Source organism: Novosphingobium sp. TCA1 (assembly GCF_009811895.1).
In the GTDB taxonomy this organism is placed as follows: Bacteria; Pseudomonadota; Alphaproteobacteria; order Sphingomonadales; family Sphingomonadaceae; genus Novosphingobium; species Novosphingobium panipatense_A.
Window position 1 is genome coordinate 56,499 of record NZ_BLJH01000007.1, and the last position, 115,343, is coordinate 171,841.

The window sequence follows — 115,343 nt, forward strand, 5'->3', positions numbered from 1 at the left end:
CGTAGAGCGCATCCTCGATCGTTCGCGGATAGACGTTGTACCCCCCGCACAGGATCATGTCCTTGATCCTGTCCACCAGGAACAGATAGCCGTCTTCGTCCAGATATCCAACGTCCCCGGTGCGCAGGGCGCCGTAGATGAAGGTCTTTTCCGATTCCTCGGGCCGGTTCCAGTAGCCCGACATGACCTGGGGGCCGCGCGCGCAGACTTCGCCGCGGTCGCCCTGCGGCATGACGCGGTGCGGATTGTCGGGATCGCGGATTTCCAGCACGGTGCCGGGGAAGGCGGGGCCGCAGGAATTGTCCTTCACATCGCCTTCCAGCGGGTTGCAGGCGATGATCGGCGAGGCTTCCGACAGGCCGTAGCCCTCGACCACGCGCACGCCGGTGCGCTGTTCGAACTTCTGGCGCACTTCCAGCGGCAGCGGCGCGCCGCCCGAGATGCAGACGCGCACATTGTCGAACTCGCCGTGAAGCTCCTTGTTGTTGAGCGCGGTGTAGAGCGTGGGCACGCCGAAGAACTGCGTGGGCTTCGTGCGCTTGGCGGTGGCCAGGAACGACTTCATCTCGAAGCGCGGCAGCAGGATCATCTCGGCGGCGGTGTCCACCGAGTAGTTGAGCACCGTGGTCAGCGCGAAGACGTGGAACAGCGGCAAGACGCCCAGAGTGCGTTCCTGCTGTTCGGGCATGTGGCCGACATGGGCGATCATCTGCGCGGAATTCGCCGCGAGATTGGCATGGCTGAGCATGGCGCCCTTGGGCACGCCGGTCGTGCCGCCGGTATATTGCAGGACGGCAAGGTCCGAAGGCGCGCGTTCGACCGGATCGGGATCGGCATCGCGGGCGATCAGGTCGGCGAAGCGCAAGAAGCGCAAGTCGTGCGGCTCGTGCGCGATGTCCTTGCGCTTGAGCAGGCGATAGGCGCGGCCCTTGAGCTTGGGCAGGGCATCGGCGATCGGGCAGACGATCACCCGGCGCAGCGCGCCGTTCCTGGCACCGACCAGCGGCTCGATCTTGGGCAGCGACAGCGCAAGGTCGGAGGCGACGATGAATTCGGCCCCCGAATCCTCGACGAGGTGCGCCATTTCCCGCTCGGTGTAGAGCGGGTTGAAGTTCACCACGATCCCGCCGATGCGCAGGATCGCGAAGTAGCAGATCACGTAATAAGGCGTGTTCGGCAGGCACAGGCCTACGCGCGTGCCGTGCTTGACGCCCAGGTCCTGAAAGCCCCGCGCGGCGCGGCGGGACAGTTCGCCGATCTCCTTGTAGGTCCACTTGCGGCCCATGAAGTCGATCGCCGGCCAGGCGCCGTGGGCTTCCACGGCATGGTCGAGCAGGTCGGTGAGCAACCGCGGCGCGATCGGCGGCATCTCTTCCGGGAGTTGGGAGAAAGAGGTTTCCGGGGCGGAGCCACCGCCGATCGTCGCCGCGGCGCCCATCAGAAGGCCACCCGTGCGCCGAGCGAGAAGACCAGCGCCGAAGCGTCGGTCAGACGGCCGTTGGTGATGACCGGGGTCTGCGCGGCCGTGCCGGCATAGGCGGCGGTGAGACGGTCCACCGGAGCATCCTTGAAGGTGATGTACGAGGCCGCCGCGTCGATCGCGATCTTCTCGCTCATGTTGTAGGTGGTGCCTGCCGAGAAGTTCCAGCGGTTGCTGTCGGGCACGCGGGCGTCGCGGTTGCCGTTCGAGGTCGGGGTTTCGCCGTATTGGATACCGCTGCGCACCGTCCACTTCGGATTGACGTCATAGTCCACGCCGAAGGCGTAGGAGAAGCCGTCCTTGTAGTTCTCGGGAAGCGACTGGTTGATCGGCGCGCCGAGATCGATCGAATCGAACTTGCTCCAGCCATAGGCCACGACCTGGGCGTTCAGGGTGAGCTGCTTGGTCGCCTTGATGCGGCCCGACATGATCGCCTGCCACGGGGTGGAGAACTCGGCAGTGGCGTCGAGCGTCCGGTTCTGCGCGGCGAGCGGGCCGAGCAGGCCGTCGATGGTCAGCGTGCCCTTGAGCTTGTGCTTCACGGCAGACTTGTAGGCGACGCCGATCGAGGCCGGGCCGTTGTGATACTGCGCGCCGACCGACCAGCCCACATCCCAGCCGTTGCCCTTGAGGTTCTGGTGGCCGTCGGCAAGCGTCGGGGAGAGATTCGGCAGGTAGTTGCCGAGGGCGGCGTCCACATATTCCACGTTGGCGGCGGCGCCGACGTAGAAGCCTTCGAAGGGCTGGAAGGCCACGCTCGGCTGGATGTCGATGGTGCGCAGCTTGGTCTTGTCGGCGGAATAGCGTGCCCAGCTGTCGGAATCGTAGTCGGTGGTGAAGGAGTAGGGCGAGGTCACCGTCAGGCCGAAGGCGAACTTGCCGGTTCCGTAGGCGATCGAGCCGGAGGGCAGCACGCCGTTGTTGATCGGGTTCTTGGCAACCCCGTTGCCGCCGACCGGCGCCGGGGCCTGGCCGGGGCGCACGATCACGGTGCCGTCGTCCACCACTTTGCCGCGGGGCAGGATGACGCTGGCGTGGACGGAAGCCTGGCCGCCTTCGAGCCCGCCGATCGCGGCCGGGTTCCACCAGAGCGAATCGACGCCGGTATCGGCGGCTTCACCCGAAAAGGCGCGTCCCTGCGCGCGCACTGACTGTTCCTGAAGATAGAAGGCCTGGGCATGAGCCGATCCGGCAAAGCCGAACACGATGGCCGATGCGGTGCCCGCCAGAAGAATGCGGCCCGAAGTGCGTTTCATATCCTTGAACTCCCTTAATTCTCTTATGCCCTGAACCTTTGTAGTCTTCCCGGCGCGCCTCAGGGGATGCGCGTCCAGGTCTGGGTCTTGCACAAGGGCCAGACGATGCAGCCCTTGAGCTTGAGGCTGTTGGCGCCCGAAGGCGTTATCGTCGCCTTGTAGGTGCCGCCGTCCTCAGGATTGTAGATCTGTCCTTCGACCCATTCGTTCCCCTTGGCCTTGAATCCGCCGACAATTTGCAGACCCTTGATCTTGCGGCCACGCTGCGCGGTGTCCTTGTTGTTCACGTCGCGAAGGTCGGGATTGGCCTTGATGCCGTCCGAATCGACGAGCCTGCCGCAGACCGATTCGCCGCAGCGGCTGAGTTCGACAACGCCGTGTTTGGAAGGCGTGCGCCACTTGCCCAGAACGGAATCGTTTCCGGCTGCGAATGACGGATTTGCCAAGGGAATGAGCGACAGGGCGCCGGCAACCATCGCCAGTCCCACGGGTTTCCAATTTCTCATGAGCGACCTCTCCATCGTCTCTCCAATCGGACATCTTCTCACCGCAAGGGCGGGGCCCTTACGCTGGGATGTTGATTTGTCGTAACCCAAAATTTGCTTGACGTATAGGGAAAGAATTGCACCCTTAGGGAAGAAGACGACGCAGCCTCTGGAAGAGCCTCTGGCGCGTCGGACCACGGAGAGAGTGCATGCAAAGTGTCGTGATCGCGGGTTACGCCCGCTCGCCCTTCCACTTGGCCAACAAGGGCGCGCTGGCGCGGGTCCGCCCCGACGATCTGGCCGCGCAAGTGATTCGCGGGCTCATCACCAAGACCGGTGTGGAAGCTGCCGATATCGAAGACGTCGTCGTCGGCTGCGCCTTCCCGGAAGGCGAGCAAGGCTTCAACATCGCCCGCCTCGTCGGCCTGCTGGCGGACCTGCCGATCTCGGTCGGCGGCATGACCGTGAACCGTTTCTGCGGCTCCTCGATGAGCTCGATCCACTACGCCATGGGCCAGATCGCCATCGGCGCGGGCGAAGTCTTCGTCTGCGCGGGCGTCGAGTCGATGAGCCGGGTGCCGATGATGGGCTTCAACCCGCTGCCCAACCCGGCGCTGGCGGCGAAGAGCGCCGCCTACATGTCGATGGGCGAAACGGCCGAGAACGTCGCCACCAAGTACCAGATTTCGCGCGCCGATCAGGAAGCGCTGGCCGTCTCCAGTCAGCAGAAGGCCGCAGCCGCGCGTGACGCCGGCAAGCTCACCGACGAGATCGTGCCGATCCAGACCAAGACCGGCCTTGTCAGCGAAGACGGCACCATTCGCGGCGAAACCACCGCAGAAGGCCTTGCCGGCCTGAAGCCCGCGTTCGACGCCGCCGGTTCGGTGACTGCCGGCACCTCCTCGCCGCTGACCGACGGTGCCAGCGCCGTGCTCGTCACCACCGAAGACTATGCCCGCGCCCATGGCTTGCCGATCCTCGCCCGCATCAAGTCGGTCGCGATTTCGGGCTGCGCGCCGGAAACCATGGGTCTTGGGCCCATCCTCTCCAGCCAGAAGGCGCTTGAGCGTGCCGGTATCTTGGCGGGCGACCTCGACGTGGTCGAACTGAACGAAGCCTTCGCCTCGCAGGCGCTGGCCTGCATCAAGGACCTCGGCCTCGACGTGGCCAAGGTGAACATCGACGGCGGCGCGATCGCCATCGGCCACCCGCTGGGCGCCACCGGCGCTCGCATCGTCGGCAAGGCGGCCTCGCTGCTGAAGCGCGAAGGCGGCAAGTACGCACTCGCCAGCCAGTGCATCGGCGGCGGTCAGGGCATCGCCACGATCCTGGAGTCGGTGGAATGAGCGACACCATCAAGAAAGTATGCGTGATCGGCGCCGGTACCATGGGTGCCGGGATCGCCGCTCAGGTTGCCAATGCCGGCGTGCCGGTGCTGCTGCTCGATATCGTTCCCAAGGACGCCACCAATCGTAACGTGGTAGCCGAAGGCGCGGTGGCGAAGATGCTCAAGACCGAGCCTGCGCCGTTCATGAGCAAATCGGCCGCCAAGCTGGTCGAGACCGGCAACATCGAAGATCACCTGGGCAAAGTTGCCGAGTGCGACTGGGTGATCGAGGCGGTGATCGAGCGTCTCGACATCAAGCAGGGCCTCTATGCCAAGCTGGAAGCGGTGAAGCGCGACGGTACTGCCGTTTCGTCGAACACCTCGACGATCCCGCTCGCCAATCTGGTCGAAGGGCGTTCGGACGCGTTCAAGCGCGACTTCCTGATCACGCACTTCTTCAACCCGCCGCGCTACATGCGCCTGCTGGAGATCGTCACCGGCCCTGCGACCGACGCTGGCGTTGCCGCCAAGGTCGAGCAGTTTGCCGACATTTCGCTGGGCAAGACGGTGGTCAAGGCCAAGGATACGCCGGGCTTCATTGCCAACCGCATCGGCACCTACTGGATCCAGCTTGGCCTCAACGCCGCGTTCGACATGGGGATCACCGTCGAACTGGCCGATGCCATTGCGGGTAAGCCGATGGGCGTGCCCAAGACCGGCATCTTCGGCCTTGTCGACCTGGTCGGCATCGATCTGATGCCGCACTTGCAGGCCAGCCTCACCTCGACGCTGCCCGCAGGCGACCTCTATCACGGCATCGCCCGCGACATTCCGCTGATCAACAAGATGATCGGTGAGGGTTACACCGGCCGCAAGGGCAAGGGCGGGTTCTATCGCCTCAACAAGGAGGCCGGTCGCCGCAAGGAAACCATCGACCTCCAGACCGGCGAATACCGTCCGACCGTGACCGCACAGGGCCCGCGCGGCGCGGCGGCCAAGGGCGACCTCAAGGCATTGGTCGAAAACAAGGGCGACATCGGCGCCTACGCATGGGCCGTGCTCGGCGCCACGCTGGCCTATGCCGCCAGCCTTGTGCCCTCGGCCGCCGATGACGTGGTTGCCGTCGATGATGCGATGAAGCTGGGCTACAACTGGAAGGCCGGCCCGTTCGAGATGATCGACAAGCTCGGCGCCAAGTACCTTGCAGAACGCCTCGCCGCCGAAGGCAAGGCCGTGCCGGAAATCCTGACCGTGGCGGGCGACCGCACGTTCTACCGGATCGAGAACGGCAAGCGCCAGTTCCTCGGCCTCGACGGCGAATATCGCGACATCGTCCGCCCCGAAGGCGTGATGCGCCTTGCCGACGTGAAGCTTTCGTCCAAGCCGATCCTCAAGAACGCTTCGGCGGCGCTCTGGGACATTGGCGACGGCGTCGTCTGCCTTGAATTCACCGGCAAGATGAACGCGCTCGACGGTGAAGTCATGAAGCTGATCGGGCAGGCCATCCCGCTGGTGGCGGCGCAGTATAAGGCGCTTGTCGTCTACAACGATGCCGATACCTTCTCGGCCGGTGCCAACCTCGGCCTGGCGCTCTTTGCGGTGAACATTGCGGCGTGGGGCGAGATCGAAAAGCTCGTTGCCGGTGGCCAGCTCGCCTATAAGGGCCTGAAGTACGCCCCGTTCCCCGTCGTCGGCGCGCCTGCCGGCATGGCGCTGGGCGGCGGCTGCGAGATCCTGCTGCACTGCGACGCGATCCAGGCCCATGCCGAACTCTACTGCGGCCTTGTGGAATGCGGCGTCGGCCTCGTTCCGGGCTGGGGCGGCAATGGCGAGATGATCGACCGCTGGCGCAAGGCTCCGGGCATGCCCAAGGGCCCGATGCCTGCCGTTGCCAAGGTGTTCGAGATGGTCTCGACCGCGCAAGTCTCCAAGTCTGCCCAGCAGGCGCGCGAGATGATGATCCTGCGGGGGGATGACGGCATCTCGATGAACCGCGATCGCCTGCTCTACGACGCCAAGCAGAAGGCGCTGTCGCTGGTGGAAGGCTATACTCCGCCCGAAGCGCCCGAGTTCAAGCTGCCCGGCGCCGGTGGCCGCACGGCGCTTGGCCTTGCGGTGGAAGGCTTCCACAAGCGCGGCATGGCGACCGACTACGACGTGGTCGTCTCCGGTGTGCTGGCCGATGTGCTGACCGGCGGCGAGTTCGACCTCGTCGACACGGTGAGCGAGGGCGAACTGCTGAAGCTGGAACGCGATGCCTTCATGGGCCGCCTGCGCGATGGCCGTTCGGTCGCCCGCGTCGAGCACATGCTCGAAACCGGCAAGCCCCTGCGGAACTGATGTTGCGTAACTGATAAGGTATGAATGCGCGCCCGTCGGTGATCCGGCGGCGCGCGCGAGGAGAGTGACATGCAAGTCTACGAAGCGCCCCTGCGCGACATGAAGTTCGTGCTCCACGAACTGCATAATGACGACGGCTTCGGTAATCTCGAAGCACTGGCCGAATTCACGCCCGATCTGGTGGACGCGGTGCTGGAAGAGGCCGCCAAGGTGGCACAGGAAGTCCTGCTGCCGCTGAACCGCAGCGGTGATATCGAGGGCTGCACGCTGGAAAACGGCGTCGTCCGCACCCCCAAGGGCTTCAAGGAAGCCTACGACATGTTCCGCGAAGGCGGCTGGTGCGCACTGGCGTCCGACCCCGAGTGGGGTGGGCAGGGCCTGCCCGAGGCGCTGAACAAGCTGACCGAGGAGATGATCTGCTCCTCCAACCTGTCGTTCAGCCTCTATCCCGGCCTTACCCACGGCGCGACCACCGCGATCGAGGGCTATGCCAGCGACGAACTGAAGCAGGCCTACCTGCCCAAGATGGTCGAAGGCACCTGGTCGGGCACGATGTGCCTTACCGAACCGCACTGCGGCACCGACCTTGGCATGCTGCGTACCAAGGCGGTTCCTCAGGGTGATGACAGCTTCAAGATCTCCGGCGCGAAGATCTTCATCTCGGCGGGCGAGCACGACCTGACCGAGAACATCATCCACCTCGTCCTCGCGCGGCTTCCCGATGCGCCGGAAGGCGTGAAGGGCATCAGCCTGTTCCTGGTGCCGAAGTACCTGCCCAAGGAAGACGGCACGCCCGGCCCGTCCAACGGCGTTTCGGTGGCGGCGATCGAGCACAAGATGGGCCTCAAGGCCTCGGCCACGTGCCAGCTCAACTTCGACGATTCGATCGGCTGGCTGGTCGGCACCGCGAACAAGGGCATGGAAGCCATGTTCAAGATGATGAACACCGAACGCGTTTCGGTGGGCATCCAGGGCCTTGGCGTGGGTGAAGCCGCCTATCAGTCGGCCGTGTGGTACGCCAAGGAGCGCGTGCAGGGTCGCTCGCTGTCGGGCGTGAAGAACCCCAAGGGCCCGGCCGATCCGATCATCGTCCACCCGGACGTGCGCCGCATGCTGATGACCGCGCGTGCCTATAACGAAGGCAGCCGCGCCGTTGGCGCATGGGTCAGCCGCGCGCTGGATGCCGAAAAGCACGCGACCGATCCGGCCGTGAAGGCCCGCGCGGAAGACTTCATCGCGCTGATGACCCCGGTGGTGAAGGCGCTCTTCACCGACTGCGGTTATGAAAGCGCGAACCTGGCAGTGCAGGTCTACGGCGGCCACGGCTACATTGCCGAAAGCGGCGTGGAACAGTTCGTGCGCGATGCCCGCATCGCCATGATCTACGAAGGCACCAACGGCATTCAGGCGCTCGACCTTGTCGGCCGCAAGATGCCAGCGCATGCCGGTCGCTACCTGCGCTCGTTCTTCCACCCCGTTTCGGACTTCATCGAGGCGAACAAGGCGGACGAGACGTTCGGCAAGATGATCGAAGGGCTGGAAAAGGCCTTCGGCGCGCTGCAGCTTTCCACCGGAACGATTGCCCAGAAGGGCATGAAGGATCCCGAGGAAGCGGGCGCCGCCGCGACCGACTATCTGCGCCTGCTGGGTCTCGTCGCCATGGGTTACACTTTCGCCAAGGCGGCGCTGATCGCCCAGGCGAAGCTGGACGAAGGCACCGAGGACGCCGCGTTCTACACCGCCAAGATCGGCACTGCGCGGTTCTTCTTCGACCGTCTGCTGCCGCAGGCGACCGCTGCGTTCCTGGCGATCAAGTCGGGCAAGGCCTCGATGATGGCGCTGGACGTCGAGATGTTCTGAAGCCCTGCTTCAGACGCGCGATGGACGGGGGTGGGCGCCGGCGCCTGCCCCCGTTCCCGTATCAGGCTGCTCCGACCCAAACTATCCAGCCGACCAGCCACGCCGCGACCACGCAGGCGATCAGCCGCCAGACCGGAGCCTTGACCATGCCGGTCGTACCGGCAGGCATCGCGCGCGAGCCAGTGAGCATCGGGGCGATCAAGTTGTCGCGCTTGATGACGCGGTAATAGAGGATCGCGCCCAGGTGCAGCACGATCATCACGAGGATCAGATAGAACACGATCCCGTGCAGGTCCGTCATCCGGCTGGCGGTGGACGAGGACACCAGGTGGTTGAGCGGCCCGGTGGTGCCGTCGTCGGGGTCACCGGAGAAAAGACCCAGCAAAACCTGCAAGGCCATGAGGCCCAGCATCGCCAGCACGCTCCAGCCACCCGCCGGATTGTGCCCGGCCGTTGGTTCATGAGCGCCTGATTGCAGATGTTCCAGAACCGCGCCGGGGCCGCGCACGAAGCCTGAAAACCGCGCGGTGGAACTTCCCACGAAGCCCCAGAGCACGCGGATCACCAGCAGTTGCATCAGTACCGTGCCGATGCTGGTGTGCCAGCCCATTTCGCCGTTCTCGGCTGTCCACCAGAGCGCCGGGATCAGCGCCGCGAAGCTCCAGTGGATCACGCGGACCGGCCAGTCCCACAAGGGGGTGCGGACGGTCTCCGCACCCGGCCGGGAACTCACTGCTTCTTCTCGCGGAAGTTCTCGTGGCAACCCTTGCAGGCGCCGCCGATCTCGCCCATCGCCAGCTTCGCGGCGGCCGCATCCTTGGCATCGGCGGCGGTCTTGAGCTTGCCGGCGGCGGTGGCCAGCCTGTCTGCCGCGGTCTTGAATTCGGCGGGCTTGTCCCAGATCGCGGGGAGGGCCTCGGTCTTCTCGCCCGATTCCTTGCCGCTACCCTTGGGGAAGAGCGCGACGATCTTGCCCGCGTCCGTCTGGATCGAGGTGGCGGAGGCGCTTACGGTCGCAAAGTCCGGCTGATCGTCCTCCAGGGCTTCCTTGGCGGCCTTGTTGGCCTTGGCGATCGCCTTGAAATTGGCCTCGCGCGTTTCGATCGTCTCGGAAACCGAAACCGGTTCGCCCGAGGCGCCGGTGGTCGTCGCGGCCGGTTCGGAGCCCTTGCAGCCGGTCATGGCGGCGGCGAGGGCGATAGCGGTGAGAGTCGTCGTCAGGATGGTCTTCGAAGCCATGTCGCTGCTCCTGGCAGTTGTCTTGCAAGCGGGAGGCCGTCCATTTTGCCCGTCGGCCTTGTTCCCAAGCGCTTGATAACCGCTGTTGTTGCCATGCGGCGAATGGTTTTTGGAGATTCGCTCAATGTCGTTCCATCCGGGACTTTAGGGTAGCGGTCCGTGGCCATAGCTGCTTTTAGGGCGCCGCTGGAAGCTAACGAGGATGTTGGATGTTGAATGGGCGGAGCAATGGCTTTAGGGGGCGCGTACTGGCCCCGGCTCTGTTCATGGCATCCCTGTGCCTCGGTATGGGTACGGCCGCCGCGCAGGCGCCGCAGGCGAACGACGGCGCGGGAATGCTCAAATCCCTGCAGAACGACCCGGCTATGCCGAGCGTCGCGCCGGCCGGATATGACGTGACCATCGTCGTCTTTTCCGATTACCAATGTCCCTATTGCCGCAAGCTCCACGGCTCGCTGAAGCAGTTAATGCGGCAGGATCGCAAGGTTCGCATCGTCTACCGCGACTGGCCGATTTTTGGCGCGGCTTCCGTAGAGGCGGCGCGATCGGCGTTGGCAGCGCGCTATCAGGGAAAGCATGCGGCGTTCAATGAGGCGCTGATGGCGACCAGCGGCCGTCTCGATTCCCAGGCGATCCAGCTCGCTGCGCAGCGAGCCGGCGTCGATGTAAAGCGCCTCAAGTCCGATCTCGTTTCGCACAAGGGCGATATCGACGCCGCCCTGGCGCGAACCGCACGGTTTGCCGACCTGATGAATCTTTCCGGCACACCGGCTCTTGTGATCGGCTCCTATCTGCTGCCGGGTGCGGCCACGCCGGAAATGCTGGGAGACGCCGTGGCGATGGTCCGCAAGTCGTCCTGACGGGAATCAGCCCCTTGTCGCTCCGGGGCGGGTGACCTGCCTTGCCCACCCCTCGATTCCGAGCTGCGCGGGGACACCGTCGAGGATCGCGTCCAGTCGCTGACCTTTATCGACGCGGCAACCGCGATGGTGGGTGGCGACGGTCTGGCGGCCCGTGGGATCGCTCCAGGTGATCGTGTAGATGGAGGTGTCGCTGATGGCGGTATCGCATTCCACGGCGGCGCTCGTTCCGCTTGCCGGGCGATAGGGCGCGAGTTCGGCGGCGAGGGCGCGGTAGCTTCCGTTACCCGCCTCGCGCCGCGTTTCGCCGAGAACGGCAGTGTGGCGAAGGCCTTGGAACCGGACCGCTCCTTCCGGCGCGATCGTGACATTGTAGACCGGGCAGAAGCCGAAACAGGGGCCGACGGAAATTGCTATCGTTTCCGCTTCGGGTGCCGCAGGCGGAACGTTGTCCGCCCCGGGCAGAGGCGTGCAGGCACTTGCCGTCAGGGCTGCGGCGAGAAGCGGAAGGCTCCACGGCTTGAGGTTCGTCACGGGGCAGACTCCTTGACGCCGCCCTCCGGTGGGCGGCGATGTCAGTGCTAGGACGGAGCAAAAGGGCATCGACCTTGGACGTATGAAGAGTCTTTCCTTGCGAAGCGCCTATCTCGGGTGGAGGCGGGCAAGCGCGATGCCCGCAAGGTTCTGCTCGCGCCGGATCCAGCGAATGCGTGCCGGGCGCGCCTTGGCCGCAAGCGTGAGGAATGCCGCCTCATGCGCGCTGCGCGCTTTGCCCTGTCGCAGGGCGGTGTTGGCATCTTGCACCACTTCGAGCGCGTCGCCCACAAGTTCCACATCGTTCAGACCCAGGGACTGCGCAAGGTCAAACGCCCGGATAAGCGCCGTCCATTCCGCGTCGCTGTTGGTGCCCTGGCCGAGGTCCTCGAACAGGTAGGTTTCTCCCCTGATCACGGCGGCGGCCTCGATCGGGCCGGGATTGGGACGGCAGCCGCCGTCGAAGAAGACTTTCAGCCGGGATCGGGACATGAAGGCTTCCTGACCCAAACCCGGACGATATGCCAGCGGGTTTGAGCCAGAACAGGTGGATCAGCTTCCGAAGTTGAACTTCAGCCGCAGCCCATACATGCGCGGAGGACCGTAGGCGAAGTCGAGGATGCCCGAGCTTTCATAGCCGCCGCCCGAGGCGGTCTTGTAGCGCTTGTTCGTGAGGTTCGTCGCAAAGGCCGATATGTCGAATCCCGAGCCGAGCACGTCCATCCAAGCTGCCGTGAGGTTGAAGAGATTGGTCGCCGGGATAGTGACGCGCTGCGGGTCGGCGGCGGTAGAGGCCGTGTAGAAATAGCCGTCCACGGCCTGGCGCGAGGTGTATGTATAGTTTCCGCCGAATGACAGAGAGCCCGTCTTCTCTCCCAGCGGAACCTCGACGTCGGCCGAAAGCGTGAGCCTGTGCTTGGGCGAATAGCTGAGGGGATCGCCCGGTTCGCCGCGTGGGATGATCTGTTCGAACGGGCTGTCGGGTGACAGTGTGGGCGGGATCAGTTCCTTGATCTCGGTATCGAGATATGTGTAGCCCGCCGAGAGCCGCAGGCGCTGGAACAGGGTGATGCCGCTGTCCACTTCCACGCCCTGGATCTTGGACTTGCCGGCATTGATGATCGCCGCGCCGCCCGCCAATCCGCTGCCCTGTTTGGCCACCAGCGCACCGAAGACCTGCTGGTCGCTGAAATCGTTGTAGAAGCCCGCGACGTTGAAATAGCCCGGTACGCTGCCCCGCAGGGTGAGCTTTGCGCCGATCTCGTAGGCATCGACCTTTTCGGGGTCCCAGGTTTCCAGACCCGGGTTGGTGAAATTGACCCCGCCCTGACGGTAGCCGCGTGCATATTTGGCATAGAACAGCATATCGGGCGTCGGCTTGAAATCGACATCGACCAGCCATGTGGGACGATTGGACTTGTTGGTGATGCGTGTGCGGCAGGCGCTGGTGTCGCCGCCGTTCGCAAGGAGATTGACGGTGGGATGGTTGAGCACGTCGTTGCAGACGCGGCCGCCCGGAACGGTGCCGCGGCCGGGAATGGTCACCAGGTTCCAGCGGTTGCTTTCGGAATCGCCGACGATCTTGTCGAAGGTATAGCGAAAGCCGCCGGTAACCGCGAATTGCTCGGTAATCTTGTATGTTGCCTGTGCAAATGCACCGTGGTTGTCGAAGTCGAAGCGGGTGCGCGATTCCGATACGAGCGCCACGCCCAGCGTGGTCGCGGGAAGACCCAGCGGGAGCACGCCCGTGCAGCCCAGATTGCCGGCGTCGGGACAATTGCCGTAGATGCCGGTGCGTTGCTGGTTCCACCCGATGGGACGGCTGAACTCCAGATATCCGCCGATCACGTAGTTGAGCCGCCCGTCCGACGATCGGCCCTGAAGCTGAAGTTCCTCGGTCACGGTCGATTCGGCCGCCGCGTGATAGTTCGGCTGGATATCCAGCGCGATGTAGTTGAACGGTGCGCCCACGGTGACATAACCCAGCGATTGGAAGGTGCGCGTCACGGGCGTGTCCGCGATGCGGAAATTGTCGCTGTAGAGATTGAAGGCCGAGTCCTCGCGGAATTCGCCGTAGCTGGCGATGTTCTTGACGGTCAGGGTGTCGCTGGCCTGCCAGGTGGTCGTGTTGATGACTTGCCAGGTTTCCAGCAGGAAGCGCGGATCCGGGTTGCTGACTTCGACATCCAGCTTGCCGTCTCCCCGTGCAGCCTGCCGGTCCAGCTGCGCACAGGCGGAGGTCGCCGTGAAGTAGCGGGTGAAAGGGCCGCCGGTCAGCGGGCTGGGGGCGTCGCGATCGCAATTTTCATAGCGGGTCGCGTAACCGTTGGTGTCCGAACGGCTGTAATGGAAGATGGTGTAGTTTTCGAGGTCGGGCGTCAGATCCGCGACGATGCTGAGGCGGGCATAAACGTAATCCGTATCGTTGTAGGCGCCCGGCCCGATGCCCGAAAGGTTCTTCATGTAGCCGTCGCGCTTGTTGCGGTCGACCGCAAGGCGGACCTTGAAGGTTTCCGCCAGCGGGACATTGAGCGCCGCCTGGATGCGGCGTTGATCGTAGTTTCCGATCGTGCCTTCGACATGCCCTTCGAACAGGTCTGTGGGCTTGGTCGGCACCAGCAGGATCGCGCCGCCGGTCGTGTTGCGTCCGAACAGCGTGCCTTGCGGGCCCTTGAGGACCTGCACGTTCTGGAGATCGGTGAAGGAACCGGCGCCTACGGTATTGCCCGAGGTCGTCCCGCCCTGTGCGCGTACCCCCACGACGTCGGCGAAATAGACGCCCACGGTTGGGGCCGTGGCGCCGTCCTGATTGAATCCACGCAGGGAGAAACTGGCCTTCTCGGCGCCGTACCGCGTGTTGACCGACAGTGAAGGCGTGTAGGTGGCAAGGTCGGAGGCGACGACGATGTTGCGCTTCTCGATCGTCGCGCTGTCATAGACGGTCATCGAGATCGGCACGTCTTGAAGCCGTTCCTCCGTGCGACGCGCCGTGACGATGATGTCGCCGGGATTTATGGTCAATTCGCTTTGGGCCAATGCGGGCATCGCCGTGGATACACCGCCCAGCACCGCGCCCATCATCATGACGCGCGTCAGCGTTCTTGCATGCATGATCGTCCTCTCCTCCCGTATCGTTCGTATCGTTGTCTGGACCGGTTCTGTTTTTGATATCGGTCTGCAAAGGCTGTTGAGGGCTGCTCAGGCCCTGCCCTGGAAAGCCGCAATTGCGGTTCTTTCCGGGCCATCAAGATATGCGGAACACCACGCCGCCGATCCGTGTCGATGGCATTTCCTCGGGTGTTCCAGCCAAGCGCGCCTTGCAGGGGCCAACGTATCGCGGGTGCAGTGATGTGGAAAGAAACTATCCCGTCATTGCAGGGTGTTGCAAAGTCGGCCAAAAATTTTTGTCTTCGATGACAGATATTTATTCGAAATGACGAATTGCGTTGCGGGGAAAATTGCTTCGAGAGGCAAAAGGACTTGCGCCTCGAGCTTAGCTCCGGCCGGCCCGAGTGCCGACTGCGATATGCGATCCTCGACCGGCTTTTGCGGGTGCCCCGTCCATATATGCAAGTGACCGGGGTACGCGCGGCATATAGGGATGCACCAATGTCAGGGGCTGCCCGGAGGATACTGCTGTTGGCGGCAGTGGGGGCAGGGGGCGGCTTCCAGACAGTTTCCGAGGCCTTCGCGGCAAGTGCAAACGCGGGGGATGCCATGCTGGAGATGACCCTTGTTCGCGATCGGCTGTCTGGCCCTGATTGTTCTTCCCCTTGCCGGGCTTGCGCTGGGCGGCTTTCTGGCTGGGCCGACTGGTGCCAAATGGGGCGCGGGTATCGGTTTCGCGATCGCGCTGGGCCTTTGCGGCGTGACGGGTTACGCGCTCGTGGCAGCCGCGCGCCGAAGATAGATGGGGGCGGAGATAGATCGGGGTCGGCCGATTAACTTTTTGCAGTCGCCCCATCCATCGCGCGACCGACGTTGCCACCGTCACATGCTTGGGTCATGCGCGCTGCTGTAACGCCAGTTGGAAAAGTCAGGAGCGATGGGCAGAAAACTTCGGGATGAGGATGGTGGCGGAATCGACCCGAGAGCGGCATCGGACGATCTGTCCGGCCTGCCGGCGGGAGAGAGTGCAAACGATGCCGCCGATCTGCTCGCCCTGGCGGAATATATCTATCGCTGCCGCCGGATCAGGGACGAAATGCTGGGGGCGGACTACTTCGGAGAGCCGGCCTGGGACCTGCTATTGGGCCTCTACATCGGCGAGACGCGCGGCCGGGTGCCGCTCGGCAATCTTTCCACGAACACGGCGCTGCGCTGGCAGAGCGTGTTGGAAACCGAGGGTCTGGTCACACGCCGCACCGATGGCGATGCCGCGGGAAGCAACGCTTGTCTGACCGCGAAAGGCCACGCATTGATGCGGGACTATCTGCGCAAGGCCGGTAGCCCCGCGCCGTGATCATTCGACTATCCGATAGGGTTCATTCGTAATTCTACTTGGATCGTCGCCCCGCTTGGCATAGCCTGCTTCCCGGTCCCAGGGGGGGAGCGGGGCGCTTGAGGGGGAGGAACGGTCTCATGGCACTCACCAATCAGGAACAACTCGTGCTGGAGCTGCGCAGCATAACCCACCTGCTCAGGGAGGCGATCGGCCGCCTTGACGCTTGCGGCCAGGACCTGGCGGCGATCCATGTCCAGACCGCGCTGGACGTGCTGCGCGACAAGGGCGGCGACGAGGACTGGGGCATGCTGCGCAATTGAGGTGAACCGAGGGGAGGCCGTCACGCCGTGACGGGCTGGTTTTCCGTGTCTCCGGGATCTCGCAAATAGATCGTTCCCTTGCTTTCGGCCGCGACAAGGCCGAACAGCGCGCCGATCAGGGCCAGCGATTCCCGCGGTCGGTCGAGCCTGAAGCGGCCGCTGAAAGTCAGCGTAGCGAAGCGGCTTTCGCCCAGCGCCAGCGGTACGGTGCTGTATCGATTGAGCCGCTCCAAGGCGCTTCCCAGAGGCATTGACTCGGCGTCCAGCCAGTCCGTCTGCCAGTCGCCGGATGCGGGATCGAAGCGGCCCTGTCCGGTGACGGATCGTGCATCGATCATCGCCCATTCGCGCGCCCGAACCAGCATCTGCGCGCCTTGGCCGGTGGCCAGGGCGACCTTGCCAGAGAGGACGCGCAGTTCGCTGGCGTCGCGCAAGTGATCGACGGTGAAGCTGGTGCCCAATGCGGTCATCCGCGCATGAGGGGTGCTGACCTCGAAAGGGCGAGCGGGGTCGTGCTGCACATCGAAGCGGGCCGCACCGTGCTCCAGCACGATCGCGCGGCGATCCGGCGTAAAATCGAAAGCGACGCGGGAAGCGGCATCGAGCAGCAGGCGCGAACCGTCGGGAAGCGCGACATGGCGCCGCTGCCCCACCGTGCTGGCGAAATGGCCGGTCGATCCTGCGCCCGGCGCCGGGGCATTCCGGCCCAGTAGCCAGTAGCCCGCCACCGGAAGCGTCAGGGCGCCTGCAAGTCCGGCAGCCATGGCCTGTCGGCGGTTCAGTCTTCGCGCTGTATGGGGACTGCGCATTCGGTCGGTCCTGCGCAGGGGCGGCAGCGCGGTGCCCGAAGGGGCGGTGCGCGCATCGCCAAGGGCATCGATCAGCGCGGTATCGCTGACGAGCCGGGACATGCGCGCGAAAGCCCTTGCGTGTTCCGGCGAGGCATTGAGCCAGCCCTGCAAGGCGCGGCGTTCGGACGGCGTCAGTTCGCCAAGCCGGTCCACCCAGTCGGCGGCGGTTTCCAGGATCGGGGCCTGCTGCTCATCCATTCGCGTCTTGCCCTTCCAGATCGTCCTCCAGTGCCAGCGCCATGTCCGCCATGGCGCGTGTCAGGTGCTTTTTGACGGCCTCGATACTGAGGCCGAGTTCCTCCGCGATCTCCTGTCGGGACCTGCCGTCCATGTGGCGCAGCCGAAACACGGCGCGCCGTGCCGGCGTGAGCCGTGCAAGTGCCGCTTCGAACCTGTCGTAGCGCTGGCGATAGTCCAGCACTTCGTCCGCCAGCGGTAGTTCGCAGGGCAGTTCAAGCATGTCGAATTCGCCGATCCGCCGGGCCTTGCGCGCGCCCGCTACGATGACGGAGTCCGCGACGCGATAGGCATAGGCCAGCGGGTTTTCGATCAGCTGCCGACGCTCCTGTTCCATGACCCTGACAAGCGCCTCCTGCACCACGTCGTCCGCGCCGTCGGGGTCACGCATGCGCCTGCGCACGTAGCTGCGCAGGCGTTCCACACCGCCCAGCAGGGAGGAGCCGGTCTTGCTCATCAGCATTTCCCGCGTTCCCTTCGGCGGCAGGCGTCCATTCGGCATGCCTGTAGAGTGCGCAAGGGACCGAACGGGGACAGGCGGCTGCGATCAATAGGCATAGCGCAGCCCCACGGCGAAAGTCCGTCCGCTGCGCGTGCGTGCCAGAAGGCGCCGGGCCGAGCGGTCGGTATATTGCTCGATCGGGGTGTCGGTGAGGTTGCGGGCCTCGACCGATGCCTGAAGGCCGGGTCGCAGCATGGCATGGCCTGCAAAATCGAGCGTTGCCGAACCCTTGATCCAGCTGCCGATATTGCCGTTGTTGCCCAGGCCGTCGCGGTAGGTTCCGCGATAGGCCAGCGCGATCCGCGCGTCCCATTGGCGCGCGGTGTAATAGAGCGTCGCATTGCCCGACCAGCGCGAAAGGTCGATCAACGGCAGCGAGATCGCCCGCTGCCCGTAGATCACTTCGCTTCGGCCCGAGACGAAGGTGCCGTTGGCCTGCACGCCCAGTCCGTCGAACGGGGCGGGCAGGAAGTGCAGGTCGCGCTGGAGCGCCGCTTCCACCCCGACGATCGAGGCGCCCGAACCGTTCAGCGGGCGCACCACGTTATAGAGGGTATCGGCAGGCACACCGGGGTAGAGGAATGCGGCAGGCAGGCCGGTTTCGGCGTAAGGCATCAGCGTGGTGGCCGAAGTGATGAACGAATCCATCCGCTTGTAAAACAGCCCGAGCGAGGCGTAGCCGTCCCGCCCCATGTAGCCTTCCAGCGCGAGGTCCAGCGCCGTGGCGGTGAAAGGGCGCAGCGCAGGGTCGCCGGTTTCCACGGTCCCGCCGAAGGGCGTGGAATTTACGGCCGCCGCCGCGCGCAAGTCGGCGACGTCGGGCTGGTTCACGTCCCGGCTGAAGGCGAAGCGCAAGCGTACGTCGCGGCGCAAGTCCAGCCATGCGCGCAGCGAGGGCAGCCAGGCGGAATGGCGGCTGCTTTGGCCGCGTCCGAGCGGGGTGTCGTTTCCGCGCACTTCGCCGGTGGAAGAGGTGTCGGTGCGCAGATATTGCAGCCCGAGTTCCGCCTCGCCGGGCATGGCGACCAGCGCGAAGTCCAGCCGCGCGACGGCGAAGGCGGCATAGCTGTTCTCGCGCACGCGATAGGCCATGCCGGGCAGGTTGTCGGCCGCGGTGAGATCGCGCGACTGGCCCGTCGCGGCGAAGGCGGCATCGACATCCGCGACGAGATAGGGCGCGCGGGACAGGATATCGACGGGATGGGTCGCGGGAAGAAGGACGTCCGTGCCGTAGTCCTGCGTCACCCGGCGCTCGTAGCCGTCATTGCCGAAAAAGCGATAGCTAGTGCCCGCCAGCAGTTCGAGGCTGGGCGAGAGCCGCTGCGTCAGTTCGAGGCGGGCCGCGACGTTCTCGTTGAGGATGGCGTCCTCGCGGGCGTCGGCGCGCATGAACGACCACTGGGCCGGGTCTGTGGTATCGAAGCCGTAGCGGTTTGCGGGATGCGCGCCGGTAGCGACGAAAGCGAAGTCCTGTCCGGTGCTTTCGAGGAAAGCCTTGTCGAACACCGGCTCGGAAAAATCGGAACGGGCATAGCCCAGGCGCAAGTTCAGGCGGGTGGTCTCGCCCAGCGGGCGTTCGGCGGCGAGGACGGCCTGCGTGAAGGCGGTGCGATCCTGCGTCACCTTGCTTTCGGAGCGCATGTCGATGCCGCCAAGATCGCCTGCGACGATCGTGTCGCCCACGATCCTGACGGTGCGGAGCATCTGCGTGCCGTCGATCGTGCCGGTGGTGAGCCCGTTGGTCCCTGCGGCGGCCAGCGAATATTCCTGCCGGTCGTTGGAAAGGCGTGCGTGGACGAGGTCGAGCGTGAGGTGAAGCCCGTCCTCGCTCTCGTGCTGGATCGCGCCGACCAGGTTGAGGCGGGTGAAGCGGTTGGCCCAGCTGGAGTAGCTCTGCCCGCGCGACATGAACACCGGATCGCCCTGGCCGGTAAGGCGGGCGCGGTCGGCGGTGCCGACGCCCGGGCCGATATTGGCCTCGGCGAAAGTCACGGGCACCCAGTCCCAGTTGCGATAGCCGTACTCGGTCACGCGGTTGCGGCTCCAGGAGGCCGCCACCAGCACGCCCCAGCTATCATTGCGGCGCGAGAGTTCGGCGGTGATGCGCGGCGCGATGCCTTCCGCATTTCCGGCGCTGGCAGCGCGAACGGCAGTGAGCGTGACGTCCTCCTGCCGGTCGAAGGGGCGCAGTGTGTGCAGTGCCACGGTGCCGCCGACACCGCCTGCGTCGTACTGCGCGGACCATGTCTTGCGCACTTCGATGCCGGAAAACAGCGCGGCATCGAAGACCGAGTAATCGAAGCGGCGCTGGCGACTGGCCGAGCCGCGATTGTCCATGCCGGATGCCGTCGTGGCGAGGGCCTCCATGCCGTTCAGCGTCGTGCGCGTGAACAGCGGGCCAAGGCCGCGCAGGGAGACCTGCCGCCCTTCACCGCTGTCGCGGCTGATGGCGATGCCGGGCAGGCGTTGCAATGCGTCGGCGGCATTTGGGTCGGGGAAGGCGGCCACGTCCTCGGCGCGGGTGACTTCGACGATGCCGGTGGCCTTGCGCTTGACCTTCACAGCCTGGCGCAGGCTCTCGCGGTATCCGGTGACGAGGATCGGTTCTCCGACCGCTTCGGGGGCAGGCGAGGGAGCCGGGGGAAGCGCAGGGGGTGGCGGCGCGGCGGGAGCAGGCGTTACCAGGTAGCCTCCCGGCATGGCCCGCACGGCCAAAGGCAATCCCCTGAGCAGGATCGCCAGCGCTTCGGCGGTCCGGTATCGGCCCGAAAGCGTGCGCTCCACGCGGATCGTGGGGGCGGCGGAAGTCAGTACCTGCATGCCGCTCTGCCGCGAGACCTGGGCCAGGACATCGCCGAGATTGCCTGCGTGGACGGCGAAAGTACGGACTGCACGCAGCTCTTCCGCCGACGCCGAGACGGGCGCGGCGAGGGCCGGAAGCCCCACTATGGCAGCGAGCAGCCGGGAGGCGGCCAGGACGCCGCGAGCTTGCGAATACACGGGAGAATGCGCCCTTTCGCGGGGGCGCGTAGCAACCGGCCGTGACAGTCATGTGACTTGTCCGATCGGGAGGAAGCACCGGGCCCGCCGATATCGGCGGGCCCGGCAGGAGCCTGCGATCAGAACTCGAAGCGGACGCCGCCCATGATCGTGCGGCCCGAACGGGTCACGACATAGAGGCGCTTGGTGCTGTCGGAGTACTGCTTCTCGGCCTGGTTGGTCAGGTTGATGCCGTCCAGCGTGAGCTGGATATTGTCGGTCAGCTTGAAGTGCGCGGCCATGTCGAGATAGAGCGTGCCTTCGTAGCCCGAGAGGTCCTGATCCTGGCCCAGCGAAGTGCTGATCGGCGCGGCGCTGTAGACGTAGCTGCTGCGATAGTTGCCCGAGACGCGCACGTCGAACTTCGCATCCTGGTAATAGAGCGTGGCGTTCGCATTGACGTGGCTGAGGCCTTCCAGAGTGGTCTTGGCGCCGCCTGCGTAGACTGTCGAATAATCGTAGTTCGAGTCCACATAAGTGAAGTTGGCCGAGGCGCCGAAGCGGTTGAACGGTGCGGGCAGGAAAGTGAAGTCCGACTGGGCGGCCAGTTCCACGCCCCACAGGTCGGTCTTGCCGAGGTTGATCGGGCGCGAATAGGTGCGCACGACCGTGTCGGCGGTGAGGCCGTCGGCCAGATCGGTGGACAGGCCCGTCGAGCCGTAGCTGACGTTGTTGTCGGTCTTGGTCACGATGAAGCCGTCGATCTTCTTGTAGAACAGCGCCGCGCTTACCGAGCCGGTGTGGCCGATATAGTATTCCAGCGAGAGGTCCAAATCGCTGGACTTGTAGGGCTTGAGGCCGGGGTTGCCGGTCGAGACCGAGATTTCCCGTTCGCCGGTCTGGGCGTCGATGTCGCCGATCGCCACGGAGCCGTTCATCGCCAGTGCGCTCAGCGCCGGGCGGTTGATGTTCTTCGCCGCCGAGGCACGCAGGACCAGGCTGTCGTCGAGGTCGAAGATCAGGTTCGCCGCAGGCAGGAAGCCTTCGTAGCTGGACGAGGCCGAGATCGTGCCGGAGGCATCGTTGAGCGTGCCGACGCCGGAAGAGGAGATCTCGGTGCGATAGTAGCGCCCGCCGATGTTGCCGCGGAAGCCCACGCTGCCCAGCTTGTGGTTCCAGTCGTACTGCACGAACCCTGCGGCCGTGCGTTCCTCCACCGAGAAGATGCTGCTCCTGGCCGTCAGGTAGTCGCTGCGGTTCACGCCGAGTGCGTTCAGGGCCTTGTCGTAGTCGACGATGATCCAGGACTGGCCGGGATAGCCGTTGTAGACTTCGGCGTAGTCGCCGATGTCGGCGCTGACGGCACCCGACTTGAACTGGTTCAGCAGGACGTCATTGGTCAGACGCTTGTAGCCGGAGTTCTCGAACCGGCGCCACTCGCCGCCGACACTGAACTTGTCGTCGGGCGTCGCCGCGAACTCCAGGCTGCCCTTGACGGTGTCGAAGGCGGTATCTTGGAAGCTGGAAGCGATGTCGATCTCGTGGGCGTGGTAGTTCGACGCGTCTGCGGTATCCCAGCCATAGCTGTTCGCCAGCGCGTAGTTGCCGCCGCGATAGTCGGAAACGACGTCGCCGTAAGCCTCGGTGTAGAAGTGATCGTCGACCGGCATGTCGTAGCTGGAACGCTCGATGCCGCCCAGCATGCGCAGGGTCAGGCGATCGGTAATGCCGGTGTCTCCGCTCAGGACCACCTGCTTGAAAGTGTTCTTGGTGTTCTGGATGCGGGTTTCGGTGGCGGTCTGGCCGCCGGTCACGTCGAGATACGTGACTTCGTTCTGGTCGTTCCACTCGATCGCATTGATCTTCGAGCTGGGGTAGGTCACGCCCGCGAACGTCTGGCCGCCGCCCAGCCAGGTCGAACCGCCGCCGCCGCGCGAGGCGAGGTGGGTTTCGAAGCGGTCGGCCTTGTACTGGCCGTAGAGCCCGTCAAGCGTGATATGGGTGTTGCTGCCGGGATTCCACTGGATGGAGCTGGTGATGCCGAGGCGATCCTGCGTGCTGTCCCAGACCGAAAGACGGTTGCCGCGCGCGAAGCGCAAGGTGCCGGAATTGACCTTGTCCTGCTCATCCTGCGTCAGTGCCGAAATGTCCGAACCGTTCGCGCCGTTGAGGCGCCAGCGGTAAGTGTCGAAGCCCTGTTCACGCGTCTTTCGATGGCTGTAGGCGGCGGAGACGAGAATGCCGAAATCGCCCCAGTTCTTCGAAACCAGCCCGGTCAGGCGCGGCTGGAAATCCTTGGTGAGGCTATTGGTGCCGCCCGAGGCCGAGACGGCGAACTTGTCGCCCTTGTAGTCGAGCGGGCGGGCGGTGAAGAGGCCAACCGTTCCCGCCAGGCCGCCTTCGGTCTGCTCGGCCGAGTAGGACTTGCGCACGTCCACCCGGTTGAATAGTTCGGCGGCGAAAATGTTGAAGTCGAAAGCGCGGTCGCGGGTGCCCTGGCCGCGGCTGTCCTGCGCGGAATCGACGTTGCCCAGCACTTCCATGCCGTTGAGCTGGACGCGTGTGAAGTCCGGCTCCAACCCGCGCAGGCTGACGCGGCGGCCTTCGCCCGCCTCGCGGTTGATGGCCACGCCGGGAAGGCGCTGGAGCGCTTCGGCCAGATTGAGGTCGGGGAAGGCGGCGATGTCGTCGGCCACGATCGAGTCCTGGATGATCGTCGCGTTGCGCTTCACGTCGCGGGCGAGATCGAGGCTGGCGCGATAGCCGGTCACGACGATCGCCTCACCCGCCGTCTGCTCGGCATCCCCGGCCGGAGCTACGTCCTGCGCCAGTACCGGCTGGGCGATCAGCGCCAGCCCCGTCGATGCCAGTCCCGTCGATGCCGCCCACAGGCTGCGCTTCGTCCACATTGCAAAAACTCCCCTTGTTCCGATCCGAAAAATGCGCCGCACGGCAAGACCTGCATGCGGCGTTCGGGCGGGGAGAGGCCGGGGCAATGCAAACGGGGACAGAAAAAAGTTGTGAAAGTTCAATGACTTTTCGATGTCATTTTAATTACATCACTGTTCTTGGCAGGCCGGGATAAAATCGGTCAGCCGTAAGAATACTGTCATTGTTCGGGCACATCTGGCGGCGGGCATCGTCCCTGCAAATCGCGGAGCCTTCATGTCCATTTCCCTCGCCCTGGCGCCGCTCCTCTTCGCGGCCGCCGCGCTTCCCTCGTCTTCCGTGCCCGCCGAAGCGCCGAAGATGAACGACATCCAGGCTGTCGGCACGCACAACAGCTACAAGCAGGCGATGCGCGACGACGTTCACGCCCGCATTCGCGCGAAGAGCGAGAAACTGGCCCAGGCGCTGGACTATGCCCATCGCCCGCTGGCCGAGCAGCTCGATCGCGGCGCGCGCCAGTTGGAAATCGACGTGAACTACGATCCCGAGGGCGGCTACTACGCCAAGGGCAAGAGCGATGCCGAACTTCTGAAGCCGGGTTTCAAGGTCCTGCACATGGCCTTCAGCGACGCGGCCAGCAGCTGCGAAAGGCTCGTGACCTGCCTCGCCGTGATCCGCGACTGGTCCGACGCCCACCCCGATCATGCGCCGATCATGCTGATGTTCAATGCCAAGGAAGATGCCGACCCCGAGCACGGCAAGCCCGCGCTGCGCTTCGACGAGAAGGCTTTCGATGCGCTGGACCGGGAAATCCTCTCCGTCCTTCCGCGCGGCAAGCTGATCCTGCCGGACGATGTGCAGGGCAGCTATCCGACCTTGCGCGATGCCGTGCTGGCCGGAAACTGGCCGAGCCTGGCCGCCGCGCGCGGGAAGATCTTCTTCGCGCTCGACGAGCACGAGGCCAAGGTCGCCCTCTACCGCGGCAAGCGCAAGTCGCTGGAAGGCCGGGTGTTCTTCGTCAACACGGACGAAAATTCCCCTGCTGCCGCCTATCTCACGATCAACGACCCGGTGGCCGAGGGTGAACGCATCGCCCGTGATGTGAGGGCCGGTTTCATCGTCCGCACCCGCGCCGACGCCGACACCTGGGAAGCGCGCGAAGGCAGTCTCCTGCGCCTGCGCGCGGCCCTCGCCAGCGGGGCGCAGTACATCTCCACCGATTACCTCTGGGAAGACCCGCGCTTTCCCGGCTACCGCGTCGCGCTTCCCGGCGGTGCCGCCGAGCGCTGCAATCCGGTCAGGGCTTGTTTGAAAATGCCCTAAGAGGGCATTTTGTGCGGCACCGGCCCACGCCCCCACCCACCACCCAACGGTAGTATCCTGCGGGTGGTGGGTGGGGGCGCCCGAGTCAAACTGGGGGCCGGTGCCGCCAAATTCGCCTACGGCGAATTTTCAAACAGTCTCTAAGGACGGCAGCGCCTTGCGGGGAGATGTGAGGCGGCTCAGTGGAGTTTGAGGCGCGGCCTGACGATGCGATTGATGTGGCTGACCGTGATCAGCGCCGCGCCGCGCAGCCAGCCATGTACGGCCAGCAGGTGCATCCGGTAGAGCGACAAGTAGACGAAGCGGGCCAGCCGTCCCTCCACGGCCATGCGGCCGCCGACCAGCTTGCCCATGAGCGAGCCGACCGTGGAGAAGCGGCTCAGTGACACCAGCGAGCCGTGATCGCGGTAGACGAAATCGCGCAGCGGCTTGCCTTCCTGCAGTCGCACGAGATTGTGAAAGGCCGTGTCGGCCATCTGGTGCGCTGCCTGCGCGCGGGGCGGCACCGGGCGTTCGCGGCCGGGAAGGGTGCAGGAGGCACAGTCGCCGATGGCGAAGACGCGATCGTCGTTCGCGCTCTGCAAGGTCGGGCGGACGATAATCTGGTCGCCGCGCGACAGTTCAAGCCCGTCCAGGCCCAGGGGAATGCGGGCGGCTTTGACGCCGGCGGCCCAGATCATCAGATCGGCCGGCACGAACCCGGCATTTCCCGTTTCCATGCCCGTAGCGGTCGCGGCGGTAACCGAGGTTCCCGCCATGACTTTCACGCCCAGTACTTCAAGCTCTTCATGAGCGGCGCCTGCCAACCTGTCCGGCAATGCGGGCAGGATGCGCGGACCGGCCTCCAGCAGGGTGACGTCGAGCCGATTGCGGTCGAACACCTCAAGCCCGTAGTAGCTCAGCCCATCCGCCGCATTGTAGAGTTCGGCCGCCAGTTCCACCCCGGTCGCGCCGCCGCCGACGATGGCGATCCGCACGCGCGCGTCCGATTGTGGGTCCTCGGTCATGGCGCGGGAAACGCGCAGGCAATGGTCGAGCAACTGGTCGCGAAAACTGTCCGCCTGGGTCCGGCTGTCGAGGAACAGGCAGTTTTCGGCAACGCCGGGCGTTCCGAAATCGTTGGTGACCGAACCATAGGCCAGTACGAGATAGTCGTAGCGAACCGAATGGGCGCCGACGATTTCACGCCCCTTCGGATCGAGCACCGGTGCGATGTGAACGCGGCGCGCGGTGCGGTCGATACCGTCGAGCGAGCCGTAGAGATAGCGATAGCCCCAGCGGCGGCAATGGCTGCGATAACCCACTTCATCGAGGCTGGCGTCGAGCGAACCCGCCGCCACTTCGTGCAGCAGCGGCTTCCAGATATGCGTCCGGTTGCGATCGACAAGGATGATGTCGTGGTGCTTGCGGCCATAACGCGCGCCCAGCTTGCGCGCCAGCTCCAACCCGGCGGCCCCGCCGCCGCCGATCACGATCTGGGTCTTCTTCTGCGTGGATGAGGCCTGTTGCATCTTGGGATATTGCCACCGAGTTGCGCGGATTGCACCATCCGATCCGCAATGAATCCTGAGGATACCGCTTTGGGCCTTGCAGGAATTGCAACGAGGCGCGGCCTCGGCTGCAAAGTCGGCCCATGCTCCGTAGGGAATTCCGCTATCCGGCTGTGGCAGCAAAGGCCTTGATGGTCGAAACCGTGTCGCCCGCCAGCATCTGCTGCAGCAGCGCCCGGTTATCCGGGAGATTGGCTACCGCGTAGTCGCTCTGGCGCTGCACCTGTTCGAAAGCCTGGCGGGCTTCCCGGCGCAGGCGCATGACTCCGGCTTTCGCCGAGAGGTCGGTCTTCCAGCCCATCCCGTAGAGCACGCATTGCCAGCTCGTGGCCGGGAAGATGTCGATGTTGGGATTGAAGTCCTTTTCGTTCGGCGGACGGTGGCGCCAGCGGTCGAGCAGTTCCAGCAGGCTGCCCGGAATGGTTTCTGTCCGCACGTTGTCCCTCCAGAAGTCGGTATCGGTGCGTCTGGTCAGGCTGTAGTGCATCTTCAGGAAATCCCGGGCGCGTTCGTAGCGCTCCAGCATCGTGGCATTGAACTGGCGGGCGGACGTTTCGTAGTCTCCGGCCCAGGGGAACAGGTTGGCGATTGCCCCGGCGGCAATTTCCGAAAAGACGATGCCCGTGGCTTCCAGCGGTTCGAAGAACCCGCTGGAGAGGCCCACTGCCACGCAGTTCTTGTACCAGTTCACTTCGCGGTAACCGGCATCGAACTGCAGGCGGCGCGTCGTTGCCGTCTGGCCTTGCGCGCCGAGATAGCTGCGCAGGGTCCGCTCGGCCTCATCGGCGTCGCAGTGGGCGGACGAATAGACGTAGCCGGTTCCCCGGCGGGTCTGGAGGCCGATGTCCCAAATCCAACCGGCATCGCGCGCCGTCGACAGCGTGCAGGACTGGATCGGCGCATCCGGGCTGTCGTAGGGGACTTGCGCGGCAATGGCGCTGTCGCAGAACAGGATGTCCTTGCAGCTCTTCCATTTCCGGCCCATCGCCTTGCCGATCAGCTCGGCCCGAAAGCCGGTGCAGTCGATATAGAGATCCGCTTCCAGCATGCCGTTCTTCTGCGTGCGGACACCGGCAATGGCGCCGTCCTCGCCGCAGAGCACTTCCTGCACGGTATCGGCGATATGCGTGACGCCATTGGCCACGCCCTGATCGCGCAGCAATTCCGCGAGTGCGCCGGCATCGAAATGGAAGGCGTAGTTCAGTACACCGGCATATTCTGGATGCGTGGCCAGCTTCGGCCCCCTCAGCGCGTCCACCGCGCGTTTCTGGGGGGTGCTGGCTTCATCCCATGGCATCTTGCCCGCTTCGCCGAGCAGCCAGTACGGCAGGTATTCGGGGCCGCCGTTGCGGTCGTCCGCTTCCTGGAAGCCGTGGAGGTAATTGTCGGACCCGCCGTGTCCGGCCGGATGGAGCCAGTCCACGAATTTCACGCCCTGCTTGAACGTCGCCTCACAGCGGCGCAGCAGGTCCTTTTCGCGAACGCCGATCCGCTCCAGCGTACGGCGGATCGTGGGGAAAGTGCCTTCGCCCACCCCAATGATGCCGATTTCGGGAGATTCGACGAGGGTTATGCCAACCCCGCCAGGAAGATCCGCGCCCAGCATCTTGGCAAGATAGCCTGCGGTCAGCCATCCGGCCGTGCCGCCGCCGACCACGAGAACGCGCTTCACTTTGGCATCCATTGTCCCACACGCTCCCCGATGTGGATCGGGCGGACCTTTGGGCCCGCCCGAAGTAATTTTATCAGAACGTGACGTTCACGCCCATTCGGTAACGACGATCGCTCTGGAACCAGCTGCGGCCGTAGAGCACGCCGCCGGGGTTGCCGCCCATCAGGGTCTTCTGGGTGGCGTTGAGGATGTTCTGCGCCTGAAGCTGAACGTTGATATTCTCGTTCACGCGCAGCGTCAGGCCAGCGTCCAGAGTGCCGTAACTGGCACCGTAGACCGGCAGGTTGGTGGCCACGCTCCTGCTCGCACCGGAAGCGTCGTAGTAGGTATAGGTGTTGTTCGTGCCGCTTGCCGTGGTCGACTGCAGATACTTCGAGCGCCAGCTATAGGCGATGCGCAGCGAGAACGGATCCTTTTCGTAGAGGAAGGCCGCGTTCACGTTATGCTTCGACAGGCCCTTGAGCGGAACGTCGTTACGCTGGACGCCGTCGATGTCGAAGTAGAGGTCGCCGGGGTTCTTGCTGTCGATGAAGGTATAGTTGGCCTCCACGCCGATCCCCGCGAGCCAGCCCGGAAGCTGATCGAGGAAGGTGCGGGCGCCCAGTTCGATGCCCTTGACGGTGGCGGCCTTGTCCGAGGTGCGGGCGGTGTTGGCTGTTCCCAGTCCGGTTTCGGTGGTCCCGTCCGCGAAAGTGACCGTGAATTCCTTCGGCGCGCCGCCGTAAACGACCAGGTCGGTGATGCGCTTGTAGAAACCGGCGATATGCAGGGTCGTACCGGGCTTGGGATACCATTCCAGCGAGAGGTCGAAGTTGTTCGACATCGTCGGCTTCAGGGTCGGGTCGCCGGCATCGATCGTGTAGTTGTTGAAGATGTTGGGGCCGGTGGTGCCGTCCGTCCGGTTGGAAGCATTGACGCCGATGACCTGCCTTGCGCGCAGATCGTAGAACGACGGATTGTCCATCGTGATGTTGTAGGCGGCGCGGATCTTCACGGGTTCGATCGGCGAATAGTTCACGTTGATCGCGGGAAGCACGCGGGTGAATTCCGCCTTGCCCGAGATCGGGGAAGCCGTGGCGGCCAGAGTGTAGATCTGCCCGTCGCGTTCGAACGAGGTCACCGACTGGATGACCGAGCCGTTGCTGGCGTTCTTCACGTTGACCACGCGGGCGCCGATGTTGCCGGTCAACTGCGATTCACCCCAGTTGGTGCCGAAGTTGAGCATGGCGTAACCCGCCAGGGTTTCGGTGCGATAGTCGGTCCGGTCGTCAGGCAGGATATATCCGGGCGTACGGCCCGGCGCGCCGCCGTAGAGGTCGAAGAAGCCCTGGACGCTGGTGCTGCGGATAAAGTCCTGCGCGGGGAAATACTGCGTCCCCGGAAGCTGGATATCGCCGCGGAAGAAGTCCTTGAAGACGTGCGTTTCGTAGTCGCCCGGACGGCCATCGGCGAACGAGACGACCGGCGAACCGTTCCAGCCCTGGCCCAGCGCGGACCAGGCATAGCCGTTGTCGAGATCGCGTTCGGTACGCTTCGACCAGCGCCCGCCGACCTTCACGGCCTTGAAGAAACCTTCGCCGATATCATAGGTCAGGTCGGCCTGGGCCGAGTCCATCTTGCCGGAGTTGTTGTTGTTGTGCGGCATCACCGCCTGCCAGGCGTAGTTGGCAGGATCGAGCAGCGCCGCCTGCGTGCCGGCCGGCAGCGAGATCTGGGGCAGGCTGCCGCTCAGGTCGAGGCCGTAGCTGGTCGGGAAGTTGACGGTGCGGAACACCGAGATGCGATCGACCGTGGCGGTGGACTTGGTATGCTGGTACGAGGCCTGCACGGTGATCGGCAGGTCAGCCGGGGCCCAGTTCAACGATCCCGAGAAGTCCTCGGTCTTGTTCTTGCCTTCCCAATAGGCCGACGTGCCGCCGCTCGAAATGGCAGCGCCGTTGGGCAGTCCGGTTGCGGGATCGCGCTGGAACACGGCGGGCGACGAGATCAGGCCGCCGTTGTCGTCGAACACGCTCTGCGACGGGTCTACCGCCAGGCTCTGCGAAGTGACGAAGGAGCCGTATTCGGAATCGGTGTTGCTGTACTTCGACTGGAAATAGATACCGGTCAGCGTCAGGTCCGGGGTGGGCGCCCACTGCACCGCGCCGTAGATGCCGTCGCGCTTGCGCTGGTAGTTTTCCTCACCGTAAGTGTAGCCGCCGGGGATGAAGTAGTCGTTGCCCTGGATGTTGGTCCGGTAGAACTCTTCCATGCGCACGAACTGCGACTTGGTGGACAACTGGCTGTGCGCATAGTCGAACACGAAGCCGAGATCGCCGATGCCGGTGTCGAACTTGCCTGCGACCAGGCCGGAGGCGGAATAGTCCGTCTTCTGGGAAAGATCGCCGAAGCTGACGTCCGTGCTGCCCGCGAAGTGCAGGCCGTAGCCGTAGTCGAACGGCAGCTTGGTGCGCAGGTCGACCGAGCCGCCGGTGCCGCCCTCGATCTGGTCCGCCGTGGAGGACTTGTAGACGTCCACAGCCTGCATCAGTTCGGGCGTTACGTCGCTGAACTGCAGCGAACGGCCGCCGTTGGCGCTGAAGATGTCACGCCCGTTCAGGCGCGAGGCCACGCCGGACATGCCGCGGATCTGGATGCCCGAACCTTCGGCGGAATAGTGATCAGGGTCGTTCAGCGACTGGAACCGGACGATCGTGACGCCGGGAACGCGCTGGAGAACTTCGGTGATCGAGTTGTCGGGCAGCTTGCCCGCATCGTCCGCCACGACGGAATCGACGATCGAGATCGCGTTCTTCTTGCGGTCGTCGGCGGATTGCAGCGCGGCGCGGCGGCCGGTGACGACGATGGCATCCGTTTCGGACGTAGCCGGTTCCTGCGCAGTATCGTCCTGCGCCATCGCCTGCGGCGCTACGCCGATCGACAACATGCCCAGACAGATGACACTGGCGTGCGTGCGAAAGCCCAACTTGCGCATAAATTCCCCTCCTGAACACTGCGAGGGAGATTGTTTCCCTGCAGACGCCGTCGCCCCAGGCGATCTTCGTATGTTGCTGTTAAATGACTTCCGGTGATCGGGCAACGAAAAATGTGAGCGATATCATTTGTCGTGGTAGGAAATCGATATCGTCATCTATTACATTGTTTTAAAGAGTTATTTTTGCAGGCGTTGCCTATCTTTGGGCTCGCTCGGCAACGTGGATGTGCTCAAAAAGCCACAAGACCAACAACTGGCCGTCAGCCCCTTCATCCAGAACAGAATCGCGTTCTATTTGGCGGGCGCCGTGTTTTTCTTCAGAGCGCTGGCAATGGCGGCCTGCACGATCGGGGCCATGCGGGTATATCCGGCGGCCAGCGGATGCACGCCGTCGCTGGTAAGCGACTGTTCGAGCAGGCCCTGCTCATCCGCCAGAGCCGTAGCGTAGTTCGCGAAGGCAAAGCCGCGCGCCTGTGCCAGTGTTTCCAGCCGCCTGTTTATCCGGCGCAGGGTTTCGGGCTTTCGCTCCTCGATCACATGACCTGCGGTAGGGGTATTGGTTACCGGTAGGATGGAGCAGAGCACCACGCGAATGCCGTGACGCTCGGCGATGTCGGCCATCGATTCGATGTTCGCGACGATCCCGTCCTCATCCTCGATCTGGAGAAAGCCGGAAACGTCGTTGACGCCGCCCAGGATCACCACGGCACGGGGCTTGAGCGCGACGACGTCCTGCTGGAAACGCACCAGCATTTGCGCGGTGACCTGGCTGCCGATGCCGCGATTCACATAAGGCTTGCCGGGGAAATAGCGGGGTAGATCCCAAAGGTCGGTGATCGAATCGCCGATGAAGACCACGCGCTGCTCGTTCCTTGCCGGAGGCGGAAGCGCGGCATTGGCGGAGGCGTAAAGGTAGCGCTCTCCAAAGTCCTGCATCATCGAAGGCACCAGCTTTTCGCGGAATGGCCCGGCCCAGGGGCCCCAATCCCGCGTATCGACGACAGTGCGCCGTTCCGGGCTGGACTGGTAGTGCTGCGGCTCTTGCGCGCCGATCAGCAGCGCGGCGGCGGCGGGCAGCAGCAGCGGAATGAGCCGCCTCATGCCGTGAAGATGCCGTGGCGCCTGCCATAGGCGTGGAACAGGTCCGGCCAGGCATGTGCGGGCGTAGCGCTGCCCAGACGGGCGCCGAAGCCGTGGCCGCCCTTGTCGAAGCCGTGGAACTCGGCCGGTCGCTGCCTGGCCAGCATGGCGCCGTACATGGCAAGGCTGTTGCCGATCGGCACGAGACCGTCGTCGCTGGAGGCGGTGAGGAAGACCGGCGGCGTTTCCGCCGTTACCCGGTTCTCGACCGATCCGGCCTGCCGCAGCGCTTCGCTCGCATTTTCGCCCAGCAGATTGTCGCGCGAACCGCCATGGGTGAAGCTCTGCGAAAGGCTGACGACCGGATAGATCATCCCGGCCAGATCCGGCCGCGCGGAAAGGGCGTCGGCCTTGTCCACGGGCGTGTAGACGTCCTCTCCGAAACGCGTCGCTATCGATCCGGCGAGATGCCCGCCGGCGGAGAAGCCCAGCACCGCCACGCGCTTCGGGTCGATGCCGAATTCGGCCGCCCGTGCCCGTACCAGTCGCACGGCGCGCTGGGCGTCCTGGAGCGGCACCGTCTCGCGTCTTGCCCAGCCTTCGCCGGGCAGGCGATAGGACAGGATGAAGCAGGTGACGCCCCGCGCGGTAAGCCAGCGGGCCTGTTCCTCGCCCTCGTTGTCCCACGAGAGGAAGCCATAGCCGCCGCCGGGAAGCAGGATCACCGCCGAACCGTCGCGATAGGCGGGTTGGCGCACTTCCAGGCTGGGTGCGGCGATGCCGGTGATCCAGCGGTCGTCGAAGGCGGCATCCTTGCTCTGTTGCTGGACCTTGCGGATGGGCAGCTTTGCGGGCGCGCCCGGCGCCTTGCCCGGCCAGAGCGTGATCGTCGGGCCGGAATAAGTGATCGCCGTCGGCCCGGCCATGGCCTTGCCCGAAGACACGGCGGCAGCCATTCCGGCAGCGGCGATTCCGCCGAGCAGGGCGCGGCGCGAGGTGGAGGTCTGGTCGCTCACAGCGGTGCTTCCTTATCGCTTATTCGGGGCAGACGGCGCCGGCCGGATCGGTGGCGAGGCGCATGTCGGAAATGGTGATCGTGAAGGGCGCGTCGGCGGCCAGCGTGAAGGGCTGGCTGATGCCGCCCAGATAAGTGCCGTGGTTGCCAAAGCACTTGAGCGGAATGCGCAGCGACGCCCACTTGCCGGGCTGCGCCACCACCTTGTCGATCCGCACCGCGCCCGAGCCGAGCGCCAGCGTCACCGGGCCGCTTGCCGCCTTGTCCACGCGGTAGAGCACTTCCACGTTCATGTCGGCATTCGCCTCCCGCTCGAGCGTCAGGTTGGGGCCGAGAATCGAGGCCTTGCCGGTGCCGGAGAACGCCAGCTGGATCGCACCTTCCTGACGGTTGGCGCTGTCCACCAGCTTCTGCGTGACGGCGGGCCCAGTCTCAAGGCGGAACGGCTTTGCGACGATGCCGGCGGCGACGAACACGCTGGAGTTGAAGGCGCTGGCATCGATGCCGGCTTCCTCGCTCTGCGCGGCGACGTGGGCGCCCTTCGCATACGTCAGGCCGTAGCCGAGCGGGAACAGCGGATCGTAGCCCGGCTGCCCCTTGTTGAGCGTGAACTGCGCGGCGGCCTTGGGCCAGGAGAAGGAGAGGGTGCCGTGGAAATCGGTCTTGCCGCCGATCAGCACGTCGGCAACGCCATTGCCTTCCGAGCCGGGGAACCACGCGGCGACGAATGCGTCCGAAGCGTTGAGTTCGGGATTGATCCAGAGCGGGCGGCCCGAAAGGAAGACCGAGACGGTGGGGATGCCTGCCGCCTTCAGCTTCTTCAGCAGCGCGAGCGACTTCTTGCTGCCCGGCTGGAATTCCAGCGTGCGGATATCGCCGCGCAGCTCTGCATAGGGCTCTTCACCGAAGACGACGATGGCGACATCGGGCTTGGCGGTGAAGCTGCCGTCGGGCGAAAGCACGGCCTTGCCGCCGCCCGCCTTCAGCGCATCGGCAATGCCGGCGTAGATCGAGGTGGCGCCGGGGAAATCGGCATTGGTGTTGCCGTCACCCTGCCAAGACAGCGTCCAGCCACCGGACTGGCGGCCGATGTCGTCCGCCGCGTCACCCGCGACCAGCACGGTGGCGCTGGTCTTGATCGGCAGCACGCCTTCGTTCTTCAGCAGGACAAGGCTCTCGCGCACCGCCTGACGGCCGATGGCGCGGTGCGCGGCGGAGCCCATTTCCTGCGGCTTGTCCTCGAACGGACGCGCGGCCTCGAACAGGCCCAGCTTCATCTTCACGCGCAGGATGCGGCGCACGGCATCGTCGATACGGCTCATCGGGATAGTGCCGGCCTTGGCTGCGGCCAGCGTCGAATCGAACAGGCCCTTCCAGCTATCCGGCGCCATCGCCATGTCGAGCCCGGCGTTGAACGTCGCCGGGCAATCGGTGTTGGTGCAGCCCGGAATCTGGCCGTGGCCGTTCCAGTCCCCCACCACGAAGCCGTCGAAGCCCATGCGGCCCTTCAGCACATCGGTCAGCAGGGCTTTATTGCCGTGCATCTTGGTGCCGTTCCAGCTGGAGAACGAGGCCATGACGGTCATCGTTCCGGCATTGACGGCAGCCGGGTAACCGGCGTTGTGGATGCGGATCAGCGTGTCTTCATCGACGCGGGTGTCGCCCTGGTCGATGCCGTCGTGCGTGCCGCCGTCGCCCAGGAAGTGCTTGACGCTGGCAGCGACGCGGCCGGCCTGCACGGTCGTCTGCGTGCCCGGCGCGCCCTGAAGCCCTTCCACCATCGGCCCGGCATAGGCCGCGACCACCTCGGGATCTTCCGAATAGCCTTCGTAGGCGCGGCCCCAGCGGTCGTCCTGCGGCACGGCGAGCGTCGGGCCGAATGCCCAGTCGATGCCGGATGCGGCGGTTTCGGCAGCAGTGGCCTTGCCGATCTCGCGCATGAGCGTCGGATCGTGCATGGCGCCCAGCGCGCTATTGTGCGGGAACAGGGTCGCGCCAACGACATTGCTGTTGCCGTGGACCGCGTCGATCCCGAACATGATCGGAATCGGCTCGTGCCCGGCGCGCTTTTCGAGGGCGACGGCGTTGAAGGCGCGCGAAGTCGCCACCCACGCCGAGGCCGGCGAACGGTCCGGTGCGCCGATAGGGGGTGAATTGCCACCTGCGAGAATCGAGCCGAGCGGATATTCCTTCAGGTCTTCCGGCTTGATCGAGGCGGTATCGCCCTGGATCATCTGGCCGATCTTCTCGCGCAGGCTCATGCGGGCCATGATCGCGGTGATCCGCGCTTCAGTCTTCGCATCGACAAGGCCGGGGCTTTTCGCGGCGGGCCAACGTTCGGGATGAACCGGGGTCGAAGCCGGTGCGGTTCGCGGCGCCTCTGCTTGTGCGAGTGCGACAGTTGCGCAAGACGCCAGAGCGGCAGCCTGCAGAATCCGACGAATAGCCCTCATGATATCCCCTCTGTTCTCAATCGCCCTTTCTCTATGTCAGGAGAAATGATTGCGCTACCATAATGATTGAGCCGTTCGGGAATGACGTTTTTCCACTTGGGGCGGGCTTTGCAGGAACGGGGCAACTGCCCTAGAGACATGCGCCATGTCCGAGAGTGAGCGCAAACGCCGCAGTTCGAAATCCCGCCAGGTAAAGGCCCCGACGATCGCCGATGTGGCGGCGCTGGCTGGCGTCTCGATCATGACGGTTTCCCGCGTCATCAATTCGGAACCCAAAGTCCGCCAATCCACCCGCGAAACCGTGATGGCGGCTATCGCCAGGCTGAACTATGCCCCGAATCGCGCGGCACGCAGCCTGGCGGGCGCGTCGCAACTGCGGCTGGGCTTGCTTTATTCGAACCCATCGGAAGCCTTTCTGAGCGCTTTCGTGGTCGGTAGTCTCGAAGAGGCGGGGCGCTCGGACGTGCAGATCGTCATCCAGAAGGTGGAAGACGGCGAGGACGTTTGCCTTGCCGTCGAACGCATGGTGGCGGGCGGTGTCCACGGCGTGATCCTGCCGCCGCCGCTGAACGAGGCGAACGACGTGCTTGCAGTGCTGCGCGAGGCCAATGTGCCGACGGTGGCGGTGACCACGGCCGTTCCGCACGCGGGAATTGCCACGATCATGATCGACGATCGCAGCGCCGCGCGCGAGATGACCGCGCATCTGATCGGCCTCGGCCATCGCCGGATCGGTTTCATCCTGGGCCATCCCGCGCTGTCGGCCAGCGGCGCGCGGCTTGAGGGCTATCGTGCGGCTCTGGCGGAAGCGGGGATTCCCTTCGACGAAGCCCTCGTGGCGCAGGGATACTTCACCTATCGTTCGGGCCTCGATGCGGCGGAGCGATTGCTCTCGTTCGAGGATCGGCCCTCGGCCATCTTCGCCAGCAACGACGACATGGCGGCGGCGGCCGTGGCGATCGCCCACCGCCGCGGACTGGACGTACCGCGCGACCTGACCGTCTGCGGTTTCGACGATGTCGCCCTGGCCACGACGATCTGGCCGGAACTGACCACGATCCAGCAGCCGATCGTGGAGATGAGCCGCCGAGCGGTGGAACTGCTCGTCACGATGTTGCGCAACAAGCGCGAGGACGAGATCGGCGATCAGCGAATCGAACTGGAGTACAAGCTCGTGCGGCGTCAGTCCGATGCCGCGCCGCGTCTCTCCTCTCGGTAGAGAATGTCACTACCGCACCTATTGAACAGGTAGCTGGCCGGATTTGTCCGGTGCGACTTAATCCGGTTAGGGGGCACTTTATTTGCGCTCCGCTATTCCTCTCGGCCAATGTTAGCGGTATCGATAAGCCGCCGCGCGGCATCGGACGGGTCCATGAACCCGTTGGCCGCAAGTGGAAACGAGGGGAAAAGGGGAGGCCGTGGGCATCAGCGGGGCAAACAGGGCGCCATGGGTCGCGCTTGCAATGGCGATTGCGGCAGGTGTTGCTGCAAGCGCTGCGCCCGTGGTGGCCGAGAAGGCTGCGACCCTTCCTACCCGGACCATCTACGACTGGCATAATGTACGCGTGGGCGGCGGGGGTTTCACACCGGGCATCGTCTTCAGTCCGGTCGAACGCGGGCTCGCCTGGCTGCGCAGCGACATGGGCGGCGCCTATCGCTGGGATGCGGCGGCGAAGCGGTGGGTGCCTTTGCAGGATCGCGTATCCGAAGGCAGCTTCATGGGGATCGAGAGCATTGCCGCCGATCCGGTCGATGCCGGCACCGTCTATCTTGCCGCCGGCATGAGCTGGTCCGCCCCGGCCGCGATCTTCCGTTCTGCAGACTACGGCAAGACCTGGCGCGAGACGCGTGTGCCTTTCGCGATGGGTGGCAACGAGAACGGTCGCGGGCTGGGCGAGCGGCTGGCCATCGACCCTTTCGGGCATGACCGGCTGCTGTTCGGATCGCGCCATCAGGGCCTCTGGGCCAGCGACGATGCGGGTGCGAACTGGCGCAAGCTGGATGCCTTCCCGCTCGCCGGGCTGGGGCTGCCGAGCAACCGGCGCGAGACGCATGGCGGGCTGTCGTTCGTGGTCTTCGACGCCAAACTGCGCGGACGTGTTTTCGTGGGCAGTGCCGATCCGGGCGAGCGGCACCTGTTCCGCTCCGACGATGGCGGCAAGACTTGGAACGCGGTTGCGGGCGGCCCGGCGGCCGACATGTTGCCGGTTAAGGCCGTCATCGGCAGCGACGGCGTGCTGACGATCACTTACTGCGACGGCATCGGCCCCAACGGCATCACGCGCGGCGCGGTCTGGCGGTTCGATCCGGCGCGCGAGGCATGGCTTGATGTCACGCCGATCAAGGGCGCGCAGGCGCCCATTGGCGGCTACATGGGCGTGGCGGTGGCCGCGAGCGATCCGCAGACCATCGCGGTCAGCACGGTGGACCGGGGCAAGCCGGTCGATACGGTGTGGCTCAGCCATGACGGCGGCGCACATTGGGACGAGTTGTGGCAGCGTTCGGTGCGCGACGTTTCGGCGACGCCCTTCCTCGATTTCGGCGGCAAGGCGAACTTCGGGCACTGGATCGCGGGCCTTGCCATCGATCCCTTCGACGCGAACCACGCCGCCTATGTGACTGGCGCGACGGTCTATGCGACCGAGGAACTGCAGAAGCCCGGCACCATGCAATGGGCGCCGTGGACGCAGGGGATCGAGCAGACCGCGATCATCACCTTGGTCAGCCCCACCGGCGGCGCGCATCTGGTTTCGGGCTTCGGCGACATCGGCGGTTTCCGCCATGACGACTTCACCGTCTCGCCCGCGCACCAGCATATCAACCCGTTCCTGTCGAACACCAACACGCTCGATTACGGCGGCCGCGCGCCGCTGGTGATGGTGCGCAGCGGCAATACCCATGCCCGCGTGGTGCCCGATACCTCGCTGGCATGGTCGGCCGATGGCGGCGCGACGTGGAGCCCTCTGCATGTGCCCAAGGGCGCGCCGCATGCCGATGGCACGCCGCTGCCGGAAGAGACCGGCAATGCGGCGATCACCGTCTCTGCCGATGGCCAGACATTCCTTGTCGAGACCGACCAGCCCCGCCTGACTCAGAATCGCGGCGCGACATTGCAGGCGGTAAGCGGCCTACCCAGCCGCACCCGCGTCACGTCTGACAAGCAGGACGCCAAGCGCTTCTACGCCATCGATTTCGCGAACAACCGCGTGGTGCGCAGTGACGATGGCGGCGCCCGGTTCCACGCGCTCACGGGTAAGGGCCTGCCGGCAGACCTTTCCGCCGCCCAGAACAGCAACCGCGAAGCACCTGCGCCGATTCTGGCCGATCCGAACCGGGCCGGAGCGCTGTGGCTCAATCTGGGCGGTGCGCTCTATCGTTCGGCCGACTTCGGGAACAGCTGGCAGCGTACCGGACAGACCATCACCATCGAGCGTTACGGGCTTGGCAAAGCCGCGCCCGGCCGCGATAGCGCGGCGCTCTATGCGCTGGGCACCGTGGGGGGATTGCGCGCGGTGTGGCGTTCCATCGATGGCGGCGCGACATGGCAGCGGATCAATGACGAGGGCCACCAGTGGGGCCTGCGCATCCGCGTGATTTCCGGCGACCCGCGCCAGTTCGGGCGCATCTACATAGGAACCGATGGCCGGGGGATCGTCTATGGCGATCCCGCAAACCGGTCTGCGGAGGGGACAGAATGAAAAGCAAGGACTTCATCGCATCGCTCATGCTCGCGGCCGCCCTCAGCGTGGCCGCGCCGGGTCAGGCGCAGGATGCCGCAACGCCCGTGCCGCGTCTGGAAAGCAAGAACGGCCGCCACGCGCTGATCGTCGACGGCAAGCCGTTCCTGATGCTGGGCGCGCAGGCGAACAATTCCAGCAACTATCCCGCCATGCTCGATGCGGTCTGGCCGGTGCTCGATGCGATGCACGCCAATACGCTGGAAATCCCGGTCGCCTGGGAACAAGTGGAGCCGGTCGAGGGCAAGTTCGATTTCAGCTACCTGCAAACCCTGCTCGATGCCGCCCGCGCGCATGACAAGCGGGTGGTGCTGCTGTGGTTCGGCACCTGGAAGAACACCAGCCCCAGCTACACGCCGTCGTGGGTGAAGCTGGACAACAAGCGCTTTCCCCGGATGAAGGCGCCCGACGGTTCGGACCACTACGTGCTGACGCCGCTGTCGCAGAACACCATGGCGGCGGACCGCCGCGCCTTCGTGAAGGTGATGGAATACCTGCGCGATCATGACCGGCAGAACACCGTGATCATGGTCCAGCCGGAGAACGAGACCGGATCCTACCGCGTGCCGCGCGACTTTTCGGCAGAGGCGAACGCGCTGTTCGCCAAGTCGATCCCGGCGGCGCTGGCGAAGAAGGTCGGCAAGTCCGGTTCGTGGGACGCCGCCTTCGGCAAGCAGGCCCCGCGCGCGTTCAACACCTGGTACGTCGCGCAGTTCGTGAATGCTCTGGCAGAGGCGGGCAAGGCGGTGAAGCCGCTGCCGATGTACGTCAACGCCTCGCTCGCCGGGCCGTCGAACGTGCCCGATCCCACCGGCGTCGCCAGCGGCGGCCCGCAGTGGGACGTGCTGGACATCTGGAAGGCGGGCGCCCCGGCGATCGACTTCGCCGCGCCCGATATCTACGATCGCAACAGCGCCAACGCCGTCAAGTATCTCGACCAGTATGCCCGCCCGGACAATGCGCTGATGGTGCCGGAGATCGGCAATGCGAAGGAGTTCGCGCGCTTCTTCTGGGCCACCATCGGGCGTGGCGGCATCGGTTTCGCGCCCTTCGGCATGGATGACACCGGCTACTTCAACTACCCGCTCGGCGCGACCGCGCTGGACAAGGAGACGATGGCCGCTTTCGCTTTGCCCTATGGCACGCTGGCGCCGATCGCCAGCGACTGGGCGAAGATCGCCTATGACCGTCCCACCTGGGGCGCCGCCAAGCCGGATGACGGCGCGGTGCGCGAAACCGTGATGGGCAAGTGGAAGATTTCGGCCGACTGGGGCCAGTGGCAGTTCGGCCAGAAGGACTGGACCTGGATTCCCACCAAGCCCGCACCCTGGGCCGATCAGCCGGTGGGCGGCGTGGCCGTGGCCCAGCTTTCGGACACCGAATACCTCGTCATGGGCGATCACGTCCGCGTCAATTTCTCGCCCGCGAAGGGGGAGAGCAATGGCGTGATCGTCGCCGTGGAGGAAGGCACGTTCAAGGACGGCAAGTGGGTGACAACGCGCGTCTGGAACGGCGACCAGACCGACTACGGCATCAACCTGATCGACCGGCCGCAGGTGCTGAAGATCACCACCGGTTTCTATTCTTCCAAGTAATTGCCTGAGCGGCAGAGGATCTACACATGAAGCAATTCACAATGGCCGCGCTGCTGGCGGGCTCGGCAATCGGCCTGATCCCGGCGGAGGCACTGGCTGCCGACGGCGGCGTGGAGAACGTGCCCGGCGGCGTGGCGGTCACGCCGCAGAGCGGCCCTTCGGACCGCGTCGAAGTGACGCTGCACGGTGACGGGATCTTCCACGTCGTCGCCCATCCGCGCGGCCTTCAGGCCCCGCCCGCCCGCGCCAGCCTGATGGCGCCGAACCCACCGGCCTCGGGCAAGTACACCGTCAGCCAGACCGGCGGCCACGTGCAGGTAAAGGCGGCGAAGGCAACCGCCGACATCGATCTTGCCAGCGGGCAGGTGCGTTTCCTGGACGCGGCGGGCAAGGAACTGCTGGGCGAGGCGGCCTCTACCGTCTTCACCCAGACCAAGGCGGACGGCACCCCCTACGTCACCGTTTCGCAGCAGTTCAACCGCGGCACCAGCGAAGGCCTCTACGGCCTTGGCCAGCACCAGCAGGCGGTGATGGACTACAATGGCGAGGACGTTGAACTCGCCCAGCACAACATGGACATCGGCGTTCCTTTCCTGGTCTCCAGCAAGGGTTACGGCCTGCTCTGGGATAACGAGAGCATAACCCGCGTCGGCAATCCGGCACCCTACACGCTGGTCGGCGACAAGACGGGCATGAAGGTGACGAGCGGCGGCAAGCCCGGCTTCACCGCGCGCTATTACCTCGACGACAAGCTGGCGGTGGAACGCCAGGAAACGACGATCGACTACCAGTACCTCGACGATCAGGCGAAGTGGCCGGAAGCGGCCAAGGCCAAGACCGTCGCGTCGGAGCAGGGCCAGAACACCGCCGGCAACGCCGTGCAGACGCAAAAGGTGGTGTGGGAAGGCGATCTCCAGCCCGACAAGACCGGCACACACAAGTTCCAGCTCTACGGCTCCAGCTATTACAAGGTCTATGTAGACGGTGAGCTGAAGCTGGACCGCTGGCGCCAGAACTGGAACCCCTGGTACGCCAATTTCGAAGTGCCGATGACCTCGGGCAAGCCTGCGCACATCCGCATCGAATGGGACCCCAACGCCGGCTACATGGCGCTGCTCCACAACGATCCGCTGCCTGAGGCGGACCGCCATTCGGTGTGGTTCACCAGCGAAGTCGCGCGTGACAAGGATTATTGGTTCATCGCCGGTGGCGACATGGATGGCGCGGTGGCGGGCTATCGCCAGCTGACCGGCAAGTCGGAAATGATGCCCAAGTGGGTCTACGGTTTCTGGCAGTCGCGCCAGCGTTATGACACCGCGAAGGAACTGACCGGCGTTGTGCAGGAATACCGCAAGCGGCAGTACCCGCTGGACAATATCGTGCTCGACTGGCGCTATTGGACCGACGATTCCTGGGGCAGCCACAAGTTCGACCCCAGCCGCTTCCCCGATCCCGCCGCGATGGTCAGCACGGTTCACGGCGATCATGCCAACATCATGATCTCCGTCTGGCCGAAGTTCTATCCGACCACCGACACGTTCAAGGAACTGGATGCGGCGGGCGCGATCTATCACGGCAATCTGCGCCAGGGGAACAAGGACTGGGTCGGCCCGGGCTTTGCCAACACCTTCTACGATCCCTATTCGGCCAAGGGCCGCCAGATCTTCTGGCGCCAGGTGGAAGACCGCATCGCCAAGTTCGGCTTCGACGCATGGTGGGCGGACGCCAGCGAGCCCGACATGCATTCGAACCTGTCGATCGAAAAGCGCATCGACACCATGGGCCCGACGGCGATGGGGCCGGCCACCGAGTTCTTCAACTCCTACCCGCTGATGAACGCGCGGTCGTTCTTCGACGGCTGGCGCGCCTTCAAGCCGGACGTGCGGCCGTTCCTGCTGACCCGTTCGGGCTTTGGCGGCCTCCAGCGCTATGGCGCGGCGGTGTGGTCGGGCGACGTGGCGACGCGCTGGTACGATCTGCACGCGCAGATCTCTGCCGGTGTGAACACCGCGCTGTCGGGCCTGCCGAACTGGACGCATGACATCGGCGGCTTCTCGGTCGAACCGCGCTTTGCCGCTGAAAAGCCCAAGGCGGAGGACCTCGACGAGTGGCGCGAACTGAACTTGCGCTGGTTCCAGTTCGGCGCGTTCAGCCCGCTGTTCCGCAGCCATGGCGAGCAGCCCTGGCGCGAGATCTACGAAATCTCGCCCGAAGGTTCGCCCATGCGCGCCTCGATGGTGTGGTATGACGAACTGCGTTACCGCCTGATGCCCTACATCTACACGCTGGGCGCGGACACGTACCAGAACGACGGTTCGATCATGCGCGGCCTCGTGATGGACTTCCCCAACGATGCGAAGGCCCGCAAGGCCAACGACCAGTTCCTGTTCGGCAAGGCCTTCCTGGTCGCCCCGGTCACCACCTACAAGGCGCGCGAGCGTGAGGTCTATTTCCCCGGCGATGCGGGCCTGACCTGGTATGACTTCGCCAGCGGCAAGGCCTATCAGGGCGGCACCAGCATCGCGGTTTCGGCCCCGGCCGAACGCATGCCGCTGTTCGTGCGCGCAGGCTCGATCGTGCCGATGGGCCCGGTCATGCAGTACACCGACGAGAAGCCCGATGCCCCGATCACGCTGGTCGTCTACACCGGTGCGGACGGTTCCTTCTCGGTCTACAACGACGATGGCCGCTCGCAGCAGTACCGCACCGGCGCGTGGGAACGCATGCCCGTGCGCTATGACGATGCCACCGGCACCGTCTCCATCGGCGCGCGTGAGGGCAAGGGCTATGCCGGCATGCCGCAGACCCGCACCGTGCGGATCAAGTGGATCGTCCCCGGCACCGCCGTCACCGACCAGAACGGCTTCGACAGCGAAGTGCGCTGGACCGGCAAGGCGCTGCAGGTGAAGCGCCCCAAGCGCTGAGTGATATGCTCCCGACCCTGCCTGAAACGGGCAGGGTCGGGGAATAATCCAATGGAATCAGGAAGGGGATAATCACGATGGTCGGTGCAGCCTTTCGCAGCAGGTGCAACCCGTGAAGGGGCTGAGGTCGGATCGTCGCCGCTTTCTGGCGGGCGCGCTTGCCGCAGGGGCCTCGGCCCGGCCGCTTGCTGCCGCTGCCGCCTCGACTGGCGCGGCGGCGGGCCCGGTGCAGGCCAACTGGGCCTCGCTGGTAGAGCACTATCGCTATCCCGACTGGTTCCGAGATGCCAAGTTCGGCATCTGGTCGCACTGGGGCCCGCAGGCCGTGCCCGAGCAGGGCGATTGGTACGGACGCTTCCTCTACATGCAGGGGCATCCGATGTACGAACATCACCTGAAGACGTACGGCCATCCGGCCGATACCGGCATGATGGAGATCCAGAACCTCTGGAAGGCGGAAGCCTGGGACCCGGAAGCGCTGATGCAGCGCTTCGTGAAGGCGGGCGCGAAGTATTTCGTCTCGCTCGCCTGCCATCACGACAATCTCGACTGTTTCGACAGTTCGCACCATGCCTGGAACTCGCAGCGCGTGGGGCCGGGCCGCGATGTCGTCGGCACCTGGGAGAAGGCGGCGCGCGCGGCGGGGCTGAAGTTCGGCGTTTCCAACCATATCTCGCATGCCTGGCACTGGTATCAGCCGGCCTATGCCTACGATCCCGAAGGTCCGCGCAAGGGCGAGCGTTACGACGCCTACCGCCTCACCAAGGCCGATGGGGCAGGCAAGTGGTGGGACGGGCTGGACCCGCAGGAACTCTACACCGGCCGCCACATGGTCGCCCCTGACGGCATCGATTCCATCGAGACGATGAACGCCTGGCACGACAAGAACGACGGCCAGTGGATCGAAACCGCGCCGCCGGGGGACGAGACGTTCGCGCGCCAGTGGCTGCTGCGCCAGATGGACCTCGTGGCCAAGTATCGCCCGGATTTCTGCTATTTCGACAACTACGAACTGCCCTTCGGCCAATACGGCCTTGCGGCGGCGGCGGACTACTACAACCGCTCGATCGAATGGCACGGCAAGATCGACGTGGTGCTCACCGCCAAGCAGCTGAAATCCTACGCCCGCTTCGGACTGGTGCAGGACGTGGAGCGCGGATTTACCGACCATCTCTGGGACGAGCCCTGGCAGACCGATACCTGCATCGGCGACTGGTTCTACAACCGCGATCGTTTCACGCAGAAGAGCTATGTCGGGGCGCAGGGCGTGCTCCAGCGCCTGGCCGATGTGATCTCGAAGAACGGCAACCTGCTGCTCTCGATCCCCCAGCGCGGCGACGGCACCATCGATAGCGAGGAGGAGAAGATCCTCGACGACCTCGCCCGCTGGATGGCGGTGAACGGGCAGGCCGTCTTCGGATCGCGCCCCTGGCATACATATGGCGAAGGGCCGACAGTGCTCTCGGTGGGGATGCAGAACGAGGGCGGATTCAAGGGCTTCGTCGAGGGCGACGTGCGCTTCACCGTCAAGGACGGTGCGCTCTACCTGTTCGCACTGGCGGCGCCGAAGAAGCCGCTCTCCGTCAAGGCCCTGGGCCGCCGGGCGATGGCGCAGGCGGGCAAGGGACAGGTGGCACGCGTCACGCTGCTGGGCGGCGGCGCGGTGCGGTTCCGGCAGGGGGCGGAGGCGATGGAAATCGACCTGCCGCAAGGGCTCGGCACGGTGCCGGTGGTGAAGATCGAAGGTCGCGGTGTGGCCTGAACCTAGACGTACCCTAAACGGAACCTAACGCGACATGAGAGGCACCTGGAAGACCGCCACGACCTTTGGCGCGGCCCTCTGCGCCGCGCTTGCTGCGGCCCCATTGCCGGCGTCGGCTGCATCCGACGAGGGGCCCCATATCGCCACCCGCGAAGGCCGTCATGCGCTGATCGTTGATAGCGCTCCCTTCCTGATGCTGGGTGCGCAGATCAACAACTCCAGCGCATGGCCAGCCACGCTGCCCAAAGTCTGGCCCATGATGGCGGCGATGCACGTCAACACCGTGGAAGTTCCGATCGGCTGGGAGCAGATCGAGCCCGAGGAAGGCCGCTTCGATTTCACGATCGTCGACCGGCTGCTCCAACAGGCTCGCGCGCAGAACGTGCGGCTGGTGCTGCTGTGGTTCGGCACCTGGAAGAACACCAACCCGCAATATGCCCCGCGCTGGGTGAAGCTGGACAACGCCCGCTTCCCGCGCATGCGCCGTGCGGACGGCACCCTGCATTACGCCCTCTCCCCCTTCGGCAAGGCGACCTTGGCGGCGGACAGCAAGGCCTTTGCCGCGCTGATGACGCATCTGGCCGAAGTGGACCGGCAGAACACCGTCATCATGATGCAGGTGGAGAACGAGGCGGGCTCCTACGGCCTCGCGCGCGATCATTCGCCCGAAGCCAATGCCGCCTTCGCCGCGCCCGTGCCCGACGTTTTGCGCAAGCGCTTCGGCAAACCTGCCGGGAACTGGACCGCGCTGTTCGGCCGCGATGCCGAACTCTATTTCCACGCCTGGAAGGTCGCCAGCTACATCGACAAGGTGGCCGCGGCGGGCAAGGCGGTGAAGCCGCTGCCGATGTACGTCAACGCCGCGCTGCCCGGCGATCCCTTCACCTGGCAGGATCCGAACACTTACGCCAGCGGCGGCCCGGCCAATACGGTGATCGACGTCTACAAGGCCGCCGCACCGCACCTCGATCTGGTGGCGCCGGACATCTACAACCCGAAGCACAAGGCCTACCTCGGCTTCCTCGAGGCCTATCGCCGCACCGACAATCCGCTGTTCGTGCCCGAGACCGGCCACGCCCCCGAATATGCGCGCCACTTCTTCGCTGCCCTCGGCAAGGGTGCGATCGGCTGGTCGCCCTTCGGCATCGATCCGCTACGCTATCGCCCCAACCTGCCGCTGGCATCGAAGCTGGATGAAGAGGCGATCGCCCCCTTCGCGGCCAATTACGCCCTGTTCGCGCCGATGGCCCGCATATGGGCAAAGCTCGCCTTCGAAGGCAAAGTCTGGGGCGCGTCCGAACCCGAAGACCCCGCCGATGGTCACAAGCAGGTGATCCCGCTGGGCAAGTACGTCGCCACCGCCAATTTCGGCAACGGAGACTTCGGCCCCACCGATCCCAAAGGCAATGCCAAACCCTCGGGCGGTGTCGCCATCGCGCAGATCGGCCCGGACGAATACCTTGTCACCGGCTACTTCGCCCGGGTGGAATTCGCGCTCTCCAATCCGAAGACCGCCAACGTGATCTTCGACCGGGTGGAGGAGGGCACTTACGATGCCGCAGGCAAGTGGCAGTTCCAGCGCGTGTGGAACGGCGATCAGGTGGACTGGGGCCTAAACTTCACTGCCGCCCCGCAAGTGCTGCATGTGAAGCTGGCGACCTATCCGATCCGCTAGAGGCCAAGGGACAGGAGCAGCGCGCCGGTCGAACCGCCGCGCTGCCCGAGATCAACCGTTCACCGCCCGATACCGGAAGTCGCGCAAGCGGGCCTGACCGCTGCCCGCCACGTAGATGCCGAAACGCAGGCTGAGGAAGCCACCGAAGACATTGTGATGGATGCCCGACACTTCCATGCGGGTGCCGTGCCGCTGCCAGTTCTTGCCCTCGTCATACGAATAGTACCACGTGACCACATTCTCGTGGTTGGTGACACGCAGGCGCACGCTGCGGGCCTCGTGCGGCACCCCCGCCCAGGGCAGGTCTTCGGAATATTCGTAGATCTTCAGCTTCTCGGGCGTGAAGCCCAGTCCGACGAAAGCCTTGTGGTTGTAGAACAGCAGGATGCCCGCCTCGCCGTCTCCGGTCAGGTCGATCGAGACTTCGGCTTCATAGCTGCGGTCGCCCACAATGCAGGTCAGCGGTGAGGAATCCGCAGGCGACGTGCCGCTGCCCGCGATCATCAGTCCGCCCGTTTCGTAGCGCGCGCGCTCGGCCTCGCCGCGTTTGGGGGCGTGGAAGCTCCATTGCACGCCGAAGCGGTCCTTTGCGAAATCGTCCGACAGGCCCGGCGCCGAGGCGCTGGGAGTGCCGCCCTTGGGCTTGGGCAAGGGCAGCGAAAGATCGCCGCCCTTCGCGCGGAACCAGCCGTCCGCCGTCCATTCGATCGGCTCCAGCAGGGTCTGGCGTCCCAGCGTGCGCATGCCGTTTTCATAGCCGTGATAGACCATCCACCAGTCGCCCCCTGGTCCCTCGACAAGCGTGGCATGGCCGCGCGACCACCATGGTTCGTCCACGCTGACCGTGCGCACCAGCGGGTTGCGGGGGCAATGCTCCCAAGGCCCGTTGATCGAGCGCGAGCGGGCGGCGATCACCATGTGCCCGGTCACCGGCCCGGCCGTGCCGCCGATGGCGGTGACGAGATAGAACCATTCGCCCTTGCGCAGCAGCTTGGGGCCTTCGGGCGCGAAGTTCTCCACCACCCAGTCGTCCGGGTAGCGCCAGGGGTTGTAGGCCTGCTCCAGCGTGCCGTCGGTGGCGAGGCCGTCGTCGGTCAGGCGAACCCGGCGGATGCCGTTGGTGAAGAGATAGCGCTTGCCGTCCTCGCCGACCACATGGCCCGGATCGATGGCGCCGCGAATGCCGAGGTCGATGGGTTCGCTCCACGGCCCGGCGATGTCATCCGCCCAGATCACGTAGATCGACCAGCCTTCGCCCTTGGGATCGGCGGGGATGTAGATGAAGTAGCGGCCCTCGTGCTTCACCAGATCGACCGCCCAGATGGTACCGAGATTGCGGTGCAGCGCCGGTCCCACCGGTGCCCAGTTGACCAGATCGGTCGAGCGCCAGATCACCAGCCCCGGATAGGAATCGAACGACGAATGCGTCATGTAATAGACGCTACCGTCCTTCAGGATCGTCGGATCGGCGTGATCGCCCGAGATGATCGGATTGCGATAGAGCCCGTTGCCGAGATCGGCCTTGCGCTGGCCTTCGGCGCCGGTGCCCCATTGCGGGGTAGCGGGCTTGGCACCGGTCAGGGCATTTGCCAGCGAGGGCGCAAGGGCGGGCAGGGCCGTCCCGGCCAAGGCGCCCCCGAACATCGTGCGGCGGGTAACGTCCATCGCGCTTTCCTTACTTCGAGACAGGTTCGAGCGTGACGAGCGCCACGTCGTTGCTGCGCATCGCCACTTCGACCGTTACGGCGGCGTCCTTGCCGACGCGGACCAGCCGGTCCTGCTCGGGCCGGTCGGCGGTTTCCTGCTGAAGCTGCGCCAGCTCTGCGGGCGAAAGCGCGGCAGGCATGCCCATGTCGATATAGGCCGAAAGCGGGTCGTTCAGGCGATAGCCGGTCTTGTGGACTTGCAGGCGGTAATTGCCCTTGGCCACGTGACTGAACCGGAACGTCACCGGTTTGCTGGGTGTGGCGGGCACTTGCCGGGTGTAGAACGGCTTGTTGCTGACGGTCTGCACCGGCTGCTGGAAATCCCAGACGAGCGCGGCGATGCGCTTGCCGTCGCGCGCCGCCATCGACTGCGTATCACCGGTGGCAAGGGCCTGCCCGCGAACCGCGTTCAAGTACTTGTAGGCGAACCACGCGGGCTTGCGGATGCCCTCCCGGTTCATCAGGCCGAAGCCACCGTGGAACGGGGTGGGCGGCGGACCGGGTTCCTCGAACAGGTCGGTATAGGCCCAGTAGCTCATGCCCTGGACCATGCCCTGCGTCGCCTTCAGCTTGCTGAGGATATAGGGCGCGCTGAAGTAGCTGTCGTGAACGAAGTCACGCGGGGTATAGCTGGTGCTCCATTCGGTGAAGAACAGCGGGATGCCGGGGAAGGCCGACGCCTCGATCTCGCCGCGCACCTTGCGCACGTCGCCGGTGATGGCATCGGGCGAGGGTGAGAGCTTGGTGTCCTGCTTGCCCTGCTCGTCCAGAAAGCCGCCGTCGACGCCGTATGTATGCGTCGCCACGAAGTCGACCGGCAGCTTGTTGTCCGAGGCATACTTCAGGAACTCGGGCACCCAGGCCGCGCCTGCGGTGGCAGGGCCGCCGACGCGCAGGCTCGGATCGATCCCCTTGATGGTGGCTGCCGTATTCGCGTAAAGTTCGAAGTAGGCCTGCTGGTCCGCCTTTTCCCAGAAACCGTCGAGGTTGGGTTCGTTCCACAGCTCAAAGTACCAGCTGCGCACTTCCTCGGCGCCGTAGCGCGCGCGCAGGTGGGTGACGAAGGCCTGGATCAGGTCCCGCCACATCCTGGGATCGGGGTGGGAGGTATTGCCCTTCCAGTAGAACAGCTGCTGGTCTGAGGTGCGCATGACCGCCGGGGTCCAACCGAGTTCGATGAACGGCCGGATACGCTTGGCCAGAAGTCCGTCGTAGAGCTGGTCGATCTTCGTCCAGTCGTAGACGATCTTGCCGTCCACCTTGCGCACCGTGCCCAGCACGTCATGGAAGATGTCGTGGAAGCGGATGTAGCGGAAGCCCAGTTCGTCGGACGCCAGCTTGAGCTGTGCCTGGCTGTCTTCGCGGATCAGCGTCCCGGGATAGTCCGAACCGACCGAGAGGTCGAAGAACCGATCCACCGGCCCGGTCGGCGCGGCGGCGTCGATGGCGATTTCGCGTGTTTCGGCAGCCATGGCCGGCTGCGCCAGAACGGCTGTTGCAAGAGCCGTGAGGCCTATCTTGAGCATTTTTCCCCTCCGTTTGTGTCGCTATGGTAGCGCAAACAATTTTGCGCGCAATGCGTTCGGCGTCGTCTCGCCGGAGAACGCTTCAAAGTCTGGAAGATCGGTGGGAGCTTCGGTCGCACTGACGCGTTTTTACGCGGAATTCTTCGAAAGCTCTTCCTCTTGCGCGATGACTCTCCGGCGAAGCCGCCCTATCCTGATCGAATGGCCAGCCTGTTTACCGTAGCGTCGCCCGGATCGGAGCCGATGAGCGAGCGGATCCGCCGCTTCGACTGGGGCGGAACCGCGCTTGGCGAACGGCAGGACTGGCCGGTGTCCCTGCGGACGGCGGTGGACATGGCCACTGCTTCGCATTTCGCCATGTTCGTGGCGTGGGGCGACGAGCATACCTTCCTCTACAACGATGCCTACGCGCCGTTTCTGGGCGCACGGCACCCCGCAGCGCTCGGCAAGCCGATGCGGGAGGTCTGGCCCGAGATCTGGGACGAACTCGAACCCCTCATCGATCGTACGCGTGCCGGGGAGACGATATCGGTAGAGGACATGCATCTCGTCATGACGCGCAATGGCGCGGACGAGGATACCTGGTGGACCTTCTGCTACAGCCCTTTGCGAGACGATGCGGGCGAAATCGGCGGCGTTCTCGACATCGCGGTGGACACCACGCAGAAATTCATCGATTCCCGAAGGATCGCCCTCGAAGGCGAGAAGCGGGCGGAGAGCGAAAGCCGCTTCGGTGCTCTGGTCGAGGCGACGTCGGATGCGATCTATCGGATGAGCGCCGACTGGCAGGAAATGCACCAGCTCGATGGTCGCGGTTTCCTGCTCGACACGCTGGAATCGCGGCGATCCTGGATCGATGTCTACCTGCCCGAAGACGAACGCGCGGTCGTGCTCGCGGCCATAGACGAAGCCGTTCGCACCAAGTCGCCGTTCATTCTCGAACACCGCGTGGTGCAGGCGGATGGCGAGATCGGGTGGACCGCTTCGCATGCCGTGCCGATCCTCGATGCCGATGGCGGGATTCTCGAATGGTTCGGCACTGCCACGGATGTGACGCAGGCGCACGAGGCCCGCGATGCCCTGGCCACCAGCCGGGAGAAGCTGGAACTGGCCACGCGTGCGGCCCGCCTTGGCCAGTTCGACTTCTGGCCGCAGGATGGCAGGCTGGAATGGGACGATCGTTGCCGCGAGCTGTTCGGGCTCAGTCCCGGCGCTGCGGTAACTTATGAAAGCGCCTATCTTGCAGGGCTTCACCCTGATGACCGCGAGAACGCGGATGAGGCGGTGCGGATTGCGCTCGATCCGCAGGGAACGGGGATCTTCGATACCGAATACAGGACGATCGGGATCGAGGACGGCATCGAGCGCCATGTCCATGCCCAGGGGCTTGCCTTTTTCAAGGACGGCCGGCCCATCCGCCTGATCGGTACGGTGCAGGATGTCACGGCGGATCGCGCCCGGCAAACGGCTTTGCGCGAAGTGGAGGAACGCCTGAGACTGGCGGGCCGCGCCACCAACGATGCCGTCTGGGACTGGGATTTTCGCCATAATCACGTCACCTGGAACGACGCGCTGCGGGATATCTACCTGCACGAACCGGAGGCCGTCGCGCCTACCGGCGAATGGTGGCTCGAACATATCCACCCGGAGGACCGCCAGCGCGTGGACGACAGCATCCACGCCGTGATCGACGGTTCCGGTACGGACTGGAGCGATGAATATCGTTTTCGCCGGGCAGACGGCCGTTACGCCGATGTTCTCGATCGCGGCTATGTCCTGCGCGACATGGCGGGAACACCGCTGCGCATGGTGGGCGCGATGCTCGACGTATCCGATCGCAAGGCCATCGAGCGGCAGCTGGAAAGCGATCGGCAGCGGTTGACCGAGGAAGTGCAAGTGACCACCGCGGAACGGGACAAGGCAGAGGAAGCCTTGCGCCAGTCGCAGAAGATGGAGGCCGTGGGGCAGCTGACCGGCGGCCTCGCGCATGACTTCAACAACCTGCTGACCGGCATCTCCGGGGCGCTGGAAATGATGCAGATGCGCATCGCCCAGGGCCGCGTCGCGGAAATCGACAAGTATTCGGTGGCCGCGCAAGGCGCCGTGCGCCGCGCCGCCGCGCTCACGCATCGATTGCTGGCGTTTTCCCGAAGACAGACGCTCGATCCCAAGCCTACCAGCGTGAACCGGCTCATATTCGACCTGGAAGAACTGGTCAGGCGCACGGTCGGCCCGCAGATCGAGGTGGAAACCGTGGGCAAGGCCGGGCTCTGGATGACGCTCGTCGATCCCAACCAGCTTGAAAACGCCTTGCTGAACTTGTGCATCAATGCGCGAGACGCCATGCCGGACGGCGGGCGCATCACCATCGAGACGGCGAACAGGTGGCTCGATCACGCCGCTTCGCGTGAACGCGACCTGGAGCCGGGGCAGTACATATCCATTAGCGTTACCGATACGGGAAGCGGCATGTCGCCCGAGGTGATCTCGCGCGCTTTCGACCCATTCTTCACCACCAAGCCCATCGGCGAGGGAACCGGCCTCGGCCTGTCGATGATCTACGGGTTCGCCCGCCAGTCGGGCGGACATGTGCGTATTCAGAGTGAAGTGGGCATGGGAACGACCATGTCCATCTACCTCCCGAGATACCTCGCCGATGAAGATTGCCGGGAAGGTACGGCCGACGCGGCGCTCGTTGCCGGGCTCGAGAACATGGCGGAGGCGAGGACCGGGCGCGTCATGGTCGTCGACGATGAACCCACGGTCCGCATGCTGGTTGCCGAAGTCGCGCAGGAGCTGGGCTACTCGGTAATGGAGGCGTTCGACGGTCCCTCCGCCATGCGCCTGCTGCAGGCCGGTTCGGACCTGGATCTTCTCATTACCGATGTCGGCCTTCCCGGGGGCATGAACGGACGGCAGGTCGCGGACGCGGCGCTGGCCCTGATGCCGGACCTGAATGTGCTTTTCATCACCGGTTATGCCGAGAACGCCGTCATCGGAAACGGGCAACTAGCCCCCAACATGGCGCTGATCACCAAGCCTTTCGCGATGGAGGCTCTCGCTCAGCGCATCCGTGAAATCATGGGGTGATGCGGCTTTCGCGAACCCGGCTTCAGAGGCTGTTTGAAAATTCGCGAAACGCGAATTTTGCGGCACCAGCCCATTTTGACTCAGGCGCCCCCACCCTACCACCCAACGGTATTATCCTGCGGGTGGTAGGGTGGGGGCGCCTAAGAGACTTGGGGGCTGGTGCCGCAAGAAAATGCCCGAATGGGCATTTTTCAAACGGGCTCTCAGCGGATTCAATATTTCACGCCAAATGAAACACCCCAGGTTGCGGGTCCGGCCCAGACGCTGCCGATGCCGAGCGACGCATAGTTCACGGCCGAGCGATAACGATGGTCGGTCACGTTCTCACCGAAGATCGCCAATGTGAACTTCTCGCTCGCGTCGGTCCATTCGGCCCGCAACCCGAGCAAGGCGTAGTCGCCTTGCCTGAACTGTTCCGCAATGCCGAAGTAGAACGCGGACGTGTAATAGAGATTGCCGGAAAGATTGAGCCGCCCCTTGGCCACGTCGATGCCGTAGGACGCGGCAAGGCTGGCCGTGAATGCCGGTGAGCGCTGCATTTCGAACCCGCTGGCGTCGGTCGTCGTCTCGACCAGCGAACCGGGACCAAGACCGCCGAGGCTGGTCGGTACGCAGGCCACGGGCGAACTGCCGAACACTGCCCCCGGATCGCAGAACTGGTAGAACGGGGCGTTGGGGAACTTCTTGTAGCGCGCATGCGTCCAGGCCGCGCCGGCGGAAAACGTCAGGTCCGGCGTCACCTTGGCGCTGACTTGCCCTTCGATGCCGTAGATCTCGGAGCTGGCGGCATTGGTGATCCGCGCGGTGCCCGCCTGGAAGCTTGAGACCTGGAGGTTCTTGTAATCGTAATAGAACCCGGACAGCTCCGCCGAAATACCGCCTTGCGCGTACTTGTAGCCCAGTTCGTAGGCATTGATCGTTTCCGGTTTCACCGGACGATAGGAATAGCCGCCGACATTGAGCAGGCCCGCCTTGTAGCCCTGCGTGAAGGAGGCATAGAGGCTCATCTCCTCGGTCGGCTTGTAGCGGATCACGAAGCGCGGCGTTACGCGGTCGTTGGTGAGGTTGGGCACGTCATAGCGGGTGTAGAGCGGCACGTTGGCGGGGAAAGGCACCGGATTGCCATTGGCATCTTCGTATACCGATGCCGTCAGGGCCCTCTGGAAATGGGCATCGGTCACCCAGTCGTGGCTGTAGCGGGCGCCCGCGGTCACGAAGAACTGCGGTGTGATCTCGTAAGTCGCATCGGCGAAGACGGCGATGGACTGGGTCAGCGTACCGGATTCGCCGTTGCGTACGAACGGTGCGGTACCGAGCTTGGCGTCGGTGGGCCAGGTGTCCCGGTTGCGGAAGTAGTAGACGCCCGTGGTCCATTGCAGCGGCGAGCCGGCCTTGGAATTCAGCAGCAGTTCCTGGGTGAAGGTTTCGCTGTTGGATCCGATGCCGATGGTGAAGATCGGCAGCGCGGTTGCGTCCAGATCCTGCACGCTCTTTACCCGCTCGTTGCGGTACTGGGTGTAGGATGTGAGGTTCGCAAAGCCGAGATCGGCCTTGATCGTGCCCTGTACGATGCCCGAATTGCTTGTGGCGCCGATATGGTCACCCGGTTGCAGGGCCACCTCGTCGGGCTTCGTAACGTAGAAGCCGGTAGGCGTGTACTGGTAGACCCAGCGCGTGCCTTCCTCGTCAACGAAAGCATTATGCATCAGCGCCGAGGGATCGTCGGTTTTCGAATGGACGTAGCGCAGCAGGAAGCTGACATCGGGTGAAACATCCACCTTCAGGCCGGTGCGCACCGACCAGCGGTTGTACTTGCCGACCTTGTCGTTGTCGTCGATGATATTGGTCTGGAAACTGTCGCTGCGGCGATAGAGCCCCTCTACGTCGAAAGCCACGCCCGGTGCGATGCCGGAAGTGGCATATCCCTGCACCTCCACGGTATTGAACCGGCCATAGCCAATGCGCATCTCGCCGCCCGGCGTCTCGCTGGGATCGGCGGTGGTCACGAGAATCGCGCCGCCGGTGGTATTGCGTCCGAACAGCGTCCCCTGCGGCCCTTTCAGGACTTCGACCGACTGGACTTTCATGAGCTGGAAGTCGGTTGCAGCGGCGCTGGGCGAGAAGAAGCCGTCGACATAAGTGGCGACGTTGGGGCCGCCGCCAGACGTCGCGATCGCCGTGCCGACGCCGCGAATGGTAGGCTGCGTGTAGACGCCCGATTTATCGAAGCGAAGCGCGGGAACGACTTTCGACAGATCGGAAAGCTGACGGACACCGGCATCGGTCAGGGCCTGATTGCTGACCGAAGTGATCGTGATCGGCACGTCCAGCGAGCGTTCGGACCGGCGCTGGGCGGTAACATATATAACGGAGTCGGCCGTTTGAGGTTCGGACGTCTGCGCATCGACAGTCTGGGGCACGCCTGCGGTTTCCTGTGCGGCCGCATCATGCGCCAGGAATGCAGCGGCCAGTACTGCCGTCGAAGAAGCGTGACGCCAGAAATCGATAGACATTGTTCCCTCCCGTTGTTCGCCCGCCCGATTCTGCGATCGGATGCTGAACTGCTGTTTCACATTACATCGACGGAGGGCAAAGTTTGGTGGCGGTCATATCGTCATGGCGCTTTTGAAGAGGCGGTTTGGTCTCTTGCGCGGATCGTCAAGTTGGTCTTCCATTGTGGACGGACCGCAGCGGTCGATGGGGGATATGCATGAAAAGGCTGGCATTGTTTGCGGCATGTCTTGCTGCCTTGGGTCTGGGTAAACCGGCTGCTGCGGACGATTTGCCGGGCCGGGACTTCGCGATCGTTGGAGCGCGCGTCTATGCCGATCCAGCGGCGGCAGCGCTCGATGACGGCCTCGTGATCGTGCGCGACGGCCGGATCTCCGCGGTGGGAACGTCTGAAAAACTGGCCATCCCGCCAGGCATGGAGGTCATTTCCGGCAAGGGGCGCACGCTCGTTGCAGGCGTCTGGAACAGTCATGTTCACCTGATGACGCACGATCTGTTGCACCCGGAGGCAGCGGATCCGCTCAAGCTGGAAGCGGGGCTGCGAGACATGTTCACGCGGTGGGGCTTCACCACCGTGTTCGATCTCACCTCCACCACCGCCAGCGCCGTGACGCTGCGGCAGATGATCGCGAAGCGGGCCCTGCTGGGGCCGCAGATACTGACGGTAGGCGATCCTTTCTTTCCGAAGGACGGAATGCCGATTTACGCGCGGCCGATCTACGAGGCGGAGCATATCGCAAGCCCTGAAATCCGCACGACCTCGGAAGCCGTGACGCGGCTGGATCGGCAGGCGCAGGCGGGTGTGAATGGGGTCAAACTGTTCACGGGTGCGATTCTCGGGGCCGAGGACGTTATGGTCATGCCCGCCGATCAGATCGGCGCGCTGGTGGCCGAAGCGCATCGCCATCACCTGCCGGTCTTCGCCCATCCCACCAATCGCGAAGGCATGGCCGCTGCGGTGGAAAACGGCGTGGACGTCCTTGCCCATGCCACGCCGATCGCCGGGGAATGGGATGCGGCGCAAGTGCGCAAGTTGATCGATGCCGATGTCGCCTTGGTGCCGACGATGATGCTGTTCGAAGTCTATCCGGCGGAAAGCACGCCGGTTTCCACGGTCGTGCAGCAGGTCCGGGCGCTGAGCGCAGCAGGGGGAGACGTGCTTTTCGGCACCGATGCCGGTTTCATGGATGTGTTCGATCCAAGCTCGGAATACCGCCTTATGGCGCAGGCGATGGACTGGCGCCACGTACTGGCGGCGCTCACCCTGACCCCTGCGCGGCGTTTCGGTCAATCCGGTGAACGTGGCCGGATCGAACCGGGGCTGGCGGCTGACATGGTGCTGCTGGATGGAGATCCCGCCGCAGACGTGGCTGCCTTCGCAAAAGTGGCGATGACGTTCCGTGCGGGCGAAGTACTGTACCGCAAGGATTGAGGGCGTTTCAAAGATTGTGGCCATGGGAGAGGCCGATGCATCAACCTATAGGGGAAGCGGCATCGGCCTCCGCGTCCGCGTCTTATAAGGCCTTGGCCGCGCGCTCGATGAGTTCCGCCACGTGGGCCGGGTGCGAAACCATGACGACATGGGAGGCGCCCTTCACCACCAGCGTTTCGCGTGCGCCGGCCCGCTGGGCCATGAATTTCATGGCCGCCGGGGGGATATTGCGGTCGGCATCGCCATAGACGAACCACGAAGGCACATGCTTCCAGGCCGGGGCGGTCGAGGGTTCCGACAGGGCGGCCTCCGCGACCGGGCGCTGTCCGGCGGCCATGAGCCGCGCCTGCGCTGCCGGCACGTCGGCGGCGAACTGGGCGGGGAAGCGGTCCTGCCGGATGTAGAGGTCTTTCCCGCCACCGGCGAGCGGCACGGGCGGCGCCAGCGTTGGTGCCAGGGTGCTGCCGGGGAACTTGCCGGTCAGCCCCAGCGCGGTCTCGCCCACCTCGGGGGCGAAAGCGGCGACATAGACCAGCGCCTTGACGTTGGGCGCGCCCTCGGCCGCCTCGCTGATCACCGATCCGCCGTAGGAATGGCCGACCAGCACGACCGGGCCGGCGATGCCCTTCACCACGTCCGCCACGACATCGGCGTCGGCGCGGACGCCGCGCAAGTTGTCCGGGGCGGCGACGACGCGGTAGCCGTCATGCTGGAGCGCGGCGATAACGCCGTTCCAGCTCGAGGAATCCGCGAAGGCGCCATGGACGAGCACGACGGTGGGCTTATCCTGCGCCTCTGCGGCAGGCGCAAGGAAACCGGCGGCAAGGACGGCGAGACTGCCCGCGATGAGCGTTTTCTTCATGGCGTATGCTCCAATTCAGACGAGTGCGACGACAGTGTCGATGTTGCCCTTCACCGCCTTCGAATAAGGGCAAGTGCGATGCGCGGCCTCGATGATCTGGCGGGCAATATCCGCATCCAGGCCGAGAACGTGGACGTCGAGGCGGGCCGCGAGCGCGTAGCCGTCTTCGCCCAGGCGCAGTTCCACCTGGGCATCGATCGCGAGAGCTTCGGGCAGGTCCACGCCGCGCGCCTTCGCGGCGATCGCCATTGCCCCTTCGAAGCAGGCGGACCAACCGGCGGCGAACAGTTGCTCCGGGTTGGTGCCCGCGCCGGAAGTTCCGGGGGTGGAAAGCTTCACGTCGAGGCGTCCATCGGAACTGCGGGCGGCGCCTTCGCGGCCTCCGGTCACGAGGACATGGGCGGTGTAGAGGGTCTTGCTGTCGGACATGGCAGGTCTCCTTGAAAGAAATCAGCGCAGGGAACGGAAGGCGGTGCGCACTTCCTGTGCGAAAAGCGCGGGCTGTTCCCAGGCGGCGAAGTGGCCGCCGCCTGTCGCCTCGTTGAAGTAGAAAAGGTTGGTGTAGCAGCGCTCCGCCCAAGTCCTGGGCGCGCGGAATATCTCGCCGGGAAAGACGCTGACGGCGACGGGCAGGTCGATCACCCCGCGCGCGTTGAAGTTGTTGCTATGGTCTTCCCAGTAGATCCGCGCGGCGGAGGCGCCGGTGGCGGTGAGCCAGTAGAGCGAGATGTCGTCGAGGATCGCATCGCGGCCCAGCACGCGCTCGGGCTGGCCGTCGCTCAGGGTCCACTGCGCGATCTTCTCGTACATCCAGGCCGCCATGCCGACGGGCGAGTCCACCAGCGAATAGCCGATGGTCTGGGGCCGCGTGTTCATCATCGCGGCATAGGCGGAATTGTCGCGGTAGAAGGCTTCCAACTGGTCGAAGGCGGCGCGTTCCTTGGGGGAAAGGCTGGCCGGGGCGGGATCTCCGGCAGCAAGGGTGCGGGCCACATCGGCAGGCACCACGGCGGGCATGTTGAGGTGGATGCCCAGCAATCCCGGCACTTTCTGCAAGGCCATGCGCTGCGAGATCACCGAGCCGCAGTCTCCGCCCTGGCTGACATAGCGGTCATAGCCGAGGCGCAGCATCAGTGCCGACCAGGCCCGCCCGATCCGGTCCGAACCCCAGCCCGGCTCGGTCGGTTTGGCGGAAAAACCGAAGCCGGGGATCGAGGGAATGACGAGGTGGAAGGCGTCCTCCGCACGGCCACCGTGAGCGGTGGGGTCGGTGAGCGGGGCGATCACGTTCAGGAACTCCAGCACCGAGCCCGGCCAGCCATGGGTCAGGATCATGGGCATGGCGTTTTCATGGCGGGAGCGGACGTGGATGAAGTGGATGTCCAGCCCGTCGATCTCGGTCATGAACATCGGCAAGGCATTGAGCCGCGCTTCCACCTTGCGCCAGTCGTAGGCGCCGGCCCAGTACTGCATCAGCGGTTGCAGGGTCTGTCGGCGCACGCCCTGGCTGTCATCGCTGACCGGCTGCGGATCGGCCCAGCGGGTCTCGGCGATCCGGCGCTTCATGGCGGCGATCTCGGCGGCGGAAACGGCGATGCGGAAGGGGCGGACACTGCCCTGCGCCATGGCCGCGTGGGCGGCAGCGGGCACGGCGCGCGTCAGTCCCGCAGCCAGGCCTGCAAGTGCCGCGCCTTCTCCGATCCGTGCGACGAAGCCGCGCCGCGATGTGGAACAGTCTGCAAACATCTTTCTATCCTTCCGCCGATCGTTCGATCCGATGGCGGGAAGATAGAAGGCGCGTCGGCCGGGCGCCCGTTAGCTGCCGTCATGCCGCGTTAGCGCCTGCCTGCCGCCCTATCGAAGCCTAACGCCGCCCTTCGGAAACTGGCGTGATGGGCGCCCTCGTGCGCCCTAGATCCCGAGCGATCGACAGAGGCTCAATCGGAGAGATCATGACCACGAACCGCTCGATAGGTTTCATCGCCGCCGCGCTCATGGCGGCGGGCACCACGACCGCACTGTGCTGCCGCGAGGCGCTGGCGCGTGGCCCCGCGCAGGGCGAAACCGCCGCCTCGGCAAGCACCGATTCACCGCCGCGCCCCTTGCAGGTCCTGGCCGATGCGCGTCCCTGGCTGACCGGCCCTGCGCCGTCGCTGCGCGGCAAAGTGGTGGTGGTCAATTTCTGGACCTATTCCTGCATCAACTCGCTGCGCGCTCTGCCGTACTTGCGCGCCTGGGAAGCGCGCTATGGCGACAAGGGCCTTGCCGTCATCGGCGTCCATGCGCCGGAGTTCGATTTCGAGCACGATCCGGCCAAAGTGCGCGCGGCCACGCAGGCGCTCGGCGTCGCTTATCCCAACCTTCAGGACAACGCCTTTGCCGCCTGGCGCGCATTCGGGAACGAGGGCTGGCCGGGGTTCTTCTTCATCGACGCCCACGGTCGCCTGCGCGGCTACACGGTTGGCGAAGGCAACTATGCCGAAGCGGAGCGGCTGATCCGCAAGCTGCTGGACGAAGCCGGGCACGATACTTCCGATGTGCCGATCGCGCCGGTGGAGGCGACGGGCGTGGAGGCGCAGGCGGACTGGGCCAGCCTGCGCTCGCCCGAGGCCTATATCGGCTATGCCAAGGCGCAGGGCATGGCTTCTCCGGGCGGACTGGCGCGCGATGCGTCGAAGACTTACGCCCCGGCATCCTTACTGCCGCTGAACCGCTGGGACCTTGCCGGAAGCTGGCGGGTCTCCCGCGAATTCGCCCGGCTCGACAAGGCAGGCGGCGCGATAGGCTTTCATTTCCATGCGCGCGATGCCCATGCCGTGCTCGGCGCCCCTGCCGACGGGCAGCCGGTCCGCTTCCGGGTGACCATCGACGGAAAGGCCCCCGGTGCCGATCACGGAACCGACACGGATGCGGCCGGATGGGGCGAGTTGCGGCAGGACCGGCTCTATCAACTGGTGCGCCAGCACGGGACCGTCACCGATCGCACTGTGCGCATAGAGTTCTCGCGCCCCGGCGTGCGAGCCTATTCCTTCACCTTCGGATGATCCGAAAGGCCCCCGCTACTCGGCCTCAATTCCGTCGATCCCCCTCCCGCAAGCGGAAACCATCGTATAGGTAGCCGCATCAGGCAGCGCTGCGGCATGGTGGCGTTGCAACTGGGGCAGGACGGCTAAAGTGACGCAGAGCGAAAATCGGCAGGCCGGTGGGCACGAACTGGGCGACAGGATGGCCTTCGGGCGATTCTGCCTCCACCCGGCCGAGCGCCTGCTCACGCGGGACGGGCAGCCGGTGGAGATCGGCGGGCGTTCGTTCGACTTGCTCGTGGCCTTGGCTGAACAGCCGGGCCGGGTGCTCTCCAAACGCGAACTGCTGAAGCGGGTCTGGCCGGATGTCGTCGTCGAGGACGGCAGCCTGCGCTTCCACATGGCGGGCCTGCGCAAGCTGCTGGGCGAGGGGGACGGCAGCCGTTTCATCGCCACGCAGGTCGGCGTGGGCTATGCCTTCGTCGCGCCCGTGGAGCGGCTGGAAACGCAGCGGCAGGAGGATCCCGTTGCGGTAAAGCCTGCCTCGCCTGCGGTGGGTTTCACCACCAATATTCCCCCGCCGCTGCCGAACCTGATCGGCCGCGCGCGCGATCTCGACCTGCTCATGGCCCGCGTGGTCGATACGCCGCTGTTCACTGTCGCCGGCCCGGCAGGCGTCGGCAAGACTTCGCTGATGATCGAGCTTGGCCACAGGCTGACCGCGCATTTCGAAGGGCAGGCGGCCTTCGTCGATTTCGGTATGCTGGAAAACCCCGCGCTGGTGCCGCCGATGATCGCGGGCGCCATGGGCATATCGGTGCAGAGCGGCGATCCCGCCGCCGTCATCCTCGGCCACTTGCGCGGCGGGCCTTTCCTGCTCCTGCTCGACAATTGCGAGCATGTGATCGAGCAGGCGGCCGAGATCGTTGAGCGCATCATCGAGGCCGCGCCGCAGGCCCGCATCGTCACCACCTCGCGCGAGCCGCTGCGGGCGCGGGGCGAGCATGTCCACCGACTGGATGCGCTGGACTATCCGCAGGACATGCAAGGGCTGACGCGCGAGGACCTGCTCGGCTACCCCGCCGTGGAACTGTTCTGCGAACGCGCGCGCGCCGCCGACAGCACGCTGGAGATCGACGACGGCGACTTGCGCCTGATCGCCCAGATGTGCGGCAGGCTGGACGGCATGGCGCTCCCCATGGAGCTGGCCGCCGTGCGCGTCGCCACCCATGGGATCGCCGCCACCGCGCGCCAGATCGGGGAGCGGTTCAGCCTTGCCTGGTCCGGCCGCCGCACCGCGCAGCCGCGCCAGCAGACCCTGCGCGCGGCGCTGGACTGGAGCTACGACCTGCTCTCTCCGGTCGAGCGCACGGTGCTGGACCGGCTGGCCGTATTCGTCGGGCCGTTCTCGGTGGATGCCGCGCTAGATGTGGTCACCGGCGACGACCTGGGGTCGGACGAAGCGGCGACGGCGCTGGACGATCTGGCCGCCAAGTCGCTGGTCTCTCCCAATCGCGCGCGCGGCGCGGGCACCTATCGCCTGCTCGAAATGACCCGCGCCTATGCGCGCGAAAAGCTGGCCGCGCGCGGGGACGAGGAACACCGCGCCGCGCGGCGCCGCCATGCGATGTTCTTCCTGTCCGAACTGGAAGCCCTGGCCGCGCAGGACAGCGCCGCGTTCCAGGACACCCGCTCGCTGCGCCCGCAACTGGGCAATATCCGCAGCGCGCTCGACTGGAGCTTCGGGCCGGAGGGCGACATCCGCCTGGCCGTGCGTCTGGCCACGGCGAGCATGCGGGTGTTCCTCAATCTCTCGCACCTCGTTGAGTGCCGCACCTGGGCCGCCCGCGCGATCGCCGCGCTGGAGCCGGGGCAGCGCGGAACGGCGATGGAACTGGAACTCCAGGGCGCGCTCGGCATCGCGCTGATGTTCACGCGGGGCAACAGTGCCGAGGCGGGGGAGGCGCTGGCCCGTGCGCTGGAGGTCGCCGCCGTGGTGGAGGATCGCTGGAGCCGCCTTTGCATGCTCGGCAGGCTCCATATCTTCCACGAGCGGATCGGTGAATATGCCGTCGCCATGGAATATGCCGGGCAGGCGATCATGGTGGCGCAAGAGATCGGCGAGCCGGAAGCGCTGGCCGTGGCCTTTTCGCTCTCGGGCATTTCCCATCATCTCGCTGGGGACCAGATCCGCGCGCGCGGCGATCTGGAGCGGGCGCTGGAGAATGCCGCGCCTTCGCAGCGCCACCGGACGATTGCCTATGGCTTCGATCATCGCAACCGTTCCGGGATCGCACTGGCACGGGTGCTGTGGCTGACGGGCGACGCGGACGCGGCGCAGCGGCTGGCTGCCGAGACTGTGGCGGAGGCGGCGGTGCTCGATCATCCGGTCACGCATTGCATTGCGCTGATCTGGTCGCTCTCGATCCACTTGTGGATGGGGGACAGGCTGCGCGCCGAACAGGCGCTGCGCACGTTTCGCGATTGCGCGCAGATCAATGCGCTAGGCCCCTATATCGCGGTGGCGCAGGGTTTCGCAGGCGAGCTGGCCATCGACGAGGGGCGCCATGCCGAAGGCGCGGCGGCGCTGGCGGACAGCCTCGCACGGCTGCGCGGCGCGCGTTACGAATTGCTGACCACGCCGTTCTCGATCGCGCTCGCGCGGGCCTTGGCGGCAGGCGGGAGGGCGGACGAAGCCCGCCGCCTGGTGGAGAGCACGCTCGCGCGCTGCATGGAGACGGGCGAACGGATCGCTTTGCCCGAACTGCTGCGCGTGAAAGCGGCCATCGCCGGAACCTCGGGCGCGGCGGAAGACGCTTTCGCCGCGCTGGAACAGGCCGGGTCAGTCGCCCGCGAACAGGGCGCACGCGCCTGGGAGATGCGCGTGGCCGCCGATCGTGCGGGCCTGCTTGCCCATGCCGTCAGTCCGGGGGCAGGAGCGCGGTAAGCGCCTCACCCTCGGGGCCGCCGAATACAGTGGCGCGACCGATGTCGAGCCAGCGGGCATGGTCGCTCTGCCGCGTGGCCTCGGCCGCGTCGAACGAGGCCAGCGCATCGGTGCCCAGCACGAGATGGGCGGGTAGATCGCTGCGCTTTGCCAAAGCCAGCACGAGTTGCGCGATCCGTGCCGGGTCACCCACCTCGTTGCCTGCATAGGCCCGGATACGCGCCAGAGTGGCGCCCACCGTTTCGGCATAGTCCGGCAGGACCGTGTTCGGCGCGCTGTTCCCGGCAGTATCGGCCCAGTCCGTGCGCATCCCGCCGGGTTCCAGCGATACGATGCGGATACCGAGATGCGCCACTTCGCCGCGCAGCACTTCGGTGAATCCGCCGACCGCCCATTTCGCAGCCTGATAGGCCGCGAGTCCCGGCGTACCGACCCGTCCGCCGACAGAAGAGACATTGAGGATATGCCCTGCACGCTTCTTTCGCATGAACGGCAGAACGGCGCGTGTCATGTTGACGACGCCGAACAGGTTGGTTTCGACTTCGGCACGAAAATCGGTGGGATACTTCTGCTCGAAAGCCTCGAAATGACCGTAACCGGCATTGTTCACCAGCACATCGATGCGCCCGAAGGCGGAGATGGTCGCGGTTGCCGCCTCTGCGGTGCGGGCTTCGTCGGTGACGTCCAGTGCAAAGGGTTCAAGGCGCTCGCCATGAAGTGCCTTGAGATCGGCGAGCTGCGAAACGTCGCGCGCGGCGGCCAGCACATTGTCGCCGTTTTCGAGCGCGGCGGTGAGGATGGCACGGCCGAGGCCGCGGGCACTTCCGGTGATGATCCAGGTTTTGGGAGAAGTCTTTGTCATGTCTGCGGCTTTCTGCAGGGGGGAAGGGGTCACGCGGCGGGCGTCAGGATCGCGCGCGGTTCGAGGAAGGCGTCGAGGCCATAAGCGCCGATCTCGCGGCCGAGGCCGGACTGGCGGAAGCCGCCGAAAGGCGCGTGGGGATCGTGCGGCGCGCCGTTGATGACGACGCGTCCGGCCATGAGCTGCCGAGCGACGCGCAGCGCGCGGGGCTCATCGGAGGACAGGACATAGGCCTGGAGCCCGAAGTCGGAATCGTTGGCGATGGCAACGGCTTCGGCCTCATCGTCATAGGTGATGACGGAAAGGACCGGGCCGAAGATTTCCTCTCGGGCGATGCGCATGGTGCCCGCAACCTCGGTGAAGATCGTCGGGCGCGCGAACCAGCCATGGTCCAGCCCTTCGGGACGGCCCTCGCCGCCGGTCAGGAGCATCGCGCCTTCCTCCTGTCCGAGCCGGATCCAGCCCTGTACGCGTTCCCAGTGTGCGGCATTGGCGAGCGGGCCGATCCGCACTTCGGGATCGGCGGGGTTGCCGATCCTGAGCCGCTCGGTCTCGTCCTTCAGCCGCGCGAGAATCTCTTCCCGCCGCGAACGCGGTATCAGGATGCGCGAACCCGCGACGCAGGCCTGGCCGCTGTTGGCAAAGCCGCTCATCAGGGCAATGGGGATCGCGGCATCGAGATCGGCATCGTCCAGAATGATCGTCGGGCTCTTTCCGCCCAGTTCCAGCACGAGGCGCTTCATCGTTTCCAGGGCGGCGCGCTGCACGATCCTGGCCGCGGGCGTCGATCCGGTGAAGCTGATGAGCGCCACGTCGGGATGTGTCGTCAGCGCCGCGCCGACTTCGGGGCCGGTGCCGTTCACCACATTGAGCACGCCCTTCGGCAGCTTCGCTTCGTGCAGGCATTCGAGCAGGACCTGGGTCTGGATCGCGCTCTGTTCGGCGGGCTTGATGACGATGGTCGATCCCGAGCCGATCGCATGGGCCAGCTTGGTGGCGATGAAACCGAAATTGCTGTTCCAGGGCGTGATAGCGCCCACTACGCCCAGCGGCAGCATCGTCACCGCGCTGGAACCGGCGACCCGCTCGAAGGCATAGTTCTCCACCGAAGTCGCCATGACGTCGAATACCGAGGCCGTGTTCTGAACCGAAAATCCGGTGAAGTAGGCAGGCGCGCCATATCCCTCGGTCATCGCGGCGATGAGATCTCCGGCGCGGGCCTTCACGGCGTCGCGCAGCCTATGGAGCATGGCGATCCGCTCCGCCTTGGAGGTGCGGGCCATGGCGGGAAATGCGCGCTTTGCCGCCGCCACGGCCAGTCGCACGTCCTCGGCATCGCCAAGGCGGACGGAGCCGATCCTGTCTTCGGTGGCCGGATTGAAGAGATCGAAGCGCGCGCTGCCGTGGGGCGTCACGAAAGCGCCGTCGATGTAGATCCTGTCGATGTTCCGCATTGTCGTCTCCATTCGTCCCGGACGATATGGATTGCGGTGGCTGTCCCAATTAGTAAGGCAATTCGGGACGATCTGATGAGGAATATCGCGCAATGCCCCGGACGAGCCTTGCCGAACTGGAAGCTTTCGCCACCGTCGCGCGCCAGGGCGGGTTTCGTGCCGCCGCGCGGGAACTGGGGGTATCGTCGTCAGGCTTGAGCCATGCGATTGCAGCTCTGGAAGCGCGCATGAACCTGCGGCTGTTCAACCGCACCACGCGCAGCGTCGTGCTGACTGCGGCGGGCGAGCAGTTCCTGGAGGACATCATCCCGGCCCTGGCGGCGATCGACGGCGCGATCGAAAACGCCGGAGAGCGTCAGGGCGAACCCATGGGCGTGCTACGCCTCAACATGGCGGCAGGCGCAGCGCGGTTCGTCCTGGCACCGCTGATCCGTGACTACCTTGATCGCTATCCCCGAATGGAGGTGGAAATCGTCAGCGAAGCGGCGCTGGTCGACGTCATCGGCAAAGGTTTCGACGCCGGTGTGCGGCTGCTGGACGCCGTGCCGCCGGACATGATCGCGGTTCCGATCATACCGCAGGTCCGCCTCGCCGTCGTCGGTTCGCCCGCCTATCTGCAGGACCGCCCGATTCCGATCGTCCCGCGCGACCTGCTGGCGCACGAATGCATCCGCTATCGCCTGGGCAGCGGGCGCATCTATCGCTGGGAGTTCGAGCGCGGCGACGAGCGGCTTGAACTGGAGGTGCCGGGACGCCTGACGCTCGATGACAGTGGGCTTATGCTCGATGCGGCGCTCAAGGGAATGGGGCTGGGCTATCTGGCCGAGGAGACGGTTGCCCCCCATGTTCGCGACGGGCAGCTGGTCCAGCTCATGGCAGGCTGGATGCCGCGCGAAGAGCCGCCCTTGTGCCTTTACTACCCGGGCCGCCGCCACGTTCCGGCGAAACTGCGGGCCTTCATTGATCTCATTCGCAGTCGGGCGGGATAGAGAAGCTTGCCAGCAATGACACGGGGGCTAAAATGGAAGCATGACAACTGCCTACGATACCCCGGTTCGCTTCGCGTGACGAAAAGGCTTGGGTCCCTAGCAACGGCGGCGCTGATATCGGCGCTGTCCCTTTCCGCTTTACCCGGCTCCGCCTTGGCGCAAGAAAGTGTCGAAACGCTGATCGGCCACGTTACGCCCGACGAGAACGGCGGCGGGTTCGTGGATCTGCGCGTGCTCAATACCGGAACGGAAGCTGCTACCGCCGCAATGTCCGAAACCGTCGAGGCGCGGATTTCCCGTCCGGGGGCATTCGGCAGGGGGCGGACCGTCGTCTTGCGCCGCGACACCGCTACGCCCGCCGAGGTCGCCGTGGCGCCGGGCAGTTTTGCCACGGCGCGCTACCGGCTTGCCGAAAAGGATTTCGAGGACGGCGCCGTTCTCTCCGTACCCGGTTGGAGCGGACAGTCCGTAACGCTGGCGGCCGGGCCGAAACCCGAGCGGATGAAAACGGGTGCCCCGACCGATCGGGCGCAAATTGCCGGGATCGATGGGATCGTCGTGCCAGCGCCGCCGCAGGTTCCCGCAACCCCGCCGCCGAGCGATCGCACCGTCGGCAATGCTTTTCTGGAGAACATGAGCGCCTACGAGCCGATCTACGCGGTCTACGGCCCCGGAACCGACGCCGAGGCGCGGATCCAGCTCAGCTTCAAGTATCAGCTGTTCGGCAGCCGGGCCAGCGTGAACGGGCGCGCGCTCGGCGACGGGCTGTTCTTCGCCTACACGCAGCGCATGTTCTGGGATCTGGGCGCGAAATCCTCGCCGTTCCGCAACATCGATTTCCAGCCCGAAGTCTTCTACGTCACGCCGGGCAAGGCGCTTTCGGAGAAGGCCACCGTCAGTGCCCAGATCGGCATGAGGCACGAGTCCAACGGGCGGGACGGTGTCGATTCGCGCAGCCTCAACACGATCTACGTCGCACCGGCCGCGGCCTTCTCGCTCGGCGAGGACACCCGCCTGACGGTTGCGCCGCGTGTCTGGCTCTATGCCGGAGACCTTTCGGATAACCCCGATATCCGCCGATACCGCGGCAATACCGGCCTTTTCGTGGAAATCGGCGAGGACGACGGGCTGCGCCTTTCGTCATCCAGCAGGTTCAATTTCGGCAGCGGCAAGGGATCGATCTCGGCCGATGTTTCCTATCCCCTGCGCCGCCTGCTGGGCGGTGGGCCGGACTTCTACCTGTTCGCCCAGAGCTTCGCGGGCTACGGCGAGAACCTGCTGGACTATAACCGGCGCGTGACCCGCCTTCGCGTGGGCGTGGCCCTGGTTCGCTGATCGTGGATTACCCCGTCGCGGTGCTGCGGGGTAATCCACGTTCATTGAAACGGAGGCGGTTCAGGGCAGGGCGTAGGCTACGACCTGGTCGCCGATGGGCGTCTCCATGAAGTGATGGCCGCCCGGTGCGATCACCAGATACTGCTTGCCGTTTATCATGTAGGTCATCGGCGTGGCCTGGCCGCCGGCGGGCAGCACGTCCTTCCACAGGACCTTGCCGGTCTTCAGGTCGATCGCCCGGATCAGGTTGTCCGTGGCGGCGGCGATGAAGATCACGCCGCCTGCCGTGACGACGGCGCCGCCGTTGTTGGGCGTACCGATCGTCCAGGGCAGCATCGAGGGAATGCCGAAAGGCCCGTTGGTGCGGGCTTCGCCCAGGGGACGGTCCCAGATCGTCTTGCCGGTGGCCATGTCGATCGCCCGGATGCCGCCGTAGGGGGGCTGCTTGCAGAGCATGCCGGTGAGGGGAAGGCGCCAGCCCGCGTTGACGTCGATGGCGTAAGGCGTGTGGGCCTGCGGGTCGCCCGCGCCCTCGGCACCGCCGATCTCGCCGCGTGCCTGATCGCGCGGCGCCCAGCCCTTCTTGTCGGCCTCGGCGCGGGGGACGAGGCGCACGTAGTTGGGCATGTCGTTGTAGTTGGCCACGATCACGCCCCGGCGCGGATCCACCGCGATGCCGCCCCAGTCGGTGCCACCGTTATAGCCGGGATACTCGATCGAACGGCGATCGCTTTCGGGCGGCGTGAAGAAGCCCTTGTAGCTCGCCTTGCGGAACTGGATGCGGCAGATCATCTGGTCGATCGGCGACATGCCCCACATGTCCCGTTCGGTGAGGTCGGGCTTGCGCAAGGTGTGCCACAGGGAAACCTTCTGCACGGGCGCGCGCTGTGCCGGTTCCACGCCGCCGCCGGGGGCCTTGATCGAACCGACCGGGGTGAGCGGCTGGCCGGTGCGACGATCCAGCACGTAGATGTCACCCTGCTTCGAAGGAAGGATCAGCGCAGGCGTGCCCTTGAAGTCGACAAGGGTGGCCTGGGCACCGAAATCGTAGTCCCACACGTCGTCGCGCACGGCCTGGAACTTCCAGCGCGGCTTGCCGGTAGCCACGTCGAGCGCGACCAGCGAGGTTGCGAAATCCCGCTCCTGTGGGCGGCGCAGGCTGGAATAGTAATCGGCCGCCGCATTGCCCATCGGCAGGTAGACGAGGCCGAGCTGCTCGTCACCGCTGGCGATCGTCCACATGTTCGGCGTGCCCCGCGCCCAGGTCTGGCCCTGCGGCGGATAGCCGTTCCAGTCCGGGTGCATCATGTCCCAGGCCCAGCGCAGCTTGCCGGTCACGGCATCGTAGCCCCGGATTACGCCCGAAGGCGCCCAGCGATCCTGCCCGTCCAGAACCTGGTGGCCGGTGACCACGACGCCGCGAACGATCGTGGGCGGCGAGTTGATGGAAACGTAGCCGGCGGGCGTGTCGCCCATGCCGATCTTGGTATCGACTTCGCCGTTCGTGCCGAAACCGCCGCAGCGCGCGCCAGTGCGGGCATCGATTGCGAAGAGACGCGCATCGAGCGTTCCGTAGATGATCCGCCGCGCGCAGGGCTGATCGACCGGCGCGCCCGGAACCGCGAAATAGCTGACGCCGCGGCAAGCCGCCGTATAGGGAATGGCGTCATCGGGGACCTTGGGGTCGAACTTCCAGCGCTGCTTGCCGGTGGCTGGATCGAGGGCAAGCACCATGTTCTTCGGCGTGCAGACATAAAGCATGTCGCCGACCTTGAGCGGCGTGTTCTCGCCGCCGTAGGTCTTGGCGATCTTTGCGGAGGACGGCGTGTCGCCGGTGTGGATGAGCCATGCCCGCTTGAGGTTCTTCACGTTGGCGGCGGTGATCTGGCCGAGCGGAGAGAAACGGCGCGCCGCCTCGCTGCCGCCATAGGCGGGCCAATCGTCTCCGGCAGAGGCCAGCGAGGGGTCGGTCATTTCGAAGCGCAGGTCGGGCAGCCCCGACATGGGCCCTGTATCGGCCATGCGGGCGAACATTGTGGCCGTCACGGCCGTCAGCGCGATCGCGACCACGCTGGCGCCGATGCCCAGCTTCCAACGCGCCGGATGGGCGGATAGCACCGGCATGACCAGGAAGCATGCGACCAGCAGGACCAGCGGCGCCACCACGCGCGGGACCAGGGCCCAGTTGTTGGCCCCGACTTCGCCGAAGGCCCAGATCACGGTCAGCACGAAAACCAGGCAATAGAGCCAGCCGCCCAGAATTCTACGGCGGATCAGCAAGGCCCCCGAAGCCAGCAGCGCAATCCCCGCAAGGATGTAATAGAGCGAACCGCCAAGCCCTGCGAGCCAGATGCCGCCGATCGTCAATACCGCGCCGATCGCCGCGATGACGATGCCGAGAATGAATGGAGCCGGAGACGATATCTGACGCTTCAGGCTTGAGGATCGCATCTTTAACACTCCAGAAACATTCATCGGCTGCGCATTGTGAATGATGTGAAGGCGATAATGTTCCGCGCGGCTGGCCCGGAAAGGAACTTACGCCGGTTCGGAGCGCTTTCCGACGAAACGAGGAGCAGCGTTCCGATGGAACTCAATCCGGCCACCCCTATCCACGCGATCGATGTGGAACTGCTCTTCCGGCTTGGCACGGCCGCGCTGCTGGGAACATTGCTGGGGTTGGACCGCGAGCTGCGGGGACATGCCGCAGGGCTGCGCACCCACGGCCTGATCTGCGTTTCGGCGGCGGCGATGACGGTCTCGGTCATCGCGCTCTATTTCCAGTTCGGCAACGGGCCGAACTCCCGCATGGATCCCCTCCGTATCTTCGAGGCGACCGGCGCCTTCGTCGGGTTTCTGGGCGCCGGTCTCATCGTCTTTGCGCGCGGGCGGCTGCATAATCTGACGACGGCCGCCAATCTCTGGCTGACGGCCGTGATCGGAGTGGCCTGCGGCGCCGGTCAGTGGCCGCTCGTCGCGATCTGCACGCTCGTCAGCGTGGTCATGTTGACGCTGCTTCATTTCGTGGAAGGCGGATGGAGCCGCGATCGCCGCATCGGCGGCAAGGGGGAAACCGGCGAGGCGGAGTGAGGCCCGCGCACATGTAAAAACGGCCGCGACTTCCGGGGAAGTCGCGGCCGTTCTCGTCCCGGAGGACTAGCTCAGGAAGAACTTCCGCTCGTCGAGCCCGTGATGGTCGAGCCCGATGAGGAAGTGCTGCCCGCGGTGCTGGCCGTTGCGGAGCCGCCCGTAACCGAACCGGTGGTGCGGCCACTGGTCGGTACGGAAGCGCCCCGCGCAGTGTCGGTCCTGCCGGTGTCGGTCCAGTTGGTCCCGCCGATCACGCGCAGGTTGTTCTGCACATGCTTGACGCCGGATACCTCGTCGGCAAGGTCCTCCGCGCGGCGCTTGGCGTGACGGCTCCCGACCGTGCCGTCCAGCGTCACTTCACCGTCCTTGGCAAGAACGCGAATGTTGGTGGCATCGACGCGCCAGTCCTGGGTCAGGCGGTCGTTCACGTCTTCGCGGATACGTTCGTCCGATCGGGTATAGTCCGTGGGACCGCGGCCGCGATGATCCTGTTCGCGGCGGCGGGCCGCGTCCTCATCGCCGAACCAACTGGCGATCTCGTCGCCTGCCCGTCGCAGGAAGCCGCGCTCCTCGCCATATTCGCGCCAGTCGCCATAGTCGCGGCTGCTGTGGTCATCCCGCGTCTCGTCGCGGGTGCCGTAGTAGCCCCGTCCGAACGTATCGAACGTGGGACGATAGCTGAAACTGGGGCTCAACCCGCCACCGCCGCCGCGCCTTGCGTAGAAGTCCCTGCCGCCGTAGTCCTCGCTGGTGAAGTCGGCAAAGTCGTTGCCGCCGCTGGCGTCGTATTCCCGGATGGGATAGACCGGCTGATCGCGCGACAGGCGCCGATCGCCGGAGAACCGGTAATCCCGCTCGGCGCGGCGGCTGCGATAGTCGTCGTCATAGGACCGCTAACCGTAGCTCGTATCCCGCCCGTAACGTGCGCGGGCTCCATAATCCGCATCTTCGCGAGGATCCGGGTGATAGCGCCCTTCGTTATCGCTGCGTTGAAAGCGGCGACGACGGGTTTCGTCCGCATGGAGCGAGCGCCCCGCATCCTCGTTGCCCCAACCGCCGCCGGCCTGCCGCGGGGTGTCACCCTGCCACTGGTTCGCCTGGCGCGGCGATTCCCAATCGGAGTCTTCATTGCGATAGCCGCCCGGCTGCTGTCCGCCGAGGTTGGAATCACGCCGATTCATCGATGCTCTCCTTGGTGTCGTTCTGATATGCCGAGACCGACCCGGCCGGCTTGCCGGGCGCGCTCTGCATCGGCTGTATAGGGAACGAGGCAAGGCATTCGGACGATCCACCGTCCGGCGCTCAGGCGGGCGCATTCGCCGCAGGCGGCAAGATTTCACGGCCTTTGGACGCGTCCAAAGCGTGCATTACTTCACGGAACGCGGCAGCGGGGTTGGTCGGTCGCTACGGGCAGGAAAGGCCGTTGGCGGCGGTCTGCCACTGATAGGCATCGATGGTCTTGCCGCGCGGCTTGTAGGTGATGGAAAGTTTCTCGCCGCCGCGATCAATATCCAGTGTCAACGTCGCCTCCTGATCGCCCTGCAAGGCGTCCTGCGGGAAGCGATTGAGAATGCGGTCGCCCTCGCGCAGTCCGGCAGCAGCGGCGGCAGACTCCGGCTTCAGGCCATTCACGATCCGATCCGGCGTGACGAGGATCAGCGGGTCGAAGCCCAGGTCGAAGCGCCGGAGCGGCTTGGTGACGCGTTCGAAACAGGGGCCGAAGGCTTCCGAGGGCGGCAGCACGGTGCCGCCCGCCAGCATGGCGTCGAAGTCCGCAAGGCCCTTCGCGCCCAGTTCCGCGCCGAGGAGGCGTTTCCACAAGGCAAGGTCCATCGGATGCCCCGCGCGGCGTTCCGCCAGCATCTGCCGAACGAGATCGTCGAGCGAACGCCTGCCTTCGGAGGCCTGGCGGATCTGGGCATCCACCGAAGCGAAATAAAGGGATCCGCGATCGTAAGGCAGCACGCGGATCCGCGTGTCTTTCCAGAACCCCTCGGCGATCCGGTCGTTCGGCGTCGCGATCAGGGCATTGGTGTAATAGCGCCCGGCGGTGGAGTTGAGATCGTCCAGGAACGCCTCGCGGGAAATCAGCCCTGCGCGCCAGGGCAGCAGGCGCTGGTAGTGGACGGCCAGCCCCTCGCCGAACCACGACAGGCCCAGTCCGCCGGGTGCGTCCATGGAGTTGTTCAGGGAATTGATCCAGGCGTGGACCATCTCGTGCGCCAGCAGGCTTTCCAGATCGGCGATCGGCGTCTTTTTGCTGAACGTGAAGGCGAAACTGTCGGTAAGGCCGATACCGCTGCCGGGGTTGAGGTGGTTGGTTCGCGCGAAGACGCCGAAACTGGCCGGGCGCTGGTCGAAGAACCTGCCGTAATATCCCTGGAGGCGGGCCGCCCAATCCATCAGTTCCGGCCCGTCGAAGCCGAAATGGCCCTGCCACGCACCGAAGAAGGTGCCCTTGGCAAAAGTGCCGATATGCCCCGCCATGTAATAGCTGCCGCCGATCTGCTCGGGGCGCAGGGGGTGGCTGCTCCGGGCGTTGCCGGTGCCGACGCTGGAGATGCCGCGCGCGCCTTCCCCGGCGCGGGAGAGGTCCCAATGAACCGAGATGTCGCGCGGCAGGTCGTCGGCGGGCAGGATCAGGAAGGCATTGCCCGCGCCGGACAATCCGCCGTCGCTGGCGCGCAGTTCATACTGGGGTTTCGCCAGTTCCGGCTGTGCGGGATCGATCGAGACACGGTAGGCCAGCGTCACCGCACCCTGGGCGGGGCGCAGGGGCTTCCACGATCGCTCCAGATTGTCTCCGTCACGCGCGGTGTCCCGCGCTTCCACCGGCAGGATGCCTTTCGCGTCGGAGAAGACCAGGCCGCTCATGTGCCTTGCCGAGGTTTCTACGGTGTTGGCGGTCACGGCTATCGTGGCCAGTGCTTCGCCCTGCGGCGGTGCCTCGAAACGAACCGCCACGTCCAGCCGGGTGAGTGCGCCACGGGCGTCGGCAACCGGGGCAAGGCTGACGTCCAGATCCGGCGCATCGGCGGCCCGCGCCGCTGTGAACGACGCGGAAAGCGAGAGGGCGGCCAGAACGGCGCGGCACGCGCGCGCGGAAGAGATCTTGGGCGATGTCATGGGGCTTACGCTATCAGTCCGTCCCGAAGCAGAATGTGCAAAGAGCAGTGCCGCGCAGGGCGCGCGTGCATCAAATATGCGGCACCCCTCCCGCCGATCAGCCGGGCAGCGACGGCAGCGGCAGGCGGTGCGTGCATTTCAGTTCGGACAGGGTCGCGGTGGAGCGCACATCCTCCACGCCCGGCAGGCGCAGGAGCGTGCGGAACGTGAAGTTCTGATACCAGGCGATATTGGGCGCCAGGACCTTGAGCATGACGTCCATCTCGCCGAACAGCGTATAGGCTTCCAGGATCTCGGGCGTGGCCTCCACGGCGTGTACGAAGCGTTCGCGCTCCTCGTCGGACAGCCTCGACATCTTGAGCTGCGCGAAGATGAACATGCTTTCGCCGAACTTCTCGCGGTCGAGAACGGCCACGGTATGGCGTACATATCCCTCCTCCTTCAGGCGCTGCATGCGGCGCCAGCACGGGGACTGCGAAAGGCCCACGCGGTCTGCGATCTCGCTGGAGGATTCCGAGGCATCGATCTGCAGGCGATCGAGGATTTTCATGTCGAGCCGGTCCAATTCGGCGGGCAATATTATGCTCCCTGTTTCTGTTTGTTGGTTTGAACATGCCATGGAAATGCGATCGAGCGCAATAAAGACGGAGATATTTCCCCGCATCGCGCTATCACTGATGCTTCGGAAAACCGACGAACGGTAACAGGGACGGGTCAGCATTATGAAACGGAGCGAACTGGCGATCTTCGACGCGGAGGACGTGCGCGTGCTGCTCGACTATCCTTCCTGCATCGCGGTCGTTCGCGAGGCGATGAAGGCGCTCTCGTCGGGAGAGACGCGGCAGTTGCTGCGCACCATGATCCACATGGGGGAAGGGCGCACGTTCGGGCTGATGCCGGGCGCCTTGTCCGATCGCGGCATGTTCGGGGCCAAGCTGATCAGCGTCTTTGCCGAGCCCGACAATCCCGGCGTGCGCCGCCATCGCGGTGTCGTGACCCTGTTCGAACCCATCGAGGGACGCCCCGTCTGCGTGGCCGATGCCGAAGAGATCACGCATATCCGCACCGCCGCCGCCACCGCCGTCGCCACCGAGGCACTCGCGCGCGAGGATGCTAAAGTGCTTCTGCTGATGGGGACCGGCGGACAGGTCCATTCGCATCTCGAAGCCCTGCCGCTGGTGCGGCGTTTCGAACGCATCCTGATCTGGGGGCGTGATCCCGCGAGGATCGACGCCGTCGTGGCGGCGTGGCGCGATCGCCTGCCGGTGGAGGCCGCCCCGGACGCGCGGATCGCGGCGGGAGAGGCCGATGTGATCTGCACGCTGACCGGTGCGCGCCAGCCGATCCTGCTGGGCGAATGGCTGCGGCCGGGAACGCACGTCAATCTGGTGGGATCGAGCGGTCCGGGCCCGGTGGAAGTGGACAATGCCCTGGTCCTGGCATCCCGCTTCATTGCCGACAGCAAGGCTTCGGCCCGCGATGCCGCCGCCGAATTCCTCGTCGCCAAGGCGGCTGGACTGGTGGAGGACGACCACATCGTCGCGGAGATCGGAGAGGTCCTGCTCGGGCGGGTTCCCGGACGCCGCGATGCCGGGGAGATCACGGTCTACAAGTCGCTCGGACACGCGGTGCAGGATCTCGCTGCGGCGGCGCATATCTACGAAGCGCAGGGGGCGCGGAACTGATGACGATGAAGAAGACCATGGCGCTGCGCATGCTGGCCTGTTCCGCGCTCGCCCTGACCGCGGCCACGCTTCACGCGGAAACCCAGCGCTTCGCGGTGATCGACAATGGCGAGAACGTCGGGCACGTCCAGGCGGATGTGGATGGGCAGAAGGTCGCCATCGATCACGACGTCAAGAGCAACGGCCGGGGACCGACGATGCACGAGGCGATCGTGCTCGATGCGAAGGGACTGCCGACGGACTGGACCCTGCAAGGCACTTCGACTTTCGGCAACAAGGTGGATGAGCGCTTCACGGCCCGGGGCAAGCGGCTCTCCTGGTTCGACACCACCGGCAAGGGCGCCCTGCAGGCCAAGGCGCCGACGCTCTATGTGGCGCAGGAAGGCAGCCCGTTCTCGCTCGGCATCTATGCCCGCGCGCTGCTGGCCCAGCCCGGCCATGTGCTGGCCGCCGCGCCGGGCGGAACGCTTTCGCTGGAAGAGGAAGCGCCCGTCACGCTGGGCGGCACGGCCTACCGCGCGTTCCTGGTCAAGGGCATCGGCCTGACGCCGAGCGCGATCCTGCTGGACGACAAGGGCGCGCTGGTCGCCGCCTATTCGCCCACCAGCGCCACGGTGCGCGAGGATCTGGCGTCCCATGCCGGCGAACTGGCGAAAATCGCCGCGACCCGATCGGCGGAGCGCTTTGCTGCGATCCAGAAGAAAGTGGCGCACACTTACGACGCGCCGATCCGCATCCGCAACGTGCGCGTCTTCGATCCGGCAGGCGGCAAGCTGGGCGATCCGGTTTCGCTGGTGGTCTTCGGAGACAGGATCGCCTCGGTCGAACCGCTGGACAGCCCGGCTTCGCCCGGCGAGGTCACGGTGGATGGCGCGGGACGGGTGGTCATTCCGGGGCTGCACGACATGCATGCCCATGTCTCTCTCCAGTCCGCGCTGCTCTACATCGCCTCGGGCGTGACCAGCGTGCGCGACATGGGCAACGAGAACGCCTTCCTGATCGACCTCACGCGCCGCATCGATGCCGGGGAAGTGGCCGGGCCGCGCATCGTACGCAACGGTTTCCTCGAAGGACGCAGCCCCTATAGCTCGCGCAACGGCTTCATCGCCGGGAGCGAGGCGGAAGCGCTGGATGCGGTGCGCTGGTACGGAGCGCGCGGCTATTGGCAGGTGAAGATCTACAACAGCTTCAATCCGGCATGGGTGCCGAGCGTGGTCCGCGAAGCGAAGCGTCTCGGCATGGGCGTGACGGGTCATATCCCGGCCTTCACCAATGCCGATGCGATGATCGCGGCAGGCTATGACGAAGTGACCCATATCAACCAGCTCATGCTGGGCTGGGTACTCGACCCCAAGGAGGATACCCGCACGCCGCTGCGCCTCACGGCCATGCGGCGGACGGCGGGCCTGGACCTCGCTTCGCCGCGCGTCGCTGCAACGCTCGATACGATGCAGGCGAAACATATCGCGCTCGATCCCACGGCGGTGACGCTGGAACTGCTGATGATGAGCCGCGACGGACGGATCAGCCCGGCCGTGGCGGGCTATTTCGATCATCTGCCGGTCGGCGTGCAGCGCAACCGCCGCCAGGGCATCGCGCCGATCAAAACGCCCGAGGATGCCGCCGGTTACGACGGCGCCTTCGCGACGATCAAGGCGCTGCTGCTGGACATGCACAAGCGCGGCATCACGCTGTTGCCCGGCACCGACGACGCCACCGGCCTTTCGGTCCACCGCGAATTGCAGATCTATGCGGAGGCCGGGCTGCCCAGGGCGGATGTGCTGAAGATCGGCACGCTCGGGCCGGAACGCTACATGCACCGCGACCAGTCCTACGGTTCGGTGGAGAAGGGCAAGTATGCCGACTTCGTGCTGCTTGACGGCAACCCGCTGGAAGACATGGCGGCGCTCCACCGCATGGCGATGGTGGTGAAGGGCGGGACGGTCTATTTCCCGTCGGAGATCTGGAGCGAGGTCGGCGTGAAGCCTTTCGCGGATGCGCCTGAAATCACGGCTCCCAAGGAGCAGCCGAAGCCGGTGGCGCTGATCGAGGGAGCAGGCGCCGAAGCGCACGAGGATCTGGCGTTCTGAACAAGAGGGGAAGGCAGGGGCGGTTGCCTGCTTGCCTTCCCCTCACCTGTTTTGGCGGACGAAGTACCACACGGCGCCCAGGCCGCCCCAGACCAGCAGCAGGACGTAGGGCCGCCAGTCCGCCTCAAGCCCGATCGCGATCAGGCCCAGTGCGCAGACCGCTCCGGCAATGCCCAGCGCGATCATCGTCCCTTGTGCCGGACGGAAACCGGCACCCTCATGCAACTGCGGATGGCCATGGGCGACGCGGGCGGCGGAGAGGCAGATGCTGCCGTACTTCACCAGGTTCGGGATGTTCACCGCGAGGAACAGGAACGTCAGTTCCATCGGCATGAGCAGCCCCACGCAGCCGATGCCGAATACGGTGAACAGCGCCACGTGGGGTACATGGGTGCGCGGATGGACGCGGACGATGAAGCGGGGCAGCACGCCCGCCTCGGCCATGGCGAAGAGGCTGCGGCTGAACATCGTGAAGATCGCGTTGAGGCTGGTGCCGATCGCGGCGATGGCGGCCAGAACGATCACCGGCACGGCAAGCGGCCCCATGAAGCGCTTGGCCGCCTCCAGAATGGGCGCCTCGCTGCCTGCCAGTGTCTCGGGGCCGAGCACGGTCAGCGCCACGAAGGCCACGGCGACGTAGAGCACGGTGGCCGAGCCGATGGCGACGGCAATGCCGACCGGGATGTTGCGGCGGCTGTTCGCCACTTCACCGCCTGCTTCGGTTGCCGCCTCGATGCCGAAGAACAGGCCCATCAGCAGCGGCGCAGCGGCGAAGGCGCCATGCAGGCCCTGCGGCAGGAACGGTTCGAGGCGGGCCGGATCGGACATGCTGAACCCGCCCCAGATCGCAAAGAGCCCGAACAGCAGGATCAGTGCGCCGACCATCACCGTCTGCGCGCGAGACGCCACGCCCACGCCGACGAGATTGGCGATCAGCGCCAGCAACAGCACGGCCAGCATCGTCGGCTTGACCGGAAGCGGGACGAGCATCGAGACGTAGCGCACCAGCACGAGCGCCAGAACCACCATGGCGCCCATGTTGGCGATGATGCGCATCCAGGCGATGAAGAAGCCCAGTGTCGGATGGAGGTAGCGCGAAGGCCAGACGAAGCTGGCGCCGGAAACCGGATCGGCGGAGCCGAGATAGGCATAGCTCACCGCGATCAGGTACATCGGCAGGGCCGCGATCACGACCGAGAGCAGCATGCCCGGCCCTGCCAGCGCGGTGGCAGGGGATACGGCCGAGAAGATCGAGACCCCCACCGCCGTACCCAGCCCCAGCGAGACGACGCCCCAAAGGCCGATGCCCTTGCGCAGCTCCTGTTCGTGAAGCTCCTGTTCCGCTTCGCTCACTTGCCGGTCCTCCGGCAGCTGTCCGCCTTGATGAATTCCGCCAGGTCCGACTGGAAGCGCGCGCGGCTGCCGTCGTCGGAATAGAACACATGGCCGCCGACATAGCGCTCGTTGCGGTAGCGGTCCTTCGGCAGGCTGGACTGCGCGAAGAGGTAGTCCGCCGCGCCGATCGTGGTCGTCGTGTCGTAGATGCCGGTGCCGACGAACAGCCGCAGGCAGGCGTTGCTGGCCGCGTGGCGCTCCACCGTGGCCATGAAGGGCCAGTCGGCAAAGGGCGAATCCTCGGCGCCGTAGCTCCAGGTGCCGTCGAAGCGGGCGATCACTTTGTAGGCATCGGCGCCGGGCACCTTGAGCGTGGTGGCGAGGTAGTCGGTCATCGCCTTGCCGAAGGCATCGGAGATCGGCGACGAGGGATCGCCGGGCATCATCGTCGTCACGTTTTCCGGGCGGTCGGCCAGATAGCGGGCATCGTAGCGCCCCATGACCTGGCCTTTCGCCCGCAGCAGTTCGACGCGGAAGCGCTCCTTGGAAATGCGCAGGTCGTTGGCGAGATAGAACGCGGCCGGAATGCCGGTCAGTTCGGAAAGGCGCGCGGCCAGGCGATCGCGTTCGGCCTGGGCAAGGTCGCGGCCGCGATAGAGCGCGGGCAGATAGTCCTCGCGGGCGAAGCGGGCGGCCTCTTCGGCCACGTCCTGCGCCTTGCAGGGCGGCTTCACCATGCCGTGGTAGCAGGCGATGGCCGCCAGCGTCGGCAGTGAGGCGGCATAAGTCACCACGTTGTCGGGCCGCTGCGAGGTCTCGATCATGTTGAGCGCCTGTCCGAGCAGGACTACGCCGCGCACATTCGCATTGAGGCCCTGTTTGTCGAGGGCATCGAGCATGGCGACGGCGCGGATCGTGCCGTAGCTCTCGCCGAGGATATAGACGGGCGCGCCGAGACGCTTGTGGGCAGCGAGCCATTGGCGAATGAGGTCCGCCGCCGCGTTCGCATCCCCGCTTACCGTGCTGTAGGGCGCGGCCTCAGCGCCTGCCGGGCGCCGGGAAAAGCCGGTGCCGGGCGGATCGATGAACACTACGTCGGCCAGGTCGTAGAGCCGGGACGGTCCGGGCAGGAGCTTACCCGCGCCGCTCGTGCTGTCGGCCGGGTCTTGCGGGACATGCGCGAGCACGGGGCCGAGCAGGCCCATGTGGAGATAGGAAGCCGAAGCGCCGGGGCCGCCGTTGAAGGCGAAGATCACCGGCCGCGCCTGCCCGGCATTCTCGCGGGTATAGGAAATGTAGCCTGCCGTGGCCGGGGAACTGTCCGCGCCGGCTGAGACAGGGACAAGTCCCAGCTCGGCGCGGACAGGATGTGCGGGGTCGGGTTTCGAAACCCGCACATCGATGAGCACCCGTTCGGCCTGCGGCTCGGCCGCGCGTGTCTGAAGGGGTGCGGCAGACGCCGCGACTAGCGCGATCCCCGTCAGCACCCGAAAGTGCAGCGAAGATTTCCGTTTGCGACCGAAGGGCTGCGGCGGCGTGAAATTCATGGCGTTTCCAGCTTCCTGTGGCTTTCGCGATAGGTGAGGAGACCGTCGGTCAGGGCCTGGAGGCCGTAATCGAGGCGCGACGGCTCCATTGCGAAGCCGAGGCGGACATGTCCGGGCGCGCCGAAATATTCCCCCGGCGCCACCAGTACGCCGCAACGGTCGGAAAGCCAGCCCGAGAAGCGCTCGGTATCCCCGATCCCGGCCAGGCGCGGAAAGGCGATGCAGCCGCTTTCCGGCAAGGCGCCTTCGACCAGCCCCTCGGCAAGCCAGTAGGCATGATAGGATTCGATGATGGGGCGGGCCCTGGCCAGTACCGAGAAGGTATTGTCCTGGAAACGCGCAGGATTCTCGACGATGAGCGCGGAGACCGCGTGGGCGAGATTGGAGATGGCGAAATCCACCTCCTGGGCCATTTCACGGATCGGGGTGACCACGCTTTCGTCACCGACGATCCAGCCGCAGCGCAAGGTGCTGAGACCGAAGATCTTGGTCAGGCTGTTCACCGAGACGAGGCGGGGCGAGGCGCCGCCGCAAGCTGCTGGGCGAAGGCTGGCTCCGGCGTAAGGCGCATAGACCTCGTCCACCACCACGATAAGGTCGTGGCGCTCGGCGATCTCGCCAAGGGCGGTGATCGCGGCCTCGTCCACCGCCATGCCCGAGGGATTGTGCAGGTTCGAGATCACGATCATGCGCGTTTCGGGGCGCAGTCGGGCCTCGACTTCCTGCGGGTCGATCGTGAAAAGCGGGGCGGGGCGTTCGAAGGTGTCCACCGCGATGCCGCTGGCCTGTGCCAGGCTGCCGAACAGTTCGAAGCTGGGGTTTTCCACCAGCACCCGGTCGCCCGGCGAAAGCAGCGCGCGGTAGATCAGCGACAGCGCGCCGGTGGCGCCGGTGGTGGTGAGCACCTGCTCCTCGCGCACGCCGTAGTCACGCGCCAGCGCGGCAACGAGGTAGGGATTGCCCTTCACGAAAGTGCTGGCGTAGCGGGAGGTGATCCCGTCCGCGAAACCTTCGAGGAGCACTTCGCGCAGCAGTTCCTTCGGTTCGGGAACCGAACTTTCGAACAGGCTGACGAGGAGGCTGCGGGAATTGCTGTTCCGTAGGATCGAGCGCCTTACCCACTGGGCATAGGACTTCGAAGTCTGGGCGTATGGGCGGGAAGCCATTGTCTCGTATCTGCCGGATTTGTGCCGAGTGCGGTGGGTGGCGGCGGCGCCGGGAAGGGAATGTTCCCCGGCGCTGCCGGAACCCGTCACATCTTCAGCTTGGCGCCGATCCAGAACCGGCGGCCGAGGATGTCGCCATAGGCGATCTGCGGGTAGGAAGGCGCTTCGTCGGTGAAGTTGTCGATACCGGCGCGGAAGGTGATCCGGCCCGCTTCGACTTGCGCCGAGATGGAGTGCGTCAGGTTGCTGTCGAGCAGCGGGTTGGGGTTGGTTTCGATGGTGGCGTCGTACGCCGCCCTGGTCTTGTCGAGGTAGTAGGCCTGGTAGCTCAACCGCACCGGGCCCTTGGTCCAGTCGAGGTTGAAGCGGCCTTCCCAGGTGGGCTTTTCGTAGGTGTTGTCGGTGCGGATATAGTTCTCGCCGGTGACCGAGCTGGTCAGCAGCGTGTTGTGGGTGGCATTGACGCCCAGATGGAAGGCGCCGATCCGGCCGGGTTCGAATGTGTAGTCGATGGCGTAGACTTCGCCGCGATACTTGACGACGCCGGCGTTGAACGTGGTCGTCGTACCGGCCAGGATCGTGCCGCCGGGGCTTACGCCGTCCGACGAGGCAATGCGCGAGAACGCGTTGCAGACCGCTGGATCGGGGTTGGTGTTGTCATAGCAGGCCGCCGTGAAATCCTCGGTGGTGAAGGCCGAGAGGCCGTCCTTGAGGTCGATCTCGATACGGTCCGCGCTGATCGTCAAGCCCGGAATGAAGCGGGGCTGGAGGACGATGCCGTAGGTGAACGTGTCCGAGATCTCGTTGCGCAAGTTCGCATTGCCGCCCGAGGTGATGGTGGCGCGTTCGAAGTTCTCGGCCGGGTCCTGGAAGCGGGCGAGGCGTTCGGCGGGGCTGAGCCCTGCATTGGTGCCGTCCGCTTCCACGCCGTAGTTCGCATTCGCGGTGAAGGCGGCCAGGCAGTTGGCATAGCGGACAGACGGGTTGGACCCGCTGTTGATGCGGTCCGCATCGCAGGGGTCATAGCCGACCGAACCGAGCGAGGTCGTCGTCGGCGCGAACAGCATGGCCAGCGTCGGCGCGCGGAAGTTGCGGCTGCGGCTGACGCGCAGGGTCACGCCGTCCACCGGCTGCCAGCGCAGGCCGAGATCCCAGACCTGTTCCTTGCCCGCGATCGAGTTGTCGACCAGGCGGCCTGCCGCGCTGGCTTCCAGCATGCGCACGATCGGCACGTTCATCGCGCTGTCGATCAGCGGGATCAGCAATTCGCCCGAGAGTTCGTCGGTATTGTAACCGGCCGACTGGGCGACTTCCAGGGTGCCGCCGCCGAACAGGCCCTGCCGGTTGGCTGCGAGCGGGGTGTAGGAAACCTGCTCGTCGCGGTGTTCGTAGGCGAGGCTGAATTTCACGGTACCGCCGGGCAGGTGGACCACGTCGCCGCCGAGCGTGGCGAGGAAGTCGGTCTGCTCGTTGCGGTAGTCCAGACCGGCGCGAACGCTGACGTACTTCTGCGCGGCCTTGGAGACATTGCCGTTGCCGAACGGATTGATCGGCGCGCAGGAGGCATCGTCATTGGCGGCATCGGCATCGGCATTGATGCCGCAGACGATCTGGCCGCCCGAAAGCACCGCGTCGATGGCGTTCGCGTACTTGACGTTGTCCACTTCCCAGCGGCGCTGTGATCCGTCCACGCGGGCATAGCTTCCAGAAACCGACCAGTAGAAGTTCCGGCTGCCTGCCGAGAACTCGCCGTCGACCCCCAGAAGCGCGCGATAGGTATCGGTCTTGTAGCGCTGGAGGTTATCGGGCGTCAGGTCGTTGAAGTACTTGGACAGGAACAGCGGCGCCCCGGCGGCAAATGCCGGGCGGGCGGCCGAAAGCGTCGCCTTGGCCTGATCGGTGAGGTAGGGGTTGTCGATCGTGAAGATCACCGGCCCGGCGTAAGTGCCGTAGTTCAGGATCGTGCGGCTCTGGCCCTGCGGGATCTCGGTGCCTTCGGTATGGGCATAGAGCAGCTCGGTGCGCAGGGTGATCGCGTCAGTCAGGTCGTAGTGTGCGATCAGGTTGCCGGTGAAGCGCTGCACGCCGGTGCGCAGGCCTGCCAGGTCGCGATAGGCGAAGCCCTGACCGCCGCTGGAGAAGGGAATGCCCACCTGGGTGCCGGGATCGTAAGGCACCAGATTGCCGCTGGAATCGAACTGGAGCGGGGTGCCGTTCGACTGGGTCAGGAAGCGCGTGAAGGGTGCAGGGCTGTTGAACAGGATGCCGTTCGCATTGAATTCCCAGAAGTGCGCGTCGAGCAGTTCCTTCACCGAAGGGATGCCGTCGCTGGGTCCGGTGTCATCGGGGTTGCTCACCGTCAGGCGGCCGAGCGCCGAGAGCGGACGCGCGGCGAACATCAGCGTCGGCGACTGCGCATAGTTGAGGTCGATCGCGACATTGCCACGCCCGTCCGCGAAGTTCTTCCCCGCCGTGCCGCGCAGGCTGTAGGTGTGGTAATCCCCGCGCGAGGAAATGCCGTTCTGGCCGTCGAGCTCAAGGCCTTCGAAGCTTTCCTTGAGCACGTAGTTGACGACACCGGCGATGGCGTCGGAACCGTAGACCGCCGCGCCGCCGCCCTGGACCACTTCCACGCGTTCCAGCAGGCCGAGCGGGATGATGTTGGCGTCCACTTGCGCATCGCCGAGGCCAGACGAGCTGGTGACCATGCGACGTCCGTTGAGCAGCGTGAGCGTGCGTCCGGCGCCCAGGCCGAAGAGATTGGGGAACTGCTGTCCCGAACCGCTGCCTTCGCCGCTGCCGTCGGCCTGATTCAGCATCGGGCTGTTCGAGGTGAGCTGGTTCAGCGCTTCCGAGGCGCTGATATAGCCGCGATCCGCGATCGTCTGGCTGTCCACGACATTGAGTGGGGCGGTCTCGTCCGATGCGTCGCGGCGGATGCGCGATCCGGTGACCACGATGTCCGTGACCGGCGCGGCATCTTCTGCGGCAGGCGCTGCGTCCTGCGCGAAGGCCGGTGCGGCAAACAGCGCGGCGGCGGCGGTGGAAACCATCAGCGCCGCCAGGCCGGTCCTCACGCTGCCTGCCCCGCTGCCAGCCCCGTTTCTGGCCCTTTCCATGCATGACTGCTTCATCGAACTACCCCTCATGTCGCTATGCGATTTTCAATCCCTGATAGGGAAACTAGCGCAGGCGGGCGGCGAGGGGGTTGCGTTGTGGGAAGCGCGAGGGCTCGCAATTGAATTGAAATTTCTCCGTGAGGCAGTGCGGGGAAATTTCTAGCCTCACTTTTCCTCGGAGTGTGAATTGCGAAAGAAGGCGGAAAGGTCTTTCGTGAATTGCACGGCCTCTGCCGGTTCCTCGTACATCATGTGCCCGCCGCGATAGCAGTGGGGGGAAATCCGCTCGGCAAGCGCCTTCGGGAAATCGGAGGCGGCCTGCCGGTTGGCGGCGCAGCCGTTGAGGGAATCGTAAAGGCCGGTTGCCACCAGAACGCGCAGGGCAGGCGCCTTCTCCATGGCGCGCAGGACCCAAGGCTGGGAGGGGCTGGGCGGGCCCTCGCCCGCCATGGCGCGGGCAAGAGATTCCTTGGTGATCGGCGACTGGTCGTATTGCCAGTCATTGCCTACCGGCAGTTCGGGGACCTCGATCCCGGCATAGTGCCCCTGACCATAGCCCAGCGTCTTGCGGTAGAAATCGAGAATGGCGGCGTCTCCCGCTTTTTCGTCGGCAGGCGGCGCGGTTCGGCGCATGTCGAAGACGCCCAGCGTCTTGCCCTCGCCAGCCAGCAGTTTCGTGCGGAAGTCGCGGGGCGAGACCCAGAGCGTCTTCGCATCGATTGCGGCCGGTGGGAGGCCGGTATAACGGGCGAGTCCCGCCAGCACGCGGGCACGCGCCGCGTCATCCAGCGTTTCGGGATGGGAAAGGGCGGGATACCAGACGTCACGCGCCCATTTCTCGGCAGCGGCGAGCGTTCCGGCCGGGCTGGCCGAGAGGGCCGGGTCGAGCTTGCCGAGGGCAAGCGCCGTGGCGGTGCGATTGGGCAGGGTCAGCGCGCGCGTGAATGCTCGGTCGCGCTCCTCGCCCATCGGGATGCCGCCCGAAACGAGCGCGATCCCCGCGACCGACTGGCTCTTGTCGATCAGGATCTCTGCCACGCTCGCCGCGCGCCAGGTGCCGAAGCTTTCGCCGACGAGGTACACGGGCGCGCCTTGCCGTCCCTGATTTCGCAGGAACGTGAGGATGAAGGCGGCAGTGGCCTCGCTGTCGGCCTTGGTGGCATAGAGCTTCTTGGCCGCCTCCGGCGAAGTCGCCCGGCTGAAGCCGGTCCCGGCGGGGTCGAGAAAGACCAGGTCGGCCGCGGGTAGCGGGCTGTTCGGATTGTCCGCCAATGCGCTTCCCCGCAGCGTGCGCGGGCCGAGTGCGTGGAACTGGAGCAGGCGCGAATCCGCACCGGGGCCGCCATTCCAGATGAAGGCGATGGGCCGGGTTTCCCGGTGCGCGGTCCTGGCGAAATAGGCGGTGTAGAAGAGGTCGGCCTGTCTGGCGCCCTCGCGATCGCTGATCGGCATTGTCCCGGCGCAGGCTGCATAGTCCAGCTCGCCGAGCCTGAGGGAAGCGCCAGATGCATCGGGATTGCAGAACCGCTCCGCCGCCGCTTGAGCATGAACCTGCGGTGCGGCACCGAAAGCGGCGAGTGCCAGCGCGGCGCCGAGCAGGCGGTGGGTCTTGGAGGGCATGATCGGCCTTTCACGAGTTCTGCTTTGCGCCCAGCCTAGCCGAGTTGCGAAGGCAAGTTTATGCGCGAACGGAGGTGTTCGCGGGTCTGCACCTGACAGCGTACCGGAGTTGACGAAGTCCCGGCCTCCAAAATGCGCAATTCTTATGCGCAAGCCTTTGCCTAGGATGCGTAAATGATCGAGCGATCCGATTCGTCTCCCGAACCTGTGCTCTCCCGTCGCACGCTGCTGCGCGGATCGGCGCTGCTGCCGCTCGCACCGGGCCTGGCGGGAGAGGCGCTGGCCGCTCCCGCGACTGCATCGCTGGCGCGCGCTGGCGATTTCGCGCCGATGGCGAAGGTCTATCTCGATTCCGGGACGATGCACCCGGTGCCGCTGCCCGCGAAAGCGGCGGTCGATGCCTATTTCCAGTCGCGCGCGGAAATGCGCGAATGGTCCAGCCACGATACCGAAGTGCGGATCAAGGCTGCCTTCGCCCGGCTGATCGGCGCCGCGCCGGAAGATCTGGCCTTCGTCCAGAGCACTACCGCAGGGGAGCAGTCCATCGTCGATGCGCTCGATCTGCCCGCGGCGAAAGGCAGCGTCGTCACCGATACGCTGCACTTCTTCGGCTCGTTCTGGCTCTACGACCAGCTTGCGAAGCAGGGCGTCGACGTGCGCTGGATCCGCCCGACCGCCGGGCGCATCGACCCCGATGCCTACGAGAAGGCGATCGGGCCGGACACGCGGCTGGTCAGCCTATCGCTGGTTTCGACCTACAACGGCTTCGAGCACGACCTGAAGCGCATCTGCGAGATCGCCCATGCCCATGGTGCGCTGGTCTATGCGGATATCATCCATGCGGCGGGCACCGTGCCGATCGACGTCCGGGCCAGCGGCGTCGATTTCGCCGCGACCGCCAGCTACAAGTGGCTGATGGGTGATTTCGGCCTGGGCTTTCTCTATGTCCGGCCGGACCGGCTGCCGCGCCTGAAGCGCAAGCGCTACGGCTATTACCAGCTCGATGGCTTCAGCCCGCACGTCTACCCCTACGACGCGCCGGGGCAGACGATCGCGGACATGACGCCGCGCGCCGATGCCGAGGGGCTGTTCGCGATGGGCACCCATTCCCATGCGGTGATGGCGCAGCTCGACTGGTCGCTGGCCAAGCTGCTCGAACTCGGCGTGGACAATATCATGGCGCACCGCAAGCCCATGCTGCAACGCCTGCACGAAGCGCTGCCCGCCAAAGGCTATGACGTGGTGACGCCGCGGGACTGCCGCAGCCCGCTGCTCACCTGCGTATTGCCGGACGCCTACAAGAGGCTTTCCGACCCGCTGAACCGGGCGGGCATGGCGATCACGCTCAGCCGTAACCGGTTCCGCATCTGTCCCTCTTGGTTCAACTCGATGGACGATATCGAACGCCTGATCGCAGCCCTGCCGACTCTATCCTAAGCCCACTTCCTCCTGATCGGAACCAGACGCAATGTCCGCCAAGAAGACCGTTTTCGCGCGTTCCAGCCTGCTTGCTCTCGCAGCGCTCCTGCCATCGGCGCCGCTCCTGGCGCAGGATGACAGCCTGCCGATGCCCCCGGTATTCCTCAAGGCGATGGAGCCCATGGTGGAGCGCGCGGCCGCCAGCGACAAGGTCGTGCTGACGCGCCATTCGGGCACGTTCGGCGGCAGGAAGCTTTCCTACGACGCCATCGTCACCGAAAGCCCGGTCGCCAATGCCAAGGGCCAGACGGCGGCGGTCGTGGTCACTTACGCCTATGTCGCGCGCGGTTCGGCTGGCGCCAGGCGGCCGGTGCTGTTCTTCTTCAACGGCGGGCCGGGCGCCTCGTCTTCGCCGCTGCACATGAATGCCTTCGGGCCGCGCCGGATCGTCGGCAAGGGCGATACCGCGCGGCTGGAGAACAATCCGCACAGCCTGCTCGACGTGGCCGATCTGGTGTTCATCGATCCTCCCGGCACGGGCGCCTCCATGCCGGTTAAGGGCGCCGATGCCTCCAGCCTGTTCTCGGTGTCCGGTGACGCAGCGGCGGTGGCGGACGTGGTGCAGCGCTGGCGGCAGGCCAATGGCCGCACCGATGCGCCTTTCGCGCTGGTGGGCGAGAGCTACGGCACGGCGCGCGCGCTGGCGATGCTGGATGCCGAGGGCAAGGCGAAGCTGCCGCTGCCCGACGGGGTGGCGCTGTTCTCGCTCTCGCTGGGCGATAACGACGGCCCGGTGATCTCGGACGTATCGCTGCTGCCGACACTGGCGGCGGTCGCCTGGTATCATCAGGCCGTCGACCGCAAGGGCAAGTCGGTCGAGCAGCACTTCGCCGAAGCGCGCGCCTTTGCCGAGAACGACTATGCCCGCGCGCTGATCGCCGGTGCCTCGCTTCTGGAAGGCGAGCGGGCGAAAGTCGCCGCGCGGATGTCCGAGCTGATCGGACTTCCCGCGGCGGGGCTGGAGAAGGATGGGCTGCAGCTCGACCGGCAGGCCTTCATGCTCGGCCTGCTTTCCGCGAAAGGGCTGCGTACCGGCCAGTTGGATGGCCGCGCGACCCGCGCCACCGCGGAATCGAACATGCATCCGCCGTTCGACGATCCATCGATGACGCTCGGCGCGGAAACCGGCCACCTGATCGCCGACTATATCGGCAAGGACCTCGGCTATGCGCTGCCGAGTGCCTATCGCACGCTCAACCTGGGCATCAACTTCAAGTGGGACTGGGGGCGCGGCGAAGTCTATCGCACCGTCCGCTTCGCGCCGTTCCTGAGCAAGGCCCTGGCCGAGAAGCCGGGGATGAAGCTGATGACGGTGGGCGGCTACTATGACATCACCACGCCGGTCGCCGCCGGACAGTTCGCGCTGGATCATGCCGGGATCGGCCCGGATCGCCGCACCTCGAAAACTTATGCGGCGGGTCACTCGGTCTTCGAGGACGAGGGCGAACTGGCCCGTTTCGCGGCAGACATGCGGGACTGGGCGGGCAAGCTCGGCCAATAGGGCGGACTTCTGGTTTCACCTTGGGCCCGGATCGGTACCGACCGCCTGTCCGGGCTTGTAATTTGACGAAAAATACCAGACACTCCAAAGAGTAACGCGGTCGCCGGGCTTCCTGCCCGTGCTCATAACAATAATCGACAAGTCAGAAGTCCCGTGGGCGCCAGTCATCCCGGCGTCACGATCCGTCGCGTGCGAAGGGGATTTTGGTGCTGTTGAGGTTGGTGGACTGCCGAATCTCGCCATGGACACGCTCGGCCCGGGCCTTGCTTGCGCCATTCGTTGTGGTTTCAGGCTGGGCGCTTTCCAGTTGCTCATTCGCTCCCAACTATACGCAGCCGCGACTACCCGTGCCGGAACGATATCCGGGCGTCCCGGAGGGGCGGACGATCGCGGCACTGGGATGGCGCGATTTCTTCCGGGAGCCGCAGTTGCAGGCGCTGATAACGCAGGCTCTGGAGAACAACCGCGATATTCGCCTTGCCGCCGCCCGCGTCGCCGAAGCGCGCGGCGCCTGGCGGATCGAAGGGGCTTCTCTCTATCCGCAGCTTGACGGCGTCGTCTCGGGCACGCGCGGTCACACGCTGGTGACGGGCACCGATCAGGCGGTCGATCTCAAGCAGATCACCGCGCAGCTCAGCGCAAGCTGGGAGATCGATTTCTGGGGACGCCTGCGCAACTTGCGGGAGGCGGCGCGCGAGCAATATCTCGCGACCGAGGAGTCGCGCCGGGCCGTGGCCACGGATCTCGTGTCGCAGGTGGCGCTCGGCTATCTGCTGGAACGCGAGTACGAGGAACGCGCCGCGCTCGCCCGTCAATCGATCGCCACGCGAGAGGACACCTTGCGGATCATGCGGCGCAGGTTCGAGGTGGGCTCGGGCAACAAGCTGGACATGGCGCAGTCGCAAGTGCTGCTGGCGCAGGCGCAGACCACTTTCGACGCGCTGGAGCAGGAACGCGGTGTCAACCGCAATGCGCTGGCCCTGCTGGTGGGGGCTCCGGTCGAAATCCCGCCGGGATCGCTGGGACTGACCGGGGACTTTCCCGATTTCACCCTGCCGACGGGCCTGCCGTCGGAACTCCTCGTCAATCGCCCGGACATCGTTTCCGCCGAACATCAGCTGCGCGCCGCCAATGCCAATATCGGCGCGGCGCGCGCGGCGTTCTTCCCCAATATCAGCCTGACCGGTGCCTTCGGCACGTCCAGTTCGGATCTCGACGGGCTGTTCTCGGGCGGCAGCGAGGCCTGGAACTTCACGCCGCAGATCGTGCTGCCGATCTTCAACGCGGGGCGGCTCAAGGGTAATCTGGACGTGGCGGAAGCGCGCCGCGATCAGGCGGTGGCCAGTTACGAAAAGGCCATACAGTCCGCCTTCCGGGATGTTTCCGATGCCCTGTTGCGGCGCGGGCAGCTGGCCAAGCAGATCGTGACTACGCGCGCGCTGGTGGAGGCGCAGCGCGAACGCGCCCGGCTGGCGCAGCTTCGCTTCGACAACGGCCGCTCCACCTATCTCGAAGTGCTCGATGCGCAGCGCGACCTGTTCGATGCCGAACAGGCGCTGGTGCAGTTGCGGCGCGCCGAGCTGGCCAGCGTGGTGGCGCTCTATTCCGCGCTGGGCGGCGGTTTTCCGGTCGGTAATCCGGGTAATCTCACGGAGGGGCAGTGACGATGAACAAGACCTGGATCGTCAGGGGGCTGATCGTCGCGGCGCTGATCGCCGCGGCTTTCGCGCTCTACAAGCTGCTCACGCCGTCCGGCCTGCCGGAGGGGATCGTCGGCGGCAACGGGCGGCTGGAGGCGACGGAGATCGACGTCGCTTCGAAATCGGCCGGGCGCATCCGCGACATCGCTGTCGATGAAGGGCAGACGGTGAAGGCGGGCGATGTGATCGCGCACATGGATGTGGACGTGCTCGCCGCCCAGAAGACCGAGGCCGAGGCGCAACTGGCGGAGGCGCAGAACGCGGTGCTGGTCTCGCAGACGCAAGTCGCCCAGCGGGAAGCGGAGAAGGCCGCCGCCGATGCCGTGGTGCGCCAGCGGCTTGCCGAACTCAACGCCTCGCGCAAGCGGCTCGGCCGTTCGGACACGCTGGCGCGCGAAGGCGCGACTTCGGCGCAGGAGCGGGACGACGATTCCGCGCAAGTCGAAGGCGCTTCGGCGGCGGTGGAGGCGGCGCGGGCGCAAGTGGCCTCGGCGCAAGTGGCGGTCACCAATGCGCGCAACCAGGTGATTGGTTCGCGATCGCGCGTGGAGGCTACGCGGGCGACGATCCAGCGCATCGAGGCGGATCTGAGCGATGCCACGCTGCGCTCGCCCCGCGATGGGCGCGTGCAGTACCGCCTGGCGCAGCCCGGCGAAGTGGTGGCGGGCGGCGGCCGGGTGGTCAGCCTGGTCGACCTGACCGACGTGACCATGAGCTTCTTCCTGCCCGCCACGGCCGCCGGCAGGCTGGGCATAGGCAGCGAGGCGCGCATCGTGCTCGACGCCATTCCCGATACGCCGATCCCGGCAAAGATCAGTTTCGTGGCGGACGTTGCCCAGTTCACCCCCAAGACCGTCGAGACCCAGAGCGAGCGCGAGAAGATGATGTTTCGCGTCAAGGCGCGCATCGATCCCGCCCTGCTGCGCCGCTACATGAGCCTGGTGAAGACCGGTCTGCCGGGCATGGCCTATGTGAAGGTGGATCCCGGCGCGCAGTGGCCGGCCGCGCTGGAACTCAAGGGGCCGCCGCAGACCAAGGGTCAGTGAGGGCAGGGTGACGGTGACCGCCGCCTCGCCCCCTTCTCCGCTGGCGCCTCCGCCGTCCCCTCCGGCCGTCAGCGTCCGGGGCGTCTGGACCCGTTACGGCAAGACCGAGGCGCTGCGGGGGATCGACCTTGACATTCCGGCCGGACTGATGATCGGCATGATCGGCCCGGACGGTGTAGGCAAGTCCAGCCTGCTCTCGCTCATATCCGGCGCGCGGGTGGTGCAGGAGGGCGATGTGCGCGTGCTGGGCGGCGACATGCGCGATCGCAGGCACCGGCTCGATGTCTGTCCGCGCATTGCCTATATGCCGCAGGGGCTGGGCAAGAACCTCTATCCCACGCTTTCGGTGGAGGAGAACCTCCAGTTCTTCGGCCGCCTGTTCGGGCATGACGGCCCCGAACGCCGCCGCCGGATCGACGAACTGACGCGCGCGACCGGGCTCGATCCGTTCCTGTCGCGTCCGGCGGGCAAGCTCTCGGGCGGGATGAAGCAGAAACTCGGCCTGTGCTGCGCGCTGATCCACGACCCCGACCTGCTGATCCTGGACGAGCCGACGACCGGCGTCGATCCGCTCGCCCGCGCGCAGTTCTGGGATCTGATCGCGGATATCCGCAAGACGCAAGGGCAGATGAGCGTGATCGTCGCCACCGCCTACATGGACGAGGCGCAGCGCTTCGACTGGCTGGTGGCGATGGATGACGGCAATGTGCTGGACACCGGCACGCCGCAGGAAGTGTTCGACCGCACCGGCACGACGTCGCTGGAGGAAGCCTTCATCGCCCTCCTGCCCGAGGAGAAGAAGCGCGGACATAGGGCGGTGGTGATCCCCCCGCTGGAAGCCGAAGAGAACGACATCGCCATCGAGGCGCAGGGCCTGACCATGCGCTTCGGCGATTTCACCGCCGTCGATCATGTCAGCTTCCGCATCCGGCGCGGCGAGATTTTCGGCTTTCTGGGCTCCAACGGCTGCGGCAAGTCCACGACGATGAAGATGCTGACCGGCCTCCTCCCCGCCAGCGAAGGAAAGGCCTGGCTGTTCGGCAAGGAAGTCGATTCCAGCGATATCTCCACCCGCCGCCGCGTTGGCTACATGAGCCAGGCCTTCTCGCTCTACGGCGAGCTGACGGTGCGGCAGAACCTGGAACTCCACGCCCGGCTGTTCCATGTCCCGCGCGAGGAGATCCCCGCGCGCGTCACCGAAATGGTCGAGCGGTTCGATCTGACCCATGTGCTGGAGGAACTGCCCGAAAGCCTGCCGCTGGGCATGCGCCAGCGCCTCAGCCTTGCCGTGGCCATGGTCCACAAGCCGGACCTGCTGATCCTGGACGAGCCGACTTCGGGCGTGGACCCCGTGGCGCGCGACGGTTTCTGGCGTCTGCTGGTCGAACTGTCGCGGCGGGACAAGGTGACGATCTTCATCTCCACCCATTTCATGAACGAGGCCATGCGCTGCGACCGGATGTCGATGATGCATGCGGGCAAAGTGCTGGACAGCGACGTGCCGCAGCGCCTGATCGACAAGCGCGGCGCGAAGGACCTGGAAGAGGCCTTCATCGGCTATCTGGTGGACGCGGGAGGCGATACGCGCAGTCCGCAGGCCCATTCCCTGCAGGAGGGCGCACCGGCAATGTCAGGAGAGCCGTCTCACCCGGATACCGGCGGTGCCTTCAGCCTCCAGCGCTGCCTGACGTACGCCTGGCGCGAGACGCTGGAGCTTCAGCGCGATCCGGTAAGAGCGACGCTGGCACTGGCGGGATCGCTGATCCTGATGCTGGTGATCGGCTTCGGCATGACGACCGACATCAACGAACTGTCCTACGCCGTCCTGGACCGCGACGGCAGCCTGCTCAGCCAGAACTATGCGCTTGATATCTCGGGGTCGGACTACTTCGTCGAACATGCCCCGATCCGCGACTACGACGATCTCGACTTGCGGCTGAAGGACGGCGAATTGGCGCTGGGCATCGAGATCCCGCCAGGCTTCGGGCGGGACGTCAGCGCCGGGCGGCAGGTCTCGATCGGAACCTGGTTCGACGGCGCCAATCCCAGCCGCGCCGAAACGGTGCAGGGCTATATCCAGGGGCTGCACCAGCACTGGCTGACCGAGCAGGTGCGCCGGCGCACCGGGTCTTCAGCGGGCACGTTCTCGCTGGAGAACCGCTATCGCTACAATCCCGACGTGCAGAGCCTGCCGGCCATGGTGCCGCTGGTGATCCCGCTCCTGCTGCTGATGCTGCCCGCCATGCTGACGGCGCTGGCCGTCGTGCGCGAGAAGGAGATCGGCTCGATCATCAATCTCTACGTCACCCCCGTCACCCGCAGCGAGTTCATGCTGGGCAAGCAGGCGCCTTATGTGGGGCTGGCGCTGATCAACTTCCTGCTGATGGTGCTGATGGCGATCTTCATCTTCGGCGTGCCCGTGAAAGGCAGTTTTCTGACGCTGTTGCTGGCCGCGACGATCTACTGCATTTCCGCCACGGGCATGGGGCTGCTTGCCTCGGCGCTCACCCGCAGCCAGATCGCGGCGATGTTCCTGGCGATGATCGGCACGATGATCCCGGCGACGACCTTCGGCGGCATGACCGATCCGGTCTCCTCGATGGAAGGCGGCGCGCGGTTCATGGGAGAGATCTATCCCGCCAGCCACATGTTCACGATCAGCCGGGGCGTCTTCGCCAAGGCGCTGGGCTTTTCCGACCTTGCCGGATCGTTCCTGCCGCTGGCGATCTCCGCCCCGGTGATCGTGGGGGTGGCGATCATGCTGCTCAAGAAGCAGGAGGCCTGACATGCTGACCAGGCTTTCCAACATCTACAGGCTGGGTGTGAAGGAGCTGTGGAGCCTGTGGCGCGATCCGATCATGCTGGTGCTGATCGCCTTCGTCTTCACGGTGTCCGTTTATACATCTGCCAATTCGACGCCCGAAACGCTGCATAACGCCGCCATCGCCATCGTCGACGAGGATGATTCCCCGCTGTCGCAGCGTATCGTCTCCTCGTTCTATCCGCCGCAGTTCGTGGTGCCCCGGATGATCGTGCCGCAGCAGATCGATCCCGGCATGGACGCGGGCGACTTCACTTTCGTGCTGCACATTCCCTACGGCTTCCAGCGTGACGTGCTGGCAGGGCGGGGCGCCGAGATCCAGCTCAACACCGATGCCACGCGCATGAGCCAGGCCTTCACCGGCAGCGGCTATATCCAGCAGATCGTGAACGGAGAGGTGAACGAATTCGTCAACCGCTACCGCGCGAATACGGTGCCGCAAGTGGACCTTGCCATCCGCGCGCGGTTCAATCCCACGCTCAACAAGTCATGGTTCGGCGCTCTGGCGCAGATCATCAACCAGATCGCGATGCTCTCGATCATCCTGACCGGCGCCGCACTGATCCGCGAGCGCGAGCACGGGACCATCGAGCACCTCCTGGTCATGCCGGTGACGCCGTTCGAGATCATGATGTCGAAAGTCTGGTCGATGGGGCTGGTGGTGCTGCTGGCCTCGGCGCTCTCGGTCAATCTGGTGGTGCGGGCGCTGATGCATGTGCCGATCGCCGGATCGCTGCCGCTTTTCTTCGCGGGCGCGGCCCTGGTGCTGTTTTCGACCACGTCGATGGGCATTTTCCTCGCGACGATCGCCCGCAACATGCCGCAGTTCGGCATGCTGATGATCCTGGTGCTGCTGCCGCTCCAGATGCTTTCGGGAGGAAGCACGCCGCGCGAATCGATGCCGCAGCTGGTGCAGGACGTGATGCTCTTCGCCCCGACCACCCATTTCGTGGAGCTGGGGCAGGCGATCCTCTTTCGCGGCGCCGGGTTCGATGTGGTCTGGCCGCAATTCGCCGCCACTTTCGCGATCGGCGTCGTGTTCTTCGCGGTCGCTCTGGCGCGGTTCCGCTCGACGATCAGCGCGATGGCGTGAGGTATGAAAATCCGCAAAGCTCTGCTTCCCGGCCCGCGACTCATTTTGTCTAGAAATCTGCTGGAGAATGGTGAAGGGACGCCCTCCGGCATGGACGTGCCGGGTCTGCGCGAAGAAGGTATAGAGTATGATCCGCCTGGAAGGCGTACACAAGGCGTTCGGCGATACCCATGCCGCGCTGGCGGGGGTCGATCTGGAGATCGGCCGGGGCGAAGTTTTCGGAATCATCGGTCGTTCCGGGGCGGGCAAATCCACGCTCGTCAGGCTGCTCAACGGGCTTGAGCGGCCCAGTTCGGGGCGCGTGCTGATCGACGGGACCGACGTTGCTAGCCTGTCCGCCGACGGCCTGCGTGCCTTGCGTTCGCGGGTGGGCATGATCTTCCAGAATTTCGGCCTGCTCTGGTCCCGCACGGTGTTCGACAATGTCGCGCTGCCGCTCAGGATCGGCGGCGCTTCGCGTGCGGAGATCGCCGCAAAAGTGCCGGCCCTGCTGGAGCGCGTGGGCCTGTCCGAGCACGGCGCGAAATATCCCGCCCAGCTTTCCGGCGGCCAGAAGCAACGCGTCGGCATCGCCCGCGCCCTTGCCACCAACCCGGAAATCCTGCTCTGCGACGAGGCGACCAGCGCGCTCGATCCCGAGACGACACGCAATATCCTCGATCTCCTCGCCGACCTGAACCGCGAACTGGGGCTCACAATCGTTCTGATCACGCACGAGATGGAAGTGGTGCGGCAGGTCTGCGACCGGGTCGTCGTGCTGCACGCGGGCCGCGCCGTGGAAACGGGAGACGTCGCGGATGTCTTCCTCCACCCCCGGGCCAGCGAAACCCAGGCATTGATCGCGGAAGCCGACGAACATGCCGATCCGATCGGTTTCGACGGTCCCGTCGTGCGGCTGACCCTGCATGGTAAGGCCGTGCTCGATCCGGTGCTCACCCGCATCGCCCGGGACACCGGGACCGATTTCATCATTCTCGACGGCCGGATCGGCCGCCTGAAGAACACCAGCTTCGGCAGGCTCACGCTGGGTCTTGTCGGCGGCGATACCGAACGCGCCATCGCGGCGCTGCGCCTGGAAGGAGAGGTCGAATGAGCGGCTTTTTCAGCAATGTCGACTGGAGCGAGATCCTCCAGGCCTGCCTCGATACGCTGGCCATGCTGGGCGGCTCCTTGCTGCTCACGGTGTTTCTGGGCCTGCCGCTCGGCGTGCTGCTGTTTTTGACCGGAAAGGGTCAGCCCTGGGAGAACCGCTGGGGCAACGGCGCGCTCGCGCTGCTGGTCAATCTCGTGCGCTCGATGCCGTTCATCATCCTGCTGATCGTGATGATCCCGCTGACCATCGTGCTCGTCGGCACTTCGCTGGGCGTTGCGGGCGCGATCCCGCCGCTGGTCGTCGGCGCGGCACCGTTCTTCGCGCGCCTTGTGGAGACGGCCCTGCGGGAAGTGGACCGCAACACGGTCGAGGCGGTACAGGCCATGGGGGCCACCACGCGCGATCTGGTGTTCCGGGCGCTGCTGCCGGAAGCCCTGCCGGGCATCCTGGCTGCGACCACGGTGACCGCCATCACGCTGATCTCGTTCACGGCCATGGCCGGGGCAGTCGGCGCGGGAGGTCTCGGCGATCTGGCGATCCGTTTCGGCTATCAGCGTTTCCAGACCGACGTCATGCTGGTAACCGTGGTCCTGCTGCTTGCACTGGTCCAGCTTCTTCAGGTAGCCGGGGACCGTCTGGTCCGGCATTTTACACGCAAATAGGATTTTCGATGCAACGACGCTTGCTTCTTGCCGCTATCGCCACGCTGTTCATTGCCGGTTGCGGCAAGTCGGGCGGGGCGGGCGATCCGAACGTCCTGACGGTGGCCGCCACCGCGATCCCGCATGCGGAGATCCTGGAGTTCGTCAAGCCGACGCTCGCCAAGCAGGGCCTGAAGCTCGATGTGCGGGTGTTCAACGACTACGTCCAGCCGAACGTGCAGGTTTCGGAAGGCCGGATCGATGTGAACTACTTCGAGACCGGGCCTTATCTGGAAGAGTTCAACAAGGCCAAGGGCACGCACCTGGTGCCGCTGGCGGGCATTCACATCGAACCTTTCGGCGCCTATTCGCGCAAATGGAAGAAGGTCGGCGAAGTGCCGGTCGGCGCAACGGTGGCGATCCCCAACGAGCCCAGCAACAGCGGCCGCGCCTTGCAGCTTCTGGCGAAGGGCGGGCTGATCACGCTCAAGGATCCCAAGAGCATGACGGCGACTCCGAAGGATATCGTCGAGAACCGCAGGAACCTGAAGTTCCGGGAGATCGAAGCGGCCACTCTGCCGCGCGTCCTCGGAGAGGTCGACATGGCCCTGATCAACACCAACTACGCGCTGGATGCCGGACTGAACCCCATGCGCGATGCCCTGTTGATCGAGGACAAGGACAGCCCCTACGTCAATTTCGTGGTGGGCACGGAACAGGCGCGGAGCGACAAGCGCGTGGAAAAGCTGATCGCCGCGCTGCGCAGCCCGGAGGTGAAAGCCTTCATCGAGCGCAAGTATTCGGGCGCGGTCGTCCCCGCATTCTGAAGGCAACTTTGGATGGTTGGCGGCGCGGATCGGGCCTGAGCGCCTATCCGCGAGCCTCCACCGAGGCTGCGGCGATGCGCGGCCACTGCGCGGCGACTTCTTCGGCCGTCGATGCCTTCACTGCGCGAAGGTCGCGGGGATAGTCCACGTCTAGGGCTTCGACGGCTCGCGCGGCGTGGAACTGGCCGTTTGCGGCTCTCAATATCCAGCCGCCCTCTGTGCAGGCTTCGGAGGCCAGATAGGCGACGCCGGGGGCCACGGCGGCCGGGAACAGTTCGTCCGGTTCGCCGTCTATGCCCCACATCCGCGTCTTGGCAACCGGCGACACGGCGTTGACCACGATCCCGTGCGGCGCGCCTTCCGCCGCCAGAACGTTGACGATGCCGACAGCCGCCATCTTCGCGGCGGCATAGGCGGCAAGGCCCTTGTGGACATACTGCGGATAGAGCGCGCGGCATGAAGTGGTCAGCACGATCCGCCCGTATCCCGCCTCTTTCATGAGCGGCCAGGCCGCCTGCGCAAGCCAGAGCGGGGCCTTGGCGGCAATCGCCATCATTTGGTCGAAGGCTTCTTCATCGATGTCCTGGACCTGCTGATAGGCGACCCAACCGGCGTTGTGGATCAGGCCGTCCAGCCGTCCCTTGGCGGCTATACCGGCCGCGATCAGGGCATGGCAGCCGTTCCGGGATTCGATCGAACCGGCAATGGCCATCGCATCGCCGCCTTCGCTACGCAGGAGAGCGGCGGCTTCCTCGGCGGGGCGGGCATCCTTTCCCTGGCCGTCGGAGCCGGCGCCTGCGTCGTGGATCAGCACTGTCGCGCCCAGTTCGGCAAGGCAGCGGGCATAGGCCAGACCCAGCCCGCGCGCGCCGCCGGTCACGAGAACGACCCTGTTTGCGAAAGACATCCGGTTTCTCTCCTTTTTGTCGCAAGGATAGGAGGAAGGAGAGAAAAATCCAATCTTCCGAACAGCTTTCCGGCTACGGACGCGGTGCGAGTGCGATCCGCAACCGGCGCCGGATGGGCTCGTCCCAGAATTTGTAGGCCGCCCATGCCACCAGTATCAGGAGCGGTACGAGGGCCAGGCCGATGCCCGTCATTCTGGCCGTGGAGGGCGCCTCGTTGGCGACGTAGTTCATCCAGATATAGAGAAACGGGAAATGCGTGATGTAGATCGGGTAGGAGATGCGCCCGCTGGCTCTGCACAGGCGCATCATGCCGGCCCCCGCGTCCGAATGGCTGCCGGCGTGGACGATCAGGGGAAACACGAGGACCACGCAAAGCGACTCGAACAGGCCGTTGAGGGGAATGCCCGCGACCGGGGGAACCGTGGGGAAGGCGGCAATGCCCGTCATCAGCAGGGTCAGCGGCAACCAGCCCAGGCGGATGGAAGGCAGGCGGCCCCTGACGCGGTAGAGCCAGAGGCCGATTACGAAGGGGAAACACAGGCGGACCGGCGCCATCCAGAACGATGGCCAGGCCGATCCTTGGTCGATGCCGTCCAGCGTGGCCGTGCAGCCGATCAGAACTGCGCCGCTCAGTACGGCCAGCACGCCCAGGGTTCGCGGAGGCATGTGCCGCAGTGCGAAAGCATAGGCGATGTTGCCGATGTATTCCTGAAGCAGGCTCCAGCATGGGCCGTTGAAGGGATGGGTATCTCCCCAGCGGTTGGGCAGCATCGGCGAGGGCAGTAGCAGCAGGCCCAGGGCAAGGGCGACAAGCAGGTCGCGAATGGGTACGTTCTGTGCGGTTCCGGCGAAAGGATCGACCAGATAGCTGGCGAAGCCGAGCAGCACGCCGAGCACGACCAGCGGATGGAGCCGGATCAGGCGGAGCTTGAGGAAGTCGCGGGCGCGCATCCGGTCCCAGCGGTCGTCATAGGCATAGCCGATCACGAAGCCCGAAAGCATGAAGAAGAAGTCCACCGCGAGCACGGCATGGTGAAGGATGATGCGCGCGCCTTCCCAGGCGACGGTGATGCCTTGGATGTGGAACAGCACCACCAGCATCGCCGCCGATCCACGCAGCCCGTCCAGCACTTCGAAATGCTGCTTCCCGGTGCTCGTCGTGTCGATTGCTGCGGCCGCACCGGCATGGTCCGGTCTGATCGAAGTGCCTGCGGCCTCCAGCCGTCCAGCTTGCTCCACGTATCGCTCCCAAGGTCGTGTTGAATATCTGTGGGGCAGGGGCTGGGTGATTTATCGTTAAACCACAAGCGCTATTTTCATATCGATCCCCGCTCGACGAGTTCGAAGGGCAGAACGGCATCGAAGCCGTCGGTGGAGATCGAGGGCAGGCGTGCCGCGTCCGCGAGATATTCCATGGCGGCTGCAGCCATGGCGCGTATTGGCTGGCGGATCGTCGTCAGCGGCGGCCATACGCGTGTCGCAAGCATGGTGTCGTCGAAACCCGTGACGGAAAGGTCAGCGGGCAGTGCAAGGCCCAGATGGTGGGCCGCCCATAGCACTCCGGCAGCCATATCGTCGTTGCCGGCGATGATGGCATCGGGTGGCGTGCTTCCCTCCAGCAGATGCCGGGCAGCCTCGATGCCCGACTGAAACGTGAAGTGGCTCTCGATGCAATGTGCGGGATCGATGGGAAGGCCGTGCTCCCGCAGGGCGTCGCGATAGCCTTCCAGCCGCGCGGCGCTGTCCGAATGCAGCATCGGACCGGTCACGACCGCGATCCTGCGGCGACCGGCGGCGATGACGCGCCGGGTCACGGCCTGTGCCGCCGAGCGGTTGTCTATGCGGATCGTCGCGATATGGGGCAAGGGCTGCGCGGTCGCGATGGCCGCGATCGGAATGCCCAGGGTTGCCGCCCGCGGATCGTTCCCCAGGTCCTCGGCATAAGGCGGGAGCAGAAGCAGTGCCTGGGCACCCTTGTCCACCAGTTCCCGCGCAACCGCGATGGTCGCCGTGAGCGGCCTGCTTTCCAATGATCGTATCTGCAATTGTACGCCGCATTCGGCGGCTACCACGGCCACGGCCGCCAGTGCCATCTCGATGAAGACGCTGTCGAGATCGACACAGACCAGGCCCACGCGGGCGACACCCGCGCCAGTGAGCCTGCGCGCCGACTGGTTGGGTACATAGCCGAGTTCGCTGACGGCGGCGAGGACGCGTTCACGGGTTTCGGAACCGGCGCGGCCGGTTCGGTTGATGACGTTGGATACGGTCATGGCGGAAACCCCCGCGCGCGCGGCAACGGCATGAAGAGTCGGCCGGCTGCGTTCGTCGCGTCTGCGGCTCATTGGGCGGAAATGGGTGAGGGCTGCATGTCCGCAGATGATCGCGAGTAACGCATTCGTGCAAGCCTGTGCGATCGATTTTCATGATTGTGCATGATAATGCATGATTATGCTTGTTTGTGGTCGCGGGCTTGCCTATTCGGCACTAATGTCCATTGAGATTCCTTCCGCGCGGCGCGATGCCATCGCTGCCCGGTTGCTGGCCGGAGAGCCCGTCAGCAGCACGGCTCTTGCGCGCGAATTTTCGGTTTCCGAAGACGCGATCCGGCGCGATTTGCGGGCGCTGGCGGCAGCGGGATCCTGCCGGCGCGTCTATGGCGGGGCGGTGCCGATCCTTGGCGGCGGCTTGCCGATGGCGGCGCGGATGATCGACGGAGGCGCGGAAAAACGCGCGCTGGCAAGCGCCGCGTTGGCGCTCATTCCGCCGGGAAGCTTCGTTTTCCTGGACAATGGCAGCACCAATGTGGCGGCGGCCGAAGTCCTGCCGGAGGATACCGGTCTGCTGGTCGGCACCAATTCGATAGCGGCCGCCGCTGCGCTCGCCACCCGGCAGGACCTGCCGACCGTCATGGTGGGCGGCGGTATCGATCCGGCCATCGGCGGCTGCACGGACGGCACCGCGATCGAGGCGCTATCGCGCCTGAATATCGACGTCTGCCTGCTGGGCACCTGCACGCTTTCCGTCGAGGACGGCGCGGGTGCCTACGACGCGGCCGACGCTGCCTTCAAGCGCGCGCTCGTTGCCCGAAGCAGATGCACGGTTGTGCTTGTTTCGAATGCGAAGCTCGGCGGGCGGGCGCCGCACCGGATCGTCGACATGGCGGGCATCGATCATGTGGTGGTGGCGCAGGATTGCCCGGAGGACCTCATTTCCACCCTCGTGCTCGCCGGAACCAATGTGGTGCGCGCGCTGCCGCCCCAGGACAATTGACGGGATTTATCGATGATCACTCAGGATTCCCACGCGCGGTTCGCAACGCGGGCCGCCTTCCTCGTGGCGGGGTTCGGGCTGGCCTGCTGGGCGCCGCTGGTCCCGCTCGCCAAGGCGAGACTGGGCGTGGACGATGGTACGCTGGGGCTGCTTCTGCTTTGCCTGGGCCTCGGGTCCGTCGCGGCCATGCAGCTTGCCGGGCCTCTCACATCGCGCATCGGCGCGCGGCCTGCCGTAGTCGCGGGCGGGGTGGGTCAGGCAGTGCTGCTGCCGTTCCTGGCCTTTGCGCCCGATGTCTGGACGATGGCGATCGCGCTCATGCTGTTCGGGGGCTTTCTCGGCGTGATCGAAGTCGGCATGAACGTGCATGCGGTGGAAGTGGAGAAGCGCGCGGGTCGGCCGCTGATGTCCGGGTTTCACGGCCTTTTCAGCGTCGGCGGTTTCATCGGCGCTTCGATGATGACACTGGCGCTTTCGGCGGGAGTCGGGCCGGTGGCGGGGACGGTCATTGCCGCGATCCTGATGGTCGTGACCCTGATCGTGGCGGCGCCGCGCTTCATCACGACGCCGAAGGCCGATGAGGCGCCGCTTTTCGTGGTGCCGCGCGGCATCGTCGTGCTCCTGGCACTGCTGGCGGCGCTGACCTTCCTGACGGAAGGCGCCATTCTGGACTGGGGGGCACTGCTGCTGAGCGGCAAGGGCCTCATGCCCACGGCGCAGGCGGGCCTGGGCTACAGCGTGTTTGCGATCGCCATGACCTTCGGCCGCCTTACCGGCGATGCCGTGGTCGCGCGGCTCGGCGATCGGCGGACCATGCTGTGGGGCGGCCTGCTTGCCATCGCCGGTTACGTCGTGCTGCTGACGGCGCCTTTCGCGGCGATGGCTTTCCTCGGTTTCCTGCTGATCGGCCTCGGTGCATCGAACACGGTGCCGGTGCTGTTCCGCCAGGCCGGCGCGCAGACCGTCATGCCCGCGGGCCTCGCCATCGCCTCGGTAACGACGGTGGGCTACGCGGGAATTCTGGCGGGACCGGCGGGCGTGGGCTTCCTGGCCAAGGCGATCGGCCTGCCGAACGCCTTCTGGATCCTGGCGGCGATGCTGATCCTGGTGCCGCTATGCGCCGGGCTGGCAACCGCTTCGAAACCCCCCAAACCCTAACCGCCAGACCTTAACCGCCAGACCTTAACCGGCAGTCGGATCGATGAGGAACTTCTCGCCCGTCGCCTTGCGCTCGTAAGCGCGCAGCACGTCCGGTTCCAGGGCCTCGGCCAAGCCGATCACGCGGGTATAGTGGCTGGCGAATGTCGTCGTCAGCTCGTCGACCACCCGGCCGCGCAGCCTCTCGGCGACTTCGGGACCTGCCTTCTGGAGGAACGGGAACAGCAGCCAGCCGGAAACGCCCCACTGGAAACCGAAGGCCAGCCTGTTGAGCACCGTCGGCGCGGGATCGAGCGCGCCGTAGATGTAGAGCTGCTTAAATACGGACGAGCCATAGCGATTGTATTCGGCCATCGCCCGGACCTGCGCCTTCTCCATGGCGTGCAGGATCTCGCTGCCCAGCGTGCCGCCGCCGACGGCATCGAAGGCGATGGTGGCCCCGGTTTCCTCGATGGCCTGCGCCAGCTTTTCGGAGAAATCGTCGTCCTTGCTGTTGACGATATGGCGCGCACCGATCTCCCTCAGAATATCGGCCTGCTGCTGGGAGCGGACGATATTGACCAGCGGTATGCCGTCGCGAAGGCATATTCTCTGGAGCATCTGGCCGAGATTTGAGGCCGCGGCGGTGTGAACCAGGGCCTTGTGGCCTTCGCGGCGCGCGGTCTCCACGAAGCCGAGGGCCGTGAGCGGATTGACGAACATCGATGCGCCGTCGGCCGTGCTCGCACCTGCGGGCAGGGGGATCACCTCGCTCGCCTTGATGCGGCGATAGTCGGCATACATGGCGCCGCCGATCATGCCGACCAACTTGCCTTCCAGCGCCTTTGCATTGCGCCCGGCGGCGACGACGGTTCCGGCGCCCTCGTTGCCGACCGCCATCGACTGGCCGAGCCGCGCCGCTACCGCGCCCATCCGGGCCGGAGGAATGGCGAAAGTCAGGCTGGGGGTCAGATTGGGCGCATCGCCGCCGGTCCTTTCTAGCGTCGCCGGATCGGCTGGGCCGAGCAACAGGCCGAGGTCGCTCGGGTTGATCGGCGCGGCTTCCACGCGCACGACGATCTCGTCCTCCGCAGGGTCGTCGATGTGGACCGGTTCCAGCGAGAGGGTCAGTTTGCCGTCATCGATGGTCGATCTCAGTTCGCGTCCCGTGAAGCCCATGACGTTCTCCGTTTGCCGTTGCCGTAACACAGTTGCCGATTACACATAGGAAGCGCGACCGGCGGTGCAAGCGTGGGCGCGCAGCCTGTCGGACCTATCTCCGCAACCAAATGTAACTTTCAATCCATCCATTTTTACAAGCCCTTCGGTAGAGCCCCCGCCCGCTGCGCCATGCTTGGGCGGGCAGATTGACGCGCAGTCGAGAAGGGACGATCACCGATGGCAGGCCATTCCCCCGAGCGGATTGACTGGGGAACTTTCCTGAGCTGGGCGCGCGGCGTGCTGGCGCCCGATCGCGCTTTCATGACGATGGCGATGATCTACGGCGCCGCGATCGGCCTGCTCTCGCTGGCGACGCCGATCTCGGTGCAGATGCTGATCAATTCGGTGGCGAACACCGCGTTGCCGGTGCCGTTGTTCACCCTTGCGGCGGTGCTGTTCGGCCTGCTGGTGCTATGGTCGCTGCTTGGCGCGATGCGCACTTACGTGATGGAGATCTTCCGCCGCCGCATCTTCGCGCGCTCCGTGGCGGAGATCACCTTGCAGGCGGTCCATGCGCAGAACCCGTTCTTCCAGGACGAGCGCAGGGGAGACCTGTTCAACCGCTTCTTCGAAGTGGCGACCGTGCAGAAATCCGTGCCTTCGCTGCTGGTCGGCGGTTTCACGATCTTCTTTCAGGCGATGATCGGCTTCATCGTCACCTCGTTCTATCACCCGGTGTTCCTGGCCTTCAACCTGCTCTTCGTGCTGGCGGTCTGGATCATCTGGAAGATCTGGGCGCGCAGCGCGATGGAAAGCGGCGTGGCGCTGAGCCACCGCAAGTACGAGACCGCCCACTGGCTGGAAAGCGTCGGTGCCTCCAACGGTTTCTACAAGTCCAGCCGCCACCTCGACTATGCGATGGACATGTCGGAAATGCGCACGGCCGCCTATGTCGAAGCGCACCGCAAGCATTTCGGCGCGACTTTCCCGCAGAGCGTGGCGCTGCTGCTGCTCTATGCCCTGGCCAGCGCGGCGCTGCTGGCGCTGGGCGGCTGGCTGGTCATTCGCGGCCAGCTTTCGATCGGGCAGCTGGTGGCCGCGGAGCTGATCCTGTCGAGCGTGTTCTACGGCGCCGCGCAGCTCGGCCCCTATCTCGATACTTTCTACGACCTCGTGGCCGCCGTGGAGGAACTTTCGCTGTTCCACGCCATTCCCGTCGAAGATCTGGCGCCGCGCGGCGAAGGTGACGCGCGCCCCCGCGACGGCGGCCTGTCGCTGCGCCGGGTGGCGATCACCGCCGGGGGAGACCGTGCGCGCCTCGATCTCGACATTCCCTCGGGCACTCATGCCGTGGCGGCGAGCGATCCGGGGGTGGACCGCCTGCTCACCCGCCTGCTCAAGCGCCATTACCGCGCGGACGAGGGACTGATCACGCTGGGCGGTGCCGATATCGCCGCGCTCAACATCTACCGACTGCGCAGTGACGTGATCGTGCTCGACCGGCCGGACATCGTCGAAAGCACGATCCGCGACTACTTGCGCCTCGCCAATCCGCAGGCGGACCCGGCCCAGGTGCTGGAGGTGCTGGATGTGGTGGGTCTGGGCGACCGGATCGTCAGCCTCGAAGGCGGCATGGACTGCCTGCTGTCCTCCACCGGCTGGCCGCTGACGCGCGCCGAGATCATGCGGCTCAAGCTGGCGGGCGCGCTGCTGGCGCGTCCCCGCGTGCTGATCCTTTCCGGGCTGTTCGACATGGTGCCGGTGGAAGAGCTGCGCCCCGCGCTCGGGCGCCTGGACGACCGGGAGACGACGATCATCGTCTTCACCTGCCGCCCCGACGCATTCGCATTCGACCACATGCTCTGGCTTGGACGGGAAACCCAATTGCTGACACAGGACCGCGCGGCCTTCGCCGCCGCCCGCGACGCCGCAAAGGGAGGTTTCCATGCCCTTCCGCGATGATCACATCGTCCATTTCAAGACGCTGCAGAGCCTGCGTCCGCCGCGCCCCGCGCGCGTGCTCGGCTGGATGCTGCTGATCGCGATGGCCATTGCCGTGGCCTTCCTGCTGCTGGTGCCCTGGGTGCAGACTTCGACCGGCACCGGCTCGGTCATCGCGCTCGACCCGCGTGACCGGGTGCAGAACATCACCGCGCTCGTGCCCGGCCGGGTCGAGCAGTGGTACGTGACCGACGGCGAACTGGTGAAGAAAGGCGACAGGATCGCCCGCATCGCCGACAACGATCCCAACCTGATCGCCCGCCTCCAGGCCGAGCGCGCACAAGTCGATGCCGAGATCGAGGCGACGCGCCAGGCCATGGGCGTGGCCCAGCGCGACGTCGGGCGCATGCAGCAGCTCTACGGCGAAGGGCTGGCGCCGCGCCGCGATCTCGAACTCGCGCAGATCAAGGTGGCCGACTACGGCGCCAAGGTCGCCAAGAGCCTGGCCGACCGCAACCGGCTGGACATCAACATCAATCGGCAGTCGGTGCAGATGATCCATGCGCCGCGCGATGGCCGTATCCTGCGCATCCTGGGCGGCGACAGCGCCACCATGGTCAAGGAAGGCGACGTGGTCGCCACTTTCGCGCCGGAGCAGGCGGTGCGCGTGGTGGAGCTCTATGTCGATGGGCGCGACGTGCCGCTGATCCATCCGGGCCGCCCGGTGCGCCTGGAATTCGAAGGCTGGCCTGCCGTACAGTTCAGTGGCTGGCCTTCGGTGGCGGTGGGCATGTTCGATGGGCAGGTGCGCGCGATCGACGTTGCCGCCTCCACCAACGGGCTGTTCCGCGTGCTCGTGGAGCAGAAGCCGGGCGCGCGGCCCTGGCCGAAGGAGCCGTTCGTGCGCCTTGGCGCCAAAGTGCGCGGCTGGGTGATGATGGATACCGTGTCGAGCGGCTACGAACTGTGGCGTCTGCTCAACGACTTCCCGCTGCAATACCCGGTGAACGCGCTGGAACCCGCCACTTATACGGATACCGCGAGTGCAAAGGGCGGCGAGAAGTCCGGCTCCGGCGGCAAGGAAGGCGGCAATGCGAAGTAAGCGCCTTTTGGGCTCGCTGCTGCTGGGGCCGGTGTTGGGGACGGTGCTGGGGGCGGTGCTCTGCGCCCCGCTCGCCCCGGCGGCCGCGCAGCAGATCGCCCCGCTGCCCCGGCCCGCGCCGGTCGATGCGCCGGAATTGCAGCTGGACGACCTGCTGGCCAATTCTGCCCGACAATCGCCGCAGATCATCGAGGCACTGGCGCGTACTCGCGCCGCCGACGCGAAGCGGCTCACCGCCGAAGGTGCGTTCGATACGGTGTTCTCCGCCGAGGGCGGGTCGCGGCTGATCGGTTACTATGGCGGCACTTATGCCGATAGCGAGGTATCGCGCCCGCTCGAGAACTGGGGAGGGCGCCTTTACGGCGGCTACCGCGTATCGAGCGGCCGCTTCCCGGTCTATGAAGACAAGAAATACACCAACGAATTCGGTGAGATCCGCGCGGGCGCGGTCTTCGCCCTGCTGCGCGACCGGATGATCGACGATCGCCGCTTCGGCCGGGTTACGGCCGATGCGGACCGCGCCGTGGCCGATGCCGAGCGGCAGATGGTGGCCATCGGCGTTCAGCGCAAGGCGCTCGACGCCTACCTGAACTGGGTGGCGACGGGTGAGCGGCTCAAGGTCTATCGCCATCTCCTGGATCTTGCGCAGGAACGTCAGCGCGGCCTCGATCGCGCCTACAAGGCGGGTCTGCGCCCGCGCATCGTGCTGACCGAAAACGACCAGATGGTGCTGCGCCGTCAGGCCATGGTCGTCCAGTCCGAACAGGCCATGGCCTCGGCCGCCAACGTGCTCTCGCTCTACTGGCGCGATGCGGAAGGCAGGCCGACCATCCCCCGGCGCGAGCAATTGCCTGCCGCGCTGCCCGCGCCGGTCCTGACCGCGATGTCGCAGGACGTGCAGCGCCCGGACCTGCTGGTGGCCGAACTCAAGACCCGGCTGGTACAGGACCGTCTCGCGCTCGACCGCAATGCGCTGCTGCCGCGCCTCGACCTCAACATGGAAGTGGCGCGCGACATCGGCGAGATCGGCCCCGGCGGCGCCTCGCGCAGCGGCAACGACGTGCGCTTCGGCATCAAGTTCTCGGTCCCGCTCGAACAGCGCGCCGCGCGGGGCAAGCTGATGCAGACCGAGGCCGAACTCGACGCCAACCGCACCCGCGCGCAGTGGCTGGACGAGCAGATCCGAGCCGAAGTGGACGGGATCGGCATCGCACTCGATGCTGCCGTCCAGCTCATTGCGCTGTCCGAACAGGAAAAGCAGCGCGCCGATGCCATGGCCGTGGCGGAACGCCGCCGGTTCGACATGGGCGCCAGCGACCTTTTCCTGGTCAACACGCGCGAAGAGACCGCCGCCAACGTGGCACTCGGCCTGCTCGATGTGCGCCTGAAACGGATCGCGGCGAGCGCCGATCTGGCTGCGGCTTCGGGGAATTCCGGGGCTCTCGGTCTCTAGTGGCTGGGCAGGACCTGTTCTGCGAAGCCCCAGCCTCGCAGCCCTTGCGCTCGCTTGATGAGCGCGTCCCCGTCTCCGATCGAGAACGGGTGCGCATCCTTCATGGCGTCCAGTTCGTCCCATGAGATCGGCACGGCCACGGGAGCGCCTTCACGGGCGCGGGCCGAATAGGGCAATACCGCCGTCGCGCCGCGCTGGTTGCGCAACCAGTCGATGAAGATACGGCCCTTGCGCCTGGCCTTGCTCATCGTGGCGACGTAGCGTTCGGGCTCGGCAAGGCTCATCGCCTCGGCAAAGCGGCGCGCGAAATCCTTGTGCGTTTCCCAGTCATGGCCGGGCCTTAGAGGTACAACGACGTGTACGCCCTTGCCGCCGGACAGCATTGCGAACGAGACCAGCCCGAGATCGGCAAGTCTTGCGCGGATATCCCTTGCGGCCTTTACGCATTCGCTGAAAGGCAGCCCCTCGTCGGGGTCGAGATCGAAGATCATCCGGTCCGGCTGTTCGACCGCATCGGCTTTCGCGGCCCAGCCATGGAACTCGATGGTCCCCATCTGCACGCAGGCGAGCAGCCCGGCTGGATCCTCGACGTAGATGTAGTCTTCCGAACCGCCGCTCTTCTCGCGGATGGGCACATGATGGACGTGATCGCCGAAAGAGCCGCTGTCGTGCTTCTGGAAGAAGCACTTCTTCGCGCGCCCCTGCGGACATCGCACCAGGCTGATCGGACGATGGGCCAGGAAGGGTAGCATGAGCGGCGCGACGGCTGCGTAGTAGTCGGCCAGATCGCCCTTGGTCTGGCCGGTTTCGGGAAAGATCACGCGGTCGCGGTTGCTGATCTCCATGGCATCCTCGGCGATTGGCAAGGCTTGCGGCTTTTCGGGCGACACCGATTTGGGCTTCTTGTCGGTCCTGAGACCCAGGAAGCTCGCGTGGCGGACGCGCCCTTCGGCGGTCAGTTCGGCAAAGGCGATTTCGGCAACCAGTTTCGGCGTGACCCACACGGCGCCGCGTGCTTCCGCGCGATCGACCTCCACGGGGGCGGTCTTGCGGGAGAGTTTTTCCATCATTGCCGCAAGATCGGCCAGACTGTCGCTGTCGAAACCGGTGCCTACTTTCCCGCGATAGACCAGATTATCGCCTTCGTACTGTCCCAGGAGCAACGAGGAAAACGCCCGGTTCCTTGCCGTTGAGCGCGACCACCCGACGACCACGAACTCCTGTCGGCGGGTGCATTTGACCTTGACCCAGTTCTTGCTGCGGCGGCCCGCATAGGGCGCATCGACCCGCTTCGAGATGATCCCCTCCTGCGCGGCATCGCACATCGCCGCGTAGAGCTTCTCCCCCGCGCCGATGACGTGATCGGCGATGAACAGCGGCGGTGAGGTGTCTGCCAGCAAGGCTTCCAGCCGCTCCTTGCGTTCGATGTTGGGCAGGCGGGCCAGGTCTTCGCCGCCCAGTTCGAGCAGGTCGAAGGCATGAAGTTCCAGCGCGTCCGTTTCGGACTGGCTGCCGTGCCCGCGTTTGAGGACGGCCTGTAGCGCGGAGAAATCGGGGTTCCCATTCTTGCCGCGGGCGATGATTTCCCCGTCGAGCAGACAGGATGGCAGGTCGAGGGCTGCGATATGGGCGGCGAGAGGCGCGAACTTTTCGGTCCAGTCCTGACCGCTGCGGGTATGGATGACGACCCGGTTTCCGGCCGCTGCCACGAGTGCGCGGTAGCCGTCGAACTTGATCTCGTGCATCCAGAGGTTCCCGGTGGGAACTGCATCGACAAGCGTGGCGAGTTGGGGTGGGCGGAATGGGGGTGGCTTTTCCGTTCGCTTGCGCTTTGGCGGCGCCTTTTTGGCGTTGTGTCTGGCGGCTTTCTCCATGATCCGGGTGAACGTGTCGCCCTTGGCGCCCTTGAGCGAGTGGGCACCTTGTCGGTCTGCCCCGATCTCGGCCATCGTGCGGTCGGTCAGCACGCTGGTCAGGTTCCGCTCCACCAGTACGTCGCCATTTTCGGCATAGGCGTCCTGCACTTTGCCAGCAGCCAGTTCTCGCGCTTTTCGCCGGGCTTGCCTTTCATGCGCACGAGAAGCCATTCGCCTTTCATGCGCTCACCGGCCAGAACGAAGTGGAGGTGGCCCTCTTCAAGGTCTTGCGCGCTTTTGCCCGGTATCGGCGCCCAAGTGCCGCGATCCCAGAGCATCACCGTTCCGCCGCCGTATTCGCCCTTGGGAATGCCGCCCTCGAACGCGCCGTAGGAGAGGGGGTGATCTTCCGTGCGCACGGCGAGACGCTTGTCGTCGGGATCCGCGCTCGGGCCGCGTGTCACCGCCCAGGACTTCAGGACGTCGTCTATTTCCAACCGGAAATCCCAGTGCAACCGCGTAGCCGCATGTTTCTGGACGACGAAACTGTTGCCGCCGCTTTTTTCGCGCCTTCCCGCCGGTTCCGCCGTTTTTGCGAAATCGCGCTTGCGGTTGTACTCCGCCAGCAGGTCGGCATCGCCCCGCTTGGCCGGCCGTTTACGCGCGCTTGCGGGCACGGGTGCCGCCTGAGGCTGGGGTCTTCTTCGCTGGGGGCTTGCGTGTAGCGGTGGATTTCGGCGCCGCCTTTCCTTCTCCGACGGACTTCTTCAGCGCCGCCATCAGGTCGATCACGTTGCCCTTGCCCGGGGCGGGTTCCCCGACATCCTCCAGGATGCGCTTGTTGGTCTTCGACTTGGCTTTCTTGTCGATCAGGCGGTGGAGGGCATCGACGTAGCGATCATGGAACTCCGCCGGTTTGAACGGTGCCGACTTCTTTTCGATCAGGGTCGTCGCCAGATCGAGCAAGTCGGTATCGGGCTTTGCGTCCTCTATATCGCGGAAATAGCCCTGCGCCTTGTGCACTTCGTCGGCGTAGCGCAGCACTTCCAGAACCAGCCCCCGTCCGCACGGCTTGATGGAGACGAGTTGCTCGCGCCCGCGCACAGCCAACTGGCCAAGCCCTACCTTGCGCGTCTTGCGCAAGGCTTCGCGCAGCACGGTATAGGCTTCCTCGGCCAGATCGTCGGCGGGGACGACGAAATAGGGCTTTTCGTAGTAGAGCACGTCGATCTCGTCGGCATCGACGAACTGGACGAGTTCCAGCGTCTTGCGGCTCTCGATCTTGACCGCCTCGATCTCTTCCTCGTCGAGCAGGACATAGCTGCCCTTGGAAACCTCGAAGCCCTTCATGATCTCGTCCCGGTCCACCGGGCCGACACCGGGGGCGACCTTCTCGTAACGGATGCGTTTGCCGCTGGGTTCGTGGATCTGGTGGAAGGAGATCGCCGCGCCGGATCGCGTGGCGGGGTAGACCTCGATCGGGATCGACACGAGGGCCAGCCGGATCTGGCCTTTCCAATAGGCGCGTGCAGGCATGGACGGTTCCTTCCTCGCCTTAGACAAGCATGTCAGGGCAAGGTGGTTCCCGGCGAGAAACGCCTGACGGATCGGATCTTCGGCGGAGGGGCCGTCAGGGCTGCTTCGCGCAGGGGAACTCGGCCAGGGTTTTCACCATCTGGCCATTGGCATCGACCACGCCGATCCCGATACCTGCGACCTGTCCGGTCGCCTTGGGCGGGTTCTTCTCGGCCTCTGCCATGAATGCCGCAAGGCCGGGGCTGGTCTCGTTCGCCAGCAAGGTGAGGTGCGGGTCGAACTGCATGAAGACGTTGGGCGAACCATAGCGCTCGAAAGCGGGCAGCTTTTCCGGGTAGTCGCGCATCCAGGCGGGCGCGGAGACGGCATGATCTCGAAACGGTTCGGCGGTAAGGGTGACCAGATCGGCAAGTCGTTGCAGAGCCGGGCTGCGATCCACGCGCAGGAACAGCCAGTTGGAGGCGGTGCGCTGCGTGCCCTCGACGGTCAGAGGAATGGCGCGGCAGTCCTTCACCGCATCGGCGACAGCGGCCTTCAGGCGCGCTTCGGCATCGGCGGGAAACCGGGTGAGATAGAGCGTCACATGGGCGGCCTGTCCCTTGGCATGGAAAGTCGTCATGCCGTGTTTCGCCAGGTCCCGGCTGGCCTTGGCCACGGCCTCCACGACCGGGGCCGAGGGTATCGCATAGATGTCGATGCTCACGGAATTCTCTGCCCTGGCCGGAACTGCGATGCTCGCGGCCGCGAGGAAGACGGGGATGAAGCAGCGCAGCATGATGAGGATTTCCGGTCAGGCGAGTCGATGGTCAGAGGGAATAGGTTCACCGAGCGCGAACTGGCAATCCCGAACCGGCCCGGAAAGGGTCATCGGTTCAGCTTCGACACTTCCTGCCTCTG

Annotated in this window: 80 protein-coding genes and 1 pseudogene (2 of these 81 cut by a window edge); 37 read left to right on the forward strand and 44 right to left on the reverse strand. The window is 65.5% G+C overall.

Annotation, left to right across the window (positions count from 1 at the left end; all coding sequences use genetic code 11):
* The 3 genes in view from NTCA1_RS10700 to NTCA1_RS10710 are tightly spaced (at most 59 nt apart) and all read right to left on the reverse strand, a layout consistent with a single transcriptional unit that may run on beyond the window.
* Positions 1–1,438, reverse strand: partial view of a long-chain fatty acid--CoA ligase gene (locus tag NTCA1_RS10700; protein WP_159830482.1) — the 5' portion only. 281 nt of this gene lie to the left of the window's left edge; 1,438 of the gene's 1,719 nt are visible here — the first part of the coding sequence; it begins with the start codon at positions 1,436–1,438; its stop codon lies off the left edge, out of view.
* Positions 1,438–2,736 (reverse strand): OmpP1/FadL family transporter, encoded by a 1,299-nt coding sequence (locus NTCA1_RS10705; RefSeq protein ID WP_086492461.1) that lies wholly within the window; start codon positions 2,734–2,736, stop codon positions 1,438–1,440. The genes NTCA1_RS10700 and NTCA1_RS10705 overlap by 1 nt, the downstream gene beginning before the upstream one ends.
* A gap of 59 nt (positions 2,737–2,795) precedes the next feature.
* Positions 2,796–3,242, reverse strand: a complete 447-nt coding sequence (locus NTCA1_RS10710) for a DUF2147 domain-containing protein (protein WP_201282458.1) — start codon at positions 3,240–3,242, stop codon at positions 2,796–2,798.
* A 188-nt stretch (positions 3,243–3,430) separates the two neighbouring features.
* Between NTCA1_RS10710 and NTCA1_RS10715 the strand changes: the two genes are divergently transcribed.
* From NTCA1_RS10715 to NTCA1_RS10725, 3 genes are all read left to right on the forward strand, one after another.
* A complete protein-coding gene (locus NTCA1_RS10715) occupies positions 3,431–4,567 on the forward strand; it encodes a thiolase family protein (protein WP_159830483.1) in 1,137 nt (378 codons plus the stop codon).
* Entirely contained in the window at positions 4,564–6,888 is a 2,325-nt protein-coding gene (locus NTCA1_RS10720; RefSeq protein WP_159830484.1) for a 3-hydroxyacyl-CoA dehydrogenase/enoyl-CoA hydratase family protein, read from the forward strand. The genes NTCA1_RS10715 and NTCA1_RS10720 overlap by 4 nt, the downstream gene beginning before the upstream one ends.
* Positions 6,889–6,957: 69 nt before the next feature.
* A complete protein-coding gene (locus NTCA1_RS10725) occupies positions 6,958–8,748 on the forward strand; it encodes an acyl-CoA dehydrogenase C-terminal domain-containing protein (RefSeq protein ID WP_159830485.1) in 1,791 nt (596 codons plus the stop codon).
* Between the two features lie 61 nt (positions 8,749–8,809).
* Here NTCA1_RS10725 and NTCA1_RS10730 read toward each other — a convergent pair whose 3' ends face one another.
* Positions 8,810–9,481, reverse strand: a complete 672-nt coding sequence (locus NTCA1_RS10730; RefSeq protein WP_159830486.1) for a cytochrome b/b6 domain-containing protein — start codon at positions 9,479–9,481, stop codon at positions 8,810–8,812.
* On the reverse strand, positions 9,478–9,987 hold the full coding sequence (locus NTCA1_RS10735) for a cytochrome c (RefSeq protein ID WP_159830487.1): 510 nt from the start codon (positions 9,985–9,987) through the stop codon (positions 9,478–9,480). The genes NTCA1_RS10730 and NTCA1_RS10735 overlap by 4 nt, the downstream gene beginning before the upstream one ends.
* A gap of 266 nt (positions 9,988–10,253) precedes the next feature.
* Here NTCA1_RS10735 and NTCA1_RS10740 point away from each other — a divergent pair, with 266 nt between their 5' ends.
* Positions 10,254–10,847, forward strand: a complete 594-nt coding sequence (locus NTCA1_RS10740) for a DsbA family protein (protein ID WP_159830488.1) — start codon at positions 10,254–10,256, stop codon at positions 10,845–10,847.
* Positions 10,848–10,853: 6 nt separating this feature from the next.
* On the opposite strand, the gene NTCA1_RS10745 is transcribed toward NTCA1_RS10740, so the two are convergent.
* The 3 genes from NTCA1_RS10745 to NTCA1_RS10755 form a co-directional block, all read right to left on the reverse strand.
* Positions 10,854–11,381, reverse strand: a complete 528-nt coding sequence (locus NTCA1_RS10745) for a DUF6438 domain-containing protein (protein WP_159830489.1) — start codon at positions 11,379–11,381, stop codon at positions 10,854–10,856.
* A 108-nt stretch (positions 11,382–11,489) separates the two neighbouring features.
* Positions 11,490–11,873, reverse strand: coding sequence for a ribonuclease HI (locus NTCA1_RS10750; protein ID WP_159830490.1), 384 nt, complete (start codon positions 11,871–11,873; stop codon positions 11,490–11,492).
* Between the two features lie 60 nt (positions 11,874–11,933).
* Positions 11,934–14,492, reverse strand: coding sequence for a TonB-dependent receptor (locus NTCA1_RS10755; RefSeq protein WP_086494209.1), 2,559 nt, complete (start codon positions 14,490–14,492; stop codon positions 11,934–11,936).
* Between the two features lie 622 nt (positions 14,493–15,114).
* Here NTCA1_RS10755 and NTCA1_RS28485 point away from each other — a divergent pair.
* The 3 genes from NTCA1_RS28485 to NTCA1_RS10765 all read left to right on the forward strand — a co-directional run bounded on the left by NTCA1_RS28485 (position 15,115) and on the right by NTCA1_RS10765 (position 16,145).
* Entirely contained in the window at positions 15,115–15,291 is a 177-nt protein-coding gene (locus NTCA1_RS28485; RefSeq protein WP_167381954.1) for a hypothetical protein, read from the forward strand.
* Between the two features lie 135 nt (positions 15,292–15,426).
* Positions 15,427–15,843 (forward strand): hypothetical protein, encoded by a 417-nt coding sequence (locus tag NTCA1_RS10760; protein WP_159830491.1) that lies wholly within the window; start codon positions 15,427–15,429, stop codon positions 15,841–15,843.
* A 119-nt stretch (positions 15,844–15,962) separates the two neighbouring features.
* Entirely contained in the window at positions 15,963–16,145 is a 183-nt protein-coding gene (locus NTCA1_RS10765) for a hypothetical protein (RefSeq protein WP_086494207.1), read from the forward strand.
* 20 nt (positions 16,146–16,165) lie between these two features.
* On the opposite strand, the gene NTCA1_RS10770 is transcribed toward NTCA1_RS10765, so the two are convergent.
* From NTCA1_RS10770 to NTCA1_RS10785, 4 genes are all read right to left on the reverse strand, one after another.
* Positions 16,166–17,194, reverse strand: coding sequence for a FecR domain-containing protein (locus tag NTCA1_RS10770; protein WP_159830492.1), 1,029 nt, complete (start codon positions 17,192–17,194; stop codon positions 16,166–16,168).
* Positions 17,187–17,690 (reverse strand): RNA polymerase sigma factor, encoded by a 504-nt coding sequence (locus NTCA1_RS10775; RefSeq protein WP_086494211.1) that lies wholly within the window; start codon positions 17,688–17,690, stop codon positions 17,187–17,189. Before NTCA1_RS10775 ends, NTCA1_RS10770 begins: the two co-directional genes overlap by 8 nt.
* A 90-nt stretch (positions 17,691–17,780) precedes the next feature.
* A complete protein-coding gene (locus NTCA1_RS10780) occupies positions 17,781–20,735 on the reverse strand; it encodes a TonB-dependent receptor (protein ID WP_159830493.1) in 2,955 nt (984 codons plus the stop codon).
* Positions 20,736–20,854: 119 nt separating this feature from the next.
* A complete protein-coding gene (locus NTCA1_RS10785; RefSeq protein ID WP_159830494.1) occupies positions 20,855–23,623 on the reverse strand; it encodes a TonB-dependent receptor in 2,769 nt (922 codons plus the stop codon).
* A 256-nt stretch (positions 23,624–23,879) separates the two neighbouring features.
* On the opposite strand from NTCA1_RS10785, the gene NTCA1_RS10790 reads away from it, so the two are divergent.
* Positions 23,880–24,926, forward strand: coding sequence for a Ca2+-dependent phosphoinositide-specific phospholipase C (locus tag NTCA1_RS10790; protein ID WP_086494203.1), 1,047 nt, complete (start codon positions 23,880–23,882; stop codon positions 24,924–24,926).
* 179 nt (positions 24,927–25,105) lie between these two features.
* Here the strand turns inward: NTCA1_RS10790 and NTCA1_RS10795 are convergent, their stop codons facing one another.
* From NTCA1_RS10795 to NTCA1_RS10820, 6 genes are all read right to left on the reverse strand, one after another.
* Positions 25,106–26,437, reverse strand: a complete 1,332-nt coding sequence (locus tag NTCA1_RS10795) for an NAD(P)/FAD-dependent oxidoreductase (protein WP_159830495.1) — start codon at positions 26,435–26,437, stop codon at positions 25,106–25,108.
* A gap of 142 nt (positions 26,438–26,579) precedes the next feature.
* Complete coding sequence (locus tag NTCA1_RS10800) at positions 26,580–28,148, reverse strand: tryptophan halogenase family protein (RefSeq protein ID WP_201282459.1); 1,569 nt, start codon at positions 28,146–28,148, stop codon at positions 26,580–26,582.
* A gap of 73 nt (positions 28,149–28,221) precedes the next feature.
* On the reverse strand, positions 28,222–31,122 hold the full coding sequence (locus NTCA1_RS10805) for a TonB-dependent receptor (protein ID WP_159830497.1): 2,901 nt from the start codon (positions 31,120–31,122) through the stop codon (positions 28,222–28,224).
* A gap of 291 nt (positions 31,123–31,413) precedes the next feature.
* On the reverse strand, positions 31,414–32,223 hold the full coding sequence (locus NTCA1_RS10810) for a GDSL-type esterase/lipase family protein (protein ID WP_159830498.1): 810 nt from the start codon (positions 32,221–32,223) through the stop codon (positions 31,414–31,416).
* The gene (locus NTCA1_RS10815; RefSeq protein ID WP_159830581.1) at positions 32,220–33,158 is read right to left on the reverse strand and encodes an alpha/beta hydrolase; all 939 of its coding nucleotides are present in this window, start codon (positions 33,156–33,158) and stop codon (positions 32,220–32,222) included. The genes NTCA1_RS10810 and NTCA1_RS10815 overlap by 4 nt, the downstream gene beginning before the upstream one ends.
* A gap of 79 nt (positions 33,159–33,237) precedes the next feature.
* Positions 33,238–35,670, reverse strand: coding sequence for a glycoside hydrolase family 3 protein (locus NTCA1_RS10820; protein ID WP_159830499.1), 2,433 nt, complete (start codon positions 35,668–35,670; stop codon positions 33,238–33,240).
* Positions 35,671–35,815: 145 nt separating this feature from the next.
* On the opposite strand from NTCA1_RS10820, the gene NTCA1_RS10825 reads away from it, so the two are divergent.
* The 6 genes from NTCA1_RS10825 (at position 35,816) to NTCA1_RS10850 (ending at position 47,363) form a co-directional block, all read left to right on the forward strand.
* Positions 35,816–36,889, forward strand: a complete 1,074-nt coding sequence (locus tag NTCA1_RS10825) for a LacI family DNA-binding transcriptional regulator (RefSeq protein WP_159830500.1) — start codon at positions 35,816–35,818, stop codon at positions 36,887–36,889.
* 244 nt (positions 36,890–37,133) lie between these two features.
* The gene (locus tag NTCA1_RS10830; RefSeq protein ID WP_159830501.1) at positions 37,134–39,368 is read left to right on the forward strand and encodes a hypothetical protein; all 2,235 of its coding nucleotides are present in this window, start codon (positions 37,134–37,136) and stop codon (positions 39,366–39,368) included.
* Positions 39,365–41,002, forward strand: coding sequence for a DUF5597 domain-containing protein (locus NTCA1_RS10835; RefSeq protein ID WP_159830502.1), 1,638 nt, complete (start codon positions 39,365–39,367; stop codon positions 41,000–41,002). The genes NTCA1_RS10830 and NTCA1_RS10835 overlap by 4 nt, the downstream gene beginning before the upstream one ends.
* A gap of 26 nt (positions 41,003–41,028) precedes the next feature.
* A complete protein-coding gene (locus tag NTCA1_RS10840; protein WP_159830503.1) occupies positions 41,029–43,926 on the forward strand; it encodes a TIM-barrel domain-containing protein in 2,898 nt (965 codons plus the stop codon).
* Positions 43,927–44,038: 112 nt separating this feature from the next.
* Entirely contained in the window at positions 44,039–45,688 is a 1,650-nt protein-coding gene (locus NTCA1_RS10845; protein WP_374705176.1) for an alpha-L-fucosidase, read from the forward strand.
* Between the two features lie 34 nt (positions 45,689–45,722).
* Positions 45,723–47,363: a DUF5597 domain-containing protein gene (locus NTCA1_RS10850; RefSeq protein WP_159830504.1), complete on the forward strand. Its 1,641-nt coding sequence runs from the start codon at positions 45,723–45,725 to the stop codon at positions 47,361–47,363.
* 51 nt (positions 47,364–47,414) lie between these two features.
* On the opposite strand, the gene NTCA1_RS10855 is transcribed toward NTCA1_RS10850, so the two are convergent.
* Together NTCA1_RS10855 and NTCA1_RS10860 are read right to left on the reverse strand one after the other, a co-directional pair.
* A complete protein-coding gene (locus NTCA1_RS10855; protein WP_159830505.1) occupies positions 47,415–49,028 on the reverse strand; it encodes a family 43 glycosylhydrolase in 1,614 nt (537 codons plus the stop codon).
* A gap of 10 nt (positions 49,029–49,038) precedes the next feature.
* On the reverse strand, positions 49,039–50,595 hold the full coding sequence (locus NTCA1_RS10860; protein ID WP_159830506.1) for a beta-xylosidase: 1,557 nt from the start codon (positions 50,593–50,595) through the stop codon (positions 49,039–49,041).
* Positions 50,596–50,838: 243 nt separating this feature from the next.
* Between NTCA1_RS10860 and NTCA1_RS10865 the strand changes: the two genes are divergently transcribed.
* Entirely contained in the window at positions 50,839–53,685 is a 2,847-nt protein-coding gene (locus NTCA1_RS10865; RefSeq protein ID WP_201282460.1) for a PAS domain-containing sensor histidine kinase, read from the forward strand.
* A gap of 212 nt (positions 53,686–53,897) precedes the next feature.
* Here NTCA1_RS10865 and NTCA1_RS10870 read toward each other — a convergent pair whose 3' ends face one another.
* Positions 53,898–56,198 (reverse strand): TonB-dependent receptor, encoded by a 2,301-nt coding sequence (locus NTCA1_RS10870; protein ID WP_159830508.1) that lies wholly within the window; start codon positions 56,196–56,198, stop codon positions 53,898–53,900.
* A 197-nt stretch (positions 56,199–56,395) separates the two neighbouring features.
* On the opposite strand from NTCA1_RS10870, the gene NTCA1_RS10875 reads away from it, so the two are divergent.
* Positions 56,396–57,628 (forward strand): amidohydrolase family protein, encoded by a 1,233-nt coding sequence (locus tag NTCA1_RS10875; protein WP_159830509.1) that lies wholly within the window; start codon positions 56,396–56,398, stop codon positions 57,626–57,628.
* A gap of 82 nt (positions 57,629–57,710) precedes the next feature.
* Here the strand turns inward: NTCA1_RS10875 and NTCA1_RS10880 are convergent, their stop codons facing one another.
* Genes NTCA1_RS10880 through NTCA1_RS10890 form a run of 3 tightly spaced genes read right to left on the reverse strand, consistent with a single transcriptional unit; the run spans position 57,711 to position 60,236 of the window.
* On the reverse strand, positions 57,711–58,490 hold the full coding sequence (locus NTCA1_RS10880; protein ID WP_159830510.1) for an alpha/beta fold hydrolase: 780 nt from the start codon (positions 58,488–58,490) through the stop codon (positions 57,711–57,713).
* Between the two features lie 15 nt (positions 58,491–58,505).
* Entirely contained in the window at positions 58,506–58,919 is a 414-nt protein-coding gene (locus NTCA1_RS10885; RefSeq protein ID WP_159830511.1) for an organic hydroperoxide resistance protein, read from the reverse strand.
* A gap of 21 nt (positions 58,920–58,940) precedes the next feature.
* Positions 58,941–60,236: an epoxide hydrolase family protein gene (locus NTCA1_RS10890; RefSeq protein WP_159830512.1), complete on the reverse strand. Its 1,296-nt coding sequence runs from the start codon at positions 60,234–60,236 to the stop codon at positions 58,941–58,943.
* Positions 60,237–60,442: 206 nt separating this feature from the next.
* Here NTCA1_RS10890 and NTCA1_RS10895 point away from each other — a divergent pair, with 206 nt between their 5' ends.
* On the forward strand, positions 60,443–61,534 hold the full coding sequence (locus NTCA1_RS10895) for a redoxin family protein (RefSeq protein WP_159830513.1): 1,092 nt from the start codon (positions 60,443–60,445) through the stop codon (positions 61,532–61,534).
* A 130-nt stretch (positions 61,535–61,664) separates the two neighbouring features.
* Positions 61,665–64,460: a winged helix-turn-helix domain-containing protein gene (locus NTCA1_RS10900; RefSeq protein WP_236549234.1), complete on the forward strand. Its 2,796-nt coding sequence runs from the start codon at positions 61,665–61,667 to the stop codon at positions 64,458–64,460.
* Here the strand turns inward: NTCA1_RS10900 and NTCA1_RS10905 are convergent.
* Positions 64,435–65,322 carry an SDR family NAD(P)-dependent oxidoreductase gene (locus tag NTCA1_RS10905; protein ID WP_159830514.1) on the reverse strand — a complete coding sequence of 296 codons (888 nt, stop codon included), beginning with the start codon at positions 65,320–65,322 and terminating at the stop codon, positions 64,435–64,437. The two genes, NTCA1_RS10900 and NTCA1_RS10905, sit on opposite strands and share 26 nt — an antisense overlap.
* A gap of 29 nt (positions 65,323–65,351) precedes the next feature.
* Positions 65,352–66,776, reverse strand: a complete 1,425-nt coding sequence (locus tag NTCA1_RS10910; protein WP_159830515.1) for an aldehyde dehydrogenase family protein — start codon at positions 66,774–66,776, stop codon at positions 65,352–65,354.
* Positions 66,777–66,868: 92 nt separating this feature from the next.
* Between NTCA1_RS10910 and NTCA1_RS10915 the strand changes: the two genes are divergently transcribed.
* Positions 66,869–67,765, forward strand: coding sequence for a LysR family transcriptional regulator (locus NTCA1_RS10915; RefSeq protein WP_159830516.1), 897 nt, complete (start codon positions 66,869–66,871; stop codon positions 67,763–67,765).
* A 153-nt stretch (positions 67,766–67,918) separates the two neighbouring features.
* Entirely contained in the window at positions 67,919–69,100 is a 1,182-nt protein-coding gene (locus NTCA1_RS10920; protein ID WP_236549235.1) for a phospholipase A, read from the forward strand.
* A 60-nt stretch (positions 69,101–69,160) separates the two neighbouring features.
* Here NTCA1_RS10920 and NTCA1_RS10925 read toward each other — a convergent pair whose 3' ends face one another.
* Complete coding sequence (locus NTCA1_RS10925) at positions 69,161–71,551, reverse strand: membrane-bound PQQ-dependent dehydrogenase, glucose/quinate/shikimate family (protein WP_159830518.1); 2,391 nt, start codon at positions 71,549–71,551, stop codon at positions 69,161–69,163.
* 135 nt (positions 71,552–71,686) lie between these two features.
* Here NTCA1_RS10925 and NTCA1_RS10930 point away from each other — a divergent pair, with 135 nt between their 5' ends.
* On the forward strand, positions 71,687–72,190 hold the full coding sequence (locus NTCA1_RS10930; protein ID WP_159830519.1) for an MgtC/SapB family protein: 504 nt from the start codon (positions 71,687–71,689) through the stop codon (positions 72,188–72,190).
* Positions 72,191–72,261: 71 nt separating this feature from the next.
* Here the strand turns inward: NTCA1_RS10930 and NTCA1_RS10935 are convergent, their stop codons facing one another.
* The 4 genes from NTCA1_RS10935 to NTCA1_RS10950 all read right to left on the reverse strand — a co-directional run bounded on the left by NTCA1_RS10935 (position 72,262) and on the right by NTCA1_RS10950 (position 75,893).
* Positions 72,262–72,885, reverse strand: a complete 624-nt coding sequence (locus tag NTCA1_RS10935) for a BON domain-containing protein (protein ID WP_201282461.1) — start codon at positions 72,883–72,885, stop codon at positions 72,262–72,264.
* A gap of 198 nt (positions 72,886–73,083) precedes the next feature.
* The gene (locus tag NTCA1_RS10940) at positions 73,084–73,371 is read right to left on the reverse strand and encodes a hypothetical protein (RefSeq protein ID WP_159830520.1); all 288 of its coding nucleotides are present in this window, start codon (positions 73,369–73,371) and stop codon (positions 73,084–73,086) included.
* 223 nt (positions 73,372–73,594) lie between these two features.
* Positions 73,595–75,316, reverse strand: a complete 1,722-nt coding sequence (locus NTCA1_RS10945) for a peptidase M61 (protein ID WP_159830521.1) — start codon at positions 75,314–75,316, stop codon at positions 73,595–73,597.
* 97 nt (positions 75,317–75,413) lie between these two features.
* Positions 75,414–75,893 carry an Lrp/AsnC family transcriptional regulator gene (locus NTCA1_RS10950; protein ID WP_236549236.1) on the reverse strand — a complete coding sequence of 160 codons (480 nt, stop codon included), beginning with the start codon at positions 75,891–75,893 and terminating at the stop codon, positions 75,414–75,416.
* A 145-nt stretch (positions 75,894–76,038) separates the two neighbouring features.
* On the opposite strand from NTCA1_RS10950, the gene NTCA1_RS10955 reads away from it, so the two are divergent.
* Positions 76,039–77,001 carry an ornithine cyclodeaminase family protein gene (locus NTCA1_RS10955; RefSeq protein ID WP_159830522.1) on the forward strand — a complete coding sequence of 321 codons (963 nt, stop codon included), beginning with the start codon at positions 76,039–76,041 and terminating at the stop codon, positions 76,999–77,001.
* Entirely contained in the window at positions 77,001–79,091 is a 2,091-nt protein-coding gene (locus NTCA1_RS10960) for an amidohydrolase family protein (RefSeq protein WP_236549237.1), read from the forward strand. Before NTCA1_RS10955 ends, NTCA1_RS10960 begins: the two co-directional genes overlap by 1 nt.
* A gap of 42 nt (positions 79,092–79,133) precedes the next feature.
* Here NTCA1_RS10960 and NTCA1_RS10965 read toward each other — a convergent pair whose 3' ends face one another.
* The 5 genes from NTCA1_RS10965 to NTCA1_RS10985 all read right to left on the reverse strand — a co-directional run bounded on the left by NTCA1_RS10965 (position 79,134) and on the right by NTCA1_RS10985 (position 87,878).
* Positions 79,134–80,444 carry an APC family permease gene (locus tag NTCA1_RS10965; protein ID WP_236549238.1) on the reverse strand — a complete coding sequence of 437 codons (1,311 nt, stop codon included), beginning with the start codon at positions 80,442–80,444 and terminating at the stop codon, positions 79,134–79,136.
* The gene (locus NTCA1_RS10970) at positions 80,441–81,973 is read right to left on the reverse strand and encodes a septum formation initiator (RefSeq protein WP_159830523.1); all 1,533 of its coding nucleotides are present in this window, start codon (positions 81,971–81,973) and stop codon (positions 80,441–80,443) included. Before NTCA1_RS10970 ends, NTCA1_RS10965 begins: the two co-directional genes overlap by 4 nt.
* A complete protein-coding gene (locus NTCA1_RS10975) occupies positions 81,970–83,139 on the reverse strand; it encodes a pyridoxal phosphate-dependent aminotransferase (RefSeq protein ID WP_159830524.1) in 1,170 nt (389 codons plus the stop codon). The genes NTCA1_RS10970 and NTCA1_RS10975 overlap by 4 nt, the downstream gene beginning before the upstream one ends.
* 86 nt (positions 83,140–83,225) lie before the next feature.
* Complete coding sequence (locus NTCA1_RS10980) at positions 83,226–86,258, reverse strand: TonB-dependent receptor (RefSeq protein WP_159830525.1); 3,033 nt, start codon at positions 86,256–86,258, stop codon at positions 83,226–83,228.
* Between the two features lie 165 nt (positions 86,259–86,423).
* Positions 86,424–87,878 (reverse strand): peptidase S10, encoded by a 1,455-nt coding sequence (locus tag NTCA1_RS10985; protein ID WP_159830526.1) that lies wholly within the window; start codon positions 87,876–87,878, stop codon positions 86,424–86,426.
* Positions 87,879–88,052: 174 nt separating this feature from the next.
* On the opposite strand from NTCA1_RS10985, the gene NTCA1_RS10990 reads away from it, so the two are divergent.
* The 9 genes from NTCA1_RS10990 (at position 88,053) to NTCA1_RS11030 (ending at position 100,079) form a co-directional block, all read left to right on the forward strand.
* Positions 88,053–89,315 (forward strand): aminotransferase class V-fold PLP-dependent enzyme, encoded by a 1,263-nt coding sequence (locus NTCA1_RS10990; RefSeq protein ID WP_159830527.1) that lies wholly within the window; start codon positions 88,053–88,055, stop codon positions 89,313–89,315.
* Positions 89,316–89,346: 31 nt separating this feature from the next.
* On the forward strand, positions 89,347–90,858 hold the full coding sequence (locus NTCA1_RS10995; protein WP_159830528.1) for a peptidase S10: 1,512 nt from the start codon (positions 89,347–89,349) through the stop codon (positions 90,856–90,858).
* A 263-nt stretch (positions 90,859–91,121) separates the two neighbouring features.
* A complete protein-coding gene (locus NTCA1_RS11000) occupies positions 91,122–92,522 on the forward strand; it encodes an efflux transporter outer membrane subunit (RefSeq protein ID WP_374705177.1) in 1,401 nt (466 codons plus the stop codon).
* Positions 92,523–92,524: 2 nt separating this feature from the next.
* Positions 92,525–93,604, forward strand: a complete 1,080-nt coding sequence (locus tag NTCA1_RS11005; protein WP_201282463.1) for an HlyD family secretion protein — start codon at positions 92,525–92,527, stop codon at positions 93,602–93,604.
* Positions 93,605–93,617: 13 nt separating this feature from the next.
* On the forward strand, positions 93,618–96,389 hold the full coding sequence (rbbA, locus tag NTCA1_RS11010) for a ribosome-associated ATPase/putative transporter RbbA (RefSeq protein ID WP_305080993.1): 2,772 nt from the start codon (positions 93,618–93,620) through the stop codon (positions 96,387–96,389).
* Position 96,390: 1 nt separating this feature from the next.
* On the forward strand, positions 96,391–97,518 hold the full coding sequence (locus NTCA1_RS11015; protein WP_086489811.1) for an ABC transporter permease: 1,128 nt from the start codon (positions 96,391–96,393) through the stop codon (positions 97,516–97,518).
* Positions 97,519–97,645: 127 nt separating this feature from the next.
* A complete protein-coding gene (locus NTCA1_RS11020) occupies positions 97,646–98,611 on the forward strand; it encodes a methionine ABC transporter ATP-binding protein (RefSeq protein ID WP_159830530.1) in 966 nt (321 codons plus the stop codon).
* The gene (locus tag NTCA1_RS11025) at positions 98,608–99,273 is read left to right on the forward strand and encodes a methionine ABC transporter permease (RefSeq protein WP_159830531.1); all 666 of its coding nucleotides are present in this window, start codon (positions 98,608–98,610) and stop codon (positions 99,271–99,273) included. Before NTCA1_RS11020 ends, NTCA1_RS11025 begins: the two co-directional genes overlap by 4 nt.
* A gap of 8 nt (positions 99,274–99,281) precedes the next feature.
* Positions 99,282–100,079 (forward strand): MetQ/NlpA family ABC transporter substrate-binding protein, encoded by a 798-nt coding sequence (locus NTCA1_RS11030; RefSeq protein ID WP_159830532.1) that lies wholly within the window; start codon positions 99,282–99,284, stop codon positions 100,077–100,079.
* 43 nt (positions 100,080–100,122) lie between these two features.
* On the opposite strand, the gene NTCA1_RS11035 is transcribed toward NTCA1_RS11030, so the two are convergent.
* From NTCA1_RS11035 to NTCA1_RS11045, 3 genes are all read right to left on the reverse strand, one after another.
* On the reverse strand, positions 100,123–100,986 hold the full coding sequence (locus NTCA1_RS11035; RefSeq protein WP_159830533.1) for an SDR family NAD(P)-dependent oxidoreductase: 864 nt from the start codon (positions 100,984–100,986) through the stop codon (positions 100,123–100,125).
* A 73-nt stretch (positions 100,987–101,059) separates the two neighbouring features.
* Entirely contained in the window at positions 101,060–102,226 is a 1,167-nt protein-coding gene (locus NTCA1_RS11040; protein ID WP_236549239.1) for an acyltransferase, read from the reverse strand.
* Positions 102,227–102,303: 77 nt separating this feature from the next.
* Positions 102,304–103,332, reverse strand: a complete 1,029-nt coding sequence (locus tag NTCA1_RS11045; protein WP_159830534.1) for a LacI family DNA-binding transcriptional regulator — start codon at positions 103,330–103,332, stop codon at positions 102,304–102,306.
* A gap of 145 nt (positions 103,333–103,477) precedes the next feature.
* On the opposite strand from NTCA1_RS11045, the gene NTCA1_RS11050 reads away from it, so the two are divergent.
* Together NTCA1_RS11050 and NTCA1_RS11055 are read left to right on the forward strand one after the other, a co-directional pair.
* Positions 103,478–104,260 carry a DeoR/GlpR family DNA-binding transcription regulator gene (locus tag NTCA1_RS11050; RefSeq protein ID WP_133084143.1) on the forward strand — a complete coding sequence of 261 codons (783 nt, stop codon included), beginning with the start codon at positions 103,478–103,480 and terminating at the stop codon, positions 104,258–104,260.
* A 12-nt stretch (positions 104,261–104,272) separates the two neighbouring features.
* The gene (locus NTCA1_RS11055) at positions 104,273–105,418 is read left to right on the forward strand and encodes an MFS transporter (RefSeq protein WP_086489818.1); all 1,146 of its coding nucleotides are present in this window, start codon (positions 104,273–104,275) and stop codon (positions 105,416–105,418) included.
* 24 nt (positions 105,419–105,442) lie between these two features.
* Here the strand turns inward: NTCA1_RS11055 and NTCA1_RS11060 are convergent, their stop codons facing one another.
* On the reverse strand, positions 105,443–106,576 hold the full coding sequence (locus NTCA1_RS11060; protein ID WP_133084141.1) for a zinc-binding dehydrogenase: 1,134 nt from the start codon (positions 106,574–106,576) through the stop codon (positions 105,443–105,445).
* A 219-nt stretch (positions 106,577–106,795) separates the two neighbouring features.
* Here NTCA1_RS11060 and NTCA1_RS11065 point away from each other — a divergent pair, with 219 nt between their 5' ends.
* From NTCA1_RS11065 to NTCA1_RS11075, 3 genes are read left to right on the forward strand one after another with little or no spacing between them, the layout of a single operon-like run.
* Positions 106,796–108,520: an ABC transporter ATP-binding protein gene (locus NTCA1_RS11065; RefSeq protein WP_159830535.1), complete on the forward strand. Its 1,725-nt coding sequence runs from the start codon at positions 106,796–106,798 to the stop codon at positions 108,518–108,520.
* Positions 108,504–109,601 (forward strand): HlyD family secretion protein, encoded by a 1,098-nt coding sequence (locus NTCA1_RS11070; protein WP_159830536.1) that lies wholly within the window; start codon positions 108,504–108,506, stop codon positions 109,599–109,601. Before NTCA1_RS11065 ends, NTCA1_RS11070 begins: the two co-directional genes overlap by 17 nt.
* Positions 109,591–111,054: a TolC family protein gene (locus tag NTCA1_RS11075; RefSeq protein WP_159830537.1), complete on the forward strand. Its 1,464-nt coding sequence runs from the start codon at positions 109,591–109,593 to the stop codon at positions 111,052–111,054. The genes NTCA1_RS11070 and NTCA1_RS11075 overlap by 11 nt, the downstream gene beginning before the upstream one ends.
* Here NTCA1_RS11075 and ligD read toward each other — a convergent pair.
* The 4 genes and pseudogenes from ligD to NTCA1_RS11095 all read right to left on the reverse strand — a co-directional run.
* A pseudogene (gene ligD / locus NTCA1_RS11080) lies at positions 111,051–113,587 on the reverse strand (DNA ligase D). The gene NTCA1_RS11075 and the pseudogene ligD overlap by 4 nt on opposite strands.
* Positions 113,568–114,446 carry a Ku protein gene (locus NTCA1_RS11085; RefSeq protein WP_159830538.1) on the reverse strand — a complete coding sequence of 293 codons (879 nt, stop codon included), beginning with the start codon at positions 114,444–114,446 and terminating at the stop codon, positions 113,568–113,570. Before NTCA1_RS11085 ends, ligD begins: the two are co-directional and overlap by 20 nt.
* Positions 114,447–114,540: 94 nt before the next feature.
* On the reverse strand, positions 114,541–115,149 hold the full coding sequence (locus NTCA1_RS11090) for a 2'-5' RNA ligase family protein (RefSeq protein WP_236549241.1): 609 nt from the start codon (positions 115,147–115,149) through the stop codon (positions 114,541–114,543).
* A 161-nt stretch (positions 115,150–115,310) separates the two neighbouring features.
* A protein-coding gene (locus NTCA1_RS11095; RefSeq protein WP_159830540.1) for a hypothetical protein crosses the window boundary here: on the reverse strand, positions 115,311–115,343 show its 3' portion. Its footprint extends 1,620 nt past the window's final position; only the last 33 of its 1,653 coding nucleotides appear in the window; its start codon lies off the right edge, out of view; it ends in the stop codon at positions 115,311–115,313.

What these genes read in the sequence shown, in the direction of transcription:
- NTCA1_RS10705 (WP_086492461.1), bottom strand. Translation starts at nt 2,736, where the DNA reads ATGAAACGCACTTCGGGCCGCATTCTTCTGGCGGGCACCGCATCGGCC.
- NTCA1_RS10710 (WP_201282458.1), bottom strand. Translation starts at nt 3,242, where the DNA reads ATGAGAAATTGGAAACCCGTGGGACTGGCGATGGTTGCCGGCGCCCTG.
- NTCA1_RS10715 (WP_159830483.1), top strand. Translation starts at nt 3,431, where the DNA reads ATGCAAAGTGTCGTGATCGCGGGTTACGCCCGCTCGCCCTTCCACTTG.
- NTCA1_RS10720 (WP_159830484.1), top strand. Translation starts at nt 4,564, where the DNA reads ATGAGCGACACCATCAAGAAAGTATGCGTGATCGGCGCCGGTACCATG.
- NTCA1_RS10725 (WP_159830485.1), top strand. Translation starts at nt 6,958, where the DNA reads ATGCAAGTCTACGAAGCGCCCCTGCGCGACATGAAGTTCGTGCTCCAC.
- NTCA1_RS10735 (WP_159830487.1), bottom strand. Translation starts at nt 9,987, where the DNA reads ATGGCTTCGAAGACCATCCTGACGACGACTCTCACCGCTATCGCCCTC.
- NTCA1_RS10740 (WP_159830488.1), top strand. Translation starts at nt 10,254, where the DNA reads ATGGCATCCCTGTGCCTCGGTATGGGTACGGCCGCCGCGCAGGCGCCG.
- NTCA1_RS10750 (WP_159830490.1), bottom strand. Translation starts at nt 11,873, where the DNA reads ATGTCCCGATCCCGGCTGAAAGTCTTCTTCGACGGCGGCTGCCGTCCC.
- NTCA1_RS10755 (WP_086494209.1), bottom strand. Translation starts at nt 14,492, where the DNA reads ATGCATGCAAGAACGCTGACGCGCGTCATGATGATGGGCGCGGTGCTG.
- NTCA1_RS10760 (WP_159830491.1), top strand. Translation starts at nt 15,427, where the DNA reads ATGGGCAGAAAACTTCGGGATGAGGATGGTGGCGGAATCGACCCGAGA.
- NTCA1_RS10765 (WP_086494207.1), top strand. Translation starts at nt 15,963, where the DNA reads ATGGCACTCACCAATCAGGAACAACTCGTGCTGGAGCTGCGCAGCATA.
- NTCA1_RS10770 (WP_159830492.1), bottom strand. Translation starts at nt 17,194, where the DNA reads ATGGATGAGCAGCAGGCCCCGATCCTGGAAACCGCCGCCGACTGGGTG.
- NTCA1_RS10775 (WP_086494211.1), bottom strand. Translation starts at nt 17,690, where the DNA reads ATGAGCAAGACCGGCTCCTCCCTGCTGGGCGGTGTGGAACGCCTGCGC.
- NTCA1_RS10785 (WP_159830494.1), bottom strand. Translation starts at nt 23,623, where the DNA reads ATGTGGACGAAGCGCAGCCTGTGGGCGGCATCGACGGGACTGGCATCG.
- NTCA1_RS10790 (WP_086494203.1), top strand. Translation starts at nt 23,880, where the DNA reads ATGTCCATTTCCCTCGCCCTGGCGCCGCTCCTCTTCGCGGCCGCCGCG.
- NTCA1_RS10795 (WP_159830495.1), bottom strand. Translation starts at nt 26,437, where the DNA reads ATGCAACAGGCCTCATCCACGCAGAAGAAGACCCAGATCGTGATCGGC.
- NTCA1_RS10805 (WP_159830497.1), bottom strand. Translation starts at nt 31,122, where the DNA reads ATGCGCAAGTTGGGCTTTCGCACGCACGCCAGTGTCATCTGTCTGGGC.
- NTCA1_RS10810 (WP_159830498.1), bottom strand. Translation starts at nt 32,223, where the DNA reads ATGAGGCGGCTCATTCCGCTGCTGCTGCCCGCCGCCGCCGCGCTGCTG.
- NTCA1_RS10815 (WP_159830581.1), bottom strand. Translation starts at nt 33,158, where the DNA reads ATGGCTGCCGCCGTGTCTTCGGGCAAGGCCATGGCCGGGCCGACGGCG.
- NTCA1_RS10820 (WP_159830499.1), bottom strand. Translation starts at nt 35,670, where the DNA reads ATGAGGGCTATTCGTCGGATTCTGCAGGCTGCCGCTCTGGCGTCTTGC.
- NTCA1_RS10825 (WP_159830500.1), top strand. Translation starts at nt 35,816, where the DNA reads ATGTCCGAGAGTGAGCGCAAACGCCGCAGTTCGAAATCCCGCCAGGTA.
- NTCA1_RS10830 (WP_159830501.1), top strand. Translation starts at nt 37,134, where the DNA reads ATGGCGATTGCGGCAGGTGTTGCTGCAAGCGCTGCGCCCGTGGTGGCC.
- NTCA1_RS10835 (WP_159830502.1), top strand. Translation starts at nt 39,365, where the DNA reads ATGAAAAGCAAGGACTTCATCGCATCGCTCATGCTCGCGGCCGCCCTC.
- NTCA1_RS10840 (WP_159830503.1), top strand. Translation starts at nt 41,029, where the DNA reads ATGAAGCAATTCACAATGGCCGCGCTGCTGGCGGGCTCGGCAATCGGC.
- NTCA1_RS10850 (WP_159830504.1), top strand. Translation starts at nt 45,723, where the DNA reads ATGAGAGGCACCTGGAAGACCGCCACGACCTTTGGCGCGGCCCTCTGC.
- NTCA1_RS10855 (WP_159830505.1), bottom strand. Translation starts at nt 49,028, where the DNA reads ATGGACGTTACCCGCCGCACGATGTTCGGGGGCGCCTTGGCCGGGACG.
- NTCA1_RS10860 (WP_159830506.1), bottom strand. Translation starts at nt 50,595, where the DNA reads ATGCTCAAGATAGGCCTCACGGCTCTTGCAACAGCCGTTCTGGCGCAG.
- NTCA1_RS10865 (WP_201282460.1), top strand. Translation starts at nt 50,839, where the DNA reads ATGAGCGAGCGGATCCGCCGCTTCGACTGGGGCGGAACCGCGCTTGGC.
- NTCA1_RS10870 (WP_159830508.1), bottom strand. Translation starts at nt 56,198, where the DNA reads ATGTCTATCGATTTCTGGCGTCACGCTTCTTCGACGGCAGTACTGGCC.
- NTCA1_RS10875 (WP_159830509.1), top strand. Translation starts at nt 56,396, where the DNA reads ATGAAAAGGCTGGCATTGTTTGCGGCATGTCTTGCTGCCTTGGGTCTG.
- NTCA1_RS10880 (WP_159830510.1), bottom strand. Translation starts at nt 58,490, where the DNA reads ATGAAGAAAACGCTCATCGCGGGCAGTCTCGCCGTCCTTGCCGCCGGT.
- NTCA1_RS10885 (WP_159830511.1), bottom strand. Translation starts at nt 58,919, where the DNA reads ATGTCCGACAGCAAGACCCTCTACACCGCCCATGTCCTCGTGACCGGA.
- NTCA1_RS10890 (WP_159830512.1), bottom strand. Translation starts at nt 60,236, where the DNA reads ATGTTTGCAGACTGTTCCACATCGCGGCGCGGCTTCGTCGCACGGATC.
- NTCA1_RS10895 (WP_159830513.1), top strand. Translation starts at nt 60,443, where the DNA reads ATGACCACGAACCGCTCGATAGGTTTCATCGCCGCCGCGCTCATGGCG.
- NTCA1_RS10905 (WP_159830514.1), bottom strand. Translation starts at nt 65,322, where the DNA reads ATGACAAAGACTTCTCCCAAAACCTGGATCATCACCGGAAGTGCCCGC.
- NTCA1_RS10910 (WP_159830515.1), bottom strand. Translation starts at nt 66,776, where the DNA reads ATGCGGAACATCGACAGGATCTACATCGACGGCGCTTTCGTGACGCCC.
- NTCA1_RS10915 (WP_159830516.1), top strand. Translation starts at nt 66,869, where the DNA reads ATGCCCCGGACGAGCCTTGCCGAACTGGAAGCTTTCGCCACCGTCGCG.
- NTCA1_RS10925 (WP_159830518.1), bottom strand. Translation starts at nt 71,551, where the DNA reads ATGCGATCCTCAAGCCTGAAGCGTCAGATATCGTCTCCGGCTCCATTC.
- NTCA1_RS10930 (WP_159830519.1), top strand. Translation starts at nt 71,687, where the DNA reads ATGGAACTCAATCCGGCCACCCCTATCCACGCGATCGATGTGGAACTG.
- NTCA1_RS10940 (WP_159830520.1), bottom strand. Translation starts at nt 73,371, where the DNA reads ATGAATCGGCGTGATTCCAACCTCGGCGGACAGCAGCCGGGCGGCTAT.
- NTCA1_RS10945 (WP_159830521.1), bottom strand. Translation starts at nt 75,316, where the DNA reads ATGACATCGCCCAAGATCTCTTCCGCGCGCGCGTGCCGCGCCGTTCTG.
- NTCA1_RS10955 (WP_159830522.1), top strand. Translation starts at nt 76,039, where the DNA reads ATGAAACGGAGCGAACTGGCGATCTTCGACGCGGAGGACGTGCGCGTG.
- NTCA1_RS10960 (WP_236549237.1), top strand. Translation starts at nt 77,001, where the DNA reads ATGACGATGAAGAAGACCATGGCGCTGCGCATGCTGGCCTGTTCCGCG.
- NTCA1_RS10970 (WP_159830523.1), bottom strand. Translation starts at nt 81,973, where the DNA reads ATGAATTTCACGCCGCCGCAGCCCTTCGGTCGCAAACGGAAATCTTCG.
- NTCA1_RS10975 (WP_159830524.1), bottom strand. Translation starts at nt 83,139, where the DNA reads ATGGCTTCCCGCCCATACGCCCAGACTTCGAAGTCCTATGCCCAGTGG.
- NTCA1_RS10980 (WP_159830525.1), bottom strand. Translation starts at nt 86,258, where the DNA reads ATGGAAAGGGCCAGAAACGGGGCTGGCAGCGGGGCAGGCAGCGTGAGG.
- NTCA1_RS10985 (WP_159830526.1), bottom strand. Translation starts at nt 87,878, where the DNA reads ATGCCCTCCAAGACCCACCGCCTGCTCGGCGCCGCGCTGGCACTCGCC.
- NTCA1_RS10990 (WP_159830527.1), top strand. Translation starts at nt 88,053, where the DNA reads ATGATCGAGCGATCCGATTCGTCTCCCGAACCTGTGCTCTCCCGTCGC.
- NTCA1_RS10995 (WP_159830528.1), top strand. Translation starts at nt 89,347, where the DNA reads ATGTCCGCCAAGAAGACCGTTTTCGCGCGTTCCAGCCTGCTTGCTCTC.
- NTCA1_RS11005 (WP_201282463.1), top strand. Translation starts at nt 92,525, where the DNA reads ATGAACAAGACCTGGATCGTCAGGGGGCTGATCGTCGCGGCGCTGATC.
- NTCA1_RS11015 (WP_086489811.1), top strand. Translation starts at nt 96,391, where the DNA reads ATGCTGACCAGGCTTTCCAACATCTACAGGCTGGGTGTGAAGGAGCTG.
- NTCA1_RS11020 (WP_159830530.1), top strand. Translation starts at nt 97,646, where the DNA reads ATGATCCGCCTGGAAGGCGTACACAAGGCGTTCGGCGATACCCATGCC.
- NTCA1_RS11025 (WP_159830531.1), top strand. Translation starts at nt 98,608, where the DNA reads ATGAGCGGCTTTTTCAGCAATGTCGACTGGAGCGAGATCCTCCAGGCC.
- NTCA1_RS11030 (WP_159830532.1), top strand. Translation starts at nt 99,282, where the DNA reads ATGCAACGACGCTTGCTTCTTGCCGCTATCGCCACGCTGTTCATTGCC.
- NTCA1_RS11035 (WP_159830533.1), bottom strand. Translation starts at nt 100,986, where the DNA reads ATGTCTTTCGCAAACAGGGTCGTTCTCGTGACCGGCGGCGCGCGCGGG.
- NTCA1_RS11045 (WP_159830534.1), bottom strand. Translation starts at nt 103,332, where the DNA reads ATGAGCCGCAGACGCGACGAACGCAGCCGGCCGACTCTTCATGCCGTT.
- NTCA1_RS11050 (WP_133084143.1), top strand. Translation starts at nt 103,478, where the DNA reads ATGTCCATTGAGATTCCTTCCGCGCGGCGCGATGCCATCGCTGCCCGG.
- NTCA1_RS11055 (WP_086489818.1), top strand. Translation starts at nt 104,273, where the DNA reads ATGATCACTCAGGATTCCCACGCGCGGTTCGCAACGCGGGCCGCCTTC.
- NTCA1_RS11060 (WP_133084141.1), bottom strand. Translation starts at nt 106,576, where the DNA reads ATGGGCTTCACGGGACGCGAACTGAGATCGACCATCGATGACGGCAAA.
- NTCA1_RS11065 (WP_159830535.1), top strand. Translation starts at nt 106,796, where the DNA reads ATGGCAGGCCATTCCCCCGAGCGGATTGACTGGGGAACTTTCCTGAGC.
- NTCA1_RS11070 (WP_159830536.1), top strand. Translation starts at nt 108,504, where the DNA reads ATGCCCTTCCGCGATGATCACATCGTCCATTTCAAGACGCTGCAGAGC.
- NTCA1_RS11075 (WP_159830537.1), top strand. Translation starts at nt 109,591, where the DNA reads ATGCGAAGTAAGCGCCTTTTGGGCTCGCTGCTGCTGGGGCCGGTGTTG.
- NTCA1_RS11085 (WP_159830538.1), bottom strand. Translation starts at nt 114,446, where the DNA reads ATGCCTGCACGCGCCTATTGGAAAGGCCAGATCCGGCTGGCCCTCGTG.